Source organism: Pseudomonas arvensis (assembly GCF_056688935.1).
On record NZ_CP162038.1, the window covers coordinates 5,030,555 to 5,115,000 of the forward strand.

The following is an 84,446-nucleotide window of genomic DNA, read 5'->3' on the forward strand; positions in this document are numbered from 1 at the left end:
GAGTGTGTCGATGGTCAATGCCGAAGACTCGCCCCTGGAAGCCGCCTGCGAATTCCATGTGCCACTGTGCGCAGGCCCCGAGCGCAGCGTGGCCGCGACCAAGAGCTTTATCGCCACCTTGAGCGCCAGCGCCCAGTTGGTCGGCCACTGGAATCAGGAAGACGGCCTGCTCGACGCCTGCGATGCCTTGCCCGCCGGCCTGCGCGAAGCGGCGACTCAGGACTGGAGCCTGGCCATCCTCGCCCTGCGCGACTGCCAACGCCTGATGGTCATCGGCCGTGGCGCCGGGTTTGCCATCGCCCAGGAAGCCGCGCTCAAACTCAAGGAAACCTCGGCGATCCAGGCCGAAGCCTTCAGCAGCGCCGAAGTGCGCCACGGCCCGATGGCGTTGATTGATGACAACTACCCGCTGCTGGTATTCGCCCCACGCGGCGCCGAACAGCCGGGCCTGCTGACCCTGGCCGCGGAAATGCGCCAACGTGGGGCCCGAGTACTGCTGGCCGCGCCCGACGATATCGCCGAACGCGACCTGACCTTGAGCCGTGCCGAACACCCGGCCCTGGACCCGATCCTGGCGATCCAGAGCTTCTATGTGATGGCTGCAGGTTTGGCCCAGGCCCGGGGCATGGACCCGGACCAGCCCCGTCACCTGAGCAAAGTCACTCGCACCCATTGAGTTGATTTCCGTCGTTTCCTGATGAGTACCGTGCCCATGCCCGACAATAATAATGACCTCACCCTCAGCGCCCCTCTTAGCGGACCGGTGCTGACCCTGGGCAACGTTCCAGATGAAGTGTTCGCCAGTGGCGCCATGGGCGACGGGATTGCCATTGACCCCCTCAACGACTGCCTGCATGCGCCGTGCGCTGGCGTGGTGATCCATGTTGCCCGTACCGGCCACGCCCTGACCATCCGCGCCGACAATGGCGCCGAAGTCCTGCTGCACGTGGGTATCGACACCGTCGAACTGCAAGGCGAAGGCTTCGCCTTACTGGTCAAGGAAGGTACGCGGGTCAGCAACGGGCAAGCCCTGGTGCGCTTTGACCTGGACCGCATCGCCCGCCAGTGCAAAAGCCTGGTCAGCCTGATCATTCTCACCAATGGCGAACAGTTCGAAGTGCGCCCGGTGGCGTTGAATACTGTGAAGGTCGGCGAGGCATTGCTGCGCATCGTCGCGCGTCAGGCTGGCGTCGTGCAGGCTGCGGTGGCCGACAACTCCCAGGCACATGCCAGCGCCAGCGTGCGCATCACCCATCGCGGCGGCCTGCATGCGCGCCCCGCCGCCCTGATCCGCAAGACCGCCCAAGGCTTCAGCAGCCAGTCGCAGCTGCATTTCGCCGGTAAATCGGCGTCGTGCGCCAGCCTGATGGGGTTGATGGGGCTGGGCATCGGTGAGCAGGACGAGGTACAGGTCACCTGCCAGGGCAAGGATTGTGATGCGGCGTTGCAGGCACTGGTCGCAGCGTTATCCGTTGCCACCCACGAAGAAGTGCATGCCCCGGTGATCGTCGCGGCGCGCCCGCTCAATACCGAAGCGGGCGTATTGCAGGGTGTCTGCGCAGCCCCCGGCCTGGTCTGCGGGCCGCTGTTCCGGCTCAACACCATCGAGCTGCCGCAGGACCCGGGTAACCATGCGCGTGATGAACAACTGCAACACCTGAACAGCGCCCTGGAACGGGTACGCGGCGAAATCCGCAATACCCTGGAGCACGCCCGCCAGCGCAAGGCCGTCGAGGAAGAAGAGATCTTCGCCGCCCATCTGGCCCTGCTGGAAGACCCGACACTACTGGACGCCGCCACTGGCGCCATCGAACAAGGTAGCGCCGCCACCCATGCCTGGCGCAATGCAATCCAGGCCCAATGCGCGGTGTTGCTGGGTTTGGGTAAACCCTTGTTTGCCGAGCGCGCCAACGATCTGCGGGATTTGCAGCAACGAGTATTGCGCGCACTGCTGGGCGAGGCCTGGCAATTTGAGTTGCCCGCTGGCGCCATTGTCGTCGCCCATGAACTGACTCCCTCGGACCTGCTGCAACTGAGCGCGCAAAACGCAGCCGGCATCTGCATGGCCGAAGGCGGCGCCACCTCCCACGTGGCGATCCTGGCCCGGGGCAAAGGTTTGCCGTGCGTAGTGGCATTGGGCGGCGAAGTGCTGGCTGTACCGCAAGGCCAACGGGTGGTGCTGGACGCTGCCCATGGCCGCCTTGAACTGCACCCTGACGAGGCACGACACGCCGAAGTCCATCAGCTCCGCGATGCGCAAAAGCTCAAGCGCCAGCAGCAACAGACCCTCGCCCGGACGCCGGCCCAGACCCTCGACGGCGTGGGTGTCGAAGTCGCCGCCAATGTGGCCTCCAGCAGCGAAGCACAGCTTGCCTTTGCAAACGGCGCCGACGGCGTTGGCCTGCTGCGTACCGAATTCCTGTTCGTTGACCGCCACACCGCGCCCGATGAACAGGAACAGCGCCTGGCCTATCAGGCCGTGCTGGATGCCATGGGCGACAAGTCGGTGATCATCCGCACCATCGACGTCGGCGGCGACAAGCAACTCGATTACCTGCCGCTGCCCGCCGAGGCCAATCCGGTGCTGGGCCTGCGCGGTATCCGCATGGCCCAGGTGCGCCCGGAACTGCTCGACCAGCAACTGCGCGCCCTCCTGCAAGTCAGCCCGCTGGCCCGCTGCCGGATCCTGTTGCCGATGGTCAGCGAAGTCGACGAGTTGCTGCACATCCGCCAGCGCCTGGATGAGCTATGTGCCGAACTGGAATTGACCCAACGCCCGGAACTGGGGGTGATGATCGAAGTACCGGCCGCCGCGCTGATGGCCGAACAACTGGCCGAACATGCGGACTTTCTGTCCATCGGCACCAATGACCTGTCGCAATACACCCTGGCCATGGACCGTGACCACGCCGGCCTGGCCGCCCGGGTCGATGCCCTGCACCCGGCGCTGTTGCGCCTGATTGCCCAGACCTGCGCAGGCGCGGCGAAGCATAGCCGATGGGTCGGTGTGTGTGGCGCCCTGGCCTCCGACCCGCTGGCCACTCCCGTGCTGGTTGGCCTCGGGGTGCGCGAGCTGTCCGTGAGCCCGCCACAAATTGGCGAAATCAAGGATCGCGTGCGCCATCTGGACGCCGCGCAATGCCGGCAACGGAGCCAGGAATTGCTCAACCTGAGCAGCGCCAAGGCCGTTCGCCAAGCCTGTCACCGCCACTGGCCATTGAGCTGACAACAACAAGAAAAAGGAGACTCGCCATGTACCAACTGTTTATTGAAGGCCTGCAACGCCTGGGCCGTGCGCTGATGCTACCCATCGCGATCCTGCCGATTGCCGGCCTGCTGCTGCGCCTGGGTGACACCGACCTGCTGAACATCGCCGTGATGCACGATGCCGGGCAGGCGATCTTCGCCAACCTGGCGCTGATCTTCGCCATCGGTATCGCCGTGGGTTTTGCCCGCGACAATAACGGCACGGCCGGGCTGGCCGGGGCGATCGGTTACTTGGTGATGATCTCGACGCTCAAGGTGATGGATACCACCATCAACATGGGCATGCTCGCCGGTATCGTCAGCGGCTTGATGGCCGGCGCGCTGTACAACCGCTTCAAGGACATCAAGCTCCCGGAATACCTGGCATTTTTTGGCGGGCGACGGTTTGTGCCGATTGTCACGGGGTTCAGTGCGGTCGGGCTGGGGGTAATCTTTGGGCTGATCTGGCCGCCGATCCAACACGGTATCAATAGCTTCGGCGTGTTGCTGATGGAAAGCGGCAGCCTCGGTGCGTTTATTTTTGGTGTGTTCAACCGCTTGCTGATCGTCACCGGCCTGCACCATATCCTCAACAACATGGCCTGGTTTGTGTTCGGCAGTTTCACTGATCCGGCAACAGGCGCGGTGGTGACCGGCGACTTGACCCGCTATTTTGCCGGCGACCCCAACGGCGGCCAGTTCATGACCGGCATGTTCCCAGTGATGCTGTTCGGCCTGCCCGCCGCGTGCCTGGCGATGTACCGGCACGCGTTGCCGGAGCGCCGTAAAATCATGGGCGGGATTTTCCTGTCGATGGCCCTGACATCGTTCCTCACGGGGGTGACCGAACCCATCGAATTTGCGTTCATGTTCCTCGCGCCGTTCCTGTTCCTGCTGCACGCGCTGTTGACCGGCCTGTCGATGGCCGTCACCAACCTGCTGGACATTCACCTGGGCTTCACCTTCTCCGGCGGCTTCATCGACATGGTGCTGGGCTGGGGCAAATCCACCAACGGCTGGCGGGTGGTGCCGGTCGGCGTGGCGTATGCACTGATCTACTACAGCGTGTTCAGCTACTGCATCCGCCGCTTCAACCTCAAGACGCCAGGACGGGAAGACATCGTCGTCGCACAGGCGCAAACCATGACCGACAACCAGCGCGCCAGCGCGTATATCAGTGCGTTGGGCGGTGCAGAAAATTTATTGAGCGTCGGTGCTTGCACGACACGGTTGCGTTTGGACCTGGTTGATCGCAACAAAGCGGCAGACACGCAACTGAAAGCGCTGGGCGCCATGGCAGTGGTACGGCCAGGCAACGGTGGCAGTTTGCAAGTGGTGGTCGGGCCGATGGCGGACAGCATTGCGGATGAGATCCGACTGGCCATGCCGTCGTTTGCCGCGACTGCGCCCGTGGCGGTTGCGCCTGTGGATAAGCCGGTCGAGGTGAACGTGCGGGAAGCCGAAAAATGGCTGGATGCCTTGGGTGGCCGGGCGAATGTGCGCCAGTTGGAAGCGGTGGCGATGACGCGCTTGCGGGTGGAGTTGGCAGATGACTCAGGCTTGTCTGAAGCTGATCTCACTGCGCAGGGCTGCCTGGGTGTACGCCAGCTAGAAAGCGGTGTCTGGCACCTGTTGATGGGTGACAAGGCACCCGGATTGGGTCAAGCGCTGGAACGATTGGTCAAGTGCCAGGCCTGAAGCGGTAGTGGCTGCAGGCTAGCGCCCAGGCCTGGCCCACCTATATACCGCCCACCGCCAACCCAGCTTTTCCATGCTGACGACTCTACTCCTCAGCATGGAAAACGGGCCTATGAGCACCGCTGACGTTACACCCCCTTCCTACGACGCGATCAAAGGTGATATTGCCAACATCGCCCGTCATTTACTGAAGGTCGAGCTGCCGCGAATCGGGCAAAAATCCTCGGCCTCGCTGGCCTTCCTCGAACAACTGAACACCACACTCATATCCGCCAACCGGGTGTTTTTCAAAAACAGTCGCGCCGCTTTTGAGGTGCTCGCCTCGGCCGACCTGCACACCGATGACGGCCGGCGAGTGCTGGACGCGCTCAAGCGTGAGCTGGCGCAGAGGCTGTCGGACCTGGAGGCGCGTGACCTGATCTCGAATCAGTCGCGCAAGACATTCATGACCTATACCGCCGGTTTCACTGCCCTTGAACATCAGGCCAAACTGGGCGTCGAGGATCGCCTGTTGCAACGGGATGACTTCAAGGACGTGCAGAGGCTGAGCCTCGGCCCGCAGTTGCGTCCCGCGGCCTGGGCCCTGACGTTCCAGTACCAGGAGCACACCGTAGAACTGGCTGGTGCGTTTATCATCAGCTTACCGTTCGTGGCGCCGGTCAATGACCTGGCAACCTCAGCCTTGCCCGGCAGGGTCTTGTTGTTCACTCCCGTTCGCGGCCTGGAAGCCTTTGACTCATTGGGTGAACTCAACGCCCACTTGCTGCACGTCAACGAATTCAGCCAACTGCTCCCGGCGCGTTACCAGCATTTGCCGACGGTCGCGATCTGGCCGCTGGCCCTCTCGCCCATCAGCGACAAGCCGCTGTTCGAACACAGTTACGACAGCCTGCTGGAGAAACGCCGCCAGGACATCGAATGGGCGTTGAACACCGCCGACAACCCAGCCCACAGCGCAACGCAGTTGATGCAGCGCCTTGAACGTGCGCTCCAGCAGACGCTGCCCGACCTGACGGCCTACCTGGAGCTGCGCGCCCAGGCATTATTGGAGCGACACTTGCGCCTGAGCGCTCCGGATTGGTATCGCAGCGCCAGCGTCACCCGGCGCCAGCTGCTCGCCGAGCACCTGGCCAGCTACAACGAGGCACGCCAGAACCTGCTGGACCTGTTGGGCCCCGCCGCCACCCCGCACGCCCTGGCGCGTTACCAGTTGCTCGAACGCCTGAGTGATGACCTGGACATTCACGATCTCGATCCCCAGCAACTGCACATCAGCACGCGTCGCCACGTGGCCAACGTCGGCGAATACGACGATCACAAAAATCTTGTCGAACTGGCCCTGCGAGGTCTGCACACCCATGATGAAGAACCGGGTAGCGCGTTTCTCACGAACACCCGGCTCACCTATGCCGGTGAGCCGCTTGAGGATGATTATGGATCGCTGACACCCGCGTATCTGGTTGAAGTGCTGACGCAACTGCAACCCCGCCTGGACTTTGCCAACGTTCAAAAATCCATCCAGCAACAGCCGCCGCTGAAAACCGCTATCGAGCGAATGCTCGACCAACGCATCCAGGCACTCGCGTATCTGGCCACGTTGCAGGGGCATATCAGCGATGACGATTACCGCCTCGTACAACGCCTACGTGAAGGCAACGATGCGCAGCTGGAGGCGTCGAGTGTGTCGTTTCACGGCGCGCAACTGCGCGACCTGTGGGTGTTACGCCAGCGCGATGCCGACGGAGCGATCCAGCGTCTGTTGCTGTGCACGCCCGATGCGCCGAGCGGCATGCAATGGCAGAGGTTCAACAAAGAAGTCGACCTGCAGGCGCATATCCTCGGCTGGTGCCTGCACAACGGCGCACCCGGCATGAGCGAATACGTATTGCAGCAGGTACCTTTGCGTTTTCAACCCAAGCTGAAACAGCTGCTGACCGGCCTGAGCTTCAAGCCAGCGGCAAAGGAGCATGAAGAAATCACCTTCAATGCGCCGTGCAATCACGCCCAATGCCTGACGATCATGGCGGGGCATCTGCTGAGCCGGCGAATTGATGATTACGATTACGCCACGCCGGCCTGGTATCGCTCGACGACGGCCGATCTGCGTAAAAAACTGGCGACCCAGGCCGACGACGCCGTCGGCGCCCAAGCCCTCTATCAGGCAGATGCTCGATCCGAGGCGCACGTCCCCGCCTTTGAAACTTATGTGCACCAACAGGCCAAGGCACAACTAAACCGCCTGCTGGGCCGCGCGCAAAACGATATCGATCCGGATACCGTCTGGGCCTACGCCCCGCCTGAATTATTCGTAAAGCCCTCGGCGCCCATCAGCTATACGCAGTTGTTTCGTGATGGGTACGCCGACGGGATAGGCTTTATCAACGAGCAGTTTTCCCGGTCGGCCCGCTTCAAAGGCCCTCCAGGGCTTGATCTGAGCGCCTTGAGCCCGGAACGGGTGGCGCGTTCGGTCACGGGAGTCTGGATTGGCCAGCGCTATATCAACCTCGTCAAGTCGCAACTGCTCGACGAAACCCAGGCCGACTATCACTACCGACGCAACGCCACCTTGGCAATCACCCAGTTGCAATTGCGCAACGCCGCGCTGGAGTCGCGCTTGCTCGGCGACATTGCCGGGGTGGATCTGGACTGGCTGGAACGCAGCATCGATGCCATGGGCGACACCTCGGCCTCGGCACGCAGCACCTATCCGATCCATCGCCTGATGATCGATGGCGATTGGGTGATCGGCTGCTACCTGTTCAGCCACGCCGACAACCCGGTCTTGCTGTACACCCCGCAAGCCCCCGACGGCATCAGCTTTCGCGAAGCCCGGCAATTCAACTATCTGCTGAAAAAAACCAAAGGCATGCCCGGCTATCTGATGGAGCGCGTCGGCCTGCAGTCGCAGATTCGTGTCCGCACTTTTTTGCAGCGGGCTGCGGACAACGTCCCCGAACACATCGACAGCACCAGCCGCAGCACAGCGTTCTACGACTCGATCCACGCACTCCCCGGTGTGCCCGATCTGCGCAGACTGCTGTACAACATGAACATCCAGCGCAAAATCGACAACGTCAACGCGACAACCGTCAGCCGCACGCAGATGATCAGCGGCATTCTGTGGACTTGCGTCGAGTTGCTGACAGCTATTGCCACCGCGCCCTTTCCCGTTGTCAGCCTGAGCGTGGGCGCATTGCTGGCGTTCAAGGACGGCATGCTTGCCCTGCACGCCTACAACCAGGGTGACCCAGGTGCGGCGCTCGGGCATTACATCGGGTTTGTGCTCAATACCGCTGGCGCGCTGGCCACCGACTTGCGTCCGGCGCTGGGCCTCCTTACCAAAGCGAGTCGGCCGCTACGCCAGGTCGCACGGACCGCCGAACAACGCCAGGCCATGCAGTTGATCGAACAGCTGGACCCGCCGCCCCTCACCCCGGCCACAATGCAGCCAGTCATCCATGAAGGCCAGTTACTCTGGGCGCCGAAAACACCTGACCCGATCGGACGCTACCTGCTCTACCGCGATGATCCCACCAGCGGCAGACTGGTGTCCACCAGCCGTCTGGCGGCGCCGGATGCCGACGGACGTTGGGTACGTACCGGCGTGAAGGGCGGTGCCCCAGGACCTAAATATGAAAAGGTCCCCGAACCACTGCAACCCTTGGATCCGTACGAAATTCCCAAAAAGCACCTGCCCGAATTTGAGTTGATCCTCAACCCCGAATCGGTCAAACGGTTTCTGCGCCAACAAGCCGATTACGCTGAGCGGACCCGATTCTCTCTGGCCCTGCTCAACCAGCCCGCCTATGAGGCGTATCAAAAACAGGTCGCGAACCTGGCCAACGATGCGAAAAATTTCTTCACCTACCTGGACATCCCGCCGCCACGCGCCGACGTGTTGGCGCTGGAGGCCAGCACGCCTCACCGCACGCTGATCAAACAGCTGGTGGGCGAAAACAAAGGCCTGGTCATCGGCGAAATTCCCAGTTCCATTGCCAGCAAAAAATTCCTGATCGACAACCTCGACGCGTTCGTCGGGCAGAACATAAAACGCCTCTACCTGGAATACATACCGGGCGATGTGTTCGCGCCGAAGCTGGCAAAACTCACGCCTGGCCGGTCGTCAATGCACCTTGATCGCCACCTCAACACCCTCGACGAGACTTTTGGCTTCAACAGGCATTCCTATTATTCGTACGCCATGCTCATTAAAACCGCGCGTAAAAAAGGCATCGCCATCAAGGCGCTGGACGCCACCACCTCGTACAAGCTCGACGATGCGCTGATGTTCGGTGACACGCCGCCCACTACGCCCCGGACCAACGACCTCAGAAACTTCTACTCGCATAAAGTCATTGAAGCCGACATCGCCGCTCACCCGGATGACGGCTGGATTGCACTGGTTCATCAAACCCGCATGAGCACTTTCAATCAGATTCCGGGCATGGCCGACCTGCAAAAAACCATCGCCCTGCGCATAGAAGATGTGGGGCCGAACCAGCCGGTGGGGATCTGGGCAGATACCGCTGGCGGCATACCGGAAGACGCACTTGCCAAAGCCGACTACCGACTGACGATGCGCACTTCCTACAAAGGCATCGCCACTGCCGGGCCTTCAACAAGTCCGGTATCGCCTTCGACAAGCGTGCTTGCCAAGTTCGACCTGCCTCCCGAGTTTCACGACCGCGTGCTGCAAATGATCCGGCACCCTGATGGGCTGGACACCCGCTATGTTCCCTCTGACGCTGAAGGTCGCCGCGCAATCAGTACCTTTAAAGAAACCCGACTTCGGCTGCAGGATCACGCGCAGACATACTTTAAGAACCGGACGGCGACTGCCAGGTCCGCCTTGCCTGAAATAAAACCCGATACCTCGGCCGACACGTTCATCCGTCAGATTTTCAAACGTGACGCCGCAGGATTGGTGATCGGCGAAGTTCACAGTGACCAGTCGAGCAAGGCGTTCCTGATCAAGCACATGAGTACGTTTGAGCAACTGGGGGTCAAGACGCTCTATTTCGAACACCTGCCAAGCGACCTGTTCCAGCAGGATCTGGATACGTTTTTCAAGACCGCCCTGTTGAACAGAAAACTGGAACAGTACCTGGCAGCGCTGAACAGGGGACACATGCTCGGGTACGAGGGCGGTAGTCACTTCACCGCTGTCATCGAGAAAGCAAACAAACACGGGATTCGCATCAAGGCGCTGGACTGCACCGCCAGTTACTACCTCAAAGGTCTTGTGGACAGTGAAGGCCTGAACCGCAACACCCTCTTCAGCTTTTATGCATCACAGGTGATCGAGGCCGACCAGGCCGCACAAGGCGCTCACAAATGGGTGGCCTTTGTCGGCAATGCCCACACCAATACGAACAAGGGTGTACCCGGGCTGGTGGAGTTGCACGATGCGGTCAGTCTCTACGTACGGGACGTTGCGCCGTCACCGCCCACCGGTATCCACGCCGATACCTGGGAGATCAACACGGGCCTGAAACCCGGTGCCGCCCGAAGCGATTTCACCTTGAAAGTCGGTGTAGAAGGCCGGCGGTCATCGCCGTTCTTCACCACAGCCGACAGGTCGCGATTAAGCCGCCCTGGGTACTTTCTGATAGAAAACCCTTCAAGCACTGAAATGAACCTGCTGCATCATTCCAGCAGCGGTGAAATTGTATCGACCCCTATCCAGATCGACGATAACGGGTTGTTTTTCATTGATCGTTGGCACTTGAAGGACAAGCGCTTCATCTCGCCAAAAACCCTGGAGAGCGCCCTCAGGTTTGAAGTCAACTTGACACCCGCCCCGTAAAACTGCGACTACGGTCAACAAGCCAATAAAAAACCCGCCGGCCCAAAGGGCTCGACGGGTTTTGTGTTGCTGCAGTACCCGGATCAGAAATCCGCCAACTGCCACACCTCATAGGCCGGTGTCTCGTAGGGATGGCTGAGCTTCAACGCGGCCACAACGGCCTTGATCAACGCATCCGCCACCACCAGCTCAACCTTCCATTCCTCGACTGCTTCAACTTGCCCGACCTGGCCAATAAACGGCTGGCTGCCGTCCAACGCCCGGAACTGGCCCTGGCCCAGCACTTGCCAGGCGCAGCTGTCGTAGTCGCCGATGCGCCCGCCGCCAGCAGCGAAGACGGCGGTTTTCACCGCCTCTACATGGCTGTCGGGCACAAAGAAGGCGAGCTTGTACACCGTCTTAGTTCACCCAGACGCGCGCGTTGCGGAACATACGCAGCCAGGCGCCGTCTTCGTTCCACTCTTCCGGGCGCCACGAGTTCTGCACGGCGCGGAACACACGCTCCGGGTGCGGCATCATGATGGTCACGCGACCGTCGCGGCTGGTGAGGCCGGTGATCCCGCGCGGCGAGCCGTTCGGGTTGGCCGGGTAGCTTTCGGTGACCTTGCCGTGGTTGTCGACGAAACGCAGAGCCACGGTGCCGGACAGATCGGCTTCGAGCAGTGCTTCTTCGCTTTCGAACTCGGCATGGCCTTCACCGTGGGCGATGGCGATCGGCATGCGCGAACCGGCCATGCCTTGCAGGAAGATCGAGTTGGATTCCTGCACCTGCACCATGGCCACACGGGCTTCGAACTGCTCGGAACGGTTACGCACAAAGTGCGGCCAGAACTCGCTGCCCGGGATCAGTTCGCTGAGGTTGGACATCATCTGGCAACCGTTGCACACACCCAGGGTGAAGCTGTCGTTACGTTCGAAGAAACCCTGGAACGCATCGCGGGCACGGCTGTTGAACAAGGCCGACTTGGCCCAGCCTTCACCGGCACCCAGCACGTCGCCGTAGGAGAAACCACCGCAGGCCACCAGGCCTTTGAACTCGTTGAGGTCAACGCGACCGGCGAGGATATCGCTCATGTGCACGTCGATCGCATTGAAGCCGGCGCGGTCGAATGCAGCCGCCATTTCCACCTGGCCGTTGACGCCCTGCTCACGCAGTACGGCAACCTGTGGGCGAATGCCTTTCTTGATGTAAGGCGCGGCGATGTCCTGGTTGACGTCGAAGCTGAGCTTGGTGCTCAGGCCCGGATTGTCTTCTTCCAGGATCACGTCGAATTCCTGCTCGGCGCAGTCGGCGTTGTCACGCAGGCGTTGGATCTGGTAGCTGGTCTCGGCCCACTGGCGTTGCAGCAGGCGGCGCTGGCCGGCAAACACGGTATCGCCATTGAACGAGATATTGATTTCGCCGTTGTTGATCGGCTGGCCGATCACCGCCACGCAATCGTCCAGGCCAGCGGCGCTGAATTGTGCGAGTACATCCGGGGTGGCGTCCTGGCGCACCTGGATCACGGCGCCCAACTCTTCGTTGAACAGGATGCCGTTGATTTCGGCAGCATCCTCGGCAACGCTGTCGAGCACGATGTTCAGGCCGCAGTGACCGGCGAACGCCATCTCTACAACGCTGGTCAGCAAACCGCCGTCGGAACGGTCGTGGTAAGCCAGCAGGTGGCCGTCGGCGTTAAGGCCCTGGATCACGGCGAAGAAGGCTTTGAGGTCTTCCGCATCATCGACGTCCGGTGCGTGTTTGCCGAGCTTGCCGTGGGTTTGCGCGAGGATCGAGGCACCCATGCGGTTCTGGCCACGGCCCAGGTCGATCAGGATCAGATCGGTGGTGCCCTTGTCCATGCGCAGTTGCGGGGTCAGGGTCTGGCGGATGTCGGTGACCGGTGCAAAACCGGTAACGATCAGCGACAGCGGCGAGGTGACGCTCTTGTCCACGCCTTCATCGTTCCAACGGGTGGCCATGGACATCGAGTCCTTGCCTACCGGAATGGTAATGCCCAACTCCGGGCACAGCTCCATGCCGACCGCTTTGACCGTGTCGTACAGGCGTGCATCTTCACCCGGGTGACCGGCCGCGGACATCCAGTTGGCCGACAACTTGATGTCGGACAGCTTGCCAATACGCGAAGCAGCGATGTTGGTGAGGGTTTCACCAATGGCCATGCGGCCCGACGCCGGGGCGTCCAGCAAGGCCAGCGGGGTACGCTCGCCCATGGCCATGGCTTCACCGGTGTAGACGTCAAAGCTGGTGGCGGTCACGGCAACGTCAGCCACCGGCACCTGCCATGGGCCGACCATTTGGTCACGGGCCACCAGGCCGGTGATGCTGCGGTCGCCGATGGTGATCAGGAAGCTTTTGCTCGCCACGGCCGGGTGATGCAGCACACGTTCGATGCTGTCGGCCAGTTCCAGGGCGCTTGGGTCGAAATCATCGCCCAGCTCGGCTTCACGTACCGCCGAACGGTGCATGCGCGGGGCTTTGCCCAGCAGCACTTCGAGCGGCATGTCCACCGGACTGTTGCCGAAGTGGCTGTCTGTAACCGTCAGTTGCGGCTCGGCTGTGGCTTCGCCGACCACGGCAAACGGGCAACGCTCGCGTTCGCAGATGGCCTGGAAGCGCGCGAAGTCTTCAGGGCCGACGGCCAGCACATAACGCTCTTGGGATTCGTTACTCCAGATTTCGTGCGGGGCCATGCCCGGCTCGTCGTTTGGAATGTTGCGCAGTTCGAAACGGCCACCACGGTCGCCGTCGTTGACCAGTTCCGGGAAGGCGTTGGACAAACCGCCAGCACCGACGTCGTGGATAAAGCTGATTGGGTTCTTGTCACCCAACTGCCAGCAACGGTCGATGACTTCCTGGCAGCGACGCTCCATCTCTGGGTTTTCGCGCTGTACGGAAGCAAAGTCCAGGTCCGCCGAGCTGGTGCCGGTGGCCATGGAAGAAGCCGCGCCGCCGCCCAGGCCGATCAACATCGCCGGGCCGCCGAGCACGATCAGCTTGGAACCGACCAGGATCTCGCCTTTCTTGACGTGTTCTTCACGGATGTTGCCCATGCCGCCGGCCAACATGATCGGCTTGTGGTAACCGCGCACTTCATCACCGTGAGGCGTGGTGATGGACTGTTCGAAGGTACGGAAGTAACCGGTCAGTGCCGGGCGCCCGAATTCGTTGTTGAACGCGGCGCCGCCCAGCGGGCCTTCGATCATGATGTCCAGCGCGGTTACGATGCGTTCAGGCTTGCCGTACGGCACTTCCCACGGCTGTTCAAAGCCAGGGATCTGCAGGTTGGACACGGTGAAACCGGTGAGGCCCGCCTTGGGCTTGGCGCCACGGCCGGTTGCGCCCTCGTCACGGATTTCGCCGCCCGAACCGGTGGCTGCGCCTGGGAACGGAGCAATCGCGGTCGGGTGGTTGTGGGTTTCGACCTTCATCAGGATGTGCACCGGCTCCTGTACCGCGCCGTACTGGCGGGTCTCCGGGTCCGGGAAGAAGCGGCCGGCGACGGAGCCGACGATGACCGAGGCGTTGTCCTTATAAGCCGACAGAACGCCTTCGCTGTGCATCACGTAGGTGTTCTTGATCATGCCGAACAGGCTTTTTTCCTGGCTCTGGCCGTCGATGTCCCAACTGGCGTTGAAGATCTTGTGACGGCAGTGCTCGGAGTTGGCCTGGGCGAACATCATCAGTTCGATGTCGTGGGGGTTGCGCTGCAAACCGTTGAAGGCGTTGACCAGGTAGTCGATCTCGTCTTCGGCCAGGGCCAGGCCCAGTTCGGTGTTGGCCTTCTCCAGGGCGGCGCGGCCGCCGCCGAGCACATCAATCGCGGTCAGCGGCTTGGGCTCGGCGTGGCTGAACAGACCGGCGGCCTGTTCGAGCTGGCTGACGATGATCTGGGTCATGCGGTCGTGCAGGCTGCTGGCGATCAGCTCGGCCTCGGCATCGCTGAACTGGCCGGCGACGTAGAAGGCGATACCGCGCTCCAGGCGCTGGATTTTGTCCAGGCCGCAGTTGCGGGCAATGTCGCTGGCCTTGCTCGACCAGGGCGAGATGGTGCCGAACCGCGGCAGAACCAGGAACAAGCGGCCGGTCGGCTCTTGAACGGGAACGCTTGGGCCGTACTTCAGAAGGCGTGCCAGCACTTGCTGTTCGTCGGCGGTCAATACGCCGGTAACGTCGGCGAAGTGAGCAAATTCAGCATACAGGCCTGTAACCGCTGGAACCTTCTGGCTCAGTTGTTCAAGGAGTTTGCTGTGGCGAAAGGCAGAAAGGGCAGGAGCGCCGCGCAGGATCAACATCTTCGGGACAGCCTCGGGAAGGGGTGTGCTTTGAGGCCGTGCATTCTAGCGTAAACCATCGCTAACGGCACCCGAAACGGCATCGCCGGCTGCTGCCGAACGTCAGTTGGCAGGGTTTGCATGCAATCGGGGCATTATCCAAGGCATTCGGCGCAGTTATTTTAACCGTCACAATTACCCGCCAAGCCACGTTTCTGCGGGCTACAGCACAGTTTTGGCGGCGCTAGCAGACAAGACCGCCGCTGTCGAGATATGGCGCCGTGGGCCGTTTGCGTATACTGCGCAGATGTTCTCCCCAACTGCTTTGCGCCCGCGATGCGCCAAATGGCTCATCGCCACCGGACTCTTCCTGATGCTCAGCGCCTGTGTTGATAAACCCAGCACGCTTGAGCGAATCAAGGAGGATGGCGTATTGCGGGTGATTACCCGGAACAGCCCGGCCACGTATTTCCAGGACCGCAACGGTGAAACCGGTTTCGAATACGAACTGGTCAAGCGCTTTGCCGACGACCTGGGCGTGAAGCTGGAAATCGAGACCGCCGACAACCTCGACGACCTGTTCGGCCAACTGGGCAAAGCCAATGGCCCGGTGCTTGCCGCCGCCGGCCTGGTCAGCAGCGAGCAGCGCCAGCAACAGGTGCGTTTCTCCCATCCTTACCTGGAAGTCACCCCGCAGATCATCTACCGCAACGGCCAGTCACGCCCGACCAATGCGGCGGACCTGGTGAGCAAGAAGATCATGGTGCTCAAGGGCAGCACCCACGCCGAACAATTGGCGGCGCTTAAAAAGCAGAATCCTGCGATTGAATACGAAGAATCCGACGCCGTTGAGGTAGTCGACCTGCTGCGCATGGTGGACGAGGGGCAGATCGACCTGACCCTGGTGGACTCCAACGAAGTGGCGATGAACCAGGTGTACTTCCCCAACGTGCGCGTGGCCTTTGACCTGGGCAACGCCAGCAACCAGAGCTGGGCCGTGGCCGCAGGCGAAGACAACAGCCTGCTCAACGAGATCAATAGCTACCTGGACAAGGTGGAAAAGAACGGCACCCTGCAACGCCTCAAAGACCGCTATTACGGGCACGTCGATGTACTCGGTTATGTCGGCGCCTATACGTTCGCCCAGCATTTGCAGCAGCGCCTGCCCAAATACGAGAAGCACTTCCGGGCCTATGCGAAGGAAGAAAAGGTCGACTGGCGCCTGCTGGCGGCCATCGGCTACCAGGAATCACTGTGGCAACCGGCGGTCACCTCCAAGACCGGCGTGCGCGGCCTGATGATGCTGACCCAGAACACCGCCCAGGCCATGGGCGTGTCCAACCGCCTGGATCCCAAGCAAAGCATCATGGGCGGCGCCAAGTACCTGGCCAAGATCAAGGATGAGCTGGACGACAGCATCGCCGAGCCGGACCGCACCTGGTTTGCCCTCGCCGCCTATAACGTCGGCACCGGCCATCTGGACGACGCGCGCACCCTGGCGAAGAAAGAAGGCCTGAACCCGAACAAGTGGCTGGACGTGAAGAAAATGCTGCCGCGCCTGTCGCAGAAGCAGTGGTACAGCAAGACCCGCTACGGCTATGCGCGTGGCGGTGAGCCGGTACACTTTGTGGCGAACATCCGGCGCTACTACGACATTCTGACCTGGGTGACGCAGCCGCAGCTGGAAGGCAACCAGGTGGTCGAAGGCAACCTGCACGTGCCGGGTGTGGACAAGACCAAGCCGCCGGAAGACAACCCGAAGCTCTAGGTACCCGAGTGGGACAGGCCTTTGTGGCAAGCGGGCCTCTCTGGTGAAGCTCCCTCACCACAAAAAGCCCGATCACCAGAGAGGCTCGATCACCACAAAGGCCCCCTCACCACACACCAACTGCACCTCATTCAAATGGCTCAACCTTGATCAACGTCGTCTTATAATCCAGTCAGCAGGTGGACTACGCCGTCCGATAACACCATCACTCCCGCTACACCCGTCGCCTTCAACGCCGCCTCATCCAATCGCCCCGCCTCCTGCAACTGCACCCTTACCCGCGTCAGCGCCACATGCTGTTGTGACTTGACGTTAGCCACGCCACCCAATGCACTCAGCACGTCGGCCGACAACAGACTTTGCGTCGGTGCCTCGACCGTCTCGGCAATCAAGTCCGGGGTCAGGGCTTTCCAGAACGCCTGTTTCAATTTATCCAACATGCTCAGTTCTCCAGCACAACGGTAGCTGTTTGATAGTCACGCAAGGCTTCGCGTACCTGGGCGGCCTCTTCCAGGCTCAGCACCTGGCGGGCGATGCTCTGGCAGTCGGCAAGGTCGAGCTCGCGCACGGTGGCCTTGATGGTCGGGATCAACGGCACACTGACCGACAACTCATCCACCCCCAGCCCGATCAACAGCGGAACCGCCAGCGCTTCGGACGCCAACGCGCCGCATACGCCGACCCATTTACCGTGGGCATGAGCGGCCTTTACCGTGGTGGCGATCAAGCGCAATACCGCCGGGTGAAAGCTGTCGGCCTGGCTGGCCAGCCGTGGATGGTCGCGGTCCATGGCCAGGGTGTATTGGGTCAGGTCGTTGGTGCCGATGGAGAAGAAATCCACATGGGGCGCAAACACGTCGGCCATCAACGCCGCCGAGGGCACTTCGATCATGATCCCCAGCTTCGGCAGTTCGCTCAGCCCCAATGCCAGCGCTTCCTCTTCGAGAATCCTGCGAGCCAGGTGCAGTTCCGACAGCAGGCTGACCATCGGCAACATGATATGCAGCCGCGCCAGCCCGGCGCTGGCGAGGATCGCACGCAGCTGTTCGCGCAACAGCGCCGGCCGCTCCAGGCACAGGCGAATACCGCGCAAGCCCAGGAACGGGTTGGTTTCGGCCTCCATCGGCACGTAGGCCAGCGGTTTGTCGCCGCCCACGTCCAGGGTGCGCACCACCAGATTGCGCTCAGTACCCAGGGCGCGAGCGATGGCCGTGTAGGTGCTGGCCTGCTCCTCCGGGCTCGGTGCACGGTTGCGGTCGAGGTAGAGGAATTCCGAACGCAGCAGGCCGACGCCTTCACCGCCGAGGGTCAGGGATTGCTCCACCTCCTGCAACGAAGCGACGTTGGCCGTGACCTCAACGTGATGACCGTCGCGGGTGATGGCGGGCAACGCAGCCTGCGCCACATCGCGCTGATGCCGCAGCCCCTGTTGTTGACGAGCCAGGTCCAACCGTTCGATCTCGGCCAGATTCGGCGCCAGGTGCAGCTCGCCTTTATCCGCATCCAGCAGGACCTGCTTGCCGTTCGCCAGCGCCAGCACCTGCTCCGGTACACCGCAGATCGCCGGCAGGCCCAGGGCACGGGCGAGAATTGCCACATGGCTGGTCGCACCGCCGCCGACCGTGACAAACCCCAGCACCTTCTGGCTGTCGAGGCTGGCGGTTTGCGACGGGGTCAGCTGCTCGGCGATCAGAATGGCGCGCTCGGGCAGGTCCCAGGCGCGGTCCTCAATGCCCAGGATCAGTTTGAGTACACGCTGGCCAACATCGGCCAGGTCCGCTGCCCGCTCGGCGATCAGCGCATTGCCCAATCCCTGGAACAACTTGACCGTGGCAGCGGTGGCGCCATGCCAGGCAAACGCCGCGCTCTTACCCTCGGCGAGCAAGCCATGGGCGTGTTCCAACAAGGTCGGGTCTTCGAGCAGTTCCTGATGAGCGCGGAAAATCTCCGCCTGGGCACTGCCGACAGCCTTGGCCTGCAAGGTTTGCAGCGCTTCGGTGGCAGCCCGCAGCGCGTGCGCCAACGTGGCACGTTCGGCCTCTTCGCCCGCGCCCTTTTCAGGGATATCCAGGTCAGGCTCCGCCACCTGCACCACCTGACCAAACGCCGAACCCGGCGATGCGCACACACCCCGCAACACAGGCGCCGACACCACAGGTTCAACCACCACAGCCGGTACCGCGACCGTCTCGCCACAGCCTTGCGTCAACAATTCCACCAAGGCCTGGATCGCCGCCTCGGCATCGTCCCCTGCCGCGCTCACTTGCAAGGTATCGCCCTGCACAGTTTGCAGCGCCATGATTGCCACCAGGGATTTTGCGTTGGCGCTCTGGGTTTGCTTGTGCAGGTAAATGCTCGCGTTAAAGCTCTTCGCCGCCTGGGCAAACACCGCCGCCGGGCGTGCATGCAGGCCATTGGCGTTGGGCAGGCTCAACGGTTTGGAGAACAGCGCATCGCCCTCCTCCTCGTTTGCCACGTCAAGCGCCTGCGCTGGGGATAACGCCAGCAGCGGCTGGCCGCTTTCGACCACGCCACTGGCCAGCAGGGTGAACGGTTCGCCGCTGACCACCAGCATGAGGGTCAACAAGCTACGGGCATTGAGCGCCACGTAGTCGGCGTCAAATTCGATCAGCGCCTCGCCGGCCTCGACCCGCTGGCCTTCCTCGACCAATCGGGTGAAGCCCTTGCCCGCCAGGTTCACGGTGTCCAGGCCGATATGCATCAACACCTGCACGCCGTTGTCGTCGGTGATGCTGACCGCATGCCCGGTGTCCTGAATATTGCTGACCACCCCGCCCAATGGTGCGCACAGGGTCTGCGACGTGGGATCGATGCACAGGCCGTCGCCGATCATGCGGCTGGCGAACACCGGGTCCGGCACTTGATCCAGCGCCAGCAGCACCCCGGACAGGGGCGCCAGCAGTTCCAAGGGTTTCGATGGGATCATGACGTCACCTGCTGTTTTGTTCGGTAAAAATCATTGAGCAGAAGAAGGATTACTTCCACCAGTACTCGACCTGCACACCAAAATTCGACCCATGCCGTGCGGTGCCGTACGACCCGGTGTCGGACAATGCCGACCCCGCCGCCAGTTCATTCGCTGCGCGCTTGGCCGCTTCGTTCCAGGTGGCGTAGGTGTAGTACAAGCGCACTTCCGGCCGTGCCCAGAAATCCGGGCCTTTGGGCGACCACGTCGGGGCGAAGGTGAATTTGCTCAGCTTGCGCGTGCCGCCGCTGGCGTCGACTTGATCGTGGCCCAGTTCGGTGACGAGTTTGAATTGTTCGCTGATGGCATACGCCGGGCGCACGCCGAGGGACATCCAGGTCTGGTCCTGGCCGCCGGGGCGGATATCTTTCTGATACACCGCCTCGACCTGCCCGCCGAAACGCGGCGTGACCTGCCAATCGAAAAACTCCACCGCGCGATAACTTTTGCTGCTGTTATCCAGGAAGGTATTGCCGGTGTAACCCAGGCCGGTGCCAGGACCTTCGCCGTACTGCAACGCGAACTTGTTCTTGCCCCCCAGGAAAGGCTTTTGCACATGCTGCGCCGTCAACGCCCAACCGCTGTTGGTATCGCGGCCACCGGCCTTCTCGATATAGCTCAAGCCCAGTTCCAGCTCACCGCCAGGATTGGTCTTGAAGCCCGCGACGTTGAAGTCGTGACGGGTGGCGTATTCCTTTTGGTAGAGGTTGTCCTTGCGCGAAATGGCGTAGCTGTACTTGAGGTCGCCGATCAGCACGTCCTCGATACCGCCGCCGGTGGCGCTCTGGTTCCAGTAGTAGAAATCGGAGATATGGATGTCGTTACGTTTGTAGTAACGCCGACCGGCCCACAGCGAACCGCCGTTGAGGGCGGGCACGTTCGACCACTGCGCATACATCTGTGGCATGCGCGCCGAGCCGTTGTTCTCGCCCTGGAATTTCAGCTCGCGGTCGTACTTGTTGTACAGCGAGGCCATCGCATCGACGCTGAACACCGAACCATCATCGAGGGTCAGCAAGTCCTGGCGCAGTTCCAGTTCGGCGTATTGCTCGCATTCGTTCCCCAGACGGTATTTGGATTGCGCCCCTGGCAGTTGGAAACATTGCTGCGGACCACTGCCGGTCGACGTGCCTGCGCCGCTGCGCAAGTAACCGGCAAATTCCAGGGCCTGAGCGCCGAGAGGCAGGCTCAGGCAGGATGCAACGAGGCCCAGCTTTATTGTTGTTTTCATGAAGCACTCCGATATTTTTATTATGTTTTTTGAAGCACCCTGCGCCCCCACGGGAGTTCCGGGTTTAGTCCTTAAGATGCAGCACGAACGATTCGTAGGGACGCAGGACGACCGAGGCCGTTCGCAGCGGGCAATCGGGGTAGTTGCTGATCAGCAGGCGTTGCTCACTTGCCGCGCCGATCACGTCGTCAGGCAGCTGAATGGCGCAGGGCTTGCCATAGAAATTGTTCAGCACCAGCAGCCGCTCGCCCTGGCCCTCGCGCAGGTACGCCCACACCTGGGGATGGTCCTGCAGCAGTTCGCGGTAGACGCCTTCCTGGATCAGCGGTTCGTGACGACGCAAGGCAATCAGCGCGCGGTAGTGATGCAGTACGGAATCGGGATCATCGAGCTGGTGCTCAACGTTGATCTGCGCGGCATTCGCCGGGAGACCGATCCATGGCTCGCCCGTGCTGAAACCGGCATTGGCGCGTGCATTCCACTGCATCGGCGTGCGCCCGTTATCGCGGGACTTCTGCATGATCGCCGCCATGCTCGACGCCTGGGATTCACCGGCATCGCGCTTGAGGCGATAGATGTTGAGGGTCTCCACATCGCGGTACTGCTCGATCTGCTCGAAGCCCGGATTGGTCATGCCCAACTCTTCGCCCTGGTACACAAACGGTGTGCCCTGGAGAAAATGCAGCGCCGTAGCGAGCATCTTGGCCGAGACCACGCGGTGTTCGCCGTCGTCGCCAAAACGCGAAACCACACGCGGCTGGTCGTGGTTACACCAGAACAACGCATTCCAGCCGCCACCGGCCTGCATGCCCAGTTGCCAGTCGGAGAAAATCCGCTTGAGTTGCAGGAAATCGAAGTCGGCCTTTATCCACTTTTGCAGGTTCGGGTAATCCACTTTCAGGTGATGAAAATTGAAGGTCATCGACAGTTCTTTCGACGCAGGATTTGAATAACGAATGCAGTGTTCCAGGCTGGTGGACGACATCTCGCCGACGTTGATCAGGTCATGGCCTTCGAAGACTTCGCGGTGCATCTCTTGCAGGTATTCATGCACGTGGGGACCGTCGGTGTAGAAGCGGCGGCCGTCGCTGGTGTCTTCGGGAAAATCGGCAGGCTTGGAGATCAGGTTGATCACGTCCAGGCGAAAGCCGCCCACGCCCTTGTCACGCCAGAAGCGCATCAACTTGAACACCTCGGCACGGACCTTGGGGTTGTCCCAGTTGAGGTCGGCCTGGGTATGGTCGAACAGGTGCAGGAAATACTGGCCGGTTTGCGCCTCGTATTCCCAGGCCGAACCGCCGAACTTGGATTCCCAGTTGTTCGGCTGGTCACGCCAGATGTAGAAGTCGCGGTACGGGTTGTCGAGGCTGCTGCGCGCCTGCTGGAACCACTCGTGCTCAATGGAGGTGTGGTTGACCACGATATCAAGCATCAACTTGATACCGCGCCTGGCCGCCTCGTGGATCAGCAGGTCGCAGTCGGCCATGGTCCCGTAGCTGGGGTCGATGGCGTAGTAGTCGCTGATGTCGTAGCCGTTGTCCCGTTGCGGCGAGCGCAGGAACGGGGTGATCCACAGGCAATCCACGCCCAGCCATTGGAGGTAGTCGAGTTTGTCCACGATGCCCAGCAGGTCACCGGTGGCGTTACCCGCGTGGCTGTGGAAGCTTTTGGGGTAGATCTGGTAGATCACCGATTGGTGCATGGGGGGTCCTTCAGTTGGTTGGGTGTTGGTAGTGCATTCAAATCTGTGGGAGGGGGCTTGCCCCCGACAGCAATCGATCAGGCAACCCGATAACCAGGCCGAACAATCTTCATGCTCAACGCACAGGTCAGAACAAACGGCACGACCATCGCGATGACCATCCCGATCACAAACATCGCGATGGATTGCGGCACGATCGAGATAAATCCAGGCAAGCCACCCACGCCGATGGCCGACGCCTGGACCTTGTTCAGCGACAGGAAAATACTGCCCAGCGCCGAGCCCACCAGGGCCGCATAAAACGGAAACTTGAAGCGCAGGTTCACCCCGAACATCGCCGGCTCCGTGATGCCGAAGTACGCGGAAATCGCCGAGGTCGAGGCCATGCTTTTGTCCCGCGCATTGCGGGTCATGTAGAACACCGCAAGCGCAGCGCTGCCCTGGGCCAGGTTGGACATCACGATCATCGGCCAGATAAAGGTGCCGCCCTGGGTCGAGATCAGTTGCAGGTCCACGGCCAGGAACATGTGGTGCATGCCGGTGATTACCAGCGGTGCATACAACAGCCCGAAAATCGCCCCGCCGAGCATCGGCGCCAGGTCAAACAGGGTGACCACGCCTTCGGTGATCAGGATGCCGAGGTGACGTGTCACCGGGCCGATGATCGCCAGCGCCAGCACGCCGGTGACGACGATGGTGGTGATCGGCACCACCAACAATTGAATGGCATTCGGCACACGGGCGCGCAGCCATTTCTCGATCACGCTCATCACGTAGGCGGCCATCAGGATCGGCAGGATCTGCCCCTGGTAGCCGACCTTTTCAATTTTGAACCAGCCGAAAATATCGAAGTACGGCAGGCTTTGACCGTCGAGCCCCGCCACGGCCTTGCCGTAGTTCCAGGCATTGAGCAGGTCCGGGTGTACCAGCATCAGGCCGAGCACGATGCCGAGGATTTCACTGCCGCCAAACCGCTTGGCCGCCGACCAGCCCACCAACGCCGGCAGGAACACGAACGAGGTGTTGGCCATCAGGTTGATCAGGCTCCACAGGCCATCCAGGTTCGGATAGGCCTCCAGCAGCGTCTTGCCCTCGATGAACATGCCCTTGGCGCCCATCAGGTTGTTGATGCCCATCAACAGGCCGGCAATGATCAGCGCGGGCAGGATCGGCATGAACACATCGGAGAACACCCGCACCAGACGCTGCATGGGGTTGGTCTTGTCGCCGCCGGCTTTCTTCACGTCGGCAATGGTCGAGGCGGCGAGGCCGGTCTGTTCGCGCAGGGCGGCGTAGACTTTTTCCACCTCACCGGGGCCGATCACTACCTGGAACAGACCACCGGTGAAAAACGAGCCTTTGACCAGATCGACCTGGTTCAACGCGCTGTTATTGACCAGGCTGGGGTCCTTGAGCGCCAGGCGCAGGCGGGTGACGCAGTGGGCGGCTTGCTCAAGGTTGTCGCGCCCGCCGAGGTTCTCAAGAATCTCGCGGGCGATCGTCGAATAGTCGTGGCTCATGCTTGGTTTCCACTTTGATTTTTTTATTTGAGGGCAGTCATTGGCAGCACGCCGATGCCAAACGTACTCGTCTGTACGAGTTAAAGCAACAACTCGTCTGTACGAGTTTGGAAAATATCGTTTTTGGGTTTACCAAGGGTCAATGGACAAACCCCACCGCTGCCACTAAGGTTCCTGCCTTGAACGCACAGTTCACTTACAAACAGTCGGGCACAGAGCCATCCCCATGAGCAAATACAACCAGATCTACACGGATCTGCTTGCCAGCATCACCACCGAACGCCTGCAACGCGGTACGCGCCTTCCTTCCGAAACCGAATTGATGGACAGCTACCAGGCCAGCCGTGGCACCGTGCGTCGCGCCATCGAGCAGTTGCAGGAACGCGGTTTTGCGCAAAAAATCCACGGCAAGGGCACGTTCGTGCTGTCCCCCAACCCGATTGAATTTCAACTGGGCGGCATCGTCAGCTTCCACGAAACCCACGCCGACCTGGGCGATGACGTACACACCGACGTAGTCGAATTTACCCAGTTCCCGCTGGAAGGCCCCCTGCAGCAACACATCGAAGCCGAACCCGGCAGCCTGATCACGCGGATCAAACGGGTACGGCGCATTGGCGGCAAACGGGTGATTCTCGACATCAACCACTTTGTCGCCGACCTGATCCCCGGTCTCGACCAAGCGATTGCCGAGCAGTCGATCTACGCATTTATCGAGCAAACGCTGCAGTTGCAGATCAGCTACGCGCAACGCACCATCGAAGCCCTGCCGCGCAGCAAGGACGACCAGGCACACCTCGACCTCGACGGCCAAAGCCATGTGATCGTGGTGAGCAACCAGACGTTTTTGCAGGATGGAAGGCAGTTCGAGTACACCGAGTCGCGGCATACGTTGGATAAGTTTTACTTTTCGGATATTGCGCGGCGGTGAGTGCGAGCTTCCGGCATTGGAATTACGGCAGACATGGAGGATATCGTTGCCAGGGCTCCGTGGATAACTCCCTTGTTTCATGGCCCGAAAATTTATTCACTTCGGCATCTACCGCTCCTTATTTTCCTGGAGAAGCAGCTTGTTACCTTTGAGATCCGAAGCGAGCTGACAAACAGATTCGACCCAACCTAGAATGCCCATGTGGCTATGGAACACCTTCCTTCTAACCTCCTATGACCTAGGGGTTCCGCTCTCCACACCGCGCCTGCTTCTTGCAGGCGTTTTTACATCAGCAGAACAATCCTGCATCTCGTCCACGACGGCGGCCAGGGAGAAAATCAAGCATGAATCAGGAGCTGTTCCTGCGTCGCCGTAGCAAAGTTCACGTCCCGACGGGCACTGGCGGTGCCACGCGCGCCCAGGTCGCGTCGGCTGTCCGGGAGGTCGCGGCGTTCCGATGCGTGTTATCAGAGCCTCTGATTGAGCAAATCGGCACGTTGTCAGCGACAGAACTCAAGCACTGGCTGGTCGACATTATTGGAGTTCTCCGGCGCAGAACGGGCGCTCATGTACACCATCAGCCGTTTTATCCTGACTTTCCAGAGCAGGTTCTGAAGGCCTCAGAGGCAGAGTTGTACCTTAACGCTGTCATGCACTACCTGACGCTTTGGCGTTTACCACCTGCTGAACACTCTCGACCTGCATTGCTGGAAGGCAACCTCATATCCCGCGTTATCGAACCGGGGAGCGTCTCTGAGTTCGAGTCACTGCTCGCGCCGCTGGTTTCAGCGCGCACCTCGCTCTCCGAAGACGACGCTGCGGATGTCGCCTGGTTTATCCGCGAGTACAAAAGCGATGTGTTCCGTCTGCTGCCTGAGGTCGTCCCGTTCCGCGAGATCCGTGCACAGATTGGCGGCGCACTGGTCCTGCATGTCGCCGGCGATGCACGGGTGGACGCGTTCCTTGAGCGAAACGTCAAAACGGCGACTGACGTGCTACGACTCGCTGTCGCACTGAGTGGCGCAGACGTGTCACTGGCGAACGCTTCGACCCGTTTCACCGCGATGAAGCGATCAATACGCCGCCTGCTGTTGCGCCTGCTCGACCAAATACCCAATGCTGTAGAAGATGTGATGCGCCATGCCGAGCGATGGAAACGCCTGGCGGAGGTACTGCACCCGGGCGACTACTCCGATAAATACCCACAAGCGCTAGCGGCCATCACAGCAGCACGTCGCAACGAAGCGCCAGCTTCATTTGGGTCACGTGTCGAGACACTGTTTGCCCAGCGGCACATAGCCGCGCTTACGCCCATACTGCAGAGCCGTCCTGGCGAATTCGCACGGCGGCTGGATGCGACCCTGCGACGTGCGGCGGAACCCGAGTCGGTTCTCGACGCGTTCGAGGCGGTTGCGGCCCAAGTGTCTTCAGCTGTCCTGCTGCAGTTGCTGGCCCTACTGCGTGCGCCGCGCCCCCTGCCCCTGCGGGCCTTCATCCCGAAAGGCGCACTTGCCAAAATCTATGGCATCAAGGATCGACGCGAACCGCTCGCTTGCGATGTAGTGGCGCGTGCAGCCAGAATCTGCGAGGACGCTCTCGTCACGCGCTTTGCGTCGCTACCGCCACTGGGCCGCTGCTTCATTGATCCAGCACTACGCGAATACAAGGTGCCGCTCGCGCAACGTGCCTCATCGAAGTCACTACGTACGCTGGTGCGGGGCAGTCGGTTGCCTATGCCAGAGACACGCTTCATCCGCCTGTTCCTGTGGTGGAAAAACGGTGGCGGACGCACAGACATCGACTTGTCCGCAGCGTTTTTCGACGCCAACTTCGTGTTCAAAGAAACGGTCGCTTACTACAACCTTAAGGGTTACGGCGGCTACCACAGCGGCGACATCGTCGACGCTCCCAAAGGGGCTTCGGAGTTCATCGACCTTGACCTTGATGTGCTCGTCAAGAAAGGTATCCGCTATGTCGTCACGTCTATCAACTCATACACCGAACAACCTTATTGCGATCTTCCAGAATGCTTCGCGGGCTGGATGGCCCGCGCCGATGTGGCGTCAGGTGAAGTATTCGAGCCGCGCTCCGTAGTCGACCGTATCGATATCACATCCGACACAGCGATCTGTCTGCCATTCGTGATGGATGTGCAGGAACGACGCATGATCTGGGCCGATTTGGGGCTCACTTCATCGGCGCGGTGGAACAACGTCCAGAACAACCTGAGTGGGGTATCGTTGATGCTGCGAGCTTTGGTACATACTCCTAGGCCAGATTTGGAGACCCTGTTCGATTTACATGCTCGCGCACGGGGAGAACGCGTGACTTCACCGCAGCAGGCACAGGCGGTGTTTGCGCCTGATCAAGGGGTAACACCGTTCGATACGGATTTGATTCGATCAGGGTTTCTTTGATATCAGCCTTTGGCGCTCATTGAACATGGCAGTTCTTTCTTCCTTCAATGGCGATGCCTCCATTGCCCAGGTCGCATATGACGAGCAGATACTCTCCCCGTTGCCGAACACTGACCGGCTTCTATAAAGCCTCGATAGTGATGGTCAGCGCGCTTCTAATCGCCTGCCAGTCGCCGCGCGAGGCACTGCAACAACTGGCTGACGAACACGGCCGGCAATTGGAGGTCCTGCCGGGGCATGCCTTCCCCCTCCTCATACTTGCGCCACGCATTGCAGAAAGGACGACGCGTCTGCGTGTCTACCTGGAGGGCGATGGCCATGCGTGGGCGACGGCCACTCAACCCAGCCTGGATCCGAGCCCGCACCATCTGTTAGTGCCCCGGCTGGCGGTCAGTGATCCAACACCAAATGCCTACCTGGCACGCCCCTGCCAGTTCCTGATGACCGCAGCCTGCCAACCAGCACTCTGGACCCATCGACGATTTTCCCAGCAAGTGGTCATCCGCCTCAGCCAGGGGCTGGACGAATTGAAACGGCGATACGGCAATTGCGAATTCGAACTGGTGGGGTATTCAGGTGGCGCCGCTCTCGCCTTATTGTTAGCGGCGCAGCGCAGTGATGTTACCCAGGTGCAAACCCTTGCCGGCAATCTCAGTCCTCGCCTGTGGGCGACGATGAAAGGGCTGTCGCCACTCGACGGTTCACTGGACCCGCTGGACTATCGTGATCGACTCGTCTTAATACCCCAGCGTCATCTGATCGGGGAAGAGGACCAGATTATTCCAGCTGGCTTAGCTGCCAGCTACCAACAGGCGCTGGGCTCGCCCCTCTCCCAAAGCGTGCATGTAGCCGGAGCAAGCCATGACAGGGGGTGGGAAGCGGCATGGAGCCGGTGGGTTAAAACGCCGCTGGCGCATAGGCCTCCTGAAATCAACGGCGCGCCGGTCCGTTCAAAAACACCCGGATGCCCTCCCTCCTAGAAAAAAGAGGTATTCCACACAACTTTTTTTGATGGCTTGCGAACATCTGTGGTGAGCGGGCTTGTCCCGCTGGGCGTGAAGCGGCCCTAAACCAAGCGACCTGGATTTATCTGATACTCGGCGGAGTCCCTAAATGAGGGCGGCTTCACCAAGCGCGACCGCAACACCACCCCTAAGTTCCGATTATTGCCGGGTAATCCAATAAGGACTCAAAAAATAGCTGGAGCGTCGCATTTTTTGGCTTCTTTTTCGTCATTGGTCATTTTTATGATGAATTTCCCTACAAGCATCGTGTAAATTTCGGCGCGCTTGAATCAGCATTTCACTGACAAGCTGGCAGGGAAGCCAAAAAAAGACGCTGACGCGTAGGTAGTTCCCTGTCAGCTTTCTACCTTGTAAGGATACTGCCTTGAACATTTCCCACCTGCGCCGCTCGTTGTTGGCCCTGTCCGTCGCAACTGCCACTACCGCCGTACATGCCGCCCCCGCACCCGACTTCAATTACGACCTGAGCACAGGGGCATACAGCAGCTCCGGCGATGTTTTCAATAACGCCACCTTCACCGGGACGTCGCAAAACGCAGGTGTAATGCTGACCAACGTGAACCTGGCGGGCAACCTGGTCAACCAAGGCAAAATCAATGTGACGGCCGCGACCCCCACCGAATTCCCGTCCGGTATCGCCATGACCCTCAATTCCAACGTCGCTGGCGACCTGGTAAATAATGGCGACATTACGGTGAGCGGCAATGCCGTCGTCGGGCTGGATGTATATCTGGCGACCATCGCGGGTGAAGTAAACAACAATGGCAACATCACTGTGACCGGCGAACAAGCCGAAGGCATGCTGATCACCTCGACCCAAGCGCGCATCAATAACTCGGGCACTATCACCGCGCGCGGCATCGACTCTATGGGTATCGACATCGAGAAAGCCCGCTTTACCGGTCAAATCGCAGGCGCTCCCGCCAAGAGCGATATCAACAACAGCGGGACTATCTCCGCCGAAGGCATCGGTATCCGCTTTCGCAGTCTCGACACATCCGGCGGTTCCAACAGCCTCTCCATCATGCAAACAGGCGGCCTGATCGAAGGCGGCACGGCAGCCATTTCAGTGGACGACGACAATGCCTCATCTTCGTATTTCTACTGGGAAGGTGGTCAGGTCAAAGGTGACGTGCTGGGCTTGAGCGGCGTACTGGTGCGTGGAGACGCGATGTTCGATGGCTCGACCATCCGCGCGGGGTACGTCGATATCGGCGATGGCCGCCTGACGCTGCTCCGCCCGCAGACGACGATTGCGGGCGACCTCGACCTGGACAGCGCCACTGCGCGCCTGCGCCTGTTGCTGGACAACAACACACTGCCCAATGCGCCGATCCTGAAAGTCACCGGCAATACCTACTTCTCTGCAGGCAGCCAAATCGAACTGCAGGCTCGCTCCGACGACTTCCGCACGCCGGCCCAGGGCACCCGCTACACCCTTATCAACTCCGGCACTTGGGAAGACCCGCAGAACCTGTCCGTGGTGTCCTCCTCGGCGCTGCTTGAGGTGAGGAACTTCGGCATTGACGGTCAGGACGTCAAAGCACTGGTTGCCACCCGCAGTGATGAGGTGATCACGCAAGACTTGCTGGGCGCCCGTGGTTCGCGCAACGCGGTGAACGCCATCAAGCCGTTCAAAAACACGGTCCTGGGCCAGATGGACGAAAGCGACCCGGTGTTCCAGCGTTTCGCCAACGCCGCCACCAGCGAAGAGCTGGCCAAACTGGCCGAAAGCTTGGCCCCGGACGTCAGTCGTGGGGCGATCAACGCCGCGACCAACAGCCAGAACCTGGTCGCAGGCGCCATCAACCGCCGGGCCAGTAAAGCGCGTAGCGGTCTGTCATCCGGTGATGTCCTGGCAGAACAAGGCGTATGGCTGCAAGCGCTGTCCAGCGATGCCAACCAAGACAGCCGCCACGGTATCGATGGATACGACGCCAACACCAATGGCATCGCCGTGGGTGCCGACGGCAAGCTCAACACCGAGACAACCGTGGGCCTGGCCTACAGCTACCTGACCAGCGACGTCAAATCCGACCTGGGCAACAAGACCGACGTCAGCGGCCATGCACTGACCTTGTACGGCAACTGGGCCCGCGACAATTTCTTTGTCGACACCTCGCTGATGTACGGCTGGAACGACAACGAGTCCAAACGCTACATCGCCGGTACTCGCGCCAAGGCCAACTACGACAGTGAGATCTTCGGCATCAACGCACTGGCAGGCTACACGTTCCAGCTCGACAAGCAGTGGCTGCTGGAACCACAGATCGGTGCGCGCTATGCCAACGTATCGATTGATTCGTACCGTGAAAAAGGCAGCTCGGCGGCCCTCAACGTCGGCAAGCAGCGCTATGAAACCGGCGAAATGGGCCTGGGCGCCCGTCTGGCGGCCGCTTTTGACGTAGGCGCGGGCAGCCTGGAACCCGAAGCCAAGTTGATGGCCTGGCACGATTTCATCGGTGACAAGGCCAACACTACCTCCACCTTCGTACTCGGCGGTACACCGTTTACCACCACAGGCGCGACACCCGCGCGCGACAGTTACGAGCTGGGACTGGGCGCGAACTACCGCGTGGGCGCGTGGACCGTGGGCGGGATGTACAACTACCTGACCAGCAGTGGTTTCGACGCGGACACCTTTACTGCGAACGTGCGTTACGATTTCTGATACGTCTTCGCCAAAAACAACAAAACCCGCCAAGGCGGGTTTTGTTGTTTGAGGCTGATGGTAAAGCGATCTCTTACCTATAAAACAGGTTGTTGAAGATCATTCCCACTCAATCGTCGCCGGCGGCTTGCTCGACACGTCATAAGTAACGCGCGAGATGCCTTCGATCTCATTGATGATGCGACCGGAAACGGTCTCAAGCAGTTCGTACGGCAGATGCGCCCAGCGCGCCGTCATGAAGTCGATAGTCTCTACGGCACGCAGGGCCACGACCCAGGCGTAACGACGGCCATCGCCTACAACGCCGACGGATTTCACCGGCTGGAACACTACGAAGGCCTGGCTGACTTTGTGGTACCAGTCGGCCTTGCGCAGTTCTTCGATGAAGATGTGGTCGGCGCGACGCAACAGGTCGGCGTATTCCTTCTTCACTTCACCGAGGATGCGCACGCCCAGGCCCGGGCCTGGGAATGGGTGGCGGTAGACCATGTCGTACGGCAGGCCCAGTTCCAGGCCCAGACGGCGGACTTCGTCCTTGAACAGTTCGCGCAGCGGTTCTACCAACTTGAGGTTCATTTCCTCAGGCAGGCCACCCACGTTGTGGTGGGACTTGATCACGTGTGCCTTGCCGCTCTTGGCGCCGGCCGACTCAATCACGTCGGGGTAGATGGTGCCCTGGGCCAGGTACTTGATGTTGTCCAGGTGTTTGGCCTGGGCATCGAAGACGTCGATAAAGGTACGACCGATGATCTTGCGCTTCTTCTCTGGGTCGGACTCGCCGGCCAGGTTGTTGAGGAACTGGTCCTCGGCGTTGGCGCGGATCACCTTGACGCCCATGTTCTCGGCGAACATGGCCATCACTTGCTCACCTTCGTGCAGGCGCAGCAGGCCGTTGTCGACGAAGACGCAGGTCAGTTGGTCGCCGATGGCTTTGTGCAGCAGCGCGGCAACCACGGAGGAGTCAACGCCGCCGGACAGGCCGAGCAGCACGTTGTCGGTGCCGACCTGGGCACGCACGTTGGCGATGGCGTCTTCAGCGATTTTCGACGGGGTCCACAGGGCTTCACACTCGCAGATGTCGAGGATGAAGCGCGACAGGATGCGGCCGCCTTGCTTGGTGTGGGTCACTTCCGGGTGGAACTGCACGCCGTAGTAGCGACGCTCATCGCTGAACATGCCAGCAATCGGGCAGCTCGGGGTGCTGGCCAGGATGTGGAAGTCTTCCGGCATCTTGGTGACTTTGTCACCGTGGCTCATCCACACGTCGAGGCCGAACAGGCCGTCGGCGTCGACGTGGTCTTCGATGCCGTCCAGCAGGCGGCTCTTGCCGACCACGTCTACACGGGCATAACCGAATTCACGCAGTTCGGAACCTTCAACCTTGCCGCCCAGCTGCTCGGCCATGGTCTGCATGCCGTAGCAGATACCGAAGACGGGCACGCCCAGGTCGAATACGGCTTGCGGGCAGCGCGGGCTGTTGGCTTCATGCACGGACTCGGGGCCACCGGCGAGGATGACGCCTTTCGGTGCGAATTCGCGAATCGCTTCGTCGTCCATGTCGAACGGATGCAGTTCGCAGTACACGCCGATTTCGCGCACGCGGCGGGCGATCAGTTGGGTGTACTGGGAACCGAAGTCGAGGATCAGGATGCGGTGGGCGTGAATGTCGAGGGCCATGAGATCAGTCTCGTCTAATGAATCAGAAACAACTCGGGGCTGAAAAAGACAGCCCCGGTTACTTAACTATTTGCAGGAAGCATCAACCTACGCGGTAGTTTGGCGCTTCTTTGGTGATCTGTACGTCGTGGACGTGGGACTCGGCCATACCGGCACCGGTGATCCGCACGAACTCAGGCTTGGTACGCATTTCTTCGATGTCGGCACTGCCGGTGTAGCCCATCGAGGAACGCAGGCCGCCCATCAGTTGATGGATGATGGCGCTCAGTGTGCCTTTGTACGGCACACGGCCTTCGATACCTTCCGGTACGAGCTTCTCGGCGCCTGCCGAGGAGTCCTGGAAGTAACGGTCGGACGAGCCTTGAGCCTGGGACATGGCGCCCAGCGAACCCATGCCACGGTAAGCCTTGTACGAACGCCCCTGGAACAGTTCGATCTCGCCTGGCGCCTCTTCGGTACCGGCGAACATCGAGCCCATCATCACGCAGGAAGCACCGGCTACGATGGCCTTGGACAGGTCACCGGAGAAACGGATGCCGCCGTCGGCGATCAACGGTACGCCGGTGCCTTCAAGGGCTGCGGCGACGTTGGCGATGGCGCTGATTTGCGGCACGCCCACACCGGCGACGATACGCGTGGTGCAGATCGAGCCTGGGCCGATACCGACCTTGACGGCATCCGCGCCGGCTTCGGCCAGGGCCTTGGCCGCTGCGCCGGTGGCGATGTTGCCGCCGATCACCTGGACTTCAGGGAAGTTCTGCTTGACCCAACGTACGCGGTCGATCACGCCTTTGGAGTGACCGTGGGCGGTGTCGACCACCACCACGTCCACACCGGCAGCAACCAGGGCGGCAACGCGATCGCCGGTGTCTTTACCGGTACCGACCGCAGCACCTACGCGCAGACGACCTTGGTCATCCTTGCTGGCCAGCGGGTAAGCCTTGGCTTTTTCGATGTCGTTGACGGTCATCATGCCTTTGAGGGCGAATTTGTCGTCGACGATCAGCACGCGCTCGATGCGGTGCTTGTGCAGCAGTTCGCGTACGTCGTTCTTGTCGGCGCCTTCCTTGACAGTGACGAGGCGCTCTTTAGGCGTCATCACTTCGCGGACGGTGACTTCAAGACGGTTTTCGAAACGCACGTCACGGGAAGTGACGATGCCGACCAGGTCGCCATCGTGCAGCACGGGAACACCGGAGATGTTGTGCAGACGAGTGAGGTCGAACAGGTCACGCACGGTGGCGTCGGCTTCGATGGTGATTGGATCTTTCACCACACCGGCTTCGTAACGCTTGACCTTGCGCACTTCGGCAGCTTGCTGCTCGATGGTCATGTTCTTGTGGATGATCCCGATACCGCCTTCCTGCGCCATGGCAATGGCCAGGCGGGCTTCGGTAACGGTGTCCATCGCAGCGGAAACCAGGGGAATATTCAGCTCGATGCCACGGGTTAGGCGGGTCTTGAGACTGACTTCGTTAGGAAGCACCTCGGAATAACCGGGCACTAGGAGAATGTCGTCGAATGTCAGAGCTTCTTGGCTGATACGCAGCATCGCGGGGGCTCCCGAGCGGGAAAATGGAAGCGCGCCATTATATACATGCACCCTGTCGGGCTCAATGTAAAACTCTGACAAACTTGGTAATACTGATAGATGGATTAAAGCTCGACCTTGACCCAACTGATCTTCTGGTCCAGCCAATCGGCAAATTCGTCGATAAAGCTTTGCTTGAACCCCGCCTCCGCCCAGTTGTTGAAGATGAATCCCAGGTTGGAAAACCCGCACGCCTGCAGGAACAGAAACCCGTTGATGTCATCTTCATGCCCACACAGCGGGCAGGTGAAGTTGTCGGTATGGCCGGGCATCCAGTCCTCCAGGCTTTCGAACAGCGCTTCGCCGACTTCCTTGCGGCATTCCGGGCAGCCGGCTTCTTCGAGAAAGCCCTTGGCCGGGGTGTAGATGCAGCGTTTGTAGATGATCTCCAGGCCATTGACCGGCTCGTTGAACGGCAGCGCCTCGGGGTGCAGCACCACGGCGCGGGCGCCGTCGGCCAGGGCGTAGGCCATGCGGTTACCGGTGCGGCCACAGGTAGTGAGTTCTTCCTTGATGATGTTCTTGCGCACCAGCCAGCGCACGATGGCCCGGGCGCGGGGTTCGTGGACGGGCAAGGTGGAGATTTTGGGGACAAGGATGCTTTGGGAATTCATGAAAGGCCTGCGGTGTGGCTGCTGACGCCATCGCGGGCAAGTCCCCTCCCACATTTTGAATTGTGAACACCTTCAAATGTGGGAGGGGACTTGCCCGCGATGAGGCCCGGGAGGACGGCAGCTTAATCCCTGAAGAAATCAGGTCAAGTGCTCAAGTACCGCCCAATCAATGCAATGCCGCTGGCCAGCACCAGCCACGTCACCAAGCGCACAAACGCTTCACGGGACATGCGCATCGTCAGCCTGCGCCCACACCACAGCCCCAGGGCCATCGCGGGCAACAGGCAGAGTGCCAACATCAGCAGCGGCAGATCAGCATACACCCCGGCGATCAAAAACAGGCTCAGGCGCACCACCGTACTGCAACTGATCAACGCGCTTTGGGTCGCGCGTGCCGCGTCCTTGGGCAAGCGGCTGTTCAGGTAGATGGCATATAAAAAGCCACCACTGCCGAACAACGCCCCAAACAGCCCGCCCACAGTGCCCATCGGGATCGACCACCCCGCTGCCAGTTGCGTGGGCCGGGCGTTTACCGCCAGGCTGTAAATCGCATAGGCGCTGATAAACAGCCCCATCAACAGCAGCAACAGGTCCGAATGCAAGTTGAGCAAAAACACCACGCCCAGGGTGCAGCCAATCGCCATGCACGGCAGTAATCGCAGCAGCTCCGGCTTGTTCACGTCCCGTCGCGTGTGCAGCAGGCCACCAAACGCCGCGACAAAATCCAGCAGCACCAGCAGCGGGATGATCTTCGACAGCGGCATAAACACAATCAGGATCGGCCCCGCTACCAACGCCGTACCAAAGCCGGCAATGCCGAACACGATATAGGCCACTACCACGCCCAGGCCGATCACCAGCCACTCCACACCGCTAAACGACCACTGGCTCATCAGCTCAACCGGGCTCATGGCGAATTCCTTGAAAGAGATAGCCATCACTTTAGCCATCAGCGAGGGTTGCGACTAATATCGTCAAAGCCCTCCACCCATCTCGAAAAGGCATAACGTGTGATTACCACTCGCCAATTGCGCTACTTCGTCGAAATTGCCGACAGCGGCAGCTTCAGCGCCGCCGCCGAACGCCTGTTCGTGGCGCAATCGGCCCTGAGCCGACAGATCAAGGAGCTGGAAAACCAGCTGCAAACGCCGTTGTTCGAACGCACTGCGCGCCAGCCACGCCTGACCGCGGCCGGTGAAGCGTTCTACCCAAGGGCCCGCAACCTGCTGAGCGAGCTGCTCAAGGCCAGTGAAACCGCGACCCAGGTCGGCAACGGCCAACTCGGCACCCTGCGCCTGAGCCATTCGAGCACCGTGCCGATGAGCGGCGTGTTATTGCAGGGCATCAGCACGTGGCTGGAGCGCTGCCCCGGCGTTTCGATGGACATCGTCAAGCTGTCCTCGGAAGCGCAACTGGAGGAGATCGCCGACGGTCGCCTGGACGTCGGCCTGTTACGGCTGCCGGTGCTGCGCCAGCGTGAAGGGGTACGTGTGGAGCCTTTATATAAGGAGCAATTGCTGCTGGCGGTGCCGCCGAATCACCGACTGGCAAGTAGCAACGAGCCCGTCGGCCTGGAGCAGCTCAAGGATGAAGCGTTTATCTCGATCCCCCATCCACAGCGTGGTGGACTGAGTTATCTGTCAGCCGAACTCTGCATGCGCGCCGGATTTTTCCCCAAGGCTGCGCGGGTCATATCACGTAAGACCACTCAGCTACAGTTGATCCAGGCCGGCTTCGGTATTGCCCTGTTACCAAAATCCATGCAGGACATCGCCCCCGCCAATGTGCACTTTTTAGCCCTGGCTGACCCGGATTGCCTGAGCACCGTGGCCCTGGCCTGCCCGCAGGTGCCGAGTCGCCTGGTGGTGCAGTTCTGTCAAACCTTGCACGAATGCCTATAAACTGCCGCCCATGATTAAAGACCCCTTTGCCCGTCTGGGCCTGGACCGTGAAGTCCTGACTGTCAGCCAACTCAACGGCCGTGCGCGGGTGTTGCTGGAAGACGTGTTCACCAATATCTGGGTCGAAGGCGAGATCTCCAACCTCGCCCGCCCGGCCTCCGGCCATGTGTATTTCACCCTCAAGGACAGCGGCGCCCAGGTGCGTTGCGCGTTGTTTCGCAACAATGCCGCACGGGTGCGCCAGGCGCTGAAGGATGGCCTGGCGGTGAAGGTGCGCGGCAAGGTCTCGCTGTTCGAGGGCCGTGGCGACTACCAGTTGATCCTCGACACGGTGGAGCCTGCCGGTGATGGCGCGCTGCGCCTGGCGTTCGATGCGCTGAAGGAAAAGCTCAGCGCCGAAGGCCTGTTCAGTGCCGAGCGCAAGGTGCCGCTGCCGGCCCATCCTCGGCGCATTGGCATTATCAGCTCGCCCACCGGCGCGGTGATCCGCGACATCATCAGCGTGTTCCGCCGCCGGGCGCCGAACATTGAGCTGACCTTGATCCCCACCGCCGTACAAGGTCGTGAAGCGATCGCGCAGATTGTGCGGGCGCTGAAACTCGCCGACGCCCGTGGCTTTGACGCACTGATCCTGGCGCGTGGCGGCGGCTCTCTGGAAGACCTCTGGTGCTTCAACGAAGAAGCCGTCGCCCGCGCAGTGGATGCGTGCGTCACGCCCATCGTCAGCGCCGTCGGCCATGAAACCGATGTCTCCATCAGCGACTTCGTGGCGGACGTGCGCGCCCCTACGCCGTCTGCCGCCGCTGAGTTGCTGGCCCCGGACGCCAGCCATCTGGTGCGCCAGGTCGAGAACCTGCATCGGCGCCTGGTGATGCTGATGCGCAATCGCCTGGCCCACGATCGCCTACGCCTCGAAGGCATGGCCCGGCGCTTGCGTCATCCGGGCGAACGTCTGCGCCAGCAGGCCCAGCGCCTGGATGACCTGGACATGCGCCTGCGCCGCGCCTTCGAACGCAGCCTCAATACCCGGCGCGAGCGCTTGATCCGCCTGGAAACCCGCCTCGCCGGCCAGCACCCCGGCCGTCAACTGGCCCTATTGCGCCAGCGCCTGGACAGCCTTGCCGAACGCCTGCCCCGCGCCATGCGCGAAGGCCTGAAGGCCCGTCGTCTGCAACTGCAAAGCCAGGTACAGACGTTGCAGGTGGTCAGCCCGCTGGCAACCTTGGCTCGCGGTTACAGCATCTTGCTGGATGAGCGCGGCCAGGCCATTCGCAACGCGGCGCAAACCCACACCGGCCAACGCCTCACCGCGCGTCTCGGTGAAGGCCAGCTGCAAGTGCGGGTGGAAGACAACCACCTGACACCCGTCACCCTTTCGTTATTGGATTGATTGATGCCTCGTCTCTTTAGCTTGTTGATGCTGCTGTGCCTTGCCTTTAATGCCCACGCCGATAGTTATATCAGCCGTACATTAAACAAACCGGTGCCAGGTGGCGTGGCCGTGGTCGACCTGGGCCCTTCGGCCGCTGCACCGAAAGCGACCTATCAAGGCAAGCCGGTGCTGGTGGTCAAGGAACAGGACAACTGGCTGGCGATTGTCGGCATTCCGCTGAGCGTCAAGCCGGGCAACGAGCGCATCAGCAGCGGTAGCCGCAGCCTGCCGTTTATCGTCGGTTACAAGAAATACCCGGAACAGCGCATCACCCTGAAGAACAAAAGCCAGGTCAACCCCGACCCGGCCCAACTCAAGCGCATCGAAGGCGAACTGGCCGTGCAACTCAAGGCCTACCGCAGTTTCAGCCCCAACCTGCCGAGCAACCTGGTGCTGGATAAACCGGTGAACGGGCCGCTGTCGAGCAAGTTCGGCGTGCGTCGCTTCTTCAACGGTGAAGAACGCAACCCGCATTCGGGCCTGGATTTCGCCGTGCCGGCCGGTACGCCGATCAAGACGCCGGCGAACGGCAAGGTGATCCTGGTCGGCAACTACTTCTTCAATGGCAACACCGTGTTCGTCGACCACGGCCAGGGCTTTATCAGCATGTTCTGTCATATGTCGAAGATCGACGTGAAAGTCGGCCAGCAACTGGTGCGCGGGACGGTGGTAGGCAAGGTCGGCGCGACGGGCCGCGCCACCGGGCCACATATGCACTGGAACATCAGCCTCAACGATGCACGGGTGGACCCGGCGATCTTTATCGGCGCGTTCCAGCCCTGAGTGCCCCGATTGCGCGCGCTGCAAAGCACGCGCAATTAAATTCAGCGCTTGCAACGTTCCCAGGCATAAAATCTCGATTCCTACGCAAATAGCAGAACTTCTCTCAATTTTTTTCGACTGCTTGCCATCTTTCACCCCGGCGGTTAGGGTTGAGCTTATGAAAACCTCTCACACCCTCATTCAGCTCCGCCAGCACCGCAGCCTGTGCCTCGTCAGCGCACGACTGCCAGGCTGAATCGATCTGCCTCGTCTCTACGCCTTATCCCCAAAAACAGTTCCACGGCAGGCCGCCTTTTCTCGGCCCCTACAACAAAGGATTTCCCGATGAGCATGCTCAAAGACCCGTCTTCGAAGTACCGCGCGTTTCCGACCATTGATATCCCGGACCGCACCTGGCCGTCGAAGACCATCACCGAAGCGCCGATCTGGTGCAGCTCCGACCTGCGTGATGGCAACCAGTCGCTGATCGAGCCGATGGACGCGGCGAAAAAACTGCGTTTCTGGAAGACGCTGGTCGCCGTGGGCGTGAAGGAAATCGAAGCGTCGTTCCCCGCCGCATCGCAAACCGACTTTGACTTCGTACGTACCCTGATCGAAGACAACCACATCCCCGAGGACACCACCATTCAGGTGCTGACCCAGGGCCGTGAAGACTTGATCGCACGCACCTTCGAATCCCTGCGCGGCGCCAAGAAAGCCATCGTGCACTTGTACAACGCCACCTCGCCGTCCTTCCGCCGCATCGTGTTCAACCAAGACAAGGACGGTATCAAGGCCATCGCGGTCAACGCGGCCAAGCTGTTCGTCAAATACGCGGCCCAGCAGCCGGAAACCCAGTGGACCTTCGAATACTCCCCGGAGACCTTCAGCGCCACTGAGCTGGAATTCGCCAAAGAAGTCTGTGACGCCGTGATCGAGGTGTGGAACCCGACGCCTGAACACAAGATGATCCTCAACCTGCCGGCCACCGTGGAATGCGCCACGCCGAACATCTATGCCGACCAGATCGAGTGGTTCGGTCGCCATATCAACCGCCGTGACAGCGTGATCATCAGCCTGCACACCCACAACGACCGTGGCACCGGCGTGGCCGCGACCGAGCTGGGCCTGATGGCCGGCGCCGACCGTGTCGAAGGCTGCCTGTTCGGCAATGGCGAGCGTACCGGTAACGTCGACCTGGTCACCGTGGCCTTGAACATGTACACCCAGGGCCTCGACCCGCAGCTGGACTTCTCCGACATCGACGGCGTGCGCAAGGTCGTCGAAGAATGCAACCAGATCCAGGTGCACCCACGTCATCCGTATGTGGGTGATCTGGTTCACACGGCGTTCTCGGGCTCCCACCAGGACGCGATCCGCAAGGGCTTCACCCAGCAGAAAGACGATGCGCTGTGGGAAGTGCCGTACTTGCCGATCGACCCGGCCGACATTGGCCGCAGCTACGAGGCGGTGATCCGTGTGAACAGCCAGTCGGGCAAAGGCGGCATCGCCTACCTGCTGGAGCAGGAATACGACATCAGCCTGCCGCGTCGCATGCAGATCGAGTTCAGCCAAGTGGTACAGGCCGAAACCGACCGCGTGGGCCTGGAGATGACCGCTCCGCAGATCTACGCCTTGCTGCAACGCGAATACTTGCAGGCCAACACTCCGTACGCGCTGGTCAGCCATCGCCTGCAGGAAGAAAACGGCAACAGCTCGGTGGAAGTGGAAGTCTCGGGCAAAGGCCAAGGCGAAACCAACCTGCGCTGGCACGGTAAGGGCTATGGGACCCTGGAAGCCCTGGTCGCCGCCCTGCCGATCAAGGTGGAGATCATGGACTACAACGAACACGCGATCGGCGCGGGTACCAACGCCAAGGCTGCCGCTTACATTGAATTGCGTGTGAATGGCGAGCGTCCGGTGCATGGCGTGGGCATTGATGAAAACATCACTACCGCCAGCTTCAAGGCGGTGTTCAGCGCGCTGAATCGCTCGCTGAGCCAGTTGGAAGCGAAAGCGGCGTAACTGACCGCCGAAACGCAAAAGGCCCCTGGGTGAGAACTCAGGGGCCTTTTTGTTGGGATTTATATTTGCGGTGTCTGTGAGGTCCTCATCGGGGGCAAGCCCCCTCCCACATTTGGAATGCGTTTCCCTGTGGTCAGACAAACTGAAAACTATCGGCATCCAGGTTCGCCGGAAATTTGCTGCGATAGGCCGCCAGCTCGGCTGCATCCAGGCAGACCTGAAACACCCCGTCCGCCTCTCCAGCGCTGAGCAGTGTTTCGCCCTGGAAATCCAACACCTGGCTGTCACCGGTGTAGGCAAAGCCCTTCCCATCCGTGCCCACCCGATTGACTGCCGCCACGTAACACAGGTTTTCAATGGCACGCGCCGGCAATAAACGGTTCCAGTGCTGACGCCGCGCTCCCGGCCAGTTCGCGGTGTACAGCAGCAGGTCCGTGTCCTGGGCATCGCGGCTCCACACCGGAAAACGCAGGTCGTAGCAAATCAGCGGCCGAATACGCCAGCCCTCCAATTCAAACTGTACCTGCCGTTCGCCGGGAGTGTAGTGATCGTGCTCGCCGGCCATACGAAACAGGTGGCGCTTGTCGTAATGCAGCACCTCGCCATCCGGTCGTGCCCACAGCAGGCGGTTGCGGTGGCTGCCGTCGGCGGCCTGGATGATCACACTGCCGGTGATCACGGCGTTGTATTTGACCGCCTGGGCCCGGAGCCATCGATGGGTAGGACCGTTTTCCGGTTCAGCGAGAGTGGCCGACGCCATGGAGAATCCGGTGGTGAACATTTCCGGCAGTACGATCAGGTCGGCGCCCCTGGCCTGCTCCAGCAGCAGGTCGAAGTGTTCGAGGTTGGCCTGACGGTCGTGCCATGCGAGGGTGGTTTGGACCAGGGCGAGAGACAGGTTGGGCAGCGCACTCAGATCACGCATAGTTTTTCAGCTGCTTGGCGCAGCGTCTCCTCGCGTTTGGCAAAGCACAGGCGCACCAGGCGCTGGCCTTGGGGTGGGTTCTGGTAGAACACCGAGACCGGGATGGTCGCGACGCCGTGTTCGCGGGTCATCCACAGGGACATGGCGACGTCATCCAGGTCCGGGCGAATCTGTGAGTAATCCACCAGTTGGAAGTACGTGCCGGTCACCCGGCTGAAACTGAAACGTGACGGTGCCAGCAGGTCACAGAACAGGTCGCGCTTGGCCTGATAGAACGCAGGCAATTCGTCGACGTGCTCCGGGTGGTCGGCCATGAAGTCAGCCAGCGCGAACTGCAATGGCGTCACGCCGCAAAAGTTGACGTACTGGTGCACCTTGCGCAGCTCGGCCGTCAGGGCCGGTGGCGCGACCACGTAGCCGGTTTTCCAACCCGTCACGTGGTAGGTCTTGCCAAAAGAGCTGACCACGAACGCACGCTGATACAGCTCTTCGTGGGCCAGCACGCTGACGTGGGGGACGCCGTCGAAGACCAGATGCTCGTAGACCTCGTCGCTGACCAGGTAGATATCGCGGTCGCGGATTAATTCGGCCAACTGGTCCAGCTCGGCGCGGCTGATCAGGGCACCGGTGGGGTTGTGTGGAGTGTTGAGGATAATCATGCGCGTACGCGGCGACAACGCGGCCTTGATCTTCTCGAAGTCCAGCGCAAAGCCTTGCAGGCTCAGTTGCACATGCAAGCAGCGACCACCGGCCAGCTCGACCGAGGGCTCGTAGCTGTCGTAGCAGGGATCGAACACGATGACTTCATCGCCGTTGCGAATCACCGCCTGGATCGCGCAGAAGATCGCTGCCGTTGCGCCAGGGGTGATGGTTACTTCGCTGTCAGGGTTAACTGCGGCGCCGTAATTGCGGGCGATCTTGGCCGCGACCTGTTGGCGCAGGGCTGGCAGGCCGGTCATCGGGGAATATTGGTTGTGCCCGCTGGCAACGTGCTTGCCCACCGCATCGAGTAACGCCTGGGGGCCATTGAAATCGGGAAAGCCCTGGGACAGGTTGAGCGCGCCGGTTTCGGCTGCGAGTTGCGACATGGTGGTAAAGATGGTTGTGCCAACGTTCGGCAGCTTGCTGGTGATCATCGGAGGCCCCTGCAGGTGAGCTGCAAGTTTTAAGCTGCAAGTCGCAAGCAGGTCAAGCGACAAACCGCCGGCCACAAAAAAGGGCTCCAAAGGAGCCCTCTCTCGCAGCGTGTAGCTTACAACGCAAAGCGGCGCTTATTTCTTATCGCGGCGCTTCTTGTCGGCCTTCTTGTGGTGAGTCATCAAACGACGCTTCTTGTTCACCTGACGGTCCGTCAGTGTGTTCTTGTTGCCTTCGTATGGGTTCTCGCCACCTTTGAACTCGATACGGATCGGCGTACCGACCAGTTTCAAGACACGGCGGTAGGTGTTTTCCAGGTAACGCACGTAGGACTTGGGCACCTTCTCGATCTGGTTACCGTGGATCACGATAATCGGCGGGTTGGCACCACCCAAGTGGGCGTAACGCAGTTTGATCCGGCGGTTGTTGACCATCGGCGGCGCGTGCTCGCCCACCGCGTCTTCCAGGATCTGGGTGAGGCGGTTGGTCGGCCAGCGGGTGACCGCGGATTTGAAAGAGTTCTGTACGGACGCGTAGAGGTTGCCCACGCCGGTGCCGTGCAGTGCCGAGATAAAGTGGATATCGGCGAACTCAACGAAGAACAGCCGACGTTGCAGCTCGATCTTCACGAAATCGCGCTCGCTCGGCGTCATGCCGTCCCACTTGTTGATCGCGATGACCAGGGCACGACCGGCTTCCAGGGCAAAGCCCAGCAAGTTGAGGTCGTGATCCACCACGCCTTCGCGGGCGTCCATCACGAAGATCACCACGTTGGCGTCTTTGATCGCTTGCAGGGTTTTGACCACGGAGAACTTTTCAACTTCCTCGTGGATCTTGCCGCGCTTGCGCACACCGGCGGTGTCGATCAGCGTGTACTTCTCGTCGTTACGCTCGAACGGGATGTAGATACTGTCGCGGGTGGTACCGGGTTCGTCGTAGACGATTACACGGTCTTCACCGAGCATGCGGTTGACCAGGGTCGACTTGCCGACGTTAGGACGACCGATGATGGCGATCTTGATACCGTCTTTTTCGCTCGGGCCAGGAATGCGCTTGGCTTCCTCACCTTCGGCAACGATCTCTTCTTCACCTTCCTCTTCCTCAGCGTCATCCTTGGGAAAGGTGCTGAGGGCGATTTCCAGCATCTGGGTGATGCCGCGACCGTGGGCGCCAGCGACCGGGATCGCATCGCCCAGCCCCATCGGGCTGAATTCGGCACGGGCCGCCTCAGGATCGATGTTATCGATCTTGTTCGCGACCAGGTAGGAACGCTTGTTGCGCTTGCGCAGGTGCTCGCCAATCATCTGGTCGGCGGCGGTGTAGCCCGCGCGGGCGTCCACCAGGAACAACACGACATCGGCTTCTTCAATGGCCAGCAGCGACTGCTCGGCCATTTTTTCGTCCATGCCATGCTCATCACCGGAGATACCACCGGTGTCGACAATAATGTAGGAGCGCCCTTGCCACTTTGCCTCACCGTATTGGCGATCACGGGTCAGACCGGACAAGTCGCCGACAATGGCGTCGCGAGTCCTGGTCAGGCGGTTGAACAAGGTGGACTTGCCGACGTTAGGTCGGCCCACCAGGGCGATTACGGGAACCATGCGGCTCTCCACTTCGTTATTTCAGAAAATACAAAAGCCGCTGCAGGGCAGCGGCTGGTGCTCGGGGCAGCATCCTCAAATGCCGCATGCCCCGCCGAAGCGGGGCCGCCTGGGTGTTACCCCAAGCATAGTTCTTACTTGATGGTCAGGGCTTCCAGCTTGCCGCTGTTGCCATACACATAAAGCATGTTACCCACGACCAGCGGACGCGCACGCAGGCCGTCACTGTCGATACGCTCACGACCTACAAAGCGACCGTCCACCTGGCTCAGCAGGTGCAGGTAGCCTTCGAAGTCGCCGACCGCTACGTAGCTGGAAAACACTTCCGGTGCCGACAGCTGACGGCGAGCCAGGGAGTCGTTGCTCCACAACGCGGTGGTGGAACGCTCGTCGACACTTTCAACGGTGCCGGACGCCAGGCTGACGTAGACGCTGCCAAACCCTTGGGCGACACCGGCGTAGCTGGAAGCATCACGCTGCCAGTTAACACGGCCGCTCTGCAGGTCCAGCGCAGCAACGCGGCCCTGGTAGGTGGCGACGTAGAGGGTTTCACCCGACAGCAGCAAGCCACCGTCGATGTCCACTACGCGATCCAACTCGGAACGACCCTGCGGGATGGCCACACGGGTTTCCCAGGCCGGCACGCCGTTCTGGGTGTCCAGGGCGACCACTTTACCGGTCGACAGGCCTGCGACGGCCAGATTGTTGGTCACAACCGGACCACTGGTACCGCGCAGGGTCAACACCGCAGGGGTGCTGTCGTACAACCAGCGCTGGTTGCCGGTAGCGGCATCCAGACCGATGACACGGTCATCCTGGGTCTGCACCACAACGATGTCGCCGTTGGTGGCAGGCGGTGCGAGGACTTCACTGGTCACGCGAGCGCGCCATTTCTCTTCACCGGTGCTGGAATCCAGGGCAACCACTTCGCCCTTCAGCGTGCCGACCATCACCAGGCCGTAACCCACGCCTACGGCGCCGGAGACAGGCAATTCGAGGTCTTTCTTCCACTTCACGTCACCGTTCATGCGATCCATGGAGATCACTACGCCGGTCACGTCAGCGGCCACAATGTTGTCACCGTCGATAGCCGGTACCAACATGTTGTAGGTTTCGCCCTGACCGTCACCGATGGAACGGCTCCACTGCTTTTGCAGGACGACTTCTTCCTTGAAGCTGGTCAGCTCGGCCGGAGGCAGTTCTTTTTTACTGTTGCTGCTGCAACCCGCGGCCAGAACGGCCAGAGCCAGCAATGCTGCATGTTTCCAACGGATCACGTCACGCATCCCCTTTGGCCAAGTCGTCGAGCTTGATTTGTAAGCCACCGACCGCCGCTTCATCAGACAGCGCCGCCTTGGCTTTCTTGTACGCAGCATTGGCTTCGTCGGTACGACCCAATTGGACCAACAGGTCGCCCTTGAGCTCTTCGCGAGTGGCTACAAATGCCTTGTCCGCATCGCCGTCGAGCAGTTTGAGTGCTTCGTCAGCCTTGTTCTGTGCCGCCAATACCTGAGCCAGGCGCTGACGTGCGATTTCACCCAGAGTCGGGTTGGTCGGTTTGTCGGCGATTGCTTTCAGCTCGGCGGCTGCATCATCCAGCTTGCCGGTGTCGACCGCGACTTTCGCGACGAACAGGCTGCCGTATTGGGCGTAGGTGCTACCGCCGAATTCGTTTTTCAGCTTGCCGGCCAGGTCTGCAACCTGTGCTGGGTCAGGCTTGCCGCTTGGCGTCAGGGTGGTTTCCAGCAATTGCTGATAAACGATAGAGGCGCCTTGGGATTGGTTGGCCTGATATTTGGTCCAGGCTTGCCAGCCGAACACCACCACTAAAGCCAGCAGACCGCCAGTAACCAGGGGCTTGCCGTTACGCTGCCACCAGTCCTTGAACTCGGCCAGTTGCTCATCATCAGTACTCGACACCCCAATACTCCTTAATCGCTAAATTCGGCTGTTCGACAGCTTCAACCCTGCACGACGCAGGTGGCCAAGTGCGCAGCGAGCGCATCAAAGGCAATGTTCTGTTGCTCGCCCTGGCCACGCAGGGGTTTGAAACCTATCACTTGCTGGGCAAGTTCGTCATCGCCGAGGATTAGTGCAGACAGCGCACCGCTCTTGTCGGCCTTCTTGAACTGGCTCTTGAAGCTGCCAGCGCCAGCATTGACCTGCAGGCGCAGGTTCGGCAATTGGTCGCGTACTTTTTCGCTCAGGGCCAGGGCCGCCAGTTCGGCTGCCTCGCCAAAGGCGCACAGGTACACATCCACCTGACGGGAAATTTCTTCCGGGACTTGTTCCAGGGTTTCCAGCAGCAAGATCAGCCGCTCGATGCCCATGGCAAAACCCACACCGCTGGTCGGCTTGCCGCCCATCTGCTCGACCAGGCCATCATAGCGACCACCCGCGCACACGGTGCCCTGGGCGCCGAGTTTGTCGGTGACCCATTCAAATACGGTCTTGCTGTAGTAATCGAGGCCACGTACCAGCTTGGTGTTGATCACGAACGGAATACCGGCCGCATCCAGACGAGCCTTGAGGCCTTCGAAGTGAATGCGCGACTCGTCGTCCAGGTAATCGGCCATTTTCGGCGCGTTGACCAGCACGGCCTGGGTGTCGGCGTTCTTGGTATCCAGCACGCGCAGCGGGTTGGTTTTCAGGCGGCGCTGGCTGTCTTCGTCCAACTTGTCCAGATGAGCCGAGAGGTACTCGACCAAGGCCACTTTGTAGCGGCCGCGGGACTCACTGGTGCCCAGGCTGTTGAGCTCAAGCTTGACCGCGTCGCGGATGCCGAGCAGGCCCCACAGACGCCAGGTGAGTACGATCAGCTCGGCGTCGATATCCGGGCCGTCAATGTTGAACACTTCAAGGCCGATCTGGTGAAACTGACGATAACGGCCTTTCTGTGGACGCTCGTGACGGAACATCGGGCCGATGTACCACAGTTTCTGCGGCTGGCCTGCACCGGTGAGTCCGTGCTCAAGCACGGCGCGCACGCACGCGGCAGTGCCTTCCGGACGCAGGGTCAGGGAGTCGCCGTTGCGGTCTTCAAAGGTGTACATCTCTTTTTCGACGATATCGGTCACTTCACCGATGGAGCGCTTGAACAGCTCGGTGAACTCGACGATCGGCATGCGGATCTGCTTGTAACCGTAGTTATCCAGCAGACGTGCGACAGTATTCTCGAAATAGCGCCACAGAGGCGTCTGCTCCGGCAGGATGTCGTTCATGCCACGAATGGCTTGCAGAGACTTGCTCACATCAAATCCTTAAATTCGTTCAATCAGCCGCGAGCGATCAGCGCTGCGTCAGCTGCGACCTTTTCGGCCGCTTTCTCGCGGATCAGTCTTTCGAGCTCATCCACCAGATTGTCATTCGTTAACTTCTGCGCCGGCTTGCCGTCGATGTAGATCAGGTTCGGTGTACCACCGGTCAAGCCCACATGGGCCTCCTTGGCTTCACCTGGCCCATTGACCACACAGCCAATCACTGCGACATCCAGCGGCACCAGCAGGTCTTCAAGGCGCAACTCCAGGTCGTTCATGGTTTTCACCACGTCGAAGTTCTGCCGCGAGCAGCTCGGGCAGGCAATGAAGTTGATGCCACGGGAACGCAACCGCAGGGATTTGAGAATGTCGTAGCCGACTTTCACTTCCTCTACAGGGTCTGCCGCCAGCGAGATGCGGATAGTATCGCCAATCCCTTCGGCGAGCAGCATACCGAGACCCACCGCAGATTTCACTGTGCCTGAGCGCAAACCGCCAGCTTCGGTGATACCCAGGTGCAACGGCTGCACGATTTCCTTGGCCAGCAGGCGGTAGGCTTCAACCGCCATGAACACGTCGGAGGCCTTTACGCTGACCTTGAAGTCCTGGAAATTCAGGCGCTCAAGGTGCTCAACGTGGCGCAATGCCGACTCAACCAGCGCCGCCGGAGTCGGTTCGCCGTATTTCTTTTGCAGGTCTTTTTCCAGGGAACCGGCGTTGACGCCGATGCGGATCGGAATGCCGCGATCACGGGCAGCGTCCACCACGGCGCGCACACGGTCTTCCCGACCGATGTTGCCCGGGTTGATACGCAGGCAGTCCACACCCAGTTCGGCCACGCGCAACGCGATCTTGTAGTCGAAGTGAATGTCGGCAACCAGCGGCACCTTGACCAACTGCTTGATGCGGCCGAAAGCCTCTGCAGCGTCCATGTCCGGTACCGAAACCCGCACGATGTCCACGCCGGCAGCTTCCAGGCGGTTGATCTGGGCCACGGTGGCGGCCACATCATTGGTGTCGCTATTGGTCATGCTCTGTACCGCGATGGGGGCGTCGCCACCCACCGGCACCGAGCCGACCCAGATCTTGCGCGATACGCGACGTTTGATTGGAGATTCGCCGTGCATGACTATTGTCCCAACTTGATGCGAGCTGTCTCGCCACTGGTGAACGGCGCCACGTCCACAGGCTGGCCGTTGTAGGCCACTTGCGCGCCACGGGCGAAGCCCAGACGCAGCGTCAGAGGAGGCTTGCCGCCCTGGTCAAGCGTATCTCCCTTGCGCTTCAGACCGCTGAACAACACTTTGCCATTGCCATCGGTGACTTGCGTCCAGCAGTCGGCAACGAAGGTCACTTGTACGCGCCCGTCGCCAGCGATCAATGCTGGGGTGGTAGGCGGTGAAATAGCGGGCGCAGCCGGTGCGGGAGTCGCTGGCGCAGGTGCGACCGGCGTATGGGCCTGGGCAGTTGGTACTGCCGGGGTCGCCGGCGTTACAGGAGCGGGCACAGCGGCAGTTGCCGCAGGAGCGGTCTCAGGTGTCGGCTGCTCGGTCGCGAGCGGGGCTTCAGACGTGGCCTGGCCCTCGGCAACAGCCTGGTCTTCCGGCTCGTCCAATGGATGGATCTGGGTGGTACCGTCGGCGCTTTCGACTTCGACGTGCTCCATGGCGTTACTGGTCAGGTCCTTGCTGCGCTGGGAGGTCTGGTCTTGCCACCAGACAAACCCGCCGCCGATCACCGCAATCAGCAGCAACAGGCTGACGATTCGCAAAATGGTATGGGAAACGCGCACCGGCTCTTCGATACGACCCAGGCCATGAACACTGCTACCCTGGGAGTCGGTACCCGTGAACTGGTCGAACTCCTGAACCAGAACGGTCTGGTCGATACCCAGCAATTTGGCGTAGGCGCGGATATAGCCGCGGGCGAACGTGTGCCCAGGCAACTTATCGAACGCGCCGGCTTCCAGATTGCCCAGGGACGTGGTGGTCAAATTGAGCTTGAGGGCCACTTCCGCCAGCGACCAACCATTGCTTTCGCGGGCCTGACGCAAGGTGTCGCCTGGGTTTACGCGATTAGCTGCTACAACTTCCGGGTGCGCCGCTTTCATCATTGCTCCGACAGGTATTGCTGATATTCCGGCGTACCGGGATAGAGTCGTTCGAGTTGCTGGCCAAAATGTGCGGCCGTGTCGCGTTCGTCATGAACGGTCGCCAGGCGCACACCGAGCAATAGACTACGTGCATTTTGCCCGCTGAGCAGGCTAAAACGCGCGTAATAGTCACGTGCTGGCACATAATGCCTGTCTTCGTAAGACAACTCAGCCATTTCGAGCAATGCCCGTGGCTGGCGACTGTTCAGGTGCAGGGCTTTTTCCAACTGCTGACGAGCGCTGTCACGCTGGCCAAGACGCATTGAGGTCACCCCGAGGTTCTCGAACACCCGCGAACGCTCTGGATAGAGTGTGTCAGCGGAGGCTTGCTGGAAATAACGGGAAGCCTGGTCATAACGTTTCTGTTCGAACAGGAAGCTGCCGTAATTGTTCAGCAGCCGAGGATCGGCAGGACGGGAGGCCAGTGCCTTTTTGAAATACTGGTCGGCCAGTTCAGGCTCGGCCTGGGCCTGAAACACCAAGGCCAGTGCGGCATTGGCATCGGCGTCGTTGCTGTCCAGCTCAAGGGCTTTTTTCAACGGCACCTTGGCCTGCTCGCTCATGCCCTGCTGCAGGTAGCCCAAGCCCAATTGCACATAGGCAACTCGCGCCTCATCACGGCCTTTACCGGTTTGCAAAGGGCTCTCATGACCCGATGAAACACAACCGGCCGCAAGGCTGGTAACAAGCAGAAGCAGCGCGAGGCGCAAGGGCATAGAGATCCTCTCTCAGATTCGATTCACAGCGATTTGCGGCATCTCGTCGGCGGCATTCAGTTCACGCACGGCGATATAACGTTCGCTGCGACGGGTGCGATCCAGCACCTGTCCTACCAATTGGCCACAGGCGGCGTCGATGTCTTCACCACGGGTGGTGCGTACGGTGACGTTGTAGCCGGCCTGGTGCAGTTGATCCTGGAAACGACGGATGGCGTTGTTGCTCGGCCGCTCGTAGCCAGAATGGGGAAACGGGTTAAACGGGATCAGGTTGATCTTGCACGGAGTGTTCTTGAGCAACTCGATCATCTCGACCGCGTGCTCGACCTTGTCGTTGATGTCCTTGAGCATGGTGTACTCAATGGTCAATACGCGCTTCTCACCCAAGGTCGCCATGTAGCGCTGGCAGGATTCGAGCAGCATCTTAAGCGGATACTTCTTGTTGATCGGCACCAATTGGTTACGCAATGCGTCATTGGGTGCGTGCAGCGACAACGCCAGGGAGACGTCGATGTGCTTGGCCAGCTCATCGATCATCGGTACCACGCCGGAGGTCGATAGGGTCACACGGCGCTTGGAAATGCCGTAGCCCAGGTCGTCCATCATCAGGTGCATGGCCGCAATCACGTTGTCGAAGTTCAGCAGCGGCTCACCCATGCCCATCATCACCACGTTGGTGATGGCACGGTCGACGGTCGCCGGGACGCTGCCAAAGGATTTGTTGGCAATCCACACCTGGCCGATGACTTCGGCGGCAGTGAGGTTGCTATTGAAGCCTTGCTTGCCGGTGGAGCAGAAACTGCAATCCAGGGCACAGCCTGCCTGGGACGAAACGCACAAGGTGCCACGTTTGCCCTGGGGGATGTACACGGTCTCGACGCAGCTGCCGGACGCCACGCGCACTACCCATTTACGGGTACCGTCGGTGGAGATGTCCTCGCTGACCACTTCGGGACCACGGACCTCAGCAATGGTCTTGAGCTTGTCGCGCAAGGCCTTGCTGACGTTCGTCATGGCGTCGAAATCGTCGACACCAAAGTGGTGAATCCATTTCATTACCTGACCGGCACGGAAGCGCTTCTCCCCGATTGAGTCGAAGAATTTCTCCATTTCCGGCTGGGTCAGACCCAGCAGGTTGGTTTTAACAGTCGATGTAGTCATGGATTCACCCTCACTCTTTAAGCCAATGCTTAGCGAGCGGTTACTTCAGTAGCAGCGAAAAAGTACGAGATTTCGCGAGCAGCGGCAGCTTCGGAGTCCGAGCCGTGTACAGCGTTGGCGTCGATGGATTCAGCGAAGTCAGCACGGATGGTGCCGGCAGCAGCTTCTTTAGGGTTGGTAGCGCCCATCAGCTCACGGTTCAGAGCGATAGCGTTTTCGCCTTCCAGAACCTGAACAACAACAGGACCGGAGATCATGAAGGCAACCAGGTCGCCGAAGAAGCCACGAGCGCTGTGCTCAGCGTAGAAGCCTTCAGCTTCAGCCTTGGACAGTTGCTTGAGTTTCGAAGCTACAACCTTCAGGCCGGCTTTTTCGAAACGAGTGGTGATCTCGCCGATGACGTTTTTTGCAACAGCGTCAGGCTTGATGATGGAGAAAGTACGTTGAACAGCCATGGTGTAACTCCAGAAACGGTAATTTACGAAAAATTAAACCCGCGAATTATACGCGGGTTCAGGGGTATTGCCTAACCTGCCAGGTCGATCAGTCGATTTCTTCGATCCAGAGCTGTTGGACAGCCTCCAGGACCTTCTCGCCACAACGGCCAGAGGCACTGTCGAAATCGGGAAGCTCCATGATCCAGTGCTGGAGATCGACAAAGTTAACGGTCAACGGATTCACATCCGGCTTGGCTTCGGCCAACTCTTCTGCGATGCGTTGTACATCATTCCAACCATAGCTCATGACAGTGTCACCATCAGTGCGGCGCTTCGGCCGCATGGTTAAGCGAATATTTCGGGATTTCGACGGTAATGTCTTCAGTCCCCACTTTCGCCTGACAACTCAGGCGCGACGTCGGCTCCAGACCCCACGCCCGATCAAGATAGTCTTCTTCCAGGTCGTCAGCCTCATTTAGGCTGTCGAAACCTTTACGAATGATGCAGTGACAGGTGGTGCAGGCATTGACGCCGCCACAGGCACTTTCGATCTCGATGTGGTTGTCATGGGCGACGTCGAGCAGGGACTTGCCGGTCTCAGCCTCCACGACCATGCCCTCAGGGCAATGTTCGGCGTGCGGTAGAAAAGTGACCTGCGGCATCAGTTATTCCTCAATTTCATTCAGGTTGCGGCCCGCCAGCGCGGCTTTAACCGTCTGATCCATACGGCGGGCGGCAAAGGCATCAGTCACTTGCGACAAGCGCTTGGTCTGCTGTTCGATGGCGTAACCATCGTTGCCTTTCATCAATTCGGCCAGCTCTTGCATCTGCAGGTCAATGACCATGCGTTCTTCGGCATCCAGCAAGCGCTCGCCGTCGACCTCAAGGGCGCCCTGCACCGCTTCAAGCAGGCGCTGGGCGTCCACTTGCTGCTCGCGCAGCACACGGGCGACCTTGTCGTCACCGGCATACTGGAACGAGTCCTTGAGCATTTTGGCGATTTCGCCGTCGGTGAGGCCGTAGGACGGCTTGACCTGGATACTGGCTTCAACCCCCGAACCCAGTTCACGGGCAGCAACACTGAGCAGGCCGTCGGCGTCGACCTGGAAGGTCACGCGAATCTTCGCAGCCCCGGCAACCATGGCCGGGATGCCACGCAATTCAAAGCGCGCCAGGGAGCGGCAGTCACTGATCAGTTCGCGCTCACCTTGCAACACATGAATCATCATGGCCGTCTGGCCGTCTTTGTAAGTGGTGAAGTCCTGGGCGCGGGCGACGGGAATGGTGGTGTTACGTGGAATCACCTTCTCCATCAGGCCGCCCATGGTTTCCAGGCCCAACGACAACGGAATCACGTCGAGGAGCAGCAGTTCGCCACCCTCGCGCTTGTTGCCGGCCAGGGTATCGGCCTGGATCGCGGCGCCGATGGCGACCACTTGATCCGGGTCGATTTCGGTCAGCGGCTGGCGACCAAAGGCTTCAGCCACGGCGTCACGAACACGCGGTACACGCGTCGAACCGCCAACCATAACCACCGCACCAACCTCTTCCAGCTCGATACCGGAATCACGTACGGCGCGGCGACAGGCCTTGAGGCTGCGAGCAACCATTGGCTCGATCAAGGCGTCAAAGGCATCCCGCGTCAGCGGGGCCGACCAGCTACCGTAGGAAACATCAACAGAGGAGGCGTCAGTCAGCGCTTCTTTAGCGGCACAGGCGGTTTGCAGCAGGTTGCGCTGCGCGCCTGGATCCAGATCGGCGGACAAGCCGGCACTGGCAATGATCCAACCTGCGATGGCGTGGTCAAAGTCATCGCCGCCAAGGGCACTGTCGCCACCGGTGGCCAGTACTTCGAACACACCGCCGGTCAGGCGCAGGATCGAAATATCAAACGTGCCGCCGCCCAAATCGTAAATGGCGACCAGGCCTTCGGCGTGCTGATCCAGCCCGTACGCCACAGCCGCAGCAGTCGGCTCGTTGAGCAGGCGCAGCACGTTGAGGCCGGCGAGTTTTGCCGCATCCTTGGTGGCTTGGCGCTGTGCGTCGTCGAAATAGGCGGGAACCGTGATCACTGCGCCAACCAGTTCGCCACCCAAGGTGGTTTCTGCACGCTGGCGCAGCACCTTGAGGATATCGGCTGACACTTCCACCGGGCTTTTTGGACCCTGGACGGTGTCGATGAACGGCATGTGCGATTCGCCACCGACAAAGCGGTACGGCAATTGGTCGCCGAGCTGCTTGACGTCGGACAATCCACGACCCATCAAGCGCTTGACCGACAGCACGGTGTTCAGCGGATCGGTAGACGCCGCCAGCTTGGCCGACTCACCGACTTCGGTGCGATCCGCGTGATAGCGTACGGCCGAGGGCAGGATGACTTGGCCATCAGCGTCGGGCAGCGGTTCGGACAGGCCACTGCGCAAGGCAGCAACCAGGGAATTGGTGGTGCCCAGGTCAATCCCCACCGCCAGGCGGCGCTGGTGCGGCTGAGGGCTTTGGCCGGGTTCGGCGATTTGCAGTAATGCCATGGTAATCAGGTCTTATCTGTCTATCAGGCGTGCATCACGGGCAGCACTGGGTTAATCGTCGAGGCGCTCTTCTAGCTGGCGCACTTCGTAGGTGAGCTTGTCGAGGAACTGCATGCGCCGCATCAGGCGTTCGGCCTGCTCGCGTTGCGCAGCATCATCCCAACAGGCTGCGAAGCTTTCGTTGAGCTCATCCTGGGCCACTTTCAGACGACGCTTGAAGACAGCGACACCGGCCACATCGGCTTCGTCGTGCAGTTCTTCGAGCTCTTCGCGCCACTGCATCTGCTGCATCAGAAAGTCAGGATCATGCACCGTGACTTCAATCGGCAACTCGCCACCGTTCATCGCAAGCAGGTATCGCGCGCGCTTGGGTGGGTTTTTCAGTGTTTGATAGGCCTCGTTGAGGCTCGCCGACTGTTCCAGGGCCTGGCGTTGCTCACGCTCGGAAGCGTCAGCGAAGCGGTCCGGGTGCACCCCACGCGCCAACTCTCGGTAGCGCGTGGCAAGCTGCTCAAGGTCCAGCCGAAAACTCGGCTGCAGCTCGAATAAAGCGAAATGACAAGGAGTACCCACGAGTAGCCTCAGATGTTGAAGCTTTCGCCGCAGCCACACTCACCGCGTACGTTGGGGTTGTTGAACTTGAAACCTTCGTTCAACCCTTCCTTGACGAAATCGAGTTCGGTGCCGTCCAGGTAGGTCAGGCTTTTAGGGTCGATGATCACTTTCTCGCCGTGACTTTCGAACACCTGATCTTCCTCAACCACCTCGTCGACAAACTCCAGCACGTAGGCAAGGCCGGAACAGCCCGTGGTGCGAACACCCAGACGAATCCCCTCACCTTTACCGCGCCCATTCAGGGAGCGGCGAATGTGCTGCGCTGCCGCTTCTGTCATGCTGATAGCCATCGTTGACTCCTTACTCGTCGCCAAATGCTTAGATCAAGCCTTTCTTCTGCTTGTAGTCGCGAACGGCCGCCTTGATGGCGTCTTCAGCGAGTACGGAGCAGTGGATTTTCACTGGCGGCAGGGCCAGTTCTTCGGCCAGCTGGGTGTTGCTGATAGTCACAGCCTCATCCAGGGTCTTGCCTTTCATCCATTCGGTCGCCAGGGAGCTGGAGGCGATGGCCGAGCCGCAGCCGTAAGTCTTGAACTTGGCGTCTTCGATAACGCCAGCTTCGTTGACCTTGATCTGCAGGCGCATCACATCGCCGCACGCCGGGGCGCCGACCATGCCGGTGCCGACATCAGGATCTTCCGCGTTCATCTTGCCGACGTTGCGCGGGTTTTCGTAGTGGTCGATGACCTTTTCGCTGTAAGCCATGGTACTGAATCCTCACTCATCAGGGCCGCTCTGGAACCCTGTAAAAACGTCTGCGTTTACCGCCACGTTCCTACAGAGCTTGGGTGGCGGCTTCTATATTTAGTGTGCCGCCCACTCGATCTTGGAAATATCGACACCGTCTTTGAACATGTCCCACAGCGGCGACAGAACACGCAGCTTGTTGACGGCTTCGCAGACTTTCTGCGCGGCATAGTCGACTTGCTCTTCAGTCGTGAAGCGGCCGAAGGTAAAGCGGATCGAGCTGTGTGCCAGCTCGTCGTTGCGGCCCAGGGCGCGCAGTACGTACGAAGGCTCAAGCGAGGCCGAGGTGCAGGCCGAACCGGACGAAACCGCCAGATCCTTGAGCGCCATGATCAGCGACTCGCCTTCGACGTAGTTGAAGCTCAAATTCAGGTTGTGCGGTACGCGGGCGGTCATGCTGCCGTTGATGTACAGCTCTTCAAGGTTCTCGACCTGCTTGTAGAAGCGATCGCTCAGGGCCTTGATGCGTACGTTTTCGGCAGCCATGTCTTCCTTGGCCACGCGGAAGGCTTCGCCCATGCCGACGATCTGGTGGGTCGCCAGGGTGCCCGAGCGCATGCCGCGCTCGTGACCGCCGCCGTGCATGGTGGCTTCGATACGTACGCGCGGCTTGCGGCTTACGTAGAGGGCACCAATGCCTTTAGGGCCGTAGGTCTTGTGGGCCGAGAACGACATCAGGTCGACTTTAAGCTTGGACAGGTCGATGTCGACCTTGCCGGTGGACTGGGCAGCATCGACATGCAGCAGAATGCCCTTGGAGCGGGTCAGTTCGCCGATGGCTGCGATGTCGTTGATGGTGCCGATTTCGTTGTTCACGTGGATCACGGAAACCAGGATGGTGTCTTCACGCAGCGCGGCTTCAATCATGGCCGGGGTGACGATACCGTCGGTGGTTGGCTCAAGGTAGGTAACCTCGAAACCTTCACGCTCCAGTTGGCGCATGGTGTCGAGGACAGCCTTGTGCTCAATCTTGGTGGTGATCAGGTGCTTGCCTTTGGTCGCATAGAAATGCGCCGCGCCCTTGATTGCCAGGTTGTCGGACTCGGTGGCACCGGAGGTCCAGACGATTTCGCGCGGATCGGCATTGACCAGGTCAGCGACTTGGCGACGAGCGTTCTCGACCGCTTCCTCGGCTTTCCAGCCGAATACGTGGGAACGGGAGGCCGGGTTGCCGAAGTTTCCGTCAACCAGCAGGCATTCACTCATCTTTTGCGCGACACGCGGATCAACCGGGGTGGTCGCTGAGTAATCAAGGTAAATCGGCAATTTCATGGACTTTCTCCTAAATCAGGCTGGCTGGCGTGCCGTTAGCTCTTCGGCTGTCACTCGACGGCGGACGCTTCAATCTTGTCCAGACGCGGCGCCTTGGTGTTGCAACGGCGCTGGTCCTGACGCTGGGCTACTTCTTGCACCTCACGGCGAGTCACAAGATCAGCCAAGCTGATACCACTCAAAAACTCATGGATCTGCAGGCTCAAGTCACACCACAGATGGTGTGTCAGGCAGGTGTCGCCAGCGTGGCAGTCACCCAAGCCTTGGCATTTGGTCGCGTCGACGGATTCGTTGACCGCATCGATCACTTGAGCCACCTGGATGCCCTGCATATCGCGGGACAGCTGATAGCCGCCACCTGGCCCACGCACGCTGGAGACCAGATTGCTACGGCGTAATTTGGCGAACAGCTGCTCAAGATAGGACAGGGAAATGCCTTGGCGCTCGGAGATATCAGCCAGGGACACCGGCCCAGTTTGCGCGTGCAAGGCCAGGTTGAGCATGGCAGTCACCGCGTATCGGCCTTTTGTAGTCAGTCTCATGGACAATTACCAAGGTGTTTCAGAATGTGGGCAAGTATGCGATTCCCGAGTATTTAAGTCAACTATAAGACCTAGTACTTTAGTCAGGATTACCCGTAAAAAGGGCGCGCGAATCATAGCAGGATGGGGTGGGATCGAACAGCGCAACCAGGCCTGCAGCAAGACCACTGAGCCAATGGAGATCAAATGTGGGAGCTGGCTTGCCTGCGATAGCAGCCTATCAGCTAACTTATAGGCCGCTGGCCCACCGCAATCGCAGGCAAGCCAGCTCCCACGAGGGACCGCGCTCAGCCTGCCCTGGTGGTAGCGGCTTCGTCCTTGATTTCAGCAAAATCTTCTTCACGCAGTGAAGGCAAGTCTTTGGCACAGTACGGGCTGCCCAACTCCTTCAGCGCGCCGCACATACCGTCCAGCTTGCCGTCCACCGCTTGAAGATGGTCGAGCAACTGACCAATGGCACGAGCGACCGGATCGGGCATGTCTTCGCTGACACCGTAGGCATCGAAGCCGATTTTCTCGGCCATGGCCTTGCGCTTGGCTTCCTGCTCATCGCCCACTTCCGGCTTGACAATGATCCGACCGGGAATACCCACCACGGTGGCACCGGCCGGCACGGCCTTCGTAACCACAGCGTTGGAGCCGACTTTGGCACCAGCCCCCACCGTGAAAGGACCCAGCACCTTGGCCCCCGCCCCCACCACCACACCATCTTCCAGCGTCGGGTGGCGCTTACCCTTGTTCCAACTGGTGCCGCCCAGGGTCACGCCCTGGTACAGGGTGACGTCGTCACCAATCTCAGCGGTTTCGCCGATAACAATGCCCATGCCATGGTCGATAAAGAAGCGGCGTCCCACCTTGGCCCCCGGGTGAATCTCGATCCCGGTCATCCAGCGACCAAAGTTCGACACCAGCCGCGCCAGCCATTTCCAGCCCATACCCCACAAGGCGCCGGACAGGCGATGGATCCAGATAGCGTGCATACCCGGATAGCAGGTCAGCACTTCAAAGGCGTTGCGCGCCGCCGGGTCACGGTGGAAAACACTCTGGATATCTTCTCGCAAACGCTCGAACATTTTTAATCCTTCCGCTTAAGAAGCTCGCCACGGGCCGCTTTCTGGGTTTCCGTGAGGACGCCACGCAATATATTCATTTCCGCCCGACTTACCGAGCTGCGTCCGTACAACCGACGCAGGCGCGCCATCAAGTGCCGTGGTTTTTCAGGATCAAGGAATTCGATCGCCACCAGGGTTTGCTCCAGGTGCTCATAGAACCGCTCAAGTTCGTCCATGGTGGCCAGTTCGCCACTCTTGGTCGAAGCAACCTCTTCCTTCTCCATTTTGCTTGGCTGGCCGGCAGCCGCCAGCCACGCCATGCGCACTTCGTAAGTCAGCACCTGCACCGCCGCCCCGAGGTTCAGCGAACTGAACTCAGGGTCTGATGGGATGTGCACGTGGTAGTGACATCGCTGCAGCTCCTCATTGGTGAGACCAGAGTCTTCACGACCAAACACCAAAGCGATTTCTGCGCCACCAGCCGCCTCTTCCACCACTTTGTTGCCGCACTCACGGGGATCCAACAGCGGCCAGGGGATACGACGGTCACGGGCGCTGGTACCGAGCACCAGGTTGCAGCCGACCAAGGCATCCTCCAAGGTGGCCACGACCTGGGCTTTTTCAAGGATGTCATTGGCACCGGATGCGCGGGCATCGGCCTCGTGATGCGGAAACACGCGCGGCTCAACCAGCACCAGGCGCGTCAGCCCCATGTTTTTCATGGCTCGCGCCACCCCCCCGATATTGCCGGGATGACTGGTATTGACCAAGACGACACGAATGTTTTGCAGCAAGGGAGGCGCTCTCGGACACGGGAAAGGGGAGCAAATCTTACAGAACCGCCTAAGGTTATGCCATGAAAGCTAACGTCGTCCTTCACCTGAAGAAAGTTTCTGCTAGAATGCCCGGCTTTCTTTAACAACCTTAGGTGACACATCCATGCAGCCCATGCTGAATATCGCGCTGCGCGCCGCCCGCAGCGCCAGTGAATTGATCTTCCGCTCCATCGAGCGCCTGGATACCATCAAGGTCGACGAAAAAGACGCCAAGGATTATGTATCCGAGGTGGACCGCGCCGCCGAACAGAAAATCATCGACGCGTTGCGCAAGGCCTACCCTACCCACGGCATCCTCGGCGAGGAAACCGGCCTGCACAAAGGCAGCGGCGAAGGCGAAGACTACCTGTGGATCATCGACCCACTGGATGGCACCACCAACTTCCTGCGCGGCATCCCGCACTTTGCCGTCAGCATCGCGTGCAAATACCGTGGTCGCCTGGAACATGCCGTCGTCCTGGACCCGGTTCGCCAGGAAGAATTCACCGCCAGCCGTGGCCGTGGCGCCCAGTTGAACGGTCGCCGCCTGCGTGTCAGCGGCCGCACCAGCCTGGACGGCGCCCTCCTGGGTACCGGCTTCCCGTTCCGTGACGACCAAATGGACAACCTGGAAAACTACCTGGGCATGTTCCGCGCCCTGGTGGGCCAGACCGCCGGTATCCGTCGCGCCGGCGCCGCAAGCCTGGATCTGGCTTATGTTGCCGCCGGTCGTTTTGATGCGTTCTGGGAGTCGGGCCTGTCCGAGTGGGATATGGCTGCAGGCGCCCTCTTGATCCAAGAGGCCGGCGGTCTGGTGAGCGACTTCACCGGCGGTCATGACTTCCTGGAAAAAGGCCACGTTGTAGCTGGCAACACCAAGTGCTTCAAGGCAGTGCTGACGGCGATCCAGCCGCACCTGCCGGCTTCGCTGAAGCGCTAAGCGAGCGAGCACAAAAAAGCACCCCAAGCAGACTGTGTGAAAACCTAGCAATCTGCGCAGAGCTCAAAGAAAATGCTCCGTATCGAAAGATACGGAGCATTTTTTCGTTATGGCGTACATCCAGGGCGAATCTCGCAGCCAGACCAGCCTGTTCCCGGTCTCGCTGGAAGAACTGATCCCCGAGGATCACCTCGTTCGAGTCATAGACCTCTACGTGGCCAAGCTGGATCTGGTGCAGTTGGGGTTCGATAAGGCGTTGCCCAAAGGCACCCGGTCGCCCCTCTTATGATCCTGCCGATCAGCTAAAACTCTATCTCTACGGCTATTTCCAGCGGATTCGCTCATCGCGCCGTCTTGAAGCGGAATGCCAGCGCAACATCGAAGTGATGTGGCTGATCAACCGGCTGAAACCCGACTTCAAAACCATCGCCGATTTTCGCAAGAACAACAAATCCGCCTTCATCGCGACCTGCCGTGCTTTCGTGCGGTTCTGCCGCACGGCAGGCTTGATCGCCGGTGAACTGGTGGCCGTCGACGGCAGCAAGTTTCAGGCGGTCGCCTCTTCACGGCGTCATGTGAATTTGAAGCAGCTCAAGCGCCAGGAAGAAAAACTGGATAAGCGCATCGCTCAGTATCTGGCCGAGCTGGACGCCGCCGATAAGGCTGAAATCACTGCGGTGGTTGATCGTAGTGCGATCAAATCAGCGCTGGCGCAGCTTGAGGCTCGACAGCAGGATAATCAGAGCTGCCAGGCGCTGATGAATTCGATGGGCATTGAGCAGTTCAACACCCATGAAAGCGATGCCCGAATGATGCGCACGGCCAAAGGGCCACGTGTGGCCTACAACGTGCAAACCGTCGTAGACGCCGAGCATTGCCTGATTTTGCATCATGAAGTCACCCAGGATGGCGATGACCGAAAACAGCTGGAGCCGATGGCTAAGGCCGCCAAAACAGAGTTACAGCAAGATGAACTGACGATCACTGCCGATGCCGGTTACTCCAACGGGAAACAATTTCAGGCCTGCGAGGATGCTTCGATTACGGCCTATGTACCGCCCAATCGTTCGAAAAACCCTGGCTGTCAGGAAGAACAGCTCTTTGAGCGAAAAGACTTTGCCTACGAGGCCGAACACGATCGTTACCAGTGTCCGGCAGGCAAATGGTTAACGCTCAAGCAGCACAACAAAGGTGATCGGATCTATCAGGCCGCCGTCGACGACTGCGCCAACTGCGCGCTGAAAGCGCAATGCACTGGAGCCCAGCGTCGTTATGTCTCACGACATGCCCATGAAGAGGCTTTCGAGCGGATGGAGCAAAGGATGCAGGCGCATCCTGAGATGATGGCCAACCGAAGATCCATCGTTGAGCACCCCTTCGGCAACCTCAAACAGTGGCTATTGGGTAATGGTCGTTTCTTGCTGCGGCAACTTGAGGGGACGAAAGCTGAAATGGCCTTGGCGGTGAATGCCTACAACCTGAAACGAGCGATTAACGTGCTCGGGGCCCGCCAACTGATGGCGCTAATGGGCTAGAAGGCCTTTTTTCGCCTGTCGCCGGCATAAAAACAAACGCCCCGAACGAGTCGGGGCGTTTGTTGGGCCGGCCTTCAGTGCGTTTTCACACAGTCTGCAAGGGGGTGCTTTTTTATGCCCGGGATTTGAGCCAGACCCATGCATCAGCAGCAACACTTAACAAATGTGGGAGGGGGCTTGCCCCCGATTGCAGTGGGTCAGCAAATAACTGGCTGACTGATCCACCGCTATCGGGGGCAAGCCCCCTCCCACATTTTGAAGCTCACAAGCGTTGAGGCCTGTGCCAGACTCAGATTACTGCTGGTTCTGACCGAGGATCAGACGACCCTCTTTGTCCACTGGAATCTGACCACCCGGATCACGATCCATGCGCACCGAACCTTCCTTGCCGTCAAGGTTGTAACGCACGTCATAACCAACAACCTTGTCGCTGATATCGTTGACGGTGTTACAACGGGTTTGCGTGGTGGTGTAGGTATCACGGTTCTGCATGCCTTCCTGAACCTTGTTACCGGCGTAACCACCGCCGACGGCACCGGCTACAGTGGCCAGCTTCTTACCGTTACCCCCACCGATCTGGTTACCCAGCAAGCCACCCGCCAGGGCGCCAACCACGGTACCGGCAATCTGATGCTGGTCCTGTACCGGACGCTGACGCGTCACGGCGACGTCCTTGCAGACTTCACGAGGGGTCTTGATCTGGGTTTTTACCGGCTGCACTGCCAGCACTTGCGCATACTCAGGGCCGCTTTTTACCAGGCTGTAGGTGGCGACAGCACCCCCGGCAGTCACACCGACAGCACCCAATACCGCACCAACCAGTAACGACTTGTTCACGTTGAACCTCCTGACCATCACAAACGGACCGAAAGATCCGCGCTATACCCAGCCTTGGAGCAAAAAAAAAGGCACGAGTTCAATACTCGTGCCTTTCTTGTAACAGCAGATCAACAAGCACCCATCAAGGGCGGTCGTCGACCTCCTTGCCAGTCGCGGCCGGAGGGATCAAGTCTTCGCTGTTGAGGTTCAGCCAGATCAGCACCACGTTGGCGATGTAGATCGACGAGTAGGTACCCGCCAGAACGCCAATGAACAGCGCCAGGGAGAAGCCCCACAGGTTGTCGCCACCGAAGATCATCAGCGCAGCAATCGCCAACAAGGTGGAGATCGAAGTCGCCATGGTCCGCAGCAGCGTCTGGGTCGTGGAGATGTTGATGTTCTCGATCAACGTCGCCTTGCGCAGTACTCGGAAGTTCTCACGAACCCGGTCGAATACCACGATGGTGTCGTTGAGGGAGTAACCAATGATCGCCAGCACAGCAGCCAGTACGGTCAGGTCGAAGGTGATCTGGAAGTACGCCAGAATACCCACGGTCACGATCACGTCGTGGATCAGCGAAACAATGGCGCCGACACCGAACTTCCACTGAAAGCGGAACGCCAGGTAGATCATGATGCCGACCAGCGCCATCAGCATGCCGAGGCCGCCCTGGTCGCGCAGTTCTTCACCCACTTGCGGACCAACGAACTCGACGCGCTTGACCGATGCCGGGTTATCGCCGCCAACCTTCTGCAAGGCCTCGGCAACCTGGTGACCCAATTGCGGGTCTTCGCCTGGCATGCGCACCAGCAGGTCGGTGGTCGCACCAAAGCTCTGCACGACGGCTTCGTGATAACCAGCCTTGACCAGCTCGTTGCGCACCAGGGTAACGTCGGCCGGCTTCTCGTAGGTCAGCTCGATGAGCGTACCGCCGGTAAAGTCCAGACCGTAGTTCAGGCCCTTATGGAACCAGCTGAACAACGCCAGAACGGTAAGGAGCACGGTGGCGCCGAACGCAATATTGCGAACGCCCATGAAGTTGATTGTACGTAACATGGCAGCCCCTTAAATCCACAACTTCTTGAAGTCACGCCCGCCAAAGATCAGGTTGACCATTGCGCGGGTCACCATGATGGCCGTGAACATCGAGGTAAAGATACCGAGGGACATAGTTACCGCAAAACCTTTGACCGGGCCGGTGCCCATCGCAAAGAGAATCCCGCCGACCAACAGAGTGGTCAAGTTGGAGTCGAGAATTGCAGTAAATGCCCGGCCGAAGCCTTCGTTGATTGCGCGCTGTACGGTCATGCCCGCCGCGATCTCTTCACGAATCCGCGAGAAGATCAGTACGTTGGCGTCAACCGCCATACCCATGGTGAGCACGATACCGGCAATGCCCGGCAGGGTCAGTGTTGCGCCCAGCAGCGACATCAGAGCCAGCAGCATCACCATGTTGCCCGCCAAAGCGACGGTGGCGATGACGCCGAAGAAGCGGTAGATGGCGATGATGAACAGCGAGACGAACAACATGCCCCACAGCGCAGCATCCACGCCTTTGGTGATGTTGTCCGCACCCAGGCTCGGGCCGATGGTACGTTCTTCAGCGAAGTACATCGGTGCCGCCAGGCCACCAGCACGCAGCAGCAGTGCCAGTTCCGAGGATTCACCCTGGCCGTTCAGGCCAGTGATACGGAACTGAGCACCCAGCGGCGACTGAATAGTCGCCAGGCTGATGATCTTCTTCTCTTCCTTGAAGGTCTGCACCGGCACGTCTTTCTCGACGCCGTTGACGACCTGCTTGGTGTAGGTGGTGACAGGACGCTGCTCGATGAAGATCACCGCCATGCTGCGACCGACGTTGCTGCGCGTGGCGCGGCTCATCAGTTCGCCGCCATGACCATCCAGGCGGATGTTCACCTCAGGCGTGCCGTGCTCGCCGAAACCGGCCTTGGCGTCAGTTACCTGGTCACCGGTGATGATCAAGCCACGCTCGATCTGCGCCGGTGGACGGTTGCCTTCGCGGAATTCGAATTCCTCGGAAGTGGCGCGAGAAGCACCTGGCTCAGCCGCAAGGCGGAATTCCAGGTTGGCGGTTTTACCCAGGATACGCTTGGCTTCAGCCGTGTCCTGCACGCCTGGCAGCTCAACCACGATGCGGTTTGCGCCCTGGCGCTGAACGATCGGCTCAGCCACACCCAGCTCGTTGACGCGGTTACGTACTGTGGTCAAGTTCTGCTTGATGGAGTACTCGCGGATTTCCGCGATCTTGGCCGGGCTCATCGCCAGACGCAGTACAGCCTGACCATTCAGGTCAGCCGGTACGATGTCGAAATCGTTGAAGTTCTTGCGGATCAGCGCACGGGCCTGTTCGCGGGAAGCTTCATCGGAGAAGCCCAGCTGGATGGCACCGTTAAGCTGCGGCAGGCTGCGATAACGCAGCTTCTCTTTACGCAGCAGGCTCTTCACGTCGCCTTCGTAGACTTTCAGGCGCGCGTCGAGGGCTTTGTCCATGTCGACTTCCAACAGGAAGTGCACACCACCGGACAAGTCCAGACCCAGCTTCATCGGGTGCGCGCCAATGCTGCGCAGCCATTGTGGCGTGGTCTGTGCCAGGTTCAGTGCAACGACGTAGTCGTCACCCATGGCCTTGCGCACGACATCTTTTGCCGGCAATTGGTCTTCTTGCTTGGTCAGGCGCAACAAGCCGCCCTTCGCACCAGCTGCCAATGTTGCCGCTTTAACCTGGATACCCGCATCGGTGAGCGCTTTGCTCGCGCGGTCCAGATCAGCCTGGTTGACCTGCAACGAAGTGCTGGCGCCAGTGATCTGGATCGCCGGGTCATCAGGATAGAGATTGGGAGCGGAATAAATAAAACCGATCGCCAGCACCGCCAGGATCAGTACGTATTTCCACAGAGGGTATTTGTTCAGCATCACGCCGCCCGCTTATAACGCGGGGCGCCTTGCGCGCCCCGTCGATTGGTAAAGGTTGTTACTCAGATCGCTTTGAGCGTGCCTTTTGGCAGCGTGGCGGCGATGGCGCCTTTCTGGAACTTCATTTCTACGGTGTCGGAGACTTCCAGAACCACGAAAGCGTCGGAAACCTTGGTGATCTTGCCGGCGATGCCGCCAGTGGTCACAACTTCGTCACCTTTTTGCAGGCTGCCGAGCAGGTTTTTCTGCTCTTTGGCGCGCTTGGCCTGTGGACGCCAGATCATCAGGTAGAAGATGACCAGGAAGCCGACCAGGAAAATCCACTCGAAACCACCGCCCATAGGACCGGCAGCGGCAGGCGCAGCGGCGTCAGCCATGGCGTTAGAGATAAAAAAGCTCATTTAGCACTCCAGTTGCAAATAGTGAATCTTAGGGTCGGGAAACTCAGTCCAAGGGCGGCACAGGGAGCCCGCGCTTGGCATAGAAGGCATCGACGAAGGCGGCCAATGTACCCTGTTGAATAGCCTCGCGCAAACCAGCCATCAGGACTTGGTAATGACGCAAATTGTGGATGGTATTCAACATGCTACCCAGCATTTCCCCGCATTTGTCCAGATGGTGCAGATAAGCACGGGAGAAGTTCTGGCAGGTGTAGCAATCACAGGTGGGATCCAGCGGCGAATCATCATGGCGATGGAACGCGTTACGGATCTTCAGCACGCCTGTATCGATGAACAGATGCCCATTGCGGGCATTACGGGTTGGCATCACGCAATCGAACATGTCCACACCGCGGCGCACACCCTCTACGAGATCTTCCGGTTTGCCAACGCCCATAAGGTAACGAGGTTTGTCAGCAGGCATCAGGCCTGGCAAGTAGTCCAGCACCTTGATCATCTCGTGCTTGGGTTCGCCTACCGACAAACCGCCGATGGCCAGACCATCGAAGCCGATTTTGTCGAGGCCTTCCAGCGAGCGTTTACGCAGGCTTTCGTGCATGCCGCCCTGGACGATACCGAACAGCGCGGCAGTGTTGTCCCCGTGGGCGTTCTTCGAACGCTGGGCCCAACGCAGGGACAGCTCCATGGAAATTCGTGCGACGTCTTCGTCGGCCGGGTACGGCGTGCATTCGTCGAAGATCATCACAATGTCGGAGCCCAGGTCACGCTGCACCTGCATGGACTCTTCGGGACCCATGAATACTTTGGAGCCGTCCACCGGCGAGGCGAAGGTCACGCCCTCTTCCTTGATCTTGCGCATGGCGCCCAGGCTGAACACCTGGAAACCACCGGAGTCGGTGAGGATCGGGCCTTGCCACTTCATGAAGTCATGCAGGTCGCCATGCTTCTTGATCACTTCCGTGCCCGGGCGCAGCCATAGGTGGAAGGTGTTGCCGAGGATGATTTCGGCACCGGTGGCGACGATGTCGCGAGGCAGCATGCCCTTGACGGTGCCATAGGTGCCAACCGGCATGAACGCCGGGGTCTCTACGGTGCCGCGCGGGAAGGTCAGGCGACCACGACGGGCCTTGCCGTCGGTGGCCAATAATTCAAACGACATACGACTCATAAGGTTCCCTCTGGGCCGCGTGGCTCCGGATTGCGGGTGATAAACATCGCATCACCGTAGCTGAAAAAACGGTATCCATTGTCGATGGCAGCCTGGTAAGCGGCCATGGTTTCGGGATAACCGGCAAATGCCGACACCAGCATCAATAGCGTGGATTCCGGCAAATGGAAGTTGGTCACCAGGCAGTCGACAACATGAAACGGCCGGCCTGGGAAAATAAAGATATCGGTGTCGCCACTGAATGGCTTGAGCACGCCGTCGCGTGCCGCACTTTCCAGGGAGCGCACGCTGGTGGTGCCCACCGCCACCACACGCCCTCCACGCGCCTTGCACGCAGCGACTGCATCGACCACAGCCTGACTGACTTCCAGCCATTCGCTGTGCATATGATGGTCTTCGATGTTATCCACACGCACCGGCTGAAACGTGCCGGCCCCCACGTGCAGGGTCACATAGGCGGTCTCGACGCCCTTGGCGGCAATCGCGTCCAACAACGGCTGATCAAAATGCAGCCCGGCAGTCGGCGCAGCTACTGCACCGAGGCGCTGGGAGTAAACCGTCTGATAACGCTCACGGTCCGAATCTTCATCAGGGCGGTCGATGTACGGAGGCAACGGCATATGGCCGACACGCTCCAACAGGGGCAACACTTCTTCGGCGAACTTGAGTTCGAACAGTGCGTCATGACGCGCGACCATTTCAGCTTCGCCACCGCCGTCGATGAGGATGCTTGAACCTGGCTTCGGCGATTTACTGGAGCGCACATGGGCCAGGACGCGATGAGTGTCGAGCACACGCTCCACCAGAATCTCCAGCTTGCCGCCGGAAGCCTTCTGGCCAAACAGCCGTGCCGGAATCACCCGGGTATTGTTGAACACCATCAAGTCACCTGGGCGTAAATGCTCAAGCAAATCAGTGAATTGACGGTGTGCGAGGGCACCGCTGACCCCGTCCAGGGTCAGCAGTCGACTGGCGCGACGCTCGGCCAAAGGGTGGCGAGCGATCAGCGAATCAGGCAGTTCAAAAGTAAAGTCAGCAACGCGCATGATGGGGTTCGTCTAGCAGGGCCCGGAAGTCTAGCGGAAATAGTGAAAATAGACCATGAAACGTGATTGACCAACGGTAATCTCATCTCTATACTTCGCCGCCATTGAGCCCTGATGGCGGAATTGGTAGACGCGGCGGATTCAAAATCCGTTTTCGAAAGGAGTGGGAGTTCGAGTCTCCCTCGGGGCACCATTTGCAGTACATAGACGACTACCAGCGTCTACGTAACACCCCTAGAGCCCGCTAACTGCGGGCTTTTTGGTCTCTGGGGTTCCACCCCCATCTCTTGCAAGCCAACCTCTTTTTGGTACATTTTCTGTACATATTCCAGTTCGAGAACCGGAGGTGTACAGCGATGCCATTGACCGTCTTGCAAATCAAAGCATCCAAGCCTGCCGACAGACCGTTCACGCTGAGTGATAGTTCGGGTCTTGCCTTGCTGGTGAAACCCAACGGCAGCAAGTATTGGCACTTCCGGTACACCTATCAGGGGAGGGCGGCGCGCATGTCACTGGGCGTGTATCCGTATATCTCCTTGCAGGAAGCCCGTGAACGAGCTGCAGAATGCCGCAACCTACTCAAGCAAGGCACCAACCCCGGCGCCAAACGCCGCGATGACAAACTGCGACAGCAGGAGGCCGGGCTCAACACCTTCAGGCGAGCCGCGGAGTATTGGTACCAATTCAAATCGGACTCCGGCCGCAGCAGCGCGACGCTGAAGAAGATCCGCGACTATCTTGATAAGGATCTACTGCCCGCTCTCGGCGAGAAGCAACTGGAGCTCATCACGCGAAGCGACTGCGCCAAACTGCAGGCCTGCATCGAAAAAAGAGGCGCCTTCAATGTTGCGGACAAGACCCGAACCTGGCTGAAACAAATTTTCAGTCAAGCCATTGCACGCGGCCTGTGCGAACACAATCCAGCCTCCGAACTCCATGCCATTGCGATAGCGCCACCGCCCACTCAACACTACCCACATCTGCACGAACACGAACTACCTGAGTTTCTCCGGGCCTTAAGCAAGACCACCAGCCGGCTACCAGCGAGGATTGCATCATGGATGACAATTCTGACGGCGAGCCGCCCCGGCATGGTCCGCTACGCAAAATGGGAGGAAATCGATTTTGAGGAAGGGATATGGACCATCCCGGCCGCCCGCATGAAGATGCGCAGAGACTACGTCAGCCCTCTACCTCATCAATTGATCGCCATGCTTACCAAACTGAACCAAAGCACTGGCCGCAGTCGGTATCTATTCCCAGGCAATGGTGAAAAGCAGCCAGTCATCAGTGAAAACACGATCAACCTAGTGTTCGCCAAGATCGGCTACAAAGGACGACTCGTCAGCCATGGCACTCGTCATACCGCAAGCACGCTGCTGCGCGAACATGGCTGGCTGAAGGACCATGTCGAAAGCCAGCTGGCTCACGTCGAGGGCGGCATCTCTGGCGAGTACAATCAAGCCCTATACCTGCCGCAACGTCGGATCATGATGCAGTGGTATGCAGACTATCTCGACGCCCTCAAAGAAGGCATTACAGCCAACCTTCGCGATCAATTTGATACTCGCGTTAATCAGTTCCTCGCACGCCCTTCTGCACCGCCTCTAACAGCATCTCATGCACACAAAGATGATCACCTCCAAAAGTTGCCTATCGAGACAGACTCAACGGAGACTCAGTGATCACGTGACGCTTCACCAATTCGACCCGGTCGACGACAACATCATAACCTTGTAAAACTACCGTGGCGTATTCCAGCACTGGTAAGTCGGTGAGATCTCCACAGCCCAGCCTTCCACGCGGGTCCATCCAAACAGGGCTGCAAAGCCGCCCTGTTTGGATGGACCTCACTTAATAAATCTAAAGCCTATGCAACTGTCTGTGGAAAACCACTGATTTCCACCGGTGGATAATTTCATCCACAGCCGCAGAACTCCGGAAAATTCGAGCCTTGACCCGAATTATCCACAGGCGTAGAAAAGATCGGGCAAAGCGCTGTCGTTGACAGCAACCCAGGTAGCCAGAACCTTTAAGGCTACGCCACACCATGGTGGTTCACCCAAAGTGCGATTAGCGTCCGGCGGCTCGCACAGTCACAGCGATGTGATGGATGCCTACTTTTCCCTGCGTGCCCACTGCGGCAACTCATTCCCTTTCATAGCTGCCCTGCAGCAACCTATCCGCTTGGCCATTTCCTTGCGCCAACCTGCGCCCGTCTCTTTCTTCCGGAAAGAGACGGGCGCTCCTACCACTGCTGCAGCCCACCTCGTACAAGGCATTGCGGCATTTCTCCTCGTGACAATCGGCGTGACAAACACCGAAGTCACCAGCAACAGCGATGCAGATGGTGGTGCCGCAGCCCAAGGAATGGACTGCACCTGACTGACAGTCAGGCATGCCCCGGTCATCGCATTGCTGCGTTTACTCGGCTCAGGATCTCGCGGCGCTGGTCTCGTCAGCCAGTGCAGCCTCCACCCGCCCACCGGTAACGGTGCTCAGGGGGCCAGATCATGAGATGCCCATGCTCCCGGTCGTAAAGAGCCGCCAGTCCCGCGTTAGTGGACAACCTCACAGGTCGCAGGGGCCTTGATCCCTGATAACACTCAACATTCTTGGCGGGATGACGTGGGGAAAGTTTTAAAAATTTTGGCTTCGAGAGGAGTTCGATCATGGCGCTGGTGGGCAGACGAGATGGGCGCAATTTTGGCTATGGGCGACAGCTGAGCTACGCCGGGCCACAGGCGTTGCGCGATCTGTTTGGCGGCGGGCATTACGGCACGGTGAAGGCGCACAGTGATCGGTGGCGGACGTTTGTACGCTGGTGTCGTTCGGAGGATGGACCAGGGTTCAACGATGCGCGGCGGATTGATCGGCAGACTTTGCGGGGCTACGCCGGGTATCTGCGTCAGCAAGTTGAACAAGGGGCTATCGGCATTGCCACCGCGCAAAACCGGTTGTCCAGCGTGAACCGAACCATAGCGGCGCTTCGCGGTGATCAGTCTGTGAAAGTGCCTAGTCCGAGCAAGGCGCTGGGAATGCGGCGCACGAGTGTTCGTCATTCGGTGCCACAAGGCCAAGACCGCGAACACGTGAAGCAGATCGTCGAGGTACTCTGCGAACACCAAATGCCTCGCGCGGCGGCCATCGCTCAGTTGGCGCGAGCCACCGGCATGCGCTTACGCGAGGCCATTTTGGCCGACCTACCGCGCTTAAAACGTGAGGCAGAACACTACGGCAAGATCAACATCCAGGATGGCACCAAAGGGGGCCGCTCAAGTGCCTCGGCTCCTCGCTGGATCAGGGTGGATGATCATATTCGCAAAGCGCTAAGATTCGCCGAACAGGTCTCACCCGGTGGCAGTCACAACCTGCTTGCGCCGAACGAAAGCTACCTCGATTTCTTGCAGAGAATCGTCGGCCCCGCACGGGACATCCTCCATAAGAACAACCTCAAAGCCTTCCATGAATTGCGGGCAGCCTATGCATGCGAACGTTACGAGCAAATCACCCATCATCCCGCGCCTATCAACTGTGGCCATTGCTATCAGCTCAACCGACACCTCGATCAGGAGGCTCGAGTACAAATCAGCTATGAGCTGGGGCACGGCCGTATCGGCGTGGTATCGGCTTACATTGGTGGTCGAGCATGAACACGGCATTCGATATGGAGCTGTTCCTGGCGGGCGTCTTGACCGGGTCACACACCACACGCCACCGCCACCTGCGTCAGGCGAAGACTATCCAAACAGCGATCGCTGAGCGCTGGCAATGCGACAATCCATGGACTTGGCAGAGAAAACACCTTGCCTGGTTTTTGAATCACTATCTAAACCAGCACACTGAATCGACGCGCTATTATTTACTGATCATGCAATTACTCACTCATCGTCTAGGAAAATCCTGGCAGTTCCCCCCCTAAGCGAAGGTCAGAAAACGGCCGATTCTGTTGAAAAAGTCGGTTTTCTCAAACTGCCGAGAAATTGATCGGTGAAAACGCCTTTTAGCACGCTGCTACGTGAAATTTCAGTCAGTATGCCTCTGCGAAAATTCTGGACTTCAATTTCAGGCGCTTACTTTTTTGCCATGGAAACTAAGGCCGACTTTTTCAACAGAATCGGCCATAAGCAGCCGATCGGATATGCCTACTAAATTAGGGACGATTCAGTCCAGTTTTCGTTGCCCCCCCCCAGTTTGCCTCAGGCTTTCAGGAGGCGAATTCTAAACTCAACCCCATTTTCGACATTTAAAGCAGAGATCTTACCCTGCATGCTCACGACATAGCTGCGCACCATGTTAAGTCCCTGCCCCAAGTTATTCCCCGGGCCTGTTCTTAGGGAGACGCCATAATTGAATATTTCCTCTAATTTATTTTCTGGTATAGGGGGACCTTGATTGGCCACCGTGATTGAGACGTGCGCATTCTCCACACCGACGGATAGCACAATGGGCGTACCTGGAACCCTAAAATCATTGGCATTATTTATAACAGCATCTAACACCGACTCCAGCATATCCCCGTTTGCCAGGGCATATACCGAATCACCAGAACCATCATATACAATCTCTCCTATATGATGAGACTCACTGGCATTCACTAGATACTCTGTAATGTTCTCGCTAGTGGTATTTGCAGGTAAACTTGCAAAAATATCCTTCGGATGACGTTTGAGCCCAGCGTCCCCAACATCGCTATCAGCATAAGCTCCGGAGAGAGTTTCCAACGCAAACGAAATCCGGTCTATATCCCTCCGGTCAGCATCCCGCGCATCGGGATGCCTCGATATGAGGCTCTGTAGCGGCGACCGGATCTCGTGTCCAAGCGACAGCATAAGCTCCCTCTCTCTATTCGCCTTCTCTGTCGAGACTTCATTCGCTGACGTTAGAGCTTGATGAAGTTCCTGGATATTCTCCCAAAGAACGCCAATCTCACTTTTGCTTGAGCTTATGGAGTAAGGCGGATCCGTTCGGTCTTTCTCGTTGAACTTTTCTCGCATAAAAAGCGTATTCTTTCTGACCTTGTATAGTGGCGACAGAATAAAAATTTGTAGATAGACCAAAACAGCTACTAAGAGCGCAAATAGTACGAAAGCGAAAGCAATACTGGCACCAGCGGCCTCTCTCCACCCCGTCAGCACACTCGATGCGTCCCCTTGTATGCTGACAGTTGCCCCACCATCAATGACTGACTCCTTGGTGACTACCGGAGAGGAAACAAGAAAATTAATAAGCCAGTTGGTAACCTTGGCATAGAGCTCTTGGAACATTCCCTTTTCCGCCTCCGCATAGCCAGTAGCAGCGGAACGAACAGAGTACACCTCACCGGTCTTAGATTTAAAAGACAACTGCTCTCCCCGCGACAAATATCGGCGCGCATTATCAAGGGAAAATATTGGATCAGGCTGAAATTTGGTTGAGTCAAATATTTTTTCTTTCGCCCCTGCACCAGGTCGATGCAAGGAGACCGTTACTCTCGTCTCGTAGATATCCTCTGGTGGCCAGGGACGACTTGAGTCTTTGTTCGCGAGATATGCATCATCCAAGAACGAAGGCAACGGGATCTGAAAAATGAATTCAAAATCGCCCGAAGAGTCGCCCGAGTTTGCGGTCTTGAGCACTCGGCCTCTAATTTCAGGCTCCCTGGCATATGCTAAGTTCTTGGACTTTCCAGTCTTGAAACCCGTGAGGCTCCAAGCCTCGGAGAGATAGGGTACCGGCGCCTTCAGGTTTCTCAACAAGGGATCGAAGGTTATGGTGTAGTCGTCCCCCTTCCCCGCGAACTAATGGACACAACAAATCTATGACCAGTTTCTGGATTATCCACATATCTCGGCGATACCAGTGTATCACTCGTGGAGAATGAACCGCGAATATAGGCTATTGCACCTGGCTCTTTATTATTCAGCACACCGACACAGACTCGATTTCTACTGGATGAGTCCAGAGAGTAGCTACAGCTTGGAAGCGCCTTAAGCTCGTCCGCATGGCCAGGCGTCACAGACACGTATTCGATGGGTAGAATATACGGAGGTATCCCTTGCGCACCAGCGGAAGGGGCGCTGATATTCAAAAGGGAAACACGCCCATCAAGCGAATCATACTCGTACGCAATTCGCTCAATAGTCCTGACGACATGTGCTTCATACTGAGAGGCAATAGAATTGAAGCTTAAGTCCAATGCAAACTTAGTACCTACCGAAACCACAACGAAAATGAGAAAAACAGCCCCATAGATAGATATGCGAATTTTGGCCTTGGCAAGATTAAGACGAAGCCTTGCAAGATCAAAAACTATTCCTGCCATCTTGCGCCCTTCATTCGCACCACATCTATACTCCCGTCCGCGTTCACCTCCTGCAAGGCCATTCGTATAGTTCGGAAGTGCTGCTGAAGCCCTTGGGGATTACGCCCACTCTTAACAAAGCAATACATATCATCATAAGCCACGACCGCACCCTGAGCGTTATATATCTTTTGAAGAATCATTTTCGCTGTATGAGGTATATTTAGCGCCTTATTCTTATAGTAAGCCTTGCCGGTCTCCTGACTTATATAGAAATCTGTAGCAGTATCACTTGATTCCTGCCTGGATTTAGACGCTCGATGCAAAACGCGGAGCGCCGAATCAATAAATTCTACAGGCTCAGTTACCGGCTTAACCAAGTAGTCCCAAACATCCAGCTCCAGCATAATTGACTTATAAACCAAATGATCCAACCCCGACACAACAATAACAGGACTATTGAAACCCTTACTATTAACCTTAACTATACCGAATCCTGCATTTCTATCTGGAGCCAACTCAATATCCAGCACAATCAGAGAGTAATTGTTTTTTACGATAGCTTTTTCAGCTGATTCCCGATCAAGGAACTGATCAACTTCCACATTTTCAGCTAGCTGCCTGCAATAACCCGCCAGCGAATCGTTAACTTCTTGGACATCTTCGATCACGGCAATTTTGTACATAGACCTATCCTCACTCTAATACCGATATGATTTTCCTTTGCAGGCCCTAGCGCAAGAGTCTCCGCATGAGGAAATCCTCACGTTCACCTGCTTTTCATCACACACCGCAGCGTTTACCGCGCTGTCGATGAGACGCCTCACTTTCATGATCAAAGCTATCCGCTAACCGCGTTTTTTCCTCACGGTTGCTCGCGTAGATTCCTTCCCATGACTCTGATCGTCACCAGAAGGAATTGTTCATGTCTCGTGAAAGCTTTCAAATTCTCGCGCTATCCGGCGGTGGATACCGGGGCCTCTATACCGCAACGATCTTGGCTGAGATTGAGCGTGAGCTGGGCGGCCCCATAGCTCGGCATTTCGACCTCATTGCAGGTACCTCTATCGGTGGAATTCTGGCCCTAGCGATTGCCAACGAAATTCCCGCCAGCAATCTGGTGGAGATGTTTGTGAAGAAAGGCCGGGATATCTTCAAACCTAGAACCCGCATGCCCATTTTCAAGTCGTCCTTCAGTAGCGAGGAACTGAAGACGGTCATATCAGCTGAAGACATGCTGGGGGAGCGGCTGCTGGGTGACGCCCTGCATCCCGTCATCATTCCCACAATCAACTACTCAACGGGTAAACCCGTTCTATTCAAGACACCTCACAACGAGAATTTCCGCCGCGACCATCTCCTCAAGATGGTAGACATCGGGCTAGCCACCAGTGCTGCCCCCACCTATTTCCCGCGCCATTTCTTTCAACACAGTCAGTACGTCGACGGAGGTCTCTTCGCAAACGCCCCTGGCCTGCTGGCTGTCCATGAGGCCGAAACGTTCCTTGGGGCTGACGTTTCCCAATTGAAGCTTCTTTCTATTGGCACGATGTCCTCCAAATTCACTGTGAACCCTAAAAATAACCGTAATGGCGGCGCGGTCGACTGGGGTGGAGGCAACCCATTCAAGGCTGCTCAGCGCCTCTTCGGCCTGTCGATCTCGGTTCAGGAATCTCTGTGCGATTTCATGCTGATGCACAAGCTAGGAGAACGGTACACCCACGTTGATGAGGATCTGACAGACGATCGCTCAAAAGCCGTCGCATTGGATAAGGCCGACAAGAATGCACAGGAGGTGCTGCGTGGTGCTGGACTGGAGAAAGCCAAGAGCTGCCTGGGCGACCCAAAATTCATGAGCTTGTTTGCTCACAAAGCGGCAAGACCGAAATTCTTTTACGGCGCACATTCTCAATCTCAGGAGGAATGCCATGCTTAATCTCACCAAGATCTTCTACTCTTCCATTGCGAATACTGAGCATTTGCATGGCGCACTCCTTCCGAACGATGAGCAACGGGCCTTTCTGCGGTACTGTAGGACGAAAATCAAAGACTACTTAAAGCCTGCCATTGCGGCGGCCACAGTCCACGTACTGGGTATGCAAAAACAGGTGAAGCCCCGCTTTCGCACGCAAGGCTCTTGGGCCTATAGCACGTGCATTCAACCTGCACACACGCTCGACCAAGAAATGGATCTCGACTACGGTGTATACCTCCCGGTAGATGTCTGGCAGGAGAACGGCCCGCCGGCAGAGATGGCGAAGGCCTACTTTGACTTGGTCGAATCGCTGCTACAGATACTCTGTCTTCAGGAGGGGTGGACGCTTGTTACGGGCAACGATGCGAAAGACACCTGCATCCGCATCGATGTTGCAAGCTGGGCACACATAGACCTCCCTTTGTACGCAGCCCCGGCCGCGGACTTTGAGAAAGTGGTAGAGAAAACTGCCATGCTGAAGGCAGAAGCCAGGGCGATGGACTCTGCTAGCTTCGACATGATGTGTGAATCGATGGAGTCGATGGACTTAGTCTATGCCAATGCCCAAACCTGGGATGACCTTGATCAAATCATGATGGCATCGAGAACCGGGAAGTGGATCGCTTCAGACCCTGAAAGCGTTGCCAAGTGGTTCCGTGATCAGATCACGCGGTTTGGCGAGCTGGGGGAGCAATTCCTCCGGGTCTGTCGCTATATGAAAGCGTGGAGGGACTTCAACTGGAAGAGTGGCGGCCCCACCTCTGTTTCGTTGATGATTGCCATTGCCCAGGGCTTCGAAGGCAAAAGAGGTCGCGACGACATTGCCCTGGAGCAGGCCGCTGCGGTAGTTGCCAAAGCGGTGCGCGGTGATATCTATGAGCATGGCATAGATGAGAATGCGGAAGACTTCAACAGGCTCAAGCACGACAAACGTATCGAAGCCGGGCATGCTGCTGATCGCCTTGTAACAAGCCTACGTAGTTCAAGAAGCACCTCATCTCATCAAGGTTCAAACGCGCTTCATTCACTACGCGCGGTACTCGGCGATCGCATTCCCTTCTCCCCTGAGTTGATTCAAGAGGAGGCCCCGGCAAACATAGTGCGCAGTGCCGCACCTGCCATCGTCGCGACCCCCTACGTTCCTAACACTTCGGCAGGCTGACATGGACGCCAAACGAGTTGGGGATGTTCTTCGGTTAATGCACGACCTGAACTTTCGTGCATTGCCCATCAAGGGTGGTTGCCGGCGTTTTGTTGGGGACCTCGCCTGCAATGCAGGTGAGGTCAGCATTGAGTTGAGCCTTTCAGACTGGGACTTCATCGACTACCCCAAGATCCGTATCTTGGGGCAGCCGCACTTCTTACCGAAACGGATGGCCCATCATGTGACCGATGGCTCGTTCTGCTACATGGCCAAAGGAGAAGTCATCCTCGATCGTTACAACCCCGATAGCTCCATTCTGCGTTGCCTAAATCAAGCCACCGGGCTACTCAACGACCTCATTGCTAACCCTGCAAGAAACTTCAGTGACTTCCAAGCAGAGTTCCAGGCGTACTGGACGACTCCAAGCAAAGGCACAGTCGTGAATGTGGGCGTCGGCAACATGTCAGCCGCGTCCCGTTCAGCATCGGTTTACTCCCTTGTACCTGGGGAACGACTCCGAAGGGTTATCTCCACTGACGCCGACTCCACCTCCAAGATGGCTTCGGCGTGGGGAGAGCAAGCCGACGAAGAAACCAAGTCTCACTGCTGGATCTTTCGAAGCGTTGCTCAACCGCCAGTCACGGATGCTCTCCCCTGGACAATCAAACAAACACTCCGGTGGCTGAAGGAATGGGATCTCTCTCTTTACAAAAGTTGCCAAGCAGCCATCGAGACTGACAAGAAATTCTTAGACATCGGATTCGCTTACTTCTTGATTGACTGCCCAGCCGGTTGGGTGGGATTCAAATTCTCCATCGACTCGACGATCCGCAAAAGGCTCGCCCTTTCGCGTGGAGGCAAGTACCGAGGAAAAGCACTATTTCAGTTTCTGCTCACGTATGGCGGAGGTGAAAAAATTAGCAGGCTGCGAGTACAGGATCTCAGTCATAGCTTCATCGGTTCAAGAAACCTGACATCATCACTGGGGGCAGCTTTGTCCGGGAAAAAGGTGGCATTGATTGGCTGCGGCGCCATAGGCGGCTACTTGGCCCAGGCACTCATACGTATGGGAGCCGGCCACGGAGAAGGCAAGCTAGAGCTATTCGACCCACAGATTCTCATGCCTGAAAACCTAGGCAGGCATGCGCTCGGCTTCAAGTATCTTTTCAAAAGCAAGGCGGAGGCCCTGAAAGATGAGGCTCATCTGCAGCTACCAGGCATCAATATCGAGGCTCATAATCTCGACATGCGCTCGCCAAACTCCTTGAAGGACTTTGACCTAGTCGTGAACGCGACAGGCGAGGAATCTGTTGCCGAGATGCTGAACGAAGCCCAAATCAACGCAAAATACAGCTTTCCACCGATCCTCCATGCCTGGATCAAAGGCAATGGAGAAACCGTTCAAGCTTTATGGACTGATAGCCACGAGTTTGGTTGCTTCAGATGCCTGCGATCCAACGGTGAGGAAAGCCATATGCAGGAACGATTCCGTGTGCTCAAAGAAGATCCTGAGAAGTCATACAGAGCCTGCCAACACTACACACCGTACGCAGTGTCCGCCCCAATTTCTGCAGTAGCGTTAGCGACAGACTTGATTGTCGACTGGTTAAGGTCAGATGACCCAAGCCCCCGCTTCAGAACAAGATCAGTCGAAACAGCCGATGTCTTTAAGGTTAAAAACCAGAACATCAGGCCGCTAGATGGCTGTCCCGCATGCGCAACGAAATAATATTTTCTTGGCCAGACGGTTCCGGACGGTACGTTCTGATCGAAGAGCATGTGTGGGAATTTCTCTTCTCGCATGCACAGACAAAATCCAACACGACTGAAGCTGGAGGCATCCTTTTGGGCCACAGAGCCGGCGACCACATTCACGTAATCTCGGCAACCGGCCCCCTCTCGAACGACAAGAGAACAAGACTTAGCTTCGACCGCCTGGATACTGGCCATCAAAAAGCTGCACATCATGCTTGGGCAAGTAGCGGAGGTACTGTCGACTATGTGGGAGATTGGCATACGCACCCGCAGAGCATCCCCACGCCCTCAACCAAAGACTATGTGGAGTGGAAGAAGCTGAAAAAGGCACTACCGAGCTCGCACTTATTCGCCATCGTAGGTTCGTCAGGTAATAGCTTCTGGCTTGGTTGCGGAGCGAACCTGCAAGAGATTCTTCCACTAACTAGGGTCTGAATCCAACCTAGCTTTGTGGATACCCTCAAGCGTCAGCGGCAGTTTGTAAACCAATGCGGGCCAGTCCGCTTTTGGTCGACTGCGGCCCTCGTGGCTGGCAGCAATCGACTGTGGATGCACCCTCCTCCCTGCGTCCTTCCACCATGCGCAACTCCCTACCGAGGTCAGTAATCCCCCTGCTACGCTGAAAATTTCACGGAGGATTGCACAATGCCAAACTCAGACTTACTCCCTTCCCTGCTATTTAAACCAGCTCGCCCTAGAGGCCGTCATCATGGAGCTGTCGAACTGGGTAGAGATGCGCGGATCGGCGGACATCGCCGACAATGTTCGGGGCGCCCTGGACACGATCGATCGAAACGAGGAGTTCATCAAGATAACGCTTGCTGTGCTCATGACTCCCGACTAATCGCGAAAGTTCGCCATGTGTCGGTTCGGCATTTTTTTGGCAGACCAGGGAGCCTATCCGTAACCAGTTCCTTGTAGATATTATTCACAGCTCGTCGGAAATCGGATGGAGAAATCCGATCAAGCGTCCATCCACACCAGTCCTTACTTGAAACAGGTAGGGTGTACACTTCGCGGTACAACGTGGAAGTGTACACATGCAAAAAACTATGTTAATTATATAGTTATGCTATTATTCGAGTCTCCCTCGGGCACCATCTTAAAGAAAGACCTTGAATTTCAAGGTCTTTTTTTTCGTCTGCAAAAAAGTAAAAAACTGTCGCCAGGGGCCGCATAACCACTCAGAAGGCAAGATCAAGCGAAACCCACCCCCGAGATAGTTACAAACCTTAAAAGCCAGTGAGCGCGCTTAGGAACCGCGAGAGTCTTGTGATGACATAGCCTCCCCTTCTCCCCCTATCAGCACACATAAGCAAACGAGCGAACCTTGACTTGAATATGGTCAACCTCACCTACCGTATTGCCGTGGTATGAAGTCAGGTATCCGAGTCGGAACCAGGTTACCAACAGGGCAAGCATGGCTTCTTCAATCAGTTTATCGTCGTACTTCATGATCGCTGCTCCGCTCGTTCTTTGAATTCAAAGTAAACCCTGCCGACCATCAAGATGGACAGCACGTTGCGATACCGGCGAGCCGTTCCAGGACAATAAAGCTTCGCAATCCTCAACCGAAGACGCTGTCGGCAGCCACGCATATTTTGCGCCTCGACAAACTTGCGTCGCGCATGTGCCCAACAGCCTAAACGTTCGACACCGGATTACACACCCAAGGCGTTATCGGTCATCAGGTAGCCACGATAGCTTTCGAGCAAGCGCTACGGAACCTCATGCGCCCGGTTAGTCGAGTAGTCAAACACGATAACGGGCTGATTCGGCCGCCCGTTGGCTTGCATCCACATCCAGGATTGGCTGGTCGGCTCTCGACCCAGTTCTATCATCACCTGGACCCGCGTTTCGTCACAGTGGATCACCCAGCGCGCCGAGGTTTGGCGTGGAATATCGACGCCGTGGCGACACAGCACTTCGTTCATGTTTTGCGCGAGCGAACATTTGCGAACTTTTCGACCGCCCAAAACAAAACCCCATCTGCTTTCGCAAATGGGGTTCTGGAATTTAATCTTGACGATGACCTACTCTCACATGGGGAAACCCCACACTACCATCGGCGATGCATCGTTTCACTACTGAGTTCGGGATGGGATCAGGTGGTTCCAATGCTCTATGGTCGTCAAGAAATTCGGGTACTGAGTCGCGGCCTGTTGGCCTCGCTTCAGCAAATTGGGTATGTGATAGCTTTCGGTGTCTTGTGAGCGTCGAACTTTCGGTTCATCTCGTCTTCACACACCGCAATCTGGCCTTTCGACGCAAATTGCTTGGGTGTTATATGGTCAAGCCTCACGGGCAATTAGTATTGGTTAGCTCAACGCCTCACAGCGCTTACACACCCAACCTATCAACGTCGTAGTCTTCGACGGCCCTTCAGGGAACTCAAGGTTCCAGTGAGATCTCATCTTGAGGCTAGTTTCCCGCTTAGATGCTTTCAGCGGTTATCTATTCCGAACATAGCTACCCGGCAATGCCACTGGCGTGACAACCGGAACACCAGAGGTTCGTCCACTCCGGTCCTCTCGTACTAGGAGCAGCCCCTCTCAAATCTCAAACGTCCACGGCAGATAGGGACCGAACTGTCTCACGACGTTCTAAACCCAGCTCGCGTACCACTTTAAATGGCGAACAGCCATACCCTTGGGACCGGCTTCAGCCCCAGGATGTGATGAGCCGACATCGAGGTGCCAAACACCGCCGTCGATATGAACTCTTGGGCGGTATCAGCCTGTTATCCCCGGAGTACCTTTTATCCGTTGAGCGATGGCCCTTCCATACAGAACCACCGGATCACTAAGACCTACTTTCGTACCTGCTCGACGTGTCTGTCTCGCAGTCAAGCGCGCTTTTGCCTTTATACTCTACGACCGATTTCCGACCGGTCTGAGCGCACCTTCGTACTCCTCCGTTACTCTTTAGGAGGAGACCGCCCCAGTCAAACTACCCACCATACACTGTCCTCGATCCGGATAACGGACCTGAGTTAGAACCTCAAAGTTGCCAGGGTGGTATTTCAAGGTTGGCTCCACGCAGACTGGCGTCCACGCTTCAAAGCCTCCCACCTATCCTACACAAGCAAATTCAAAGTCCAGTGCAAAGCTATAGTAAAGGTTCACGGGGTCTTTCCGTCTAGCCGCGGATACACTGCATCTTCACAGCGATTTCAATTTCACTGAGTCTCGGGTGGAGACAGCGCCGCCATCGTTACGCCATTCGTGCAGGTCGGAACTTACCCGACAAGGAATTTCGCTACCTTAGGACCGTTATAGTTACGGCCGCCGTTTACCGGGGCTTCGATCAAGAGCTTCGCGTTAGCTAACCCCATCAATTAACCTTCCGGCACCGGGCAGGCGTCACACCCTATACGTCCACTTTCGTGTTTGCAGAGTGCTGTGTTTTTAATAAACAGTCGCAGCGGCCTGGTATCTTCGACCGGCATGAGCTTACGGAGCAAGTCCTTCACCCTCACCGGCGCACCTTCTCCCGAAGTTACGGTGCCATTTTGCCTAGTTCCTTCACCCGAGTTCTCTCAAGCGCCTTGGTATTCTCTACCCAACCACCTGTGTCGGTTTGGGGTACGGTTCCTGGTTACCTGAAGCTTAGAAGCTTTTCTTGGAAGCATGGCATCAACCACTTCGCTAACTAAAAGTTAGCTCGTCATCAGCTCTCGGCCTTAAGATCCCGGATTTACCTAAGATCTCAGCCTACCACCTTAAACTTGGACAACCAACGCCAAGCTGGCCTAGCCTTCTCCGTCCCTCCATCGCAATAACCAGAAGTACAGGAATATTAACCTGTTTTCCATCGACTACGCTTTTCAGCCTCGCCTTAGGGACCGACTAACCCTGCGTCGATTAACGTTGCGCAGGAAACCTTGGTCTTTCGGCGTGGGTGTTTTTCACACCCATTGTCGTTACTCATGTCAGCATTCGCACTTCTGATACCTCCAGCAAGCTTCTCAACTCACCTTCACAGGCTTACAGAACGCTCCTCTACCGCATCACTTACGTGATACCCGTAGCTTCGGTGTATGGTTTGAGCCCCGTTACATCTTCCGCGCAGGCCGACTCGACTAGTGAGCTATTACGCTTTCTTTAAAGGGTGGCTGCTTCTAAGCCAACCTCCTAGCTGTCTAAGCCTTCCCACATCGTTTCCCACTTAACCATAACTTTGGGACCTTAGCTGACGGTCTGGGTTG

Annotated in this window: 62 protein-coding genes, 1 tRNA gene, 2 rRNA genes and 3 pseudogenes (2 of these 68 running past the window's edge); 24 read left to right on the plus strand and 44 right to left on the minus strand. The window is 58.7% G+C overall.

Going from position 1 to position 84,446, the window contains the following annotated elements:
- The 4 genes from AB3G88_RS22835 to AB3G88_RS22850 form a co-directional block, all read left to right on the plus strand.
- A protein-coding gene (locus AB3G88_RS22835; RefSeq protein WP_480454472.1) for an SIS domain-containing protein crosses the window boundary here: on the plus strand, positions 1–676 show its 3' portion. It extends 335 nt beyond the left edge of the window; only the last 676 of its 1,011 coding nucleotides appear in the window; the start codon falls outside the window, past its left edge; its stop codon occupies positions 674–676.
- 36 nt (positions 677–712) lie between these two features.
- Positions 713–3,226: a phosphoenolpyruvate--protein phosphotransferase gene (ptsP, locus tag AB3G88_RS22840; protein WP_480451768.1), complete on the plus strand. Its 2,514-nt coding sequence runs from the start codon at positions 713–715 to the stop codon at positions 3,224–3,226.
- 26 nt (positions 3,227–3,252) lie between these two features.
- Positions 3,253–4,944, plus strand: a complete 1,692-nt coding sequence (nagE, locus tag AB3G88_RS22845; protein WP_480451770.1) for an N-acetylglucosamine-specific PTS transporter subunit IIBC — start codon at positions 3,253–3,255, stop codon at positions 4,942–4,944.
- Between the two features lie 112 nt (positions 4,945–5,056).
- The gene (locus AB3G88_RS22850) at positions 5,057–10,750 is read left to right on the plus strand and encodes a membrane-targeted effector domain-containing toxin (protein WP_480451772.1); all 5,694 of its coding nucleotides are present in this window, start codon (positions 5,057–5,059) and stop codon (positions 10,748–10,750) included.
- A gap of 83 nt (positions 10,751–10,833) precedes the next feature.
- On the opposite strand, the gene AB3G88_RS22855 is transcribed toward AB3G88_RS22850, so the two are convergent.
- Positions 10,834–11,145 carry a YqfO family protein gene (locus AB3G88_RS22855; protein WP_099585589.1) on the minus strand — a complete coding sequence of 104 codons (312 nt, stop codon included), beginning with the start codon at positions 11,143–11,145 and terminating at the stop codon, positions 10,834–10,836.
- A gap of 4 nt (positions 11,146–11,149) precedes the next feature.
- Positions 11,150–15,046: a phosphoribosylformylglycinamidine synthase gene (gene purL / locus AB3G88_RS22860; RefSeq protein ID WP_158877179.1), complete on the minus strand. Its 3,897-nt coding sequence runs from the start codon at positions 15,044–15,046 to the stop codon at positions 11,150–11,152.
- Positions 15,047–15,332: 286 nt separating this feature from the next.
- Here purL and mltF point away from each other — a divergent pair, with 286 nt between their 5' ends.
- Positions 15,333–16,793 carry a membrane-bound lytic murein transglycosylase MltF gene (gene mltF, locus AB3G88_RS22865; RefSeq protein ID WP_480451775.1) on the plus strand — a complete coding sequence of 487 codons (1,461 nt, stop codon included), beginning with the start codon at positions 15,333–15,335 and terminating at the stop codon, positions 16,791–16,793.
- Positions 16,794–16,954: 161 nt separating this feature from the next.
- On the opposite strand, the gene AB3G88_RS22870 is transcribed toward mltF, so the two are convergent.
- From AB3G88_RS22870 to treP, 5 genes are all read right to left on the minus strand, one after another.
- Positions 16,955–17,233: a PTS sugar transporter subunit IIB gene (locus AB3G88_RS22870; RefSeq protein WP_191947302.1), complete on the minus strand. Its 279-nt coding sequence runs from the start codon at positions 17,231–17,233 to the stop codon at positions 16,955–16,957.
- Positions 17,234–17,235: 2 nt separating this feature from the next.
- Complete coding sequence (gene ptsP / locus AB3G88_RS22875) at positions 17,236–19,740, minus strand: phosphoenolpyruvate--protein phosphotransferase (RefSeq protein WP_480451777.1); 2,505 nt, start codon at positions 19,738–19,740, stop codon at positions 17,236–17,238.
- 49 nt (positions 19,741–19,789) lie between these two features.
- On the minus strand, positions 19,790–21,010 hold the full coding sequence (locus AB3G88_RS22880; RefSeq protein WP_112196649.1) for a maltoporin: 1,221 nt from the start codon (positions 21,008–21,010) through the stop codon (positions 19,790–19,792).
- 64 nt (positions 21,011–21,074) lie between these two features.
- Positions 21,075–22,712 carry an alpha,alpha-phosphotrehalase gene (gene treC / locus AB3G88_RS22885; protein WP_480451779.1) on the minus strand — a complete coding sequence of 546 codons (1,638 nt, stop codon included), beginning with the start codon at positions 22,710–22,712 and terminating at the stop codon, positions 21,075–21,077.
- Between the two features lie 77 nt (positions 22,713–22,789).
- The gene (gene treP, locus AB3G88_RS22890; RefSeq protein WP_158877189.1) at positions 22,790–24,232 is read right to left on the minus strand and encodes a PTS system trehalose-specific EIIBC component; all 1,443 of its coding nucleotides are present in this window, start codon (positions 24,230–24,232) and stop codon (positions 22,790–22,792) included.
- Positions 24,233–24,458: 226 nt separating this feature from the next.
- Between treP and treR the strand changes: the two genes are divergently transcribed.
- The 4 genes from treR (at position 24,459) to AB3G88_RS22910 (ending at position 31,276) form a co-directional block, all read left to right on the plus strand.
- On the plus strand, positions 24,459–25,163 hold the full coding sequence (gene treR, locus AB3G88_RS22895; protein ID WP_099585597.1) for a trehalose operon repressor: 705 nt from the start codon (positions 24,459–24,461) through the stop codon (positions 25,161–25,163).
- A gap of 344 nt (positions 25,164–25,507) precedes the next feature.
- Positions 25,508–27,580 carry a TerD family protein gene (locus AB3G88_RS22900; protein WP_480451782.1) on the plus strand — a complete coding sequence of 691 codons (2,073 nt, stop codon included), beginning with the start codon at positions 25,508–25,510 and terminating at the stop codon, positions 27,578–27,580.
- Positions 27,581–27,657: 77 nt separating this feature from the next.
- Positions 27,658–28,560 carry an alpha/beta hydrolase gene (locus tag AB3G88_RS22905; protein ID WP_480451784.1) on the plus strand — a complete coding sequence of 301 codons (903 nt, stop codon included), beginning with the start codon at positions 27,658–27,660 and terminating at the stop codon, positions 28,558–28,560.
- 409 nt (positions 28,561–28,969) lie between these two features.
- Complete coding sequence (locus tag AB3G88_RS22910) at positions 28,970–31,276, plus strand: autotransporter family protein (protein WP_480451786.1); 2,307 nt, start codon at positions 28,970–28,972, stop codon at positions 31,274–31,276.
- Between the two features lie 99 nt (positions 31,277–31,375).
- Here the strand turns inward: AB3G88_RS22910 and guaA are convergent, their stop codons facing one another.
- From guaA to AB3G88_RS22930, 4 genes are all read right to left on the minus strand, one after another.
- The gene (gene guaA / locus AB3G88_RS22915) at positions 31,376–32,953 is read right to left on the minus strand and encodes a glutamine-hydrolyzing GMP synthase (protein ID WP_112196667.1); all 1,578 of its coding nucleotides are present in this window, start codon (positions 32,951–32,953) and stop codon (positions 31,376–31,378) included.
- Positions 32,954–33,035: 82 nt separating this feature from the next.
- Positions 33,036–34,505, minus strand: coding sequence for an IMP dehydrogenase (gene guaB, locus AB3G88_RS22920; RefSeq protein ID WP_017478674.1), 1,470 nt, complete (start codon positions 34,503–34,505; stop codon positions 33,036–33,038).
- Positions 34,506–34,609: 104 nt separating this feature from the next.
- Positions 34,610–35,158: a sugar ABC transporter ATPase gene (locus AB3G88_RS22925; RefSeq protein WP_099585601.1), complete on the minus strand. Its 549-nt coding sequence runs from the start codon at positions 35,156–35,158 to the stop codon at positions 34,610–34,612.
- Positions 35,159–35,301: 143 nt separating this feature from the next.
- A complete protein-coding gene (locus tag AB3G88_RS22930; RefSeq protein WP_099585602.1) occupies positions 35,302–36,069 on the minus strand; it encodes a sulfite exporter TauE/SafE family protein in 768 nt (255 codons plus the stop codon).
- A gap of 99 nt (positions 36,070–36,168) precedes the next feature.
- On the opposite strand from AB3G88_RS22930, the gene AB3G88_RS22935 reads away from it, so the two are divergent.
- The 4 genes from AB3G88_RS22935 (at position 36,169) to leuA (ending at position 41,278) form a co-directional block, all read left to right on the plus strand.
- Positions 36,169–37,059, plus strand: a complete 891-nt coding sequence (locus AB3G88_RS22935) for a LysR family transcriptional regulator (RefSeq protein ID WP_480451788.1) — start codon at positions 36,169–36,171, stop codon at positions 37,057–37,059.
- A gap of 10 nt (positions 37,060–37,069) precedes the next feature.
- On the plus strand, positions 37,070–38,449 hold the full coding sequence (gene xseA / locus AB3G88_RS22940) for an exodeoxyribonuclease VII large subunit (RefSeq protein ID WP_480451790.1): 1,380 nt from the start codon (positions 37,070–37,072) through the stop codon (positions 38,447–38,449).
- 3 nt (positions 38,450–38,452) lie between these two features.
- Positions 38,453–39,274, plus strand: a complete 822-nt coding sequence (locus tag AB3G88_RS22945; protein WP_112196671.1) for a M23 family metallopeptidase — start codon at positions 38,453–38,455, stop codon at positions 39,272–39,274.
- A gap of 324 nt (positions 39,275–39,598) precedes the next feature.
- The gene (gene leuA, locus AB3G88_RS22950) at positions 39,599–41,278 is read left to right on the plus strand and encodes a 2-isopropylmalate synthase (protein ID WP_400530362.1); all 1,680 of its coding nucleotides are present in this window, start codon (positions 39,599–39,601) and stop codon (positions 41,276–41,278) included.
- A gap of 133 nt (positions 41,279–41,411) precedes the next feature.
- Here the strand turns inward: leuA and AB3G88_RS22955 are convergent, their stop codons facing one another.
- The 21 genes from AB3G88_RS22955 to trmJ all read right to left on the minus strand — a co-directional run bounded on the left by AB3G88_RS22955 (position 41,412) and on the right by trmJ (position 60,217).
- Complete coding sequence (locus AB3G88_RS22955) at positions 41,412–42,203, minus strand: amidohydrolase (RefSeq protein ID WP_480451793.1); 792 nt, start codon at positions 42,201–42,203, stop codon at positions 41,412–41,414.
- Entirely contained in the window at positions 42,191–43,339 is a 1,149-nt protein-coding gene (locus tag AB3G88_RS22960) for a pyridoxal phosphate-dependent aminotransferase (RefSeq protein WP_480451795.1), read from the minus strand. The genes AB3G88_RS22955 and AB3G88_RS22960 overlap by 13 nt, the downstream gene beginning before the upstream one ends.
- Positions 43,340–43,474: 135 nt before the next feature.
- Positions 43,475–44,944: a ribosome biogenesis GTPase Der gene (der, locus tag AB3G88_RS22965; protein ID WP_112196675.1), complete on the minus strand. Its 1,470-nt coding sequence runs from the start codon at positions 44,942–44,944 to the stop codon at positions 43,475–43,477.
- Between the two features lie 134 nt (positions 44,945–45,078).
- The gene (bamB, locus tag AB3G88_RS22970; protein ID WP_099585610.1) at positions 45,079–46,230 is read right to left on the minus strand and encodes an outer membrane protein assembly factor BamB; all 1,152 of its coding nucleotides are present in this window, start codon (positions 46,228–46,230) and stop codon (positions 45,079–45,081) included.
- Complete coding sequence (locus AB3G88_RS22975) at positions 46,223–46,864, minus strand: YfgM family protein (RefSeq protein ID WP_122308838.1); 642 nt, start codon at positions 46,862–46,864, stop codon at positions 46,223–46,225. Before AB3G88_RS22975 ends, bamB begins: the two co-directional genes overlap by 8 nt.
- A gap of 41 nt (positions 46,865–46,905) precedes the next feature.
- Positions 46,906–48,195, minus strand: a complete 1,290-nt coding sequence (gene hisS / locus AB3G88_RS22980; protein WP_480451798.1) for a histidine--tRNA ligase — start codon at positions 48,193–48,195, stop codon at positions 46,906–46,908.
- A gap of 23 nt (positions 48,196–48,218) precedes the next feature.
- Positions 48,219–49,328, minus strand: coding sequence for a flavodoxin-dependent (E)-4-hydroxy-3-methylbut-2-enyl-diphosphate synthase (gene ispG / locus AB3G88_RS22985; protein WP_099585613.1), 1,110 nt, complete (start codon positions 49,326–49,328; stop codon positions 48,219–48,221).
- A 2-nt stretch (positions 49,329–49,330) separates the two neighbouring features.
- Positions 49,331–50,311 (minus strand): RodZ domain-containing protein, encoded by a 981-nt coding sequence (locus tag AB3G88_RS22990; RefSeq protein ID WP_250926440.1) that lies wholly within the window; start codon positions 50,309–50,311, stop codon positions 49,331–49,333.
- Positions 50,311–51,069 carry a type IV pilus biogenesis/stability protein PilW gene (pilW, locus tag AB3G88_RS22995; RefSeq protein ID WP_099585615.1) on the minus strand — a complete coding sequence of 253 codons (759 nt, stop codon included), beginning with the start codon at positions 51,067–51,069 and terminating at the stop codon, positions 50,311–50,313. Before pilW ends, AB3G88_RS22990 begins: the two co-directional genes overlap by 1 nt.
- 12 nt (positions 51,070–51,081) lie before the next feature.
- A complete protein-coding gene (gene rlmN, locus AB3G88_RS23000; protein WP_099585616.1) occupies positions 51,082–52,230 on the minus strand; it encodes a dual-specificity RNA methyltransferase RlmN in 1,149 nt (382 codons plus the stop codon).
- A 29-nt stretch (positions 52,231–52,259) separates the two neighbouring features.
- Positions 52,260–52,685, minus strand: a complete 426-nt coding sequence (gene ndk, locus AB3G88_RS23005; protein WP_003175956.1) for a nucleoside-diphosphate kinase — start codon at positions 52,683–52,685, stop codon at positions 52,260–52,262.
- 88 nt (positions 52,686–52,773) lie between these two features.
- Positions 52,774–52,974 (minus strand): Fe-S cluster assembly protein IscX, encoded by a 201-nt coding sequence (iscX, locus tag AB3G88_RS23010; protein ID WP_078734574.1) that lies wholly within the window; start codon positions 52,972–52,974, stop codon positions 52,774–52,776.
- A 13-nt stretch (positions 52,975–52,987) separates the two neighbouring features.
- A complete protein-coding gene (fdx, locus tag AB3G88_RS23015; protein WP_099585617.1) occupies positions 52,988–53,329 on the minus strand; it encodes an ISC system 2Fe-2S type ferredoxin in 342 nt (113 codons plus the stop codon).
- Between the two features lie 3 nt (positions 53,330–53,332).
- The gene (hscA, locus tag AB3G88_RS23020; protein ID WP_158877218.1) at positions 53,333–55,195 is read right to left on the minus strand and encodes a Fe-S protein assembly chaperone HscA; all 1,863 of its coding nucleotides are present in this window, start codon (positions 55,193–55,195) and stop codon (positions 53,333–53,335) included.
- 51 nt (positions 55,196–55,246) lie between these two features.
- Positions 55,247–55,768, minus strand: coding sequence for a co-chaperone HscB (hscB, locus tag AB3G88_RS23025; protein ID WP_099585619.1), 522 nt, complete (start codon positions 55,766–55,768; stop codon positions 55,247–55,249).
- An 8-nt stretch (positions 55,769–55,776) separates the two neighbouring features.
- Complete coding sequence (gene iscA / locus AB3G88_RS23030) at positions 55,777–56,100, minus strand: iron-sulfur cluster assembly protein IscA (protein ID WP_003209680.1); 324 nt, start codon at positions 56,098–56,100, stop codon at positions 55,777–55,779.
- A 28-nt stretch (positions 56,101–56,128) separates the two neighbouring features.
- On the minus strand, positions 56,129–56,515 hold the full coding sequence (gene iscU / locus AB3G88_RS23035) for a Fe-S cluster assembly scaffold IscU (RefSeq protein WP_003209682.1): 387 nt from the start codon (positions 56,513–56,515) through the stop codon (positions 56,129–56,131).
- Between the two features lie 99 nt (positions 56,516–56,614).
- Positions 56,615–57,829: an IscS subfamily cysteine desulfurase gene (locus AB3G88_RS23040; protein WP_112196678.1), complete on the minus strand. Its 1,215-nt coding sequence runs from the start codon at positions 57,827–57,829 to the stop codon at positions 56,615–56,617.
- Between the two features lie 50 nt (positions 57,830–57,879).
- Positions 57,880–58,371, minus strand: coding sequence for a Fe-S cluster assembly transcriptional regulator IscR (gene iscR / locus AB3G88_RS23045; RefSeq protein WP_480451804.1), 492 nt, complete (start codon positions 58,369–58,371; stop codon positions 57,880–57,882).
- Positions 58,372–58,658: 287 nt separating this feature from the next.
- Positions 58,659–59,444: a serine O-acetyltransferase gene (cysE, locus tag AB3G88_RS23050; RefSeq protein ID WP_480451805.1), complete on the minus strand. Its 786-nt coding sequence runs from the start codon at positions 59,442–59,444 to the stop codon at positions 58,659–58,661.
- Positions 59,445–59,446: 2 nt separating this feature from the next.
- Entirely contained in the window at positions 59,447–60,217 is a 771-nt protein-coding gene (trmJ, locus tag AB3G88_RS23055; RefSeq protein ID WP_480451807.1) for a tRNA (cytosine(32)/uridine(32)-2'-O)-methyltransferase TrmJ, read from the minus strand.
- Positions 60,218–60,362: 145 nt separating this feature from the next.
- Between trmJ and suhB the strand changes: the two genes are divergently transcribed.
- A complete protein-coding gene (gene suhB, locus AB3G88_RS23060) occupies positions 60,363–61,178 on the plus strand; it encodes a type III secretion system regulator SuhB (RefSeq protein WP_003175971.1) in 816 nt (271 codons plus the stop codon).
- 109 nt (positions 61,179–61,287) lie between these two features.
- Positions 61,288–62,713, plus strand: a pseudogene (locus AB3G88_RS23065) (IS1182 family transposase).
- 294 nt (positions 62,714–63,007) lie between these two features.
- Here AB3G88_RS23065 and AB3G88_RS23070 read toward each other — a convergent pair.
- The 6 genes from AB3G88_RS23070 to queA all read right to left on the minus strand — a co-directional run bounded on the left by AB3G88_RS23070 (position 63,008) and on the right by queA (position 69,082).
- On the minus strand, positions 63,008–63,550 hold the full coding sequence (locus AB3G88_RS23070) for a glycine zipper 2TM domain-containing protein (RefSeq protein ID WP_003175972.1): 543 nt from the start codon (positions 63,548–63,550) through the stop codon (positions 63,008–63,010).
- A gap of 124 nt (positions 63,551–63,674) precedes the next feature.
- The gene (gene secF / locus AB3G88_RS23075; protein ID WP_099585623.1) at positions 63,675–64,589 is read right to left on the minus strand and encodes a protein translocase subunit SecF; all 915 of its coding nucleotides are present in this window, start codon (positions 64,587–64,589) and stop codon (positions 63,675–63,677) included.
- Positions 64,590–64,598: 9 nt separating this feature from the next.
- Positions 64,599–66,467, minus strand: a complete 1,869-nt coding sequence (secD, locus tag AB3G88_RS23080; protein WP_099585624.1) for a protein translocase subunit SecD — start codon at positions 66,465–66,467, stop codon at positions 64,599–64,601.
- A 62-nt stretch (positions 66,468–66,529) separates the two neighbouring features.
- Entirely contained in the window at positions 66,530–66,868 is a 339-nt protein-coding gene (gene yajC, locus AB3G88_RS23085; protein WP_003175975.1) for a preprotein translocase subunit YajC, read from the minus strand.
- Between the two features lie 43 nt (positions 66,869–66,911).
- Positions 66,912–68,027: a tRNA guanosine(34) transglycosylase Tgt gene (gene tgt / locus AB3G88_RS23090; RefSeq protein ID WP_003175976.1), complete on the minus strand. Its 1,116-nt coding sequence runs from the start codon at positions 68,025–68,027 to the stop codon at positions 66,912–66,914.
- Between the two features lie 5 nt (positions 68,028–68,032).
- A complete protein-coding gene (gene queA, locus AB3G88_RS23095; RefSeq protein ID WP_099585625.1) occupies positions 68,033–69,082 on the minus strand; it encodes a tRNA preQ1(34) S-adenosylmethionine ribosyltransferase-isomerase QueA in 1,050 nt (349 codons plus the stop codon).
- A gap of 108 nt (positions 69,083–69,190) precedes the next feature.
- Between queA and AB3G88_RS23100 the strand changes: the two genes are divergently transcribed.
- The 4 genes from AB3G88_RS23100 (at position 69,191) to AB3G88_RS23115 (ending at position 73,004) form a co-directional block, all read left to right on the plus strand.
- Positions 69,191–69,275: transfer RNA gene (locus tag AB3G88_RS23100), tRNA-Leu, on the plus strand.
- 163 nt (positions 69,276–69,438) lie between these two features.
- Positions 69,439–70,767 (plus strand): tyrosine-type recombinase/integrase, encoded by a 1,329-nt coding sequence (locus tag AB3G88_RS23105; protein ID WP_142580087.1) that lies wholly within the window; start codon positions 69,439–69,441, stop codon positions 70,765–70,767.
- 987 nt (positions 70,768–71,754) lie between these two features.
- A complete protein-coding gene (locus AB3G88_RS23110; protein WP_480451811.1) occupies positions 71,755–72,735 on the plus strand; it encodes an integrase domain-containing protein in 981 nt (326 codons plus the stop codon).
- Positions 72,732–73,004, plus strand: coding sequence for a hypothetical protein (locus AB3G88_RS23115; RefSeq protein ID WP_480451813.1), 273 nt, complete (start codon positions 72,732–72,734; stop codon positions 73,002–73,004). The genes AB3G88_RS23110 and AB3G88_RS23115 overlap by 4 nt, the downstream gene beginning before the upstream one ends.
- Positions 73,005–73,281: 277 nt before the next feature.
- On the opposite strand, the gene AB3G88_RS23120 is transcribed toward AB3G88_RS23115, so the two are convergent.
- Positions 73,282–74,700 (minus strand): sensor histidine kinase, encoded by a 1,419-nt coding sequence (locus tag AB3G88_RS23120; protein WP_480451815.1) that lies wholly within the window; start codon positions 74,698–74,700, stop codon positions 73,282–73,284.
- A gap of 673 nt (positions 74,701–75,373) precedes the next feature.
- Positions 75,374–76,051, minus strand: coding sequence for a response regulator transcription factor (locus AB3G88_RS23125; RefSeq protein ID WP_480451817.1), 678 nt, complete (start codon positions 76,049–76,051; stop codon positions 75,374–75,376).
- A gap of 239 nt (positions 76,052–76,290) precedes the next feature.
- Between AB3G88_RS23125 and AB3G88_RS23130 the strand changes: the two genes are divergently transcribed.
- From AB3G88_RS23130 to AB3G88_RS23150, 5 genes and pseudogenes are all read left to right on the plus strand, one after another.
- Entirely contained in the window at positions 76,291–77,301 is a 1,011-nt protein-coding gene (locus AB3G88_RS23130) for a CBASS cGAMP-activated phospholipase (RefSeq protein ID WP_480451819.1), read from the plus strand.
- Positions 77,294–78,502, plus strand: a complete 1,209-nt coding sequence (locus AB3G88_RS23135; protein WP_458556561.1) for a CBASS cGAMP synthase — start codon at positions 77,294–77,296, stop codon at positions 78,500–78,502. The genes AB3G88_RS23130 and AB3G88_RS23135 overlap by 8 nt, the downstream gene beginning before the upstream one ends.
- A 1-nt stretch (position 78,503) precedes the next feature.
- A complete protein-coding gene (locus AB3G88_RS23140) occupies positions 78,504–80,213 on the plus strand; it encodes a ThiF family adenylyltransferase (protein ID WP_480451822.1) in 1,710 nt (569 codons plus the stop codon).
- A complete protein-coding gene (locus tag AB3G88_RS23145; protein ID WP_480451824.1) occupies positions 80,198–80,674 on the plus strand; it encodes a Mov34/MPN/PAD-1 family protein in 477 nt (158 codons plus the stop codon). The genes AB3G88_RS23140 and AB3G88_RS23145 overlap by 16 nt, the downstream gene beginning before the upstream one ends.
- A gap of 210 nt (positions 80,675–80,884) precedes the next feature.
- A pseudogene (locus tag AB3G88_RS23150) lies at positions 80,885–81,083 on the plus strand (hypothetical protein).
- 458 nt (positions 81,084–81,541) lie between these two features.
- On the opposite strand, the gene AB3G88_RS23155 reads toward AB3G88_RS23150, so the two are convergent.
- From AB3G88_RS23155 to AB3G88_RS23170, 4 genes and pseudogenes are all read right to left on the minus strand, one after another.
- A complete protein-coding gene (locus AB3G88_RS23155) occupies positions 81,542–81,694 on the minus strand; it encodes a hypothetical protein (protein ID WP_158235039.1) in 153 nt (50 codons plus the stop codon).
- Positions 81,691–82,164, minus strand: a pseudogene (locus tag AB3G88_RS23160) (IS66 family transposase); the annotation flags it as partial. The gene AB3G88_RS23155 and the pseudogene AB3G88_RS23160, both read right to left, overlap by 4 nt.
- 95 nt (positions 82,165–82,259) lie before the next feature.
- Positions 82,260–82,375 (minus strand): 5S ribosomal RNA (gene rrf, locus AB3G88_RS23165).
- A gap of 151 nt (positions 82,376–82,526) precedes the next feature.
- Positions 82,527–84,446, minus strand: a 23S ribosomal RNA gene (locus tag AB3G88_RS23170); it runs 972 nt beyond the window's last position.

Coding starts and splice junctions, on each gene's coding strand:
- iscA (WP_003209680.1), bottom strand. CDS start 56,100: ATGGCTATCAGCATGACAGAAGCGGCAGCGCAGCACATTCGCCGCTCC.
- ptsP (WP_480451777.1), bottom strand. CDS start 19,740: ATGATCCCATCGAAACCCTTGGAACTGCTGGCGCCCCTGTCCGGGGTG.
- queA (WP_099585625.1), bottom strand. CDS start 69,082: ATGCGCGTTGCTGACTTTACTTTTGAACTGCCTGATTCGCTGATCGCT.
- iscU (WP_003209682.1), bottom strand. CDS start 56,515: ATGGCTTACAGCGAAAAGGTCATCGACCACTACGAAAACCCGCGCAAC.
- der (WP_112196675.1), bottom strand. CDS start 44,944: ATGGTTCCCGTAATCGCCCTGGTGGGCCGACCTAACGTCGGCAAGTCC.
- fdx (WP_099585617.1), bottom strand. CDS start 53,329: ATGCCGCAGGTCACTTTTCTACCGCACGCCGAACATTGCCCTGAGGGC.
- AB3G88_RS23105 (WP_142580087.1), top strand. CDS start 69,439: ATGCCATTGACCGTCTTGCAAATCAAAGCATCCAAGCCTGCCGACAGA.
- guaA (WP_112196667.1), bottom strand. CDS start 32,953: ATGGCCCTCGACATTCACGCCCACCGCATCCTGATCCTCGACTTCGGT.
- xseA (WP_480451790.1), top strand. CDS start 37,070: ATGATTAAAGACCCCTTTGCCCGTCTGGGCCTGGACCGTGAAGTCCTG.
- AB3G88_RS23125 (WP_480451817.1), bottom strand. CDS start 76,051: ATGTACAAAATTGCCGTGATCGAAGATGTCCAAGAAGTTAACGATTCG.
- treC (WP_480451779.1), bottom strand. CDS start 22,712: ATGCACCAATCGGTGATCTACCAGATCTACCCCAAAAGCTTCCACAGC.
- purL (WP_158877179.1), bottom strand. CDS start 15,046: ATGTTGATCCTGCGCGGCGCTCCTGCCCTTTCTGCCTTTCGCCACAGC.
- AB3G88_RS23145 (WP_480451824.1), top strand. CDS start 80,198: ATGCGCAACGAAATAATATTTTCTTGGCCAGACGGTTCCGGACGGTAC.
- treP (WP_158877189.1), bottom strand. CDS start 24,232: ATGAGCCACGACTATTCGACGATCGCCCGCGAGATTCTTGAGAACCTC.
- ptsP (WP_480451768.1), top strand. CDS start 713: ATGCCCGACAATAATAATGACCTCACCCTCAGCGCCCCTCTTAGCGGA.
- suhB (WP_003175971.1), top strand. CDS start 60,363: ATGCAGCCCATGCTGAATATCGCGCTGCGCGCCGCCCGCAGCGCCAGT.
- AB3G88_RS23140 (WP_480451822.1), top strand. CDS start 78,504: ATGGACGCCAAACGAGTTGGGGATGTTCTTCGGTTAATGCACGACCTG.
- ndk (WP_003175956.1), bottom strand. CDS start 52,685: ATGGCTGTTCAACGTACTTTCTCCATCATCAAGCCTGACGCTGTTGCA.
- AB3G88_RS22930 (WP_099585602.1), bottom strand. CDS start 36,069: ATGAGCCCGGTTGAGCTGATGAGCCAGTGGTCGTTTAGCGGTGTGGAG.
- ispG (WP_099585613.1), bottom strand. CDS start 49,328: ATGCACGGCGAATCTCCAATCAAACGTCGCGTATCGCGCAAGATCTGG.
- AB3G88_RS22955 (WP_480451793.1), bottom strand. CDS start 42,203: ATGCGTGATCTGAGTGCGCTGCCCAACCTGTCTCTCGCCCTGGTCCAA.
- iscX (WP_078734574.1), bottom strand. CDS start 52,974: ATGAGCTATGGTTGGAATGATGTACAACGCATCGCAGAAGAGTTGGCC.
- AB3G88_RS23110 (WP_480451811.1), top strand. CDS start 71,755: ATGGCGCTGGTGGGCAGACGAGATGGGCGCAATTTTGGCTATGGGCGA.
- nagE (WP_480451770.1), top strand. CDS start 3,253: ATGTACCAACTGTTTATTGAAGGCCTGCAACGCCTGGGCCGTGCGCTG.
- AB3G88_RS23135 (WP_458556561.1), top strand. CDS start 77,294: ATGCTTAATCTCACCAAGATCTTCTACTCTTCCATTGCGAATACTGAG.
- mltF (WP_480451775.1), top strand. CDS start 15,333: ATGTTCTCCCCAACTGCTTTGCGCCCGCGATGCGCCAAATGGCTCATC.
- pilW (WP_099585615.1), bottom strand. CDS start 51,069: ATGCCCTTGCGCCTCGCGCTGCTTCTGCTTGTTACCAGCCTTGCGGCC.
- AB3G88_RS23130 (WP_480451819.1), top strand. CDS start 76,291: ATGTCTCGTGAAAGCTTTCAAATTCTCGCGCTATCCGGCGGTGGATAC.
- AB3G88_RS22880 (WP_112196649.1), bottom strand. CDS start 21,010: ATGAAAACAACAATAAAGCTGGGCCTCGTTGCATCCTGCCTGAGCCTG.
- iscR (WP_480451804.1), bottom strand. CDS start 58,371: ATGAGACTGACTACAAAAGGCCGATACGCGGTGACTGCCATGCTCAAC.
- AB3G88_RS22870 (WP_191947302.1), bottom strand. CDS start 17,233: ATGTTGGATAAATTGAAACAGGCGTTCTGGAAAGCCCTGACCCCGGAC.
- AB3G88_RS23040 (WP_112196678.1), bottom strand. CDS start 57,829: ATGAAATTGCCGATTTACCTTGATTACTCAGCGACCACCCCGGTTGAT.
- cysE (WP_480451805.1), bottom strand. CDS start 59,444: ATGTTCGAGCGTTTGCGAGAAGATATCCAGAGTGTTTTCCACCGTGAC.
- AB3G88_RS22900 (WP_480451782.1), top strand. CDS start 25,508: ATGAATCAGGAGCTGTTCCTGCGTCGCCGTAGCAAAGTTCACGTCCCG.
- leuA (WP_400530362.1), top strand. CDS start 39,599: ATGAGCATGCTCAAAGACCCGTCTTCGAAGTACCGCGCGTTTCCGACC.
- AB3G88_RS22960 (WP_480451795.1), bottom strand. CDS start 43,339: ATGATCACCAGCAAGCTGCCGAACGTTGGCACAACCATCTTTACCACC.
- AB3G88_RS22850 (WP_480451772.1), top strand. CDS start 5,057: ATGAGCACCGCTGACGTTACACCCCCTTCCTACGACGCGATCAAAGGT.
- secD (WP_099585624.1), bottom strand. CDS start 66,467: ATGCTGAACAAATACCCTCTGTGGAAATACGTACTGATCCTGGCGGTG.
- AB3G88_RS22925 (WP_099585601.1), bottom strand. CDS start 35,158: ATGAATTCCCAAAGCATCCTTGTCCCCAAAATCTCCACCTTGCCCGTC.
- treR (WP_099585597.1), top strand. CDS start 24,459: ATGAGCAAATACAACCAGATCTACACGGATCTGCTTGCCAGCATCACC.
- guaB (WP_017478674.1), bottom strand. CDS start 34,505: ATGCTGCGTATCAGCCAAGAAGCTCTGACATTCGACGACATTCTCCTA.
- yajC (WP_003175975.1), bottom strand. CDS start 66,868: ATGAGCTTTTTTATCTCTAACGCCATGGCTGACGCCGCTGCGCCTGCC.
- AB3G88_RS22990 (WP_250926440.1), bottom strand. CDS start 50,311: ATGAAAGCGGCGCACCCGGAAGTTGTAGCAGCTAATCGCGTAAACCCA.
- AB3G88_RS23155 (WP_158235039.1), bottom strand. CDS start 81,694: ATGAAGTACGACGATAAACTGATTGAAGAAGCCATGCTTGCCCTGTTG.
- secF (WP_099585623.1), bottom strand. CDS start 64,589: ATGTTACGTACAATCAACTTCATGGGCGTTCGCAATATTGCGTTCGGC.
- AB3G88_RS22945 (WP_112196671.1), top strand. CDS start 38,453: ATGCCTCGTCTCTTTAGCTTGTTGATGCTGCTGTGCCTTGCCTTTAAT.
- rlmN (WP_099585616.1), bottom strand. CDS start 52,230: ATGACTACATCGACTGTTAAAACCAACCTGCTGGGTCTGACCCAGCCG.
- hscA (WP_158877218.1), bottom strand. CDS start 55,195: ATGGCATTACTGCAAATCGCCGAACCCGGCCAAAGCCCTCAGCCGCAC.
- bamB (WP_099585610.1), bottom strand. CDS start 46,230: ATGCGTGACGTGATCCGTTGGAAACATGCAGCATTGCTGGCTCTGGCC.
- tgt (WP_003175976.1), bottom strand. CDS start 68,027: ATGTCGTTTGAATTATTGGCCACCGACGGCAAGGCCCGTCGTGGTCGC.
- AB3G88_RS22905 (WP_480451784.1), top strand. CDS start 27,658: ATGACGAGCAGATACTCTCCCCGTTGCCGAACACTGACCGGCTTCTAT.
- AB3G88_RS23115 (WP_480451813.1), top strand. CDS start 72,732: ATGAACACGGCATTCGATATGGAGCTGTTCCTGGCGGGCGTCTTGACC.